Consider the following 115,343-nt stretch of genomic DNA (forward strand, 5'->3'; position numbering starts at 1 on the left):
TTCAGAAAGACATCAAGTATCTTGAAAAACATCATGAATATCCAAAAGAAAAGAAAGGTGCAACGGACACACAATATTCTGAAAATGAAGCTGAAGTAGCTAGCCCTCCGGAAAATGAAGAGGATATGGAAAATGAAGAATATGCAGTAGATTCCGACTATCAAAAAGAGATGGATTCTATACGAATTGAGAAATTCAAAGTGGTGAAAAAGCTTGCGGAAGATTCATTTGATAAGTATTTTAATTCAAATTTAGAACTTGAAGTTCCTTCGCAAATGCTGGCTTTCCGTGATGCAAATTCTGATGTTTTTGTGTACACAGACTACGGAAAGATCGTTAATGAAGGGATTTACGGGAGAACGATGAAGCGTTTGGAGTTTACTCAGTTTCTTCAGAAAGCTTACAATTCAAACTCTTCATACAATCTGTATTTTGACAAAGACAAAGTAAAACTGGTCAACAATTATCAGCATAAAGACGCCAACGTTCAGAAAAGTGTTGCTGATGTTTACAAAGGCAAAAAGAATAAGAAACTGACCGCGTTAATTAATGATAAAAGTATTGGTTATTACGCTGTTAACATCAATGGAGCTAAGAGTTTTGATATGATTTACAGTCTGTTCAAAGATCTTGGAGACGCAGAATATCAGAAAGAAGTTGAGCTGATGATGGAAACCATGAAAATTGTTCTGGATGAAGAAGCCATTGCCAAAATAGCACCAGGAAACGGAATTTTTGTTTTAAATGAACTGAAATCTAAAAAAGTAGACTACACAGATTACGATTACGACGAAGATTACAACGAAAAAGAAGTAAAGAAAACAAAAGATATTATGGTTCCTAATTTCGTTTTTGCCTTTGCAACAGAAAATGAAGGCTATTGGAATCGCGTCTTTAATTTATTAATAACGAATAAAAATACAGCGAAAAACTTCACGAAAAACGGAGAGTTTTATAGTTTTAAAGACAAAAAAGACAGCGGATATCTTGATCAATTGTTCTTTACCGTAAAAGACGGAATTGTATATCTTACCACCTCAACGGATAATATTATCCCGAAAGATCAGTCTGAAATATCTAAAAAATGGGCAAAAGAATCTGCTAAATATCCTTTATCAGGAAGACTGAATATCCAGAAACTTTTGGTAGGAATGGAAAAAGAATTCAAAAGTACTTCCGAGAAAAAAACGCTGGATTTATTAAGAAAAAATATTGGCGAAGTATATTATAAAACTGAAGTGAAGGGCGAAAGCATAGAAACCGAAATGGATTATAATATTAAAGATTTGTCTGAAAACAGTTTGATGTATTTCTTCGATTTGTTCGATGATATTTATAAAATCATGGAAGAGCCTGAAAAAACATTGAAAACATTATAATCAATGAATAAGAAGAAGTTTATTGTTCCGTTAGTTCTTTTGCTCGGTATTGCTGTTTATTTTGTGTTTTATCATAAAGACAAAACATTGAAATTTGTCCCAAAAAATGCCGATGCCATCGTTTTAATTGATGTAAAAAAACTGACGAGACAATATATTTCCAACTTTATAGTAAATCCTTCAGAATGGTTTGGGGGCAGAAATAAAAGTGAAACCAAAATTTCATTACAAGATTCGGGGATGAAAATCCCCGATTTTTTGCAAATTTTCCACATCAAAAGTTCCAAATTCTCGGATTGGTATTCTGTGATTGAGCTTAAAGATCCGCAGAAATTTTTAAAATTTCTAAAACAGGAGAGTTTTATAAACAACGGGGGAAATATCTTTCAAAAAGGTCAGATTTATATTAAGATTGAAGGGGACAAATGTATTTTTGGAACTTCTAATTTAGCTTTTGGAAATATAGATCAGCAACTTTCTCAATCTTCAGAAAAAGATAATTTTAATTCGGATAGCTTTATTCATGATACTTTAGGAAGTATTTCCTTTATTTCCGGTGATAGAACCCGGAATTTTTCGATTGAATTGAATGCTGATGATATTGAAATTAAAAATGAATCAAATTCGGAAGAATTTACATCAATTATCTCTAAACTAGAGCAAAAAACTTCCTTTTTAGACATGGAATTGGATGCTCAAAATATTAAAAAATACGCTCAATTCTTCAATAAAAGCATTGCCGATTCTTCGCAAATTAATTATGTAAAATCAACTGCAGAACTCGAGCAGGTGAATGATACTATTGTAAGTTACGGCTATGATGATGACTTTAATGAAGTTGAAAAAAAGAGCTTCCAGAAAATTATTCAGCCTAATTACGTGATTGCTCTTCAAAGTTTGGCTCCGGAAAAAGCTTGGCAATATTTTCAAGATAAAAAATGGGTCAATGCGCAAAATCAATTCACGATTATCCCTTTTCAGCCTAATTCGATTGTGAAGAATAAAACCGGATTTGAAATAAAATCAACCAGAAAACCACTGCAATCATCTTCAAATTTAAAAGAAAACTATATTTTTGTCAAAAATAATCCTTTACTTTTATCATCTTTCAATCCTTTAAATTCAACAGAGAAAAAGATAATTTCTAATTTAGACTATATTTTTTACGGGAATAAAGGTCAGGATTATTATATAAAACTTAAAATTAAGAAAGGCGATTTACCTTTGATTTTAAGATAATAAATATGATTTCCTCGATCCTAAAATGATTAATTATTAATGAGTTCTTCTGAAATTTTTTTATTAAAAACATGTACGCATTACTTTTTACATCTGATTTTTCCGGTGTTCATTGCGTTAATTTTTTTTCGTAAAAACTGGAAAAAGGGTTATTTTATTCTATTGGCTACCATGCTTGTTGATCTGGATCATTTATTCGCCAATCCGATTTTTGATCCCAACAGGGGAAGTGTAGGTTTTCATTTTTTACATTCTTATTATGCTGTTTCGGTGTATTTTTTGATGCTTTTTTTTAAAGGAAATATCAGGATTATTGGCATCGGACTTTTGCTTCATATGTTGACGGATCTTCAGGACTTCTACCTCTGGCCTCATTAAAATAAGATTAATATTTTCTTTTGATATTTGAATTTCAATAGATTTTTTGTATTTTGTAGACACTTATGAAATTAAAAGAATTTTTACATTATACGTATATTTTTCCTGTTCTGGCGGTCATTTATTACTTTTCCGGATTAATGGGAGGCGGAGTTATTTATGATGTAATTGCCGGCCTTTTGCTTACCGGGAGCGTTTTATCGGCAGTACATCATGCAGAAGTGGTTGCTCATAAAGTAGGGGAGCCCTTCGGAACCATTATTCTGGCACTTTGTATCACCATTATTGAGGTTGCATTGATTATTTCGCTGATGGTGGCAGGCGGAGATGATGCGATGACACTGGCCAGAGATACCGTTTTTGCTGCGGTAATGATTATTTTGAACGGTATTTTAGGAATCTGTATTTTAATAGGAGGAGTGAAATATTATGAACAGTATTTTGCAAGAACTTCTGCGACAACTTACTTGGTAAGTATCGTTTCTATTTTGATATTAACCTTGGTACTTCCTAATTTTACATCAAGCGTCAACGGACCGTTCTATAATAAAGCTCAATTAATCTTCGTTTCTATTGCCTGTTTGGTTATTTATGGAGTCTTTCTAATGGTTCAGACCGTAAGACATAGAAACTATTTTATTATTACGGATGAAGATTCTGACTCGCATTATATTCCAACGAAAATGGCTACAACCATCAGTTTTGCTTTCCTTGTTGTCTGTCTTGTGATTGTTGTCTTAATGGCAAAAGGGCTTTCAGGAACCATTGAAGATATGGTGCGAAGCGTGGGAGCTCCAAAGTCTTTGGTTGGAGTTATTATTGCGGCTGTGGTTTTGCTTCCGGAAGGTGTTGCAGCGATAAGAGCTGCGAGAAGTAACCAGATACAGTCGAGCTTGAATTTGGCGTTAGGATCTGCTTTAGCAAGTATTGGATTAACGATCCCGGCAGTGTCTGTGGTCTGTATTATGTATGATATTCCTTTCGTATTGGGATTGGATAAAAAGGATATTATTTTGCTGTCTTTATCGGTGTTTATTGTAATGCTTTCTTTAAGCCGAGGAAAAACAAATATTCTTTACGGAACGGTGTTGCTGGTGAATTTAGCCGCTTATATTTTTACGGTAATTGTTCCTTAGTAATTAAAGCTTTCTGGCCATTTCCATCTTGTAGGCCATTAATTTGGCGATGTTTTCAGACTTATAAATAGCCATATCAGCATTTTCACCAACGAAATTTTCTTCAATGGTCTGTTTCCATAATTCAAGCCATTGGTCGAAATGCTTCCTTTCCATTGCTTCCATTTCATTGATGGGGAAGTGTACGGCCATAGGATTGCCTTTATAAGTCATTTGCCCGAAAAGGATAGTTTCCCAAAACGAATACATCTTCGGTAAGTGTTTATCCCAGTCTACTTTGGCAACATCATTAAAGAAAAAGCTAATCGTTTCATCTTTAACGACTTTAGCATAGAATGAATTTACAAGATGCTCAATGTCTTCTCTTGATTCCAGTTTTTTCATACTTCAAATTTAGTTTAAAATCAATTTAAAAATTCAATCGCAGGATTGATAAATTTCATGAAAACAATATTTTATCTTTGCGTATTGGTTTGATTTTTTAAATTAAATAAAAATAACGCTGTGATGCTAAGCGGAGTTGAAGCATCTAGGATCAAACCAATTAAAAAACAAAAATGATTTAAAAAAATGGCAAGAGGATTTAGACAAAAAATTCGACAGAAAAACACTGAAAATAGTGGTTTTGGGAGCAGCGCTTCCGGAAGATTCATTAATAAGGACGGGCTTCCGAATGTTCAGAAAAAAGGAGTGAATGTCTTCAATAAATTAAGCTGGTATCATACGATGCTCAATTTATCGACATTTCGGTTTCTGACATATCTTATTGTTGCGTATATTTTGATCAATATCATTTTTGCGATGATCTATTTTTTGATTGGAGTAGAGCATCTTACCGGAATTGATAAAAGCGATCCATTAAATGAATTTATTGATGTGTTTTTCTTCAGTTCACAGACTTTTACTACTGTTGGATATGGAAGAATTGCTCCGGTTGGTTTTACAGCGAGTCTTGTAGCGACTTTTGAAGCTTTTTTGGGATTGCTTACCTTTGCCATTGCAACAGGTTTATTTTACGGTAGATTTTCGAGACCGAGAGCTTATTTGAGATTTTCTGACATCACGGTAATTGCTCCCTTTCAGGATAAGACTGCTTTGATGTTTAGATTGGCGCCGTATAAAAATAATGCATTAACGGATGCCGAAGTTATTTTGTCAACGGCAATTGAAGTGATTGAGGATGGTGTGGCGAAGAATAATTTTTACAGATTAGATACTCAATTAGGTAAGATCAATACCTTGGCGCTCAATTGGACGGTTGTGCATAAAATAGACGAAAACTCACCATTTTATGGTTTCTCTGAAGATGATTTTAAAAATATTAATATTGAAATTATCGTTCATGTGCGTGCATTTGATGAAGTGTTTTCAAATACGGTGGTTCAGCGATCTTCGTATGTTTCGAGAGAAATTGTTTATGGAGCGAAATTTACCACAATGTATTATCCAAGCAAAGAAAATCTGACGACCGTTTTAGATTTGGATAAAATTAATGAATATCAAAAAGTAGATCTTCCCATTTTAGAGGAAGAGCAATTATAAATGAACTTAGAATTTTACAAGAAACAGGCTTTACTGAAACAGAAAGAGCATAAAAAATTTCTGGACGGATTAAAGAAAAAACCGCCCAAGAATCTCGATTATGTTGTTCAGGAAACCCATGAAGAAGTTTTTGAAAAGATAGATTGTCTGCAATGTGCTAACTGCTGCAAAACTACAGGACCTTTATACACGGAAAAAGATATTGAAAGAATTTCAAAACATCTTCGTATGAAATCTGCTGATTTCGAAGCTAAATTCCTGCGTGTAGATGAAGATGATGATAAAGTTTTACAAAATCTGCCATGTTTTTTTCTGAATGGTGATAATACATGTTCAATTTATGATGTTCGACCTAAAGCCTGTAGAGAATATCCCCACACAGATCGTAAAAAGATTTATCAGATCAATGATTTAATGATGAAAAATACCGTAATCTGTCCCGCTGCCTTTGAGTTTGTGGAAAGAATTATGAAAAATTTAGAGAAATAATTTATAATCCCAATTCGTCTTAAAGAGTTATAAAGTACGTTAAATAAAGGTTTTAGATATAATATTAATGAAAAGTGGGTCGTTTTAAAAATATTAAACAACCATTTAAAATTTATATTATGAAAAAGTTAATTTTAACAGCAGCGTTCACATTAGTCGGAGTAATCGCTGTATCGGCTCAAACGGTAACTCAAAAGCCGGCGGAGACTAATAATCAAACGTCAGCTCAGGCTCAAGGATCTTGGAACTCAGGTGCTGCTGCACAAGGAGCGACAGCAACGACACCAAGCACAACAACAGCAACGACAACAATAGATGGTGCCGCAACTACGGCAACTACAGCAGATGCGACAGCAACGGTAACAGCTGATACAAGCATAGAGGCTACGAAGTCGGCAGACGCAACAAAAGAAGAGAAAAAATCTAAAAAGAAAAAGGCAAAGTAGAGAATAGTCTCTTGTAATCAATGAAAATCCTGGAATGTTATGTTTCAGGATTTTTTTGTAATTATGTGTAAATAATTAATAACTAAATAATAGCCATTTTCTTATTGCATGAAAAAACTAAACCCGTCGATTAAGCATCATTTACTAATAGGAATCTTCCTCAGTATCTGGCTTTTTATCTTTGCTTTTTTTATAAGGCCATTTGACGATGGAACGCTAAGTTTTAAAGTATGGATTCTTATCAGTGTTGGATTTAGCTTCATTGCATTTCTATGTTATGGCGTACTTGCTTTGCTTCAAAAAAAGCTTTATCATAAACGCTCAAAATGGAATGTTGGACTTGAGATTACAAGCCTTATTTTCTTTCAATTCCTTTTTTGTGTGTTTACTTTTTGTTTCTACAAAAGTCCGGTATTACATGGAGGATATGCTTTTTTTACATTTTTTAAGATGATAATTCTTAAATCGGCTTTGATATCTACACCTATAATAATTTTGGCAAGAATATATGCTGTTACATTAATTCCTGCAAAAGATGATAATATTATTATTAGAGGAGATAATAAGTTGGATATTTTAAAAATAAGAAAAGATGATTTGATCTGTGTTTCAAATTCGCAAAATTATGTTGAGATCTTCTTTATAGATGGTAGCGAGCTAAAAACGAAACTCATCCGAAGTACGCTTAAAAAAATTCAGAATGATTTTGATTTTTTAATCCAAATTCATCGTTCACACTTAATAAATCCATCACATTTTAAGGCCTGGAAAAATCAAGATACCATTTCTCTTACTCAAATTGAACTTCCTGTCTCTAAAAATTATAGAGAGCATTTATTGACTTTGTAATTTTTCTGTACCTAAAACGGCGTATTTCGTACCTAATCCCCATTTTTACATAGTTTTAGTGAGTTTTTGTATTTATTTTGTTTTTCAAATTAAACGAGATAATTTATGAAAAAACGATGGATCAAGAGAATTTTGTATTCAGTTATGGCATTATTAAGTATTCTTATCTGTACTTTTATTTGGGCTGATCATGAATTAAATAAAGTCATGGGAAAGTCTACTAAGAATATTGATATTTCTTCAATTATTAAACCATCTAAAATACTTCAGATAAGAAATGTAAACGTTCTGTCAGAAGATTGCAGTCATTTTATTAAAAATCAAAATGTACTGATTAAAGATGGCGTGATTATTCAATTAAGTGAAAATCTAACTATAAATAAAGATGCTGCTATTATTGACGGCAAAGATCAATATCTGATTCCGGGTTTGGTAGACAGCCATGTCCATTTAAAAGAAAGTAAAAATGATCTGTTTTTATATTTGGCGAATGGCGTTACTTATATCAGAGAAATGGCGGGACAACCTGTTGTTTTAGAATGGCGAAAATCAATTCAAAGAAATGGTCTAGGTCCGCGAATGTTTATTGCTTCTCCACCAATATATAGTGAGAGCGGATTGATGGGTTATTATTATGGCTGGACAAGAAAATCTATCAACTATTCAAATAAAAAAGATGCTAAAATAGCAATTAAAAAAATTCACAAACAAGGCTATGACGCTATTAAAATGTATGGTTTTGTGAATCCGGAAATGGTTAAAACAACCAATGAGATTGCTAAAGAAAATAATATTCCGGTGATTGGCCATATACCTTTAGTTAATTTAGAAACCTTTTATAGTTCAGGCCAAAAAGAAATAGCTCATATCGAAGAGCTCACCGTTAAAATTATTGATGAGTTTGGAAAGCCAATTTCTAAAAATTCCAAAGAATATCTTGCATTTTTAAAAATACGTTCAGTTCAGATTGCTAAAAAATTAAAAGAGAATAATATAAGTGTTACTTCAACGGTTGGGTTGTGTGAAAGTTTTGTAGGGCAAAGATTTAATTTAAAATCTAAACTTAAAGAAGTAGAATTAAAATATGTCAATCCCAAAATTATTGAAGGAACTCCGCTTTATAAGATGGGTTGGTTGCCCGGTAAAAACGGATATGAATATGATGGAAAAGATGAACTCGGAGCAAGAAGATCGTCGTTAATTTTTTGGAAAACCTATGTAGAAGCCATACATATCATGACAAAGGTTTTGGTAGACCATAAAGTTCCCATTATGGCTGGAACAGATGCTAATGTACCCGTTTCCGTCCCCGGGTTTTCTCTTCATAATGAGTTGGAATCTTTATCTAAATCCGGAATGAGCAACTCACAAGCTATATATTCTGCAACGGTTGCGCCGGGCAATTGGATGAAAAGTAAGACAGGAAAAATAAAAGTGGGGTACTATTCAGATTTAGTATTACTTAGAAAGAATCCGTTAGAAGATATTAAGAATACAAAGACTATTGAATATGTATTTTTTAATAAATATGCCATAAACAAAAACCAAATCAAAACTATTTTGAAAGCTATAGAAGATGCTAATAAAGAAAACAGAAGCATTAAAATTGATGAATACTTACAATGAAAAAATATATTTGTCAATCAGATAAAAATAAAAAAAGCGTTGAAATAAATCAACGCTTTCTCCTTTCACTTTTTACTTTTTTCCCATTTATAACCCCGAGAACAGGCTGTATCAAAAAAGGTCGGGAAATTTTCCCGACCTTTATATTTTTATACTACTCCTTGAGCCAACATTGCTTCTGCAACTTTCACGAAGCCGGCGATATTTGCGCCTTTTACGTAGTTTACATAGCCGTCTTCCTCTTTTCCGTAGTCTCTACAAGCTTTATGAATTCCGATCATAATTTCTTTCAGTCTAGCGTCAACTTCCTCAGAAGTCCAGTTTAGACGGATAGAGTTTTGAGTCATTTCTAATCCTGAAGTAGCTACACCACCCGCGTTAGACGCTTTGCCAGGAGAGAATAATACTTTATTGTCTAAGAAATAGTTGATCGCATCTAGTGTAGAAGGCATGTTTGCAGCTTCAGTTACACAAAGACATCCGTTTTCAACCAATAATTTAGCATCTTCTAAGTCTAACTCGTTTTGAGTTGCAGAAGGGATGGCAACATCACACTTCACTTCCCAAGGACGTTTTCCGGCAAAGAACTGTGCAGAAGGATATTTTTTAGCATAATCCTCAGCTCTGTTGTTTCCTGAATTTCTAAGCTCTAATAGATAATCGATTTTTTCTCCATCGATTCCGTCTTTATCATAAATGTAGCCATCTGGTCCGGAAATAGTTACTACTTTTCCTCCTAGTTCAGATATTTTTTTGATAACTCCCCAAGCCACGTTTCCGAAACCTGAAACACTTACCGTTTTATCTTTGAAAGTTTGACCGATCGTTTTAAGCATCTGCTCAGCGAAGTATACAACACCGTAACCTGTAGCTTCAGGACGGATCAATGAACCACCGTAAGCAAGCCCCTTACCTGTAAGAACTCCCGTAAACTCGTTTCTGATTTTTTTGTACTGTCCGAATAAATATCCGATCTCTCTTGCTCCAACTCCGATATCTCCTGCAGGAACGTCAGTTTCAGGACCGATATGTTTACATAATTCTGTCATGAAAGCCTGGCAAAAACGCATAACTTCCATATCAGATTTTCCTTGTGGATCGAAGTCTGAACCTCCTTTACCACCTCCCATCGGAAGAGTAGTTAATGAGTTTTTGAATACTTGTTCGAAAGCTAAGAATTTAAGAACTGACAAGTTTACCGTAGGATGGAAACGGATTCCTCCTTTGTATGGCCCGATCGCAGAGTTCATCTGAATTCTGAAACCTCTGTTTACCTGGATTTCTCCTTTATCGTCAACCCATGGAACTCTGAAAATAATGATTCTTTCAGCTTCCGCCATTCTTTCTAGAAGTTTCATTCCCGTATATTCCTTCTTGGTCATAATAAACGGAATTACAGTCACAGCAACTTCTTTTACAGCTTGTAAAAATTCTGGCTCGTTAGGGTTTTTTGCCTCTATTTTTGCAATAAACTCCTGAATTTTCTGGTCAATATTATATTGTTCCATATAGTAAGGTTGAATATTATTGTCAACAAATTTAATTTTTTTTTCGAAATTCACAATACCTTATTTGATAATTGCTGAAAATTTAATAATAACGGGGTGAAATATTATTAAATCCATAATTTAGGTTTAAATATTGTTGAAAATTAAATGTTATGTATGAAATAATGCAATATTAAGAAATAGTTAAATCTCAAATTGCTGCAAATTGTCTCCCGGAATACGATTTCACTTTCCCCAAAAGCTCTAATTCTAAAATTACAGGCAAAATTTTATGTGAAGGCAACGATATTTTCTGAGCAAGATCATCCAAACTTATTTGTGGATTTTTAATAATAGAATTATAGATTAGTGTTTGATTTTCAGTTAATTGAATGTTTTCTTCACTGCGTGGAAATAATTCCTCGTTTTTATAAAACGACTTATTAAAATCTAATGAATTAATAAGATCTTTAATCGTTGAAATAGCACTCGCTTTGTGCTGAAAAATCAGATGATTGCATCCCTGACTGTATTTGTCGGTGATTTTCCCGGGAAGGGCAAAAACTTCTCGGTTGTAATTATTGGCAAATGTTGCGGTGCTTATTGATCCTCCTCCAAAAGCAGTTTCTACAACTATTGTTGCTGGAGAAATTCCGGCAACGACTCTGTTTCTTTGGATGAAATTTTCTCTGTCCGGTTTTCTTGAAGAATTGAATTCTGTAAATAAAGCGCCATTATTTTCAATAATTTTTTCAGATAGTTTTCTGTTTTTAGCAGGATACAAAAGATGAAATCCATGCGCCAAAACCGCAACTGTAGCTATTTGATTTTGAATAGATTGCTCATGAACTTCTTTGTCGACTCCCAACGCCAAGCCACTCACGGAAATGTAATTGTTCGATCTTGTTTCTTCAAAAAAATCCTGTATAAATTGTTTGCCGTAAAGCGACATGTTTCTTGTTCCTACAACACTCACTGTTTCTAAGGAATCATCAAAGTTTCCTTTTTGATAAAGAATAGCCGGAGCATCATCACATTCATTCAATAATCGTGGGAGTTGATTGAGATGTCTTAATCTTATCTTAATTTTATTGTTTTCGCAAAATTTCAGTTCATTTTCTGCAAATTCCAAATAAGCAGGGTTTCCAATTTCTGAAACTGTTTTTCTGCCAATGCCGTCTACTTTATTATATTCTTTTTTTGCATTTTCCCAAACGTTTTTCGCGGTTCCAAATGCCCGGACGAGCTTGAGAAAATTAATATCACCAATAAGATTACATTCGCGTAAAGCAATGGAGTAGAGTTGTTCTTCAGAATACATTTGTGTTGTTTTATCTCGCAAATGTAAAAAAATAGTTTTATTTTTTTCTTAATTCATCCAAATGATCCCAAATATCACCTCTTTTTTTATAAGGTAATTCTAAGAAATCATCGGGATGGTTTTCTTTGTATTCCTGCCAAAGTTTATCGTCTTTTTCGCTGTAATAATTAGGAAATTCCCAAATGTATTTTTTCTTTTTCTCACCCACTTTTTTAAAAGCAAAAGCAATGATACTTCCTACAACCGCGCCGGAAAGATGTGCCTGCCAAGAAATTTTGCTTGGTTCCTGCAGATTGTAGAACATTTCTTCAGGAAACATTCCCCAGATTAAACTTCCATAATATAAAACGACTAATAAAGAGATTGTCAAAAGTTTCATCTCCCATTTAAAAACACCGCTGAAAAAAAGGAAAAAAGCCAAAACATACACCACACCGCTTGCTCCAATGGTACATGTATAAATATATTCGCCCGTAACGATATCAACCGGAGGCAACAGCCAAACCAATAAACCTGTGGCCAGCCAGCCTAAAATAAAGACTTTATTGGCAACTAAAGGATAGAATTGATATAAAAGAAACATCAGCACTGCCATAGGAATTGAGTTTCCTATGATATGATCCAGGTTTCCGTGTAAAAGGGGAGAGGTGATGATTCCTAATAAACCTTCCGGTAATAAAGGAATGATCGCTCCAAAGCAACTTTCAAAAAAGCCCTGCATCTGTAAAAAGTAGCCGAACCACATTGCTGCAAGCATTAGCAAAGGGGTTACGACAGCTCTTTTGGAAATTACATTTTTAAACATGGGTATTTTATGTCAAATGAAAAGCCAATGATAAATTTCGGAAAATTTGGCGATGATTTTATTGATTCTCAATTATTTTAAGACAAAACGCTATGATTTTAATCAGTTTTAAAATTTAAACATTTTTTTTTGTCACTGAAATTTACAAACTGGCTTAGTTTTAGTATGTTAATGCTGAAAAAATACGGTGTTGAGAAGATTCATGCTGGGACAGGCTTGTTTCAATCATGATTATATTGATATTTTTGTAAATGAAAATCTTAAAGAATGAAGAAGTTTTTATTGATTCTTTCCGGTTCTGTTGGATTATATGCAAAAGCTCAGGAAGAATTAAAGAAAGATACGATTGTAGCAGATACAGTAAAGCACTGGTCTGTTTTAGGTAAAAATTCATTGATGTTTAATCAGGCTGCCTTTTCAAACTGGGTCGGCGGTGGAGCTAACAATGTTGGTTGGCTTGCCGGAACTGATTACAACATTACATATGAAAAAGGCAAAGATCTCTGGGAAAATATTATTGTTTTAAATTACGGACAAAATAATACCCAAGGTATCGGAACTAGAAAGACTCAGGATGTTATTAATGTTTCTACCAATTATGGAAGGCAGTTTTCAAAAAGCTGGTATCTGTCTGGTGGTGCGAGTTTACTTACCCAATTTGCAGCTGGATATGAGGATGGAAATAACCCTGAAGCAAAGAAAATATCCAATTTTATGGCTCCCGGATATCTAAACTTTGGTTTGGGTATAACATATAGGCCAAATGATAATCTTACCGTTACACTGCGTCCTGCCAATGCGAGATGGACTTTGGTCCTGGATAAAGAGCTTCAGCTTGCAGGAAATTATGGTTTGAAACAAGACGGAGATTCCTCTTTATTACAGTTCGGTTTTCTTGGGACAGCTTTGTATAAAGTGAAATTGATGGATAACGTGAGCCTTACAAATACAGCTTCCGTATTCTCAAATTATCTGGATCATCCAGATAGATTAGTTCTTGCTTATGGAGCCGTTCTGAATTTAAAGGTGAATAAATTTTTATCTTCAAATATAACTGTAGACGTTCTGTACGATCATAATCAGATTCAAAAAACGCAATTGAAGCAGACGTTAGGAATTGGTCTTGCTTACACTCTTAATAATGGTGTAAAAAAATCTAGCAGGATAGACAGCCAATGGTGGCTTAAAAAATAAAATACTGGAAATGGTAGATCTAAAGCAATTCAGAAATGGATTGCTTTTTTAATTTTAAATACATTTTATTTTTAAGTAGCTTTAAGTTTGGGCTTTAAGATTTGCATTAAACCAGATTTAACGTTCAGACAAATAAAGTGTTATGTGGTGAATAGTTATGTCAAAAATAAGTGATTTGTTTTTTAACAAAAATTATATTTATACTTTTGTGTTAATAAAATTATTCAACTATGAAAAAAGGTTTATTATTAATTTCCATTTCTCTTGGAATAAGCGCGGTTGCACAAGAAACAAAAGCTGATGCGCCAGTGGTGGATACTACAAAAGCATGGTCTATTCAGGGGCAAAATACTTTAATGCTGAATCAGGCTGCCTTTTCAAATTGGGTAGGCGGAGGAGCCAATAACGTTGGCTGGCTTGCCGGAGTTAATTATAACATGACCTACGAAAAAGGCAAAGATCTTTGGGAAAACATCGTAATTCTTGGCTATGGACAGAATAATACGAAAGGTGTCGGCACAAGAAAAACACAGGACGTTATTAATCTTTCAACAAACTACGGAAGAGAATTTAGAAAGAACTGGTATCTTTCCGGAGGTGCGAGCTTACAGACTCAGTTTGCGGGAGGTTATGAAGATGGAAACAATCCGGATGCTAAGAAAATATCCAATTTTATGGCTCCGGGATATGTGAATATTGGAGCTGGTGTAACGTACCGTCCTAATGATAATTTTACGATGACGCTTCGTCCTGCCAATGCAAGATGGACTTTCGTATTGGATAAAGACTTACAATATGCCGGAAGTTATGGTTTAAAAAATGACGGAGATTCTTCACTTTTCCAGTTCGGATTCTTGGGAACAGCAATTTATAAAGTGAAACTGATGGAAAATATTAATCTTACAAACACAGCTTCGGTATTTTCAAATTATCTGGATCATCCTGAAAGATTAGTTCTTGCTTACGGCGCTGTTCTGAATATGAAAATTAATAAGTTTATCTCATCAAATATTACATTGGATTTAATGTACGATCATAATCAGATTCAAAAAACGCAGCTAAAGCAGACTTTAGGCGTTGGTTTTGCATATAATATTGATAACGGCAGAAAACGTTCTGATAAAAAAGATAATCAATCTTGGATGAAGAAATAAATAGGTGAATGGTAAATTTTGCTTCGCAAGTGAATTGTCCATGTAAAAGCAATAAAATCAGCCACTTTAAATAAAAAAAGCACTTCAAATTGAAGTGCTTTTTTATGATCAATTTATTTTTAGAACTCTATGTCTACGTTTAGTTTCTCTGCCAAAAGCTTTGAAACTTTCTCTTTAAGAGGTTCAATATCGATATTCTGCATCGCATCATTTGCAAACGCATATAACAATAAAGCCTGCGCTTCTTTTTTAGAAATACCTCTTGCTCTTAGATAAAATAATGCATCCTCATTCAATTGTCCAACCGTACAGCCGTGAGAACACTTCACATCGTCTGCGAAAATCTCCAACTGAGGTTTTGTATCAATTGTAGCTCCTTCGTTTAACAAAACATTGTTATTTTGCTGATAAGCATTCGTTTTCTGAGCGATCTTATCAACGAAAACCTTTCCGTTAAATACGCCGTGCGCATTATCTTTGAAAATACCTTTGTAATTCTGGTAACTTTCACAGTTGGGTGTCTTATGATGAACCGCCGTGTGGTGGTCTACCAATTGGTCTTTCCCAATAATTGTGATTCCGTTCATGAATGAATTAATGTTTGATCCATTATGAATAAAATCCAGGTTATTTCTAACCAATTTACCTCCGAAAGTGAACGTGTTAACTGTTGTTAAACTGTCTTTTTCCTGCTTTGCGAAAGTACTGTCAACAAGATAAGACGTATCATTATCGTTTTGAAGTTTGTGCCAATCTGCTTTTGCATTTGGATACGTGAAAATCTCCGTTACAGAATTTGTTAATACAAATGTATCATCAAAATTGTGGTGACTTTCGATAATTTCCACTTTTGCTCCATCTTCTACGATCAACAAATTTCTTGTGTTGTAGAAAGTGTTTTCTTCTTGATTTTGAGAGATATAGAAAACATGGATTGGTTTTTCAATCACTACATTTTTCGGAACTTTCAGAAAGAAACCGTATTTGCAATATGCAAGATTTAAATCTGTAAAAGCCGAATTTCCGTCAGCAATTGTATTAAAATATTTCTCAAAAACTTCTTTGTGGTTCTCGTCATTCAAAGCGTAATTAAATGATAAGAATTCTACATTTTCGATAGAAACTTTAGATAATTCTTTATGAAGTTTACCGTTTACAAAAACGATCCAGTCAAAATTTTCTTCCCCTAAATGCAGTTCGTCGAATTGCTCTTTGGTGATATTGTGACTTTCTTTCGGGAAAAAGTTATAGTTTTTCTCCGTGATCTCTTTGATGTTGGTATATTTATATTCTTCGTCTTTTTTGGTAGGAAAACCAATGCTTTCAAACTTTTGAAGAGCAGATTTTCTATCTTCATCCAGAAATCTGTGACGAAGACCTTCCAAAAATTCACCGTGGTTGTCAATAATTTGATCGTATAAAGCCATTACTGCGATTTCGGCCATCACACCTTTTTTATATATTTGAATATTGTAATAATACTGCGGTTTTTCCGCTTTGTTTTTTAGTTAAAATTGATAAAATCTTAACTGAAAACTTTTTCTTCTTAATTAAGAAGCCAATCGTAACCTTTCTCTTCAAGCTCTAAAGCCAGAGATTTGTCTCCTGTTTTGATGATCTTTCCGTCTGCTAAAACGTGTACAAAATCAGGTTGAATATAGTTAAGCAATCTTTGATAGTGAGTAATCAAAAGAACTGCATTTCCTTCGTTTTTGAATGTATTTACTCCATCTGCAACGATTCTCAACGCATCAATGTCTAATCCTGAATCTGTTTCATCAAGAATAGCCAATTTTGGGTTAAGCATCATCATCTGGAAGATTTCGTTTCTTTTCTTTTCACCTCCTGAAAAACCTTCATTTAATGATCTTGAAAGGAAATCTTTTTTAATTCCCAATTGCTCAGATTTCTCACGAATCATCGCTAACATTTCTTTTGCAGACATGTCTTCCAATCCGTTTGCTTTTCTGGTTTCGTTTAAAGCAGCTTTGATAAAGTTGGTTACAGAAACCCCGGGAATTTCCACAGGATATTGGAAAGAAAGGAAAATACCTTTGTGCGCTCTGTCTTCCGGAGCATCTTCAATGATGTCTTCTCCTTGAAAAAGAATTTCCCCGTCTGTAACTTCATACTCTTCTTTTCCTGCAATTACAGAAGAAAGAGTAGATTTTCCGGCTCCGTTTGGTCCCATGATCGCATGAACTTCACCCGGTTTTATTTCGAGATTGATACCTTTTAAAATTTCTGCGCCATCTGCAATTTTGGCGTGCAAGTTTTTTATATTTAACATACTTTTAAATTTATCGCAAGGCTAGACTAAGATTTTTTTAATCTCCTTTGCTAAACAAAGGCGCTAACGCTTATCAATGAAATACTATTTCTTTATTTTTTGTTTTAAACATTAAGAATTTATCAAATAAAAACTTAATACTTATATATCTATCCTACAGAACCCTCTAATGAAATTTCCAACAGTTTCTGCGCTTCAATAGCAAATTCCATTGGTAATTTATTTAAAACTTCTTTACTGAATCCGTTGACGATCAAAGCAATTGCTCTTTCAGTATCAATACCTCTTTGGTTACAGTAGAAAATCTGATCTTCACCGATTTTTGAAGTCGTTGCCTCGTGCTCTAACTGAGCCGTAGGATCTTTAATTTCAATATAAGGGAAGGTATGTGCACCACATTCGTTACCCATTAGCAAAGAGTCACATTGAGAGAAATTTCTTGCTCCTTTTGCAGAAGGCATTACTTTTACCAAACCTCTGTATGAATTCTGAGATTTTCCTGCAGAGATTCCTTTAGAAATGATCGTTGATCTGGTATTTTTACCAATGTGGATCATTTTTGTTCCTGTATCTGCATATTGGTGATTGTTAGTCACAGCAATAGAGTAGAACTCACCAATTGAGTTATCACCTTTCAAGATACAAGACGGATATTTCCAAGTTACAGCAGAACCGGTTTCAACCTGAGTCCAAGAGATTTTTGCATTTCTTTCGCAAAGTCCTCTTTTCGTTACAAAATTGAAAACACCTCCTTTTCCTTCTTCATTTCCCGGATACCAGTTTTGAACGGTTGAATATTTAATTTCAGCACCATCCATTGCAATAAGTTCTACAACAGCGGCGTGAAGCTGGTTTTCGTCTCTTGATGGTGCTGTACAGCCTTCAAGGTAAGAAACATAACTTCCTTCATCAGCGATAACGATCGTTCTTTCAAACTGACCTGTTCCTGCCTGATTGATACGGAAATAAGTCGAAAGTTCCATAGGACATCTTACGCCTTTTGGAATATAGCAGAAACTTCCGTCAGAAAATACTGCAGAATTTAATGCTGCATAAAAATTATCTCCTCTAGGAACTACTTTACCAAGATATTTCTTAACAAGATCCGGGTGATTTTTGATCGCCTCAGAAATTGAACAGAAAATAATTCCTTTTTCCATTAACGTGTCCTGAAAGGTCGTTTTAACAGAAACTGAATCTATTACGATATCTACAGCAACTCCTGAAAGTCTTTTTTGTTCTTCAATATTGATTCCTAATTTGGCAAAAGTTGCCAATAATTCCGGATCTACTTCATCTAAGCTTTCTAGTTCTGGCTTAGATTTAGGGGCTGCATAATATTTAATCGCCTGAAAATCAGGTTTTGTATATTTAATGTTTGCCCAATCAGGTTCTGTCATTTTCAGCCAGATTCTGAAAGATTCCAAACGCCATTCAGTCATCCATTCCGGCTCTTCTTTTTTAGCAGAGATGGCACGAACGATATCTTCATTTAAACCAATCGGGAAATCTTCATAATCGATCTTTGTTTCCCAACCGAATTCATATTTCTTATTTTCTAAATCGACTCTTAAGTCGTCTTCAGTGTATTTACTCATTTTAATAGATTTTAGATGTTAAAATGCAGATGTTAAAATTTCGCAATATGCTAACTTCTAACCTCTAGTTTCTAACTTCTAATTATAAAGAAAAACTCTCTCCACAACCACACGTTCTGGATGCATTAGGATTGTTGAAAACAAACCCCTTTCCGTTTAATCCTCCTGAATACTCAAGAATTGTTCCTGCTAAATAAAGGATAGCTTTTTTTTCAACAACAATTTTCACATCATTGTCTTCAAAAATTTGATCTGTGTCTGCTTTTTGATTGTCAAATCCCAAAACATACTCTAAACCAGAACATCCTCCACTTTTCACCCCTACTCTTATATAATCTTCAGCAGGGTTGAAGCCATCTTCCGTCATAAGTTGGATAGCTTTTGCCTTTGCTTGGTCTGATACTTTTATCATTGTATTTATTTAGAATGATTTAATCTTGCAAAAATACGAACTAATTTCCGCAATCTCAAATTGAAGATATCTATTTTAATGATTCTAATCTTATTAAGTTCATTATTGATATGATTGTTAATGTTAAAATTGTATAAATTTTCTATCCCCAATCGGGAAACTCTGTTTTTGATTTAACTTTGAATAGGATTTTTTATCTATAAAAGAAATAATAATGAAAAAGAAACTTTTTGTTTTTTTAGTGTTGTTTTTAGTAACAATGTCTTACGCACAGACTACAAGATACATTTATGAAACTTCGGTGAATCCGGATTCGATTAATCTGGTGAGTTTAAAGAACGAGAAAACATTTTTAGATATTAAAGGAAATCATTCTTTGTTTATCAGTGAAAATAAATTAATTAAAGATTCTTTATTCTCAACATTTAAACTTGACGAAAAACAAGATATTAAAAAAGGAGAAAAAGATTTTTCGAAGCTTGGTATAAAAAAACATCTTGAGCCTACTTTTTTTGAATATTACATTACTAAAGATATTCCCGGGCAAAAGGTTTATTATTATGATAGAGTAGTCGGGAAGCAAATTTATTATCAGGAAGACAGACCTTTAAAATGGGAGATAACTGATGTCACAGAGAAACAGAACGGATATCTGTCCCAAAAAGCAGTAGCCAATTTTGGAGGTAGAATCTGGACGGCATGGTTTACAAAAGACATTGCTATTTCTGACGGCCCCTACAAACTTTCGGGATTACCGGGACTGATTGTGAAGCTAGAAGATGATAAAGGCGATTATAAATTTGATCTTATTAAGAAAATTATCGTTAAAAATGCTTTTGAAGAACCCATTAGTTCTGATGCTAAGCTAAGCACAAGGGTAAACTTTAATGGAGATAAAGCCGCATTGGAGCTGGAATTTGTAAAAAACAAAAGGCTGGGTGGTAATGGAGAGGGGATGCAAGGTTTTAACGGCGGCGGAGGAAGACATGGCGCCGGAATGGGCGGTATGAGAGGCGGCAATCATTTAGGTGGTGGTGAAGGAATGTCTCACAGAGGAGGAATGGAGGGCAATAATCCATCGATGTCAAGCGCTAATACAGAAAATACTTCTTTTAAAAGCAGTATGAACCAAAACCCAATTGAATTAAAATAAAATTTAAAATGAAAAAAATAGGAATCATTGCTTTAGCACTGTTCATGCAGAACATCTATGCACAAGCCAACAGATTTGTGTATCAGGTGACCATGAAGCCAGATGCAGCAAATAAAAACGATATAAAGACCGAAAATGCATATCTGGATATCTCAGCAGAAAAATCTATGTTTTATTCTGAAAACAGACTGAAAAGAGATTCTATCATGCAGCAAAACTTTCAAAGCGGTGGTGCGAGAGGTTTTAACAGAGATCAAATGGAAGGGTTGCGTTCAAATATTAATTATTCAATAGAAAAAGATAAAATCAATCAAAAGACTTTTTTTAAAGACAGAATAGGCCGGGATAATTATTCTTACGAAGAAGATCGCCCCTTAACCTGGAAGATCCTTCCTGAAACCACAAAAATCGGAGAGTATAAAGTTCAAAAAGCTGAAACAGATTTCGGCGGCAGAAAATGGACGGCTTGGTTTACAACGGATCTGCCTTATCAGGATGGGCCGTACAAATTTACGGGACTTCCAGGGTTGATCGTAAAAGTGGAAGATGCTCAGGGAGAGTATTCTTTTGATTTAATGAAAAACTATAAAATTGCCGATTTCCCGACAATGAATCAGTTTGGGAATACCATTAAAGTAAAAAGAGCAGATTATTTAAAACAACAGGAAAAATACAGAACTGATCCAATGTCATTCATGAGCCAACAAGGCGGAGGGTTTTCTCAGACCAGAATTGGAGGTAGTGGTATTGCTTCACCAAGATCAGGTGGAGGCGGTGGAGGCCGTGGCGGAAATCAAAATCCTGCCGAAATGAGAAAGAGAATGGAAGACAGAATAAAAGAGGAAGCTAAAAACAACAGCAATCCGATAGAGTTGAAATAAAACAAAACCCTGAAGAGCTTCTTCAGGGTTTTTAATTTTTATAAGGATCAATTTATTTTAAAAGTTGATTGAAAGTATCACCTTGTCTGATATCTCCGGTAGTATAACCTTTCATAAACCATTCTTTACGCTGTGCAGATGAGCCGTGCGTAAAGCTTTCCTGATTCACATATCCCTGAGATCGTTTCTGAATGTTATCGTCTCCAACGGCCTGTGCAGCTTCAATGGCAGACTCAATATCGCCGGGTTCTAAAATATGCTCTCTAGAATCTGTTTTCTTAGCCCAAACTCCGGCATAGAAATCAGCCTGTAATTCGGTTGCAACAGAAACTCTGTTCATTTCGGTTTCAGAATATCTTCCGCTTCTTCTTAAGGCATCAACTTTTTGGGTGGTTCCTAAAAGCGTTTGCACGTGGTGACCAACTTCGTGTGCCAAAACGTAGGCAATTGTGAATTCGGTAACTTGGGCGCCAAATCTTTGCTGTAGTTCGTTAAAGAAACTCATATCCATGTAAACAGACTGATCTGCAGGACAATAAAAAGGTCCCATTGCAGATTGTGCAGTTCCGCATCCGGATTGAGTAGTTTCTGTAAAAAGAATGATCTTTGGAGGGGTATAAGTCATGCCATTTTCCTTGAAAACCTGATCCCATGTCAGGATATTCCATTTTCCCATCATATCTACCATTTCTCCAATTTTCTTGTCATTGGCACTTAATTCTCGTTGCTCGGTCTGAGTTTGTGGGGAAGACATGCTGCCAGAGCTTAATATACTTGAAGGATCTCCTCCCAGAAAGAAGATGATAGCGGCAATAATTAAAGTTCCAAGTCCGCCGCCTACAATTGCACCGCCACTTCCACCGCCTCCGCGACGGTCTTCAACGTTGCCACCTCTATCGTCTGTCCATTTCATAATGTGTTTAATTTTGTTCGTAAAGTTAAAAATATAAAATTAATATTAACATTAAATATTTACATGAAAAATTATCAATAAAAATATTTTCTGTAAGCAAAATTAACGATTCAACTGATTGTTTTTTAACCAATAAGAAGTAGACTGATACGCGGAAATTGTTTCATCAACAAGCTTTTGATTATGATCTTTTAAAATATTCTCGTCATAATAAATATTGAATTGAGGAGATAATTTACCAGGTTTCTGTTTCAAAGAATATTGTCTGATAATTCTTACAGGCGAAATTATCGTTAAATGATCATCTTTCACAAATCCCAGATCCTGATATGTCGCAATATAAGCTTTAGGCTGAAATTCACTTTTTAAGACATCCTGACCTAAGAATTTAGATTGATAATTAAAATTCAATAGCCCAAAAACAGTCGGCATTACATCGATCTGAGACATCAGTTTATCAAATTTTTGAGGCTGAATAAATCCTTCAGAATAAACCATTGCCGGAATTTTATATTTATCCATAGGCAATTCCGTATCTCCTGCGCTGGAAGCACAATGATCGGCGATAATAACGAAGACTGTATTTTTATACCAATCTTGTTTTTTAGCCATTTCGAAGAACTTTCTGAGCGAATAGTCGGTATATTTTACTCCGCCTTCACGGGATTTTGCATTTCCCGGAATATCAATTCTTCCTTCAGGATAAGTAAACGGTCTGTGATTGGAAACCGTCATCCAGTGATTAAAAAACGGCTTTCCTGATTTTGATTCGGCATTCATCACCTGAATTGCTTTTTTAGCCATATCTTCATCGGCAACCCCCCAAACATTGGCAAAAGAAATTTCTTCGGGTTTAAAATTATCTCTGTCAACAATTCCATAACCATTTCCGGCAAAGAAATCCTGCATATTGTCGAAATAACTGTATCCGCCGTATAAAAACTTCACATCATACCCTTTAGATTTGAAAACACTTCCGGTCGTGAATTTATTCTTATTATTTTCTCTTTTAATGATACTTTCTCCGGCGGTTGGAGGAATACAAAGCGTCAATGCTTCCAAACCACGGACGGTTCTGTTTCCTGTAGCATAAAGATTGGTAAACATCATCGATTTATCAGCCAGACTATCCAAAAATGGAGTCAGTTTTTTTGTGTTTCCGTAATGTTCCATAAAATCAGCAGAAAGACTTTCAATGGAAATTAAGACAACGTTTTTCTTTAATTCAGGTTGTTCAGAGGTAATATTTCTTGTTAAAGCCGGAGTAGAAAATTCACTTAAGAAATTCTTTTCGGCTAATTTTTGATCTATTTTAGGATAAAACTGGAAATAATCAAGTTCATTATGAGTAAATGCCCAATAGAACTTAGGTAATCCATTAGCTTCAATTTCTTCTGCGAAGACATTTGGAGAGGTAATTTTCGTTGTAAAACTTAATCCGAATAAGCTTACTGCAACCAATAGAATGAAAGATCCTAATAAAATGAATTTCTGTTTCAAGTTCGGAAGATCCAGAAGCTCCTTTCTTGTTTTTTTATAAATGAAGAATGTGATTGCAAGCCCAACAGCAAATATAGATAGGAATAAAGGAACAACAGGGTAACTTTCCATGATGTTTCCGATAACTTCGTTGGTATAAATTAGGTAATCTACAGCGATGAAATTGTATCTCAAGCCAAATTCATTATAAAAGAAATATTCGCTTACCGCGTTGAAAATGATAATTACCGAATACAAAAACAATATGATGAAGTAAAGAACATTTCTGATCTGAATCCTTTTGCCCGGTAAGAAAAGCATTAATCCAAAGAAAAGTATTTTTAGACCAATAAAAGCAAGGGCAATCTCTGCAATTGAGCCTCCGTATTGTTTGAAAATATTGTTTGGAATTACGAGTATGTAAAGGAAAATAAGCACGAGTATTCCTAATATGATATGTCCGTATGGCTTGTCATACTTTGAATTGGACAGAAATAAAAAGTACAGTGCTAAGAAGACACTCGCAATGGTGAATACAAAGATGTCATTAATAATTCCGATCGATAGTACTTTAATTATCTCAAAAAATCCAAAACTTGCGGTTGTGATGGGATGAAATAAGAAGACGAGTCTTATAACTAATGAAACGATAAGGTAAAAAATACCTAAATATAAAAAAGGTTTAATTTTTTGGGTAATCATCTGGCTGAATTATAAGTTGATTTTTCGCAAAGATACTTTTTGTTCACAATCAATTAGTAAAAAATCCGTAAACATCTTAATTATTAGGAGTTTTTTATCATTAAAAAATAAATATCTGAAGATAAAATCCGTTTGGATGCGGAAAACAAACGAGTTACCAATAAAAAAAGGACTATTACTTATAGCCCTTTTTGTTTTATGAATTTATAACGAATGTTAAAATTATGAGTGTCCGAAACCTATATTTCCGGTTTTTTCAGATAAATTCTTTTTAAAATCTACCATTCTTAGTGCTGTAACCGCTGCTTCCACCCCTTTATTTCCAAGATCGCCGCCGCTTCTTGCGATAGACTGCTCTTTTGTGTCGTCTGTTAATACACAGAAAATAGTAGGAGTATCTGTTAAGATATTACAGTCTTTAATTCCCTGAGCTACTGCTGAGCAAACAAAATCAAAATGAGGAGTTTCTCCACGGATCACGCAACCAATTGCAATTACCGCGTCGTATTTTCTTTCCTTGCAAAGCTGCATGCTTGCATAGTTAAGCTCAAATGCTCCCGGAACCGGGAAAAGTTTAATGTTTTCAGCTTTTACGCCTTCTTTTTCAAGGATTTCCAAAGCTGCATCACGAAGATTGTATGTTACAAAATCATTCCACTCAGAAAAAACAATGCCGATAGAAAAATCTTCGGCATTAGCTATATGAAGTGGCTTGTAATCGGATAGATTAACTGTTGCCATTTTTTAGTAATATTTAGTCATTTCAATATAAGAATCAGACATTCCGTTGTCGTAGTCCTGATATTTTTCGTCAATTGCAGAGAAATATTTTTTAGCATCTGCATTTTTCTTTAATCCTAATGCCAAAATACCTGCCTTTCTTGTGAAATAGTAAGTCGTGTAAGGATCATCAGATGCAGAAGATGCTTTGTCTAATAATGATAAAGCTTCATCATTTTTGTTAAGACCAGATTTTGCATCTGCCATTGCGCCATATTTCATCGCCATCAATGTTTTGTTATCAGATGAAAATTGATCTAAAAGATCATAAGCTTCCTGGAATTTTCCTTCTTTGAATTTTAATAAACCAGCGTTGTATCCGGCAAGTTTACCAATATTTGTAGAAGAATAATCGTTATAAGTACCTACAAAACCCGGGTTTGCAGCAGATTTTCCTCCTAAAGCTTCTTTATCTTTACCTTCCATAAGATTTTTCTGAGCAGAAAGGAAAGTTTTCATAGCTTCAACATTTTTAGGAGCTACAATAAATTGCTGATAAGCGAAAAACCCTAGAACACCTAAAACAAGTGCGCCAAAAACAATACCTAGAGGCTTTGAATATTTTTCAAGAAACCTTTCTGTGTTTAAAGCCTCTCTGTCAAGGTCTTTAAAAAACTCTACTGTTTCTTTACCTTCTTGCTCGTGCTGAGCATTCTTTGTAAGTTTTGCCATAAATTCTTAAAAATTGAACTGCAAATTTAATTGTTTCTGAATGATTTACAAAATACTTTGAGGGTATTATTAAACTAATTATTAATTCTTTACTCCAAATGTATTTTTATAATGCTTTTTACTATAATCAAAGATGCTTCGACTCCGCTCAGCATGACATCTCTAATACGAACTGCTTTATTGTAACGGTCATTTTTTAGCGATGTCATGCTGAGCGGAGTCGAAGCATTTTTGTATCATTAATTAATATTCCAAAATATGATAGATCTCGGAGTTGAATTTTTTTAATTTTTCATCACCATTCAAACCCGTAAGACCGATCAGGAAGCTGAATTGAGTTACTGTTGCTCCTTGTTTTTCAACTAATTTAGCAGCAGCCTCCGTAGTTCCGCCTGTTGCCAAGAGATCGTCATGAATTAAAATTCTTTGTCCTTTTTTGATCTGTCCTTCGCGGGTTTCGATGACTGCACTTCCATATTCCAGATCATATTTTTCTGAAATGATAGGTGGAGGAAGTTTTCCTGCTTTTCTGATTAAAATAAACGGAACTTCTAATGCTACTGCAATGGCAATTCCGAATAAATAGCCTCGGCTTTCAATTCCGCAGACTGCATCTACTTTTCCTTTACTGAAAGCTACCAGATCTTTAATAACATCTTCGTAAAGTTTTGGATCTAAGAAAATAGGAGAGATATCTTTAAACTGAATCCCGGGAATCGGAAAATCAGGAATATTCTCAATCGTATCTTCTAGTTTTTTGATGAGTTCTTTTGAAGCCATTTATGGGTTTATTTTATAGCTGGAAATTTTCCAGTCTCCGTTTACATTTTTAAGTCCGAAAGTTACCTTTAAAGAAGTTGTTTTTCCGTTTTTGTCGGTAACGTCGTAAGTTGCATTTACGCTTGCATTATTAGGGTTTGTAGCATTTGAACTGATGTTTTTAACGCTTACATTTTTCACAGATCCAAAACCTGAAGTGGGGTTAGAGAAAGACTCGTAACTTCCCCAGTTTGGATTGTTTGAAGCATCAAATGCAGCTTTAAGGTTTTGAGAACTTACGTTATTTAAAAACTTCGTTACTGTATTTTTAGGATCTGCAACCGGCTGTTTTGGTGCTGCAGGAGTTGTCGTTGCTGCAGGATCTGTTGTTCCTGTTGGTGGAACTGTAGTCGTAGGATTATTAGGATCAATAACTGCAGGATCTTGATTTACCGCTGTAGAATCTACTTTTGGCGGTGCAGGAACTTTTAAAGCAGATGGATTAACATCCAGTCCGATTTTAGACATTTTGAAAGTCTTTGCAGTTGTTTTTACAGAAACCGTGATGTCAATTTTATTGTCAACCACTTTTGAAGCAAGAAGTGATGAGAATTTCAGGTTAAATCCTTTGAAATTATTATCCTGCATCAGGTTTTTAGCGGTAGAAAGTCTTACTCCATTACTGAAAACTTCCAAAGTTGCTTCTAGACCGGCTCCGGTAAATGCAACAGGATTTCCTGCATTATCTACCAGTCTTGGAATGATCTGGATAGCAGTTGCGCCATTTCCATCGTCTGCAGAAGGTCTCGTGATGATGCTTAAAGAGCTTGCTTTAACATCGTTTGAATCGCTTTCTTTTGCTTTTTCATCACCGAAGATATTCATTTCACCTAATGAAGGCGGGGCAGTACTTGCCCATTCGATACCATTTTTTTGAGCAACCTGATCGGCCATTGTCAAAATTTCGGGAACTTTTTTTCCGTTAATAAGCTTTCCAAGAGCTTTCAATTCGTTTACATCGCCATCAGCTTCTACTCCAAATGTTTTAAGAATATAAAGAGCTTCATTAAATTTTATCTGTTTAATGGTTGGAAGGCTAGAAGTCATATCATTGATACTAGACTGCAAAGTTTGTGTACTTGTAGCATCTACATGATCTTTCTTACATGCCGTGAAAAGCAATAAGCTGAAAATTAGTAGAAAAGAAAACTTTTTCATGTTTTTTTGGTTTGCTACAAATTTAATAAAACCTTTACGAATAGACATTTTTTATTTTTTATTTTGTTGCTCTTTTAAATCATCTTTAAAAAACGAGCTAAAAACGTTCTGCATATTCGGAAAAGATGGTGATTCCCAGAATTTTGACTGATAATTGCTGTTATCTGTTCTGAATTTCACTTTTTCAATATCATTCTCGTTGCTGAAGTTTAATTCTGTAGGATAGAAATTGGTGTAAAGAATTAATTGATTGTAATCCGGTTCACTTTTATGCTTTAGCTTTAAAAAATTAATTTCATTGAATTCTAATAAATCACGCAATGTTTTTTTGCTTCCTTTTTCATAGGATAGATTTAAGATGCTTTTAATGTCAAAAAATCTGTACCCGAACAACGCAAATTCTTTTTTCTGTAAAGCTTCGCCTGTAATTTCGATTTGATCTTTCTGGTCGCCTTTCAATTCTTTAATGGTTGATCTTTTACTTTTATAATCTAAAATATTTCCCGCTTCTTTTAAGTCCGGAACTTCAAGTGTTGAATCGTAATCCCACATTGCAGTCTGCTTTTTTTCAAACTTTACATCTTCCAGTTTGTAGATTCTGTATTGCTCAACATTTGTACTTTTCAGTTTCTTGGTTTTATTATCAAAAATGTAAGTGACGATTCCGTCTGTGTAGCAATTTAATTTGTTGTTGATGGTTACATACGAGTTGAAATTTCCTTTTACAAAAATATATTTTGCAGGCTTATTATTTTTGATAACTACTGCTTCGATATCTTTTACTCTGTCATTGATCTTTATGACGTCTTGAGCAAAATCCGAATAGGAGAGAGTCGCAACCGAAAAATTGTCATAGATAATCTGGAATTTTTCCTGAGAAGGGTCTATAGACTTTCTATCTATTTTTCCATCAATATCAGAAAAAGCAAGAATGCTTCCGTCTTTTCCAAAAACTGAAACTTTGGGAAGTGGCTTATTAGTTTTTTCAGAAACAAAAGTAACAGACTGCGCATTGATCAAGTGAAATGCAAAAACGAATAGAATATAAAACAGATAACTTTTTTTCATAATAATTTTTTAATAGTTATATAACCAATCTAATAATAAGACGAAACAATTTTAAAAAAGTTGCCCGAAATGATGAATTCATTCCATAAAAAAAGACTGATTAATTAATAATCAGTCTTTTAAAGTTTTATTTTGTTACAAGTCCTTAGAAAGGATACTCATAAATTTCAGATTCATGTAAGAATGGGTTACCTGTAGGAATCAATTTAAGTTTAGCTAATGCAGAAAGCACTGTAAACATAAACAATCCAACTACAAATAATACAGCTCCTACTATTAGTAATAATACTTCCGGAGTGTTCCAGAAAGGTCCTACCGTTCCCGGCATTACCATATTAAAGTAATCTAATAAGTGACCTAAAATAACCACGATCGCCATTACTGTAACTACTTTGTAGTTTCTCTTGATGCTGCTACTTACTAATACCAATAGTGGTAATAAGAAGTTGATGATCAACATTGGTAAGAAAGTAACACCATAGTGTTGGAATCTTCCGAAGAAGTAGTTTACCTCTTCCGGTACGTTTGCATACCAATAAAGCATAAACTGTGCGAACCATGTGTATGTCCAAAGCATACTTGTAGCGAAAAGGAATACTCCTAAATCATGCAAGTGATTGTCATTGAACTGTGGTAAGAAACCATTTTTCTTAAGATAAACACTTAATAAAATGATAACAGCAATACCACTTGAAAGGCAGCTAACCATTGAATACCAGATATACATTGTAGAATACCAGTGAGGGTCAATAGACATCAACCAGTCCCAAGCCCAAGCTGCAGAAGCAAACCCGAAGAATGCGATATATCCAACAGCCCATCTGTAAAGGAATTGATACTCAACTAAAGATTTTGTATCATCTACTTTTTTAGACTGTGCTTTCAATTTCCATGCGAAGAATGATGCTCCGATTACGTAGATCAATGTTCTGATAGCATAGAAAGGAATATTTAAGAATCTTTTCTTTTCAAATAAGATCACATCAAAATGTGCAGAGTTTGGATCTGTTAAATCCGGATCCATCCAGTGGAATAGGTGACCTTGGTGGAAGATATTCAATAACATTAAAATTACCAAGATTGCACCACCGTAAGGGATGTAAGAAGCGATAGCTTCCATTACTCTTGTAATGATGATCGGCCATCCTGCGTGAGCAGCGTGCTGAATACAATAGAAAAATAATACCGCGCAGCTAACTCCAAAGAAAAATACAGCCACAAAGTGTATTGCCGCTAAAGGCTGATTGTGAATCTGTAGTTCTGCATGTTCCAAGTGAGCAGCGTGATCCTGAGGACCAATCATTTCACTTGAATGTGTAGGAGCAGTATGACCGGAAGCATGAACAGCTTCCATCATTTGTTCTATTCTTTCTGTGCTAATTCCTTTATTCAAGAAAAAACCAATACCAAACAGAACTAAACCTACAACAAGAAGTATTAGAGAAGTTGATTTTAATTTTGGTGAAAAACTATACATTTCTTTTCTTATTTTTTAGTTTCGGTAGTAGTCTCTGTTGCAGCTGCAGCTGGTGTAGCTGCTGCGGGTGCTGCCGCTCCTTTTTTGAAGGCGCTCATCACATACATTGCAACTCTCCATCTGTCTCCAGCGTTAAGTTGTCCCGCATAAGATCCCATCGCATTTCTACCGTTTGTTAGTACATAATGAACAGACCCTACAGTAATTTCTCTATCAGCATAGTTTGGTACACCAGAGAAAGCACCGCTTTGTACAATTGGTCCTTGTCCATCACCTCCTGTTCCGTGACATGCAGCACAAGTATGATCAAAAAGCATTTTTCCTCTTTCGATATCCTTAGCAGCATTTGCCGGATTTAAAGGAGAAGCGTTTAGCTTTTTAGATGCATCATAACCTGCGTTATATTCGTCTACATTTTTTGGAAGTAAGCCTTCTTCAAAAACGCCATCTTTATTTTGAGCAACCGATCCTTCTACTGGAGCAAGACCTGTTGCAAAACTATTTTTAACAAATGCCGGAATTTCATTTTCATGATCTGAATACGCATCCTGAGCCTTCATCAATGGATCATAAGCTACAGGAAAGTACATATCCGGGAAATATACCAACGGAGTGTTTTCTTTCGGTCCGCAAGAATTAAGTAAAACTGTAGTTAAACCTAAAATTGCTGTAATTTTTAATACATTCTTTTTCATTTTAAGCGTCTTTAACAGTTATTTCTTCAACTCCGGTTTCAATAAGCAACTGCTTTACAGATTCTACATCTTCAGTTACAAACTCCATAAGGAATTTATCATCTGTAGTTCTAGGATCCGGGTTTTGTGCAGGAGCTCCGGGATACATTTTGTTTCTTACTAAGAAAGTTAATGACATCATGTGAGCAGCGCAGAAAACCATCAATTCAAACATTGGAACTACGAATGCAGGCATGTTGTGCGCCCAGTCAAAAGCAGGTTTACCACCAATATTTTGAGGCCAGTCATGGTTCATTACGTACCAGGTAACTGTTGCACCAATAGTAACACCATAAAGTGCGTAGAAGAATGCAGCATCAGAGATTCTAGTTTTCTTTAAACCTAAAGCTTTATCTAGTCCGTGAACCGGGAATGGAGTATAAACTTCGTTTATCGCAATCCCTTTATCGTTGAATGCTTTAACGCCGTTCATTAAATCGTCGTCATCAGCATAAAGTCCGTATACAATTTTAGTGGTGCTCATCTCCTTCTTTTGCTTTATAAGTTTCACCTGAGATTTTCAGAATTGATTTCAATTCGGCCTGTGCAATTACAGGGAATGTTCTTGCGTATAATAAGAATAATACAGAGAAGAATCCGATTGTTCCTAAGTATACACCCACATCAATGATCGTTGGCTTAAACATTGTCCAAGATCCAGGTAAGTAGTCTCTAGAAAGGTTGATAACGATGATATCAAAACGCTCGAACCACATACCGATGTTGATGATTAATGCAATAATAAATGTTGCAATGATATTTGTTCTTATTCTCTTGAACCAGAATAGTGCAGGAATAATTAAGTTACAGCTAATCAATGCCCAGAACGCCCACCAGTAAGGACCGGTTGCTGCACCTGGAGAAAGATAAGTAAAGTCTTCAAATCTTGATCCTGAGTACCATCCGATGAAATATTCAGTTGCATATGCTACAGTTACCATACCACCTGTTAAGATGATTACGATGTTCATAATTTCGATATGATACATTGTAATATAGTCTTCTAAGTGACAAACTTTTCTAGCGATCAACAATAGTGTTTGTACCATTGCAAATCCTGAGAAGATTGCTCCAGCAACGAAGTAAGGAGGATAGATCGTAGAGTGCCATCCTTTAATAACCGAAGTTGCGAAGTCAAAAGATACGGTAGTGTGTACTGAGAATACAAGCGGAGTTGCCAAACCTGCAAGAACCAAAGAAAGTTCTTCGAATCTCTGCCAGTGTTTTGCTTTACCACCCCAACCGAATGCTAGGAATGTATAAATTTTCTTTGTCCAAGGAGTTTTTGCTCTATCTCTGATCATCGCAAAGTCAGGGATCAATCCCATGAACCAGAATACAGTTGATACTGAGAAATACGTAGAGATCGCAAATACGTCCCAAAGTAGAGGAGAGTTGAAGTTCCCCCAAAGAGAACCAAACTGGTTAGGTAAAGGGAAAACCCAATATCCTACCCAAACTCTACCCATGTGGATAACAGGGAAGATTGCCGCCTGAACAACCGCGAAGATAGTCATCGCCTCAGCTGAACGGTTTACAGACATTCTCCAACGCTGTCTAAATAATAATAATACTGCGGAGATAAGTGTTCCGGCGTGACCGATACCTACCCACCATACGAAGTTGGTAATATCCCAACCCCAGTTAATAGTTCTGTTAAGCCCCCATGCTCCAATACCTGTCCCGATAGTATAAGCGATACAGCCGAATCCGTAGATGAAAAGAACTAAGGCTGCATATAGTGATACCCACCATAATTTTCCTGCTCTTTCTTCGATAGGTCGTGCAATATCTTCTGTGATATCGTGATAAGTTTTGTGACCAATAATTAGAGGTTCCCTTATCGGAGCTTCGTAATGTCCTGACATTTTTTACCTATTTATTATTTAAACTTTATTTTTCTACTCTGTTTCTTACTTTAGTGTGATAGAACACGTTTGGTTTGGTTCCGATCTCTTCTAGTAAATAATATCTTCTGTTGCTAGAATATAATTTTCTAATTTCAGATTCTTTGTCATTCATGTCTCCAAACTTCATGGATCCTGTAGAACAAGCTGCTGCACAAGCAACCGATTCTTGGAATTCATTGTCTGTAACTCTTCTTCCCTCTTTTTTAGCCGTTAGAATAGTTGCCTGAGTCTTTTGGATACACATTGAACATTTCTCCATAACCCCTCTTGTTCTTACAACAACATCCGGGTTAAGAACCATTCTTCCTAAATCGTTATTTTGATTGAAGTCGAATTTATCATTCAGGTTATATGTAAACCAGTTGAAACGTCTTACTTTGTACGGACAGTTGTTTGCACAATATCTAGTACCGATACATCTGTTGTAAGCCATGTGGTTTTGACCTTGCTTACTGTGAGAAGTAGCCGCTACCGGGCATACAGTTTCACATGGAGCGTGGTTACAGTGCTGACACATTACCGGTTGGAAAATCACATCAGGACTTTCGTTTGGCTCGATTAAGATGTTGTATAAGTTAGGAACGTTAAGTCCTCTTTCAATACCTTCTTTAGTTTCGATCTTTTCTTTAGCAGAGTAGTAACGGTCAATTCTTAACCAATACATATCTCTGGACATTCTGATCTCTTCTTTACCTACAACAGGAACGTTGTTTTCTGCCTGACAAGCAATAATACATGCTCCACAACCAGTACAAGAGTTCAAGTCAACAGATAAGTTGAAGTGAGGGCCATCTGTATCATCGAATGCATCCCAAAGGTCAATTTTACCTGCTGGTAATGCTCCGCTGATCGTGTGGTACTCCAAAGGCTTGTTCCATCCTTTGTGCTCGTCATCGAATGCTACGTTGATATATTCAGCTAAAGGAACTTCTTTAGCAATCTCGTAACGTCCCATTAGAGTATTCTGAAGCTGAATACCTGCAAACTCATGATCTTCACCTGTTTTTTCGATCTTAGCGTTTGATACAACTAAGTTAGAACCATCAAATAAAGGATAAGCGTTTACACCCGTATCAGCAGTTGCCCCTGAGTTTTTCTTACCATATCCAAGCGCAAGACCAACTGATCCGTCTGCTTGTCCCGGTTGAATGAATACAGGAACGTCTTTTATTGTTACTCCGTTTACAGTAAGGTTTACAATTGAACCGTCTAACTGCATTCTAGCATTAAGATCGTTTTCAATACCTAATCTTTCTGCATCTTTAGGAGAAATTGTCAAGTAGTTATCCCAAGACATTCTAGTGATTGGATCCGGTAATTCCTGCAACCAAGGGTTGTTTGCCTGAGTACCGTCTCCCATTGAAGTCTTAGTATATAATACCAATTCCAGATCAGAAGCTTTGAAGTTTCCTAATTCAGCAATAGCCTGAGCAGCATTTCCACCTGCATAAGACAAAGTCGTTGCATTATTAGAAGGAACAATACCGTTATATAAAGCTTTGTTGAAAGAAGTCGCTCCTAAGATTGAAGCAGAACTAGCTTTTAAATAATCGTAGTAGTTATTAGCAGCGTTGTTTTTTCCGTTTTTCCAAACCAATAAAGATTCTTCGATCTGTCTTGATTTGTAGATTTTTTGGATTGTAGGCTGCATTAATGTATAAACTCCGGTCTGAGGTTCCATATCACCCCAAGATTCTAGCCAGTTAGCTACAGGAATTACAGCTTTCGCTGCTTTGTACATTTCATTTTTCTTATCTGCAACAGCAACTACATAAGGAACCTTAGTTAAAGATTTCTTGAAATCTTCTCCTTTTGGATGAGAATAGATAGGATCTACGTTGTTTGTAATTAATACTCCAACTTGTCCTGCATTTACCCATGTTAAGAATTCGTTATATCTTGCTTTGTCAAATTCTCTTAAGAAGTTTGCTTTACCAGTGAAAGCTACTGAACCTAATTTTTGGTTGATTAAGTGTGCAAGAACCTGAGCTCCTTTAGAACCGTCAGCCAATACAACAGCTTTGCTGCCTTTAGCCTGTAATTCTTTTACGATCTCAGAAGCAATCTTGTCAGAAGCAGCGCCTCCTCCTACGATTGCATTGTAAACTTCAACTAAAGTTTTGTTTACAGCACTTGGCTTTAATCTATATCTTGAGTCAGCATTAGCACCAGTTAAAGACATGTTTGATTCCACTTGGATGTGTCTCAACATGTTTGCTCCCGGTTTTCTTGCTTCTGCAAAAGAAGTTTCTAAGCTTCCCGCGTTGTAATCTCCTAAGAAATCTGCCTGGAAAGAAACTACTAATTCAGAACCTTTAAGATCGTAAACCGGTAATGCTCTTTGTCCGAATACCTCCTGAGCAGCATCTAATCCTGCAGAGTAAGGGAAAGCATCAAAAGTTACCAATTCAGCTGTAGGATATTTTGCTTTAAAATCAGCGAATAGCTTTTTGAAAGTTGGTGAAGCAAAAGATTGAGATAAAAGAACGATTTTCTTTCCTGCCGCTTTAGCTTCTTCTAATCCTTTAAGAACGAAATCATCTACTTTGTCGAAAGTTTCGTCTTTACCGTCTAGCTTAGGTTGCTTTACTTTATCATTATCATAAAGAGAAAGTACAGCTGCCTGAGCTCTAGCGTTAGTTTTACCTAAATCACCAGCTGCCGGGTTTGGATCAATTTTGATTGGTCTACCTTCACGAGTTTTTACTAAAACACTAGCGAAATCGAACCCATCAAAATATGTTGAAGCGTAGTAATTTGGAACCCCCGGAATAATATCGTGAGGTTTTACCACGTAAGGAATCGTTTTAATTACCGGAGCTTCACAAGCAGCAAGCGTTACCGCCGCTGTAGAGAATCCTAGTAACTTTAAGAAATCTCTTCTTGAAGTACTTGATCCGTTTTGTTCAGCATCTCCAAGGAAATCTTCTACCGGAATTTCTTCCTGAAACTCTTTCTGAGCCAGCTTATTATTTAAAGCCGGGTCTTTAAGTTCATGAATACTTCTAAATTGTATTTTGTTTGAAGCCATTTATACTTCTAATTTTTAGTTATTAATAATGACATTTACCACACTCAAGACCTCCAATTGCGTCTACAGTAATTTTACCTCCGTCTTTAGGGTATTGCTTTTTAAGCTTTTCGTGTAGATTTTTGAAGTATTCTTTATTATAACCGTTGTTCATGTCCACTTCAGTAGTTCTGTGACATTCAATACACCATCCCATTGTGAAGTCATTAGCCATTTGAACAACATTCATTGTATCAATTTTTCCGTGACAAGCTTTACAAACAACATCAATTTTGTTTGTTGGATTCTTTTTGTTGAAAGAATTAATGATTGCTTGTTCACCTGCTACTACGTGCTGAGAGTGATTAAAGTACACGAAATCCGGCATGTTGTGGATTCTCGTCCATTCAACTGGCTGAGTTTTACCTGTATACTGTTGTTTTGCAGGATCCCAACCTGTCGCAGCATAAATTTTCTGAATTTCTCCGTCGTAGAATGCTTTGTCTTTTCCAGGTTCCATGTAATGCTTAGCGTTGTATTCGGAAATCGTTCTGTGACAGTTCATACAAACGTTCATAGAAGGGATTTCAGATACCTTACCGTATTTAGCACTAGAGTGACATAACTGACAGTCAATTTTCTGTTCTCCAGCGTGGATTTTGTGAGAGAAATAGATAGGCTGTTCTGGCTTGTATCCTTTGTAAACTCCGATCCACATGATCCAGTTCCAAATTCCATAAGTTGCCAAAATAGCCAGGATCGTTAATAATCCTTTACCTACATAATGGTATTTTTCATAGATTTCGCTGAAAGATTTAACTCTAGTTTCGTTAAGTCCAGCCAAGTCTTCAGATTGACCTAGTTTTACTAATTGTCTTAGTTTAATTAAGATCCAAACTAATAATGCCGCAATTGCAAGAAGTGAAATAATGACAACGCTAGTAGTCGTTTTGTCTGCAGGAGCCGCTGCTGCAGCGTCTGTGCCAGTAGCTGTTGTAGCAGCTGGTTCCGGTTCTGGAGCCGGAGGATTAGTTGTAAAAGCTAAAATATCATCAATATCCTTATCTGTAAGATTCGGAAACTGCAACATTTCAGTTTTATTGAATTTTTCGAAAATCTCATTCGCGTATTTATCCCCAGAAGCTCTAAGAGCTTTATTGTCTTTGATCCACTTGTGAAGCCAATCTTTGTCTACACCGCCTTCTGTCTTCACTCGTTCTACAACCCCTTTCAAAGGAGGTCCTATTACTTGTTTGTCCAGCGCGTGACATGCAGTACAATTCGCTTTGAAAAGTTTCTCTCCGTTTTTAGGATCGCCGTCTTGCCCGTAAATTGAAGCACTGGTTGATAGCAATAAGCCTATTGCGATCAACGTTTGTTTATAATGCTTTCTCCAACTAATCATTTAAATTATCTTATGTTAGTAAAATATTGAACCAATCAATCCCGCAAAAATAATATTTTTAACAGGAATTTAACGCCATAACGAGAGGGGAAAATATCATTTGTGGTTAATTTGTATTAATTCTAAATAACTCAGTTTGGTATAATTTTTTAATTTGTATAAATTTGCCGAAACAAGTTTAAATGAAAAATTTAATCAAAATATTTTCAGTATTATCATTATTAGGGTTTTATAATATTGGAGCACAGCAGGTTGTGAAGAAAGATACTTTATCCGGAACAGAGTTAATCATGTCTATGGATCCGAAAGTGAGTGATGCTTTGGGGAGTTTGGAGGACAAATGTTCCAGAGTAGCAACAAATAATTCGTCAAGAGATAATGATGATGACACTTCTTATACGAAGCCAACAAAGATTTATGTTCCCAACAGAGAGCTTACAAATGCAGAAATTTGCAGAAAAAATCCTCGAATTTTAGGATATAAACTTCAAATTACGACTGTGAAGAGCAATGAAGAGGCTAATGAAGTGAAGTCTTATTTCAGAAGAAGATTCCCTAATTTGAAAGTTGAAACAGATGCTTCTTTAAGACCAAATTATAAAATCTTGGCAGGAAGTTACTTTACAAAACAAAGTGCGGCATCGGATCTTTCTAAGGTTAGAGAGTATTTTAAATCAGCAATTCCTGTGCAATACAGGATTTTCTGTGCAGAAGCAAAATAATTTTTTTAAAATATAAAATATCAAAGCTGAGAATTTTCTCAGCTTTTTTTATTGATAATATTGATTTATAAACCAGAAAAATTCTGTCATTCTTAAATAATTATTGAAGGCTAAATAAGTAAATAAAACGCCTAAAATAACCGTTAGAAATGATAAAATTTTGGGTGATGATTTGTAAGAATAAAACAGCCATCCTAAGAGTAGCGGATAAACAAAAACGAAGTGACCGCCGTAGATGTAGGAGGTATGAAGTCCAAATCTCATAATGCAATGGATGATGATGTCAATGAAAAAAGAGATCATTAATATCTGAACAAATTTATTTTTGAAATTCCTAAAATAACTCCACAAAATCAATATCAAAAGTAAAGAAATAAATACATAAGGAATCCATGAAGTATAAACATCCATAAACAGACCTTTGAAATCGAAGCCTTTCATGTTGTGTTTATTACGGATGATAAAACTTGGAAATAAAATGTTGCCTCCAAAAAAATAAGATGAAATCATGTCCCAAGCCGGAGTTGATTTTACATTGGAAAATTTTTCATATTGGCTATTGGTTTTCGAAAATATCGTTTTGTACTTAAAATCAATTCTGTTTAAGTATAATAATATGAAGCAGATGCTTGTTAATCCTACTCTTAAAACAGCATTTCCGAGTTTTTTCCAATTTTTGAAAAGTCCTTTTTCAAATGCTACTGGAATAAAAACTTTTACAATGTTTGTAACGGTAAGTCCGCCGATTGAAATTCCTGCTAAAATTAGTGGTATCGCCGGGATTTTTTCTTCTTTCTTAATTTTTACAGCTGCGTAATAATTAAATGAAGTCAGTAAAAATAAGGTGTACGTAAAGTTCTCCGGGGTAAAAGAAAGAATAATATTTGTTGAAAATATTCCAAAAAAGAGAGTTATTAATAGGCTAAAGAATAAGGGAAGGGTAATGATGTTTTTGAGGTATTTAAAAATCTGAACGATACTTAAACTGATAACTAAATTGCTGAACCAGGCTAGGGTAAGCCTGAATGTGTCGTTTGTTTTTCCATCTGAAATAAGTAAAGCCAATTCTCTTATCCAATTAAAAAAATAATAAGCTAAAGGATGTCTTTCGAAACTTCCACCTGTCATTATGATTGAGCGGTTATCAAAGCTAAAATAAGCATCCCAGGGAATTCTGTCGTCAAAAATTATTCTGTAATTAAGCGCAATGTATGAACCCAAAATTCCATAGCATATCAAGAAAAATGCAAAAATGCCCAATTCGATAAAGCTTGATGGAAATATTAATTTTAAAATATTAATTAATTTAGATTTGAAAGCCACTTGTTATCAATTTTTTGCAAATGTAAAAATAAAAAGCTCACCAAATCGGTGAGCTTTAAAAAAGATTATATGGTGAATAATTATTCTTTAATTACTTTTTCTGAAGTAGTTGTTCCGTCAGAGAATTCAACTTGTAATAAGTATCCTCCTTTTGGAAGAGAAGAGATGTCAACTCTGTCAGATGTTGATTTCAATACTGATTTTCCTGAAAAATCTAATATTGTTGAAGATTTTATCTTTTTATCAGTTTTGATGTTGATCTCTCCTTTTGTTGGGTTAGGGTAAATGTTTGTTGCTTTTAACTTTTTCCCTGCTTCATTAGTAGAAAGCGTAGTTGCCGTTACTGTTACATCATCTATTGAAACGCCATCTGCGTCATTTCCTGTATATTGGAATCTGATTTGAACGTTTGCTTGCCCAATGTATGGTGTTAAACTTATTTGTTTCGAGACAATGTTTTGGTTGTAAAGATCTGTATTGTCATTCCCATCTCCATCGTCCATAAAGCCTGCTTCACCATCTTCAGTCCATAGAGTGGTCCATGTTGTTCCTCCATTAGTTGAAATTTGTGCCAGTAAATTTCCAGCATCAAGCGCTATCATATATGAATATCCTACCACTGCTTTAAAGTTTAATGAGGGAGATGCTGCTCCAACTAAACTAAAAGAAGGGCTTACTAAATTAGCAGTATTTGCCTGAGCAATATAATTAATACCAGCTGATTTAGTTCCAGCAATTACAAAAGAAGATGCTCCAGTACCAAAAACGACAGGAGTAAAATCCCAAGGTCTTGATGTAACTGTGCTTGATCTAGTCCATCCTGTTGGAGGAAATGTAGTCCCTTCAAAATTTTCTGATAATAATGTCTGGGCCTCTAAAGAAGCTCCAATAAACAATAAACTTAGAGATAGTAGAAGTTTTTTCATGATATTTTTTATTTTATGTAAATATAACAAAAAAAGATTAATGATGAAAAAAACTCATTCTAAATACTATATTAATGGATTGTTGATAAATTTAAGAACTGCACGAAAGCATCGAGCATCCGGAAATACCATCGTATTCTGATGGTCTTTTTATTGAAAATTCGGAATAAATTTCTTCATAAGAATTTTTTAATGCTGTTATTAATTTATTAAGCATTTCAGGTTTTTCTAAATTAATTTCTTCGATACATTGATATAATAGAAAATTTCTTAAAATGAATTTAGGGTTTGTTTTTCTCATTAAGCTATTGGATTCTTCTTTTGAAATTAAATTTCTGCTAATTCTGGCTTTATAAGTAATTATGAAATCCTCAATTTTTAAGAGTTTTTCAGAGTCTAAAAAAATGTACGAAATACTTTCAAATGCATGTTTAATATCATTTTTATCATCAATTTTCTCTAATTGATTAAAAAACAGAGTGTAGTCCAGCTTTAATTCCTGCATGAGTCCCTGCCAGTTTGTGAAAAACTCTTCATCACCATCAAGTAATTGATCAAATCCGAATTTCTTACAAAGCATATTATCGTGGGATTTCCAGAAATAGTCTCCAAACTCATTTAATGTTTTTTCCAGAAACTGTTCATCTTTTATGATTGGATGCAGCGCATTGGCCAATTGCCAGAGGTTCCATTGTGAAATTTGGCCTTGTTTTCCGAAAGCATATCTTCTTCCGGGTAGATCTGTTGTGTTGGGAGTGAAATTTAGATCATATTCATCCATCATAGAATAAGGTCCATAATCTATGGTCAATCCTAAAATTGACATATTATCCGTATTCATTACCCCATGAACGAAACCAACTCTGAACCATTCGACCATAAGGTTAGCTGTCTTTTTACAAATACTTTCAAAAAAGTCTTTGTATTTTTGGATTCCTTCGGATTTGATTTCGGGAAAGTATTCATCAATGGAAAAATTAACAAGCTTTTCCAGAGTATCATATTCCTCTTGAGCAGACATCAATTCAAAATGCCCGAATCGAAGAAAACTTTCGGCTGTTCTTACAACAACTGCTCCTTTTTCTTTTTGAGGATTTCCGCTATACATCATGTCTCTTACCACGTCTTCTCCTGTAAAAGATAAACTTAATGCTCTTGTGGTAGGAACTCCTAAATGATACATCGCTTCACTCATTAAATATTCGCGAACAGAAGACCTCAACACGGCTCTTCCATCTGCATGTCTGGAATAAGGTGTTGCGCCAGCTCCTTTCCATTGGATTTCTGTCTTTTTACCGGAGGTATTTGTGATTTCACCGGCTAAAATTGCTCTTCCGTCACCTAATTGCCCTGCCCAGTTTCCAAACTGATGCCCTGCGTAAGCTGTTGCATAAGTTTGAATATTTTCAGGAAGATTATTTCCGACAAGAAAATCCAGATCTTTTTCTTCAAAATGGCCTAATCCTATTTCTTCCGAAAGCTTTTCATTAAAAATAATCAATTCAGGATTTTCAAAACCAACAGGATTTATAGTTGAAAATAAAACTTTAGGCGTATTTCTCTGAATGGTATTACCCGAAAAATCTCCAGGAAAAATTTTTATAAAAGGTTGTTTGATGTTTTCGATATTCATGAATCAAAGTTATTAATAATAAAAGAAAAGACCTTCCAAATAATTGAAAGGTCTTGTGTATTTCTAAAAGAGAATTTATTTATTAAAATCTACCTCATCTGAAGAATGTAGGTTTTCATTAACATTTTCATCTTTCTTTTGTGAATTGTTTTTAGGAGTATGATCTACAGGTTTCGGGTTTTTGATCTCGTCAATTGTTTGAAGACCCCCGTCATCACCATAACCTCCGCCAATACCTTTTAAGCCGGAACATCCGTCTTTCCAATCGGAAGGTTTTGTGAATTTATCGTCAGGTGATATTCCTAATGTTTTATCAGCCCAGACTTTCTTCATAAAGATTGCCCAGATTGGTAAAGCCATTTTTGCTCCCTGACCTTCTCCTGTTCCTAAGAAGTGGGTTGCTCTGTCTTCCCATCCAACCCAGGCTCCTGTTGCCAGTTTTGGAGTAATTCCCATAAACCAACCATCGGAGTTATTCTGTGTTGTACCTGTTTTAGCAGCAATTTCAACAGCTTTTGAGATTCCTCTTCTTCCTAGTTCGCCTGAAGCGGTTCCGTATTGGGCAACACCTTTCATTAATTCAATCATGGTGTAAGCATATAAAGGATTCATTACTTCTTTTGGCTCTACATTTACTTCTTTAATCACTCTACCGTTGGCATCTTCAATTCTCCAGATCATTTCCGGTTTGTTGTGATTTCCGTAGTTGGCGAAAGTACTGTAAGCTCCAAGCATTTCATAGATTGTAATATCTGATGAACCTAAAGCGATCGTATTGTTTCTTGGAATTTCTTCCGTTACCCCCAGATCTCTTGCTGTTTGAATTACGGCATCAACACCTGTCATTTCAATAAGTCTTGCAGCTACAGGGTTTTGAGAGTTGGCTAGTGCATCTTTAAGAGTAAGCATTCCTCCTCTTCCCGGTACATGCCATCCTTTATGATCGTAAGTTCCGTTGGATACCGTTGAGCAAGGTGTCATTCCCAATTTCATAATAGCAGTTGCATATACGAAAGGCTTGAATGTTGAACCAACCTGTCTTTTTCCTTGTTTGATGTGATCATACTGGAAATGTTGCCAGTCGATACCTCCAACCCAAGCTTTAATTTCACCTGTTCCCGGAACCATAGACATCAAACCTGCCTGAGCAATTTGTTTGTGATATCTGATAGAATCCCAAGGAGACATTTCAACTTCTTCTTCTCCGGCCCAAGTGAAACGTGAAGTTTTGATTGGTTTGTGGAATTCCATCATGATTGAATCTTCAGGAACTCCGGCTGCCTTCAATTGTTTGTAACGTCCGGTTCTTTTCATCGCCTGAAGCATTACACTGTTGACCTGAGTATTTGTTAAGTAATAGAAAGGTCTGTTTTTTCTGCCTCTTTGCTCAGCATCAAATCTTTTTTGAAGATCTGTTAAGTGTTCTCTGATTGCATCTTCTGCATACTTTTGCATCTTAGAATCAAGAGTAACATATATTTTTAAACCATCTTTATAAAGGTTTAGTTTTTTACCTGTCTGCTTTTCGTAATCTTTAAGATAATTATCAATTTCTTTTTTCAAATAAAATTTATAGTAAGCAGAATAATCGTCACTAATATTTTTAATTGGATGATAATCTAATGTAATCGGCGTACTAACAGCTTTATCATAAGTTGCCTGATCGATATAACCTGTTTTCTGCATTTGCTCCAACACAACGTCTCTTCTCGTTTTAGCCCTGTCGATATTTCTCATAGGGTTATTCTTTACCGGATTTTCCAGCATTGCTACGAACATTGCTGCTTCCGGAAGGGTAAGTTGAGATGTTTTTTTATTGAAATAGATTCTTGAAGCCATTTCAACGCCGTTTGCATTGTATAAAAAGTCGAATTTGTTGAAATATAAAGTAACAATCTCTTCTTTGGTATATCTTTTTTCAAGACTTACCGCAACAACCCATTCTTTTAATTTCTGGAATGCTCTTTCAATTTTATTTTGAGATGCTCCATTGGTGAAAAGTAATTTTGCAAGCTGTTGAGTAATCGTAGAACCTCCGCCTCGTCCACCTCCGTAAACAACGGCTCTGGCAACTGACTGTAAATCAATTCCTGAGTGTTCTTTAAAACGCTCATCTTCTTTAGCCTGTAAAGCATAAACAAGATAAGGAGGAAGATCTTTATAGGTAATAGGCTGAGTTTTTTCTTTTTCAAACTTACCTAATAGCAAACCGTCAGCTGAATAAATTTCAGATGCAACGTAAATATCCGGATTTTCAAGCTCTTTTACATCGGGCATTTCTCCAAGAAAGCCTTGAGAAACGGCAAAGAAAAGTCCTGAAATTCCTAAAACGACTGCAATGAGTCCAATCCAAATAAAGCTCACCCATTTTTTCCAACCGGTTTTTTTGCCATTTTTTTTGGGAGGAAGGGGGAATGTTTTTCCTTTGCTTCCTGCGTTTTGTTTGTTTACTTCCATTTATGATTACGGTTTAGCCGTTTCTATTTTTACTCCAATATCTTCAATTCCGGGAAGAGCATCGTTTCTCATGGCTTGCACCACGCCGATCTCATACTTGCCTTTCACAGGAAATTTGTAATTCAATTTATATTGAAAAAGCGTCTCCTTTGTGTCGCCAAAACCTGTACCAAGCCATTCTCCGTTTGGTTTTGCCAATACATAATTCAATGTGTCGGTTTCCTTTTTTTTATTCTGAAGATTGGTGAAATTTACAATAAATCTTATATTACTGTAAGGATAATCATTGTTATTTCTTACAACAAATATAATATTTTTAGGATTTTGCAGATCTGAAATTTCTAGATTAAATTTTTGTTCACTTTTCTTATTCCATTTATTATCAACAGAATTCATGGTAACGTCCCCCTCGGCAGAAGAGTTACAGCTAAAGAAAAGGATAAGAGTTAATAATCCTAAAATTTTATGCATTATTATCTTTTTTTGGAGGAAATTTCTTCTTGAATTTTTTCTTATTCGGGTTAGTTTGAGGCTTTTTTTCAGGATCCGCGCTTCCCTCTGCCTTTACTTTTTCTAACTGTGCTTTTGGCTGCTGAGGCGGCCTTTGCTGCTTTGGGTTGTTAGAATTGTTGGCATTCGGGTTCGGATTTTCTGTTCTTGCCGGTCTTTCAGATCTTTCCGGACGGTCAGATTTATCAGCATTTTGAGGTCTGTCTGATCTTTCTGGCCTTGGTTTCCTTGGGCCTTGATTTTGGCTGTTTTGATTCTGATTTTGAGGTCTGTTTTTGTTAAAACTTTTGTTTTTCTTCTCAAATCTGTCAACACTGTTCTCCTGAATAAGGTCAATCGTGTGCAAAGGTGCATCGGGTTGCTTAAGATCTTCAAGAGGAGGAGTTCTTTCTCCTTTTTTATTTTGTGCGATCAGCTTTTTAACCAAATCAATATCAAAATCATACCAAGCCATTGAGCTGTCTACATACGCAAACCACATTTTCTTTTTGAAAACGTCGATTTTGATACAAAAAGCTCTTCCTTTTTCTGTATCTAACACGGTAGAAGAAGAAGGGAAGTTGCTTAAAGCATCAAGATAACTGTCTAATTCATAATTAAGACAACATTTAAGCTTACCGCATTGTCCGGCCAGTTTTTGAGGATTGATACTCAATTGCTGATATCTTGCAACGTTGGTGTTTACCGATCTGAAATCCGTTAACCAGGTTGAACAACATAGTTCTCTTCCACACGATCCGATTCCTCCGACTTTTGCAGCTTCCTGTCTGAAACCGATCTGTTTCATATCGATTTTAGTTCTGAAAGTTGAGGCGTAATCTTTAATTAACTGTCTGAAATCTATTCGATTATCAGCAGTGTAATAAAATGTAACCTTAGAGGCATCTCCTTGATATTCAACATCCGTAACCTTCATTTCAAGGCCTAGTCTGTGAGCTATCTTTCGGGCTTCTATTTTTACGCTGTCTTCTTTTTTTCTAACTTCCTGCCAGACTTCAATGTCTTTTTGGTTCGCTAATCTATATATTTTAAGTGCCGATTCTTCAGAAGTTCTTTTCTTCTTCATCTGAATTTTCACTAATTCTCCGGTGAGACTTACCACACCTACATCATGTCCGGGACTTGATTCTACTGTTACTACGCTACCTATATGTAAAGGAACATTATTTACATTTTTATAAAATAATTTTCTGTCATTTTTAAATCTAACTTCAACATAATCACACCTGTTAGATGCAGGATTATTGATGTTAGACAGCCAGTCGAAAACACTTAATTTATAACTATTACCACAGGTATTTACACTTTCACAGCCATTCGCGGTTTTCTTGGGTCCGCAAGAATGTGCAGAATCGCCGGATGTTTTACATCCACAACTCATATAACTTTTATTTGTTCTTGCAAATTTATATATTTTTATCTTTATGTAATTCTAAAAAATTCAAATATTCGTCAACATCATTGTTTAATATTAAACGAAAAACTTGATTGGTCGGTAAAATGTTATTAAATGCTTAATAGTTATGTGTTTAAGGTCTATTTTCGTTAAAGTGTTATTTTAAACATAATTTTCTTTTGGCATAATGTTTAAAATTTTAAGATTTATTAACAGGTGTAACTAAAATAATTTTATATTTGGGTTATATAATAATAGTCTATGAAAAAAATATTAGTATCAACTGCTTTATTGGCGGGTGTTTTATCTTACGCCGGAGGCTTCAGAGTGTCTCTGCAAGGGGTAAAGCAATTGGCAATGGCACATACTAGTGCGCATGCTGAGGATGCAAGTGTGGCATTCTTTAACCCGGCAGGTATGTCGTTCATTCCTTCAAGACTGAGTATCTCAGTGGGAGCTTTTGCTGCAGGTAATAAAGTTACCTTCCAGAATACGAATACTCTGCAAAGCACAGAAACAGATAATCCTATCGGAACTCCTCTTTATGCAGCAATTGCTTATAGGCCGATCGATAAACTATCCGTTGGTTTCAGTTTTTCTACCCCTTTCGGAAGTACGATTAAGTATCCAAGTGATTGGGAAGGAAAAGAGATGGTTCAGAAACTTGAGCTGAAGGCGTTCTATTTTCAGCCAATGATTTCATATAAATTTAATGATTGGTTTGCTTTTGGTGCAAGTTATATCTATGCAAGAGGAGATGTAAAATGGGATAAGGCTATTACACAATTTGGAGGAGAGCTTAATCTTGACAGTAAGGCAAGCGGACATGGATACGGTTTTGGTTTCTATTTCAGACCAGATCCAAAGCTTGATGTAAGTGTTGCTTACCGTTCGCCGGTTGATATGAAAGCTAAGGAGGGAAAGGCTACTTTCAGCTTCCCGACAGCTTCTATCTATCCGTTATTAGGTCTTGATGTATCAGGGAAGGATAGCTTCTCTGCAACATTGCCTTTGGTGGAAGAGTATACTATTGGTTTGACGTATAAGATTACTCCAAAATGGTTGGTTTCAGCAGATTTCAACTACCATGGATGGGAAAGATACAGTAAGTTGACGTTGGATTTTGGCAGTGCTCCTGTTGGAAATCAGCCATCAGATCCTACGGTTTCTGTTTCTCCTAAGAACTTTCACAACACGAAAACATTTAGGTTAGGAACTCAATATGCATTTACAGATAAGATCTTTGGTCGTCTTGGTGCTTATTATGATGAATCTCCATATACTGACGAAAACTTTATCCCTGAAACACCTTCATACAATACGTATGTTGTAACGGGTGGGGTTGGATTTAAACTAAAACAATTCGGAGTTGATGTTTCCGGAGGATATGCAATGCCTCAGGCAAGAGACGTGAAAAATAGTTTACTTGGCTTCTATGGACAATCTACTGCAACTGCATTTTATGTAGGTTTAGGTTTATCTTATAATCCTTTTTAATTGAAAGACTATGAAAAAAATTATAATTTCTACAATCGCTATTTCCGCGTTACTTTTTACAACGAGTTGCGAACATGAATTTGATACAGACGTAAAGGATGTTCAGGTTTCTAAAGGTGATGCCGATTTTACTAAGTATGTTTCTTTAGGAAACTCATTAACCTCTGGTTATAGAGACGGGGCTCTTTATATTGATGGGCAAAATGAATCTTACCCTTCAATGATAGCTCAGCAAATGAAGCTTGCGGGGGGAGGAGATTTCAAACAGCCTTTAATGGCAGATAACAACGGAGGTCTTCTTCTGAATGTTGGTGCAAATGTACAGATTGCTAGTACAAAACTTTATATTGATAGCTTTATTGCAGGGGCTCCGGACATTAAAAATGCTAATAATAACGTTGCAACAACTGTAACAAATACTGTTTTGGCAGGTCCTTTCAATAATATGGGAGTTCCGGGAGCAAAAGTTGCTCATTTGTTAGCTCCTGGCTACGGAAACGTTTCGGGGGTTTTGCTAAAAACGGCTAATCCTTATTTTGTAAGATTTGCATCAAGTCCAACAACTTCGGTTATTGCTGACTTTAAAGCTCAAAATCCTACATTCTTTTCTTTATGGATTGGTAATAATGATGCTTTACTATACGCTTTGGCGGGTGCTGATAGTTCAGTAGAAACTTTAACGCCTCCGGCTCAGTTTGCCACGTATTATAATGCATTGATCGCCGAGATTGCTACTACAAATGCTAAAGGGGTTGTTGCAAATATTCCTAGTGTAACATCTATTCCTTCGTTAACAACGATTCCTACAAATCCTCTTACATCTGCTGTTTTAGGAAACGGAAATGTTGCTGCAGGTGAAGCGAATATTGATAATTTAAATACAAATCTTTACGGACCATTAAATCAGATGCTAACGGCATTTGGAGCTGGAGATAGAATTAAACCTCTTTCTAAGACTGCTGCAAACCCGCTGCTTATCAAAGATGAGACTTTAGCTCCGTTAAATGCTCAGATCACTGCGGCAGCTACTGCTTCAGGAAATCCAACTTTAGTTGCTTTGGCTGCTTATCTTGGTGCAACATACGGACAGGCAAGACAGGCAAAAGCCGGAGATTTAGTGCCTTTAACTACAAAAGCCGAAATTGGTAAAACTGAACCAAGTGTTCCTGCTTCTTTATCGGCTAGAGGTATTGCTTTTCCTTTTGCGGATAAATATATTTTGATTCCATCTGAAATTACAGAAATCAATACAGCTATTGATGCTTACAACGTAACAATTAAAGCTGCGGCAGCTTCAAAAGGTTATGCCTTTGTTGATGCTAATAAGAAAATGATTGAGCTTGGATCTCAGTCAGGAGTTTCTTGGGATGGTGTGAAGTATACTGCTAAATTTGTTACGGGAGGTGCTTTCTCTTTAGACGGAGTACATCTTACGGGTAGAGGGTATGCAATTATCGCTAATGAATTTATTAAGTCAATAAATGCTACTTATAAATCTACACTGCCATGGGTAGATCCTAATAAATATTCGGGCGTGAAATTCCCTTAATGAAAAGGAAAATAAAAACATATGAACCACAAGGAGTAATTCTTGTGGTTTTTTTATAAATTTGCAAAATCTTTTAAAAAGTAAAAATGGCCGATCAGTTAAGTTATCTATTTTCTACAAGAACGAGTAAGGTCTTGGCAGAAAAAATTTCCCAGTATTATGGGAAGGAATTAGGGAAAATCAACTTTCAGGAGTTTAGCGACGGAGAGTTTGAGCCTGTTTTAGACGAATCTGTAAGAGGTGGAAGAGTTTTCCTAATCGGATCTACGTTCCCTCCAGCAGACAATCTTTTAGAACTTCTTCTAATGATTGATGCTGCAAAAAGAGCTTCTGCGAAAAGTATCACCGTTGTACTTCCGTATTTCGGACTTGCAAGACAAGACAGAAAAGACAAGCCAAGAGCGCCGATAGGTGCAAAATTGGTGGCTAATCTTTTAACTGCTGCGGGAGCAACAAGAATTATGACAATGGATCTGCATGCAGACCAAATTCAGGGGTTCTTTGAAATTCCTGTGGATCATTTGTATGCTTCCACTATTTTCGTAGACTATATAAGAGATCTGAACTTAGATAATCTTACGATTGCTTCTCCGGATATGGGAGGTGCAAAAAGAGCTAAAAACTACGCAGGCCACCTTGGTGCAGAAGTGGTAATTGCTTATAAGGAAAGAAAAAAAGCGAATGTAATTGAAGAAATGTTCCTTATCGGAGATGTAGAGGGCAAAAACGTTATCCTTATTGATGATATGATCGATACTGCAGGAACGCTTTGTAAAGCCGCGGATATCTTAATGGAAAAGGGAGCAAAATCTGTAAGAGCAATGGCAACTCACGGAGTACTTTCAGGCAAGGCTTACGATAATATTGAGAACTCAAAATTATTGGAAGTTATTGTAACTGACTCAATTCCTGTGAAAAATAATTTGACAACTAAAATAAAAGTGCTATCTTGCGCCCCTCTATTTGCGGACGTTATGAAGATGGTTCACGAGCATCAATCAATTAGCAGTAAGTTTGTTATTTAATTGATAATTAGTTGTTTGCAAATTAAATTTTAAACAAATTTTTAAATTTTTATAAATGAAATCAATTACAATTCAAGGTACAAAAAGAGAAAGCGTGGGCAAAAAGTCGACAAAAGCTTTACGTGATGCTGAATTAGTTCCTTGTGTTGTTTACGGAGGTGGCGAGCCATTGAACTTCTCTGCAGCAGAGAAAGCGTTCAAAGGTTTGGTATATACTCCTGAAGCACACACGGTATCTATTGAAGTTGACGGACAGGTAATTCCTGCTGTTCTTCAAGATATTCAGTTCCACCCAATTACGGACAGAATTATTCATGCAGACTTTTACAGATTATCTGACGATAAGCCAGTTGTTATGGAAGTTCCTGTAAGAATCACTGGTCGTTCTAAAGGTGTTGTAGCTGGTGGTGTTTTACGTCAGTCTTTCAGAAAATTGAAAGTAAAAGCTATTCCTGCAAACTTGCCAGACGAGATCGTAGTAGATATTACTTCTCTTAAAATTGGTAACAAACTTTATGTTGGAACTATCAAAACTGAAGGTTATTCTTTCGTACACCCGGACAATGCAGTTGTAGTGGCTGTTAAGATGTCTAGAAATGCAGCGAAAGGTGGTGCAGTGGCAGATGATGACGATGAAGAAGAAGTTGTGGCTGAAGTTGAAGGAGGTGCTCCTGCAACCGAAGAAGCAGCGGCTGAATAAGAAATTTCTTAATCACAATATAAGACCTGTCAATGTATTTTGGCAGGTTTTTTATTTTTAGATTAAATCTATAATCATGTTTATTCAATTTTCTTTCGAAAAAAAAGCCGTAAATTTGAAGTGTTCTAAATAAGAGCATTTTAATTTAAAATTTTAATAAATGTTTGACATTCAAGAAATAAGAAGTCAGTTTACTATATTAAACCAGCAGGTGAACGGTAAGCCATTAGTTTACTTAGATAATGCAGCAACGTCGCAAAAACCGAATTCAGTTTTAGAAGTTTGGACTCAATATTACACCGAGCTTAATGCCAATGTACATAGAGGAATTCATACATTAAGTCAGTTAGCAACAGAAGAAATGGAGCTTTCAAGAAGAAAAGTTCAGAAATTTATCAATGCTAAACATGATTTTGAAGTAATTTTTACAAAAGGGACAACAGAAGGATTAAACCTCATCGCGTATATTTTAACGCAGAAGCTTAAAAAGGATGATGAAATTATCATTTCTTATCTTGAGCATCACTCAAATATCGTTCCTTGGCAGTTGCTTTGCGAGAGAACGGGCGCAAAACTTCGTGTGATACCAATTGACGAAAATGGTATTCTTCAACTTGATTATTTGGATCAATATTTAAGCGAAAAAACAAAAGTTGTTTCTGTAAATCAGGTTTCCAATGCACTAGGAATTGTAAATCCGATTGAAGAAATTATTGCTAAAACAAGAAAAAATTCTGATGCCTATATTGTAATTGATGGCGCTCAGTCGGCTCCGCATTTTACAATCGATGTTCAGAAAATGGATTGTGATTTCTTCGTCTTTTCAGGTCATAAAATGTACGCTCCGATGGGAACAGGTATTTTATACGGAAAACAGGAGGTTTTAGAAGATTTACCGCCATTTCATGGAGGAGGAGAGATGATCGCAACATGTTCTTTTGACGGAACTACTTACGCAGGTCTGCCTTTTAAGTATGAAGCCGGAACACCAAATGTAGGAGGAAATATTGCTCTTGGAGCTGCAATAGATTTTATTGGAAAAATAGGTCAGGCAACCATCCAAAATCATGAAAATGCTTTGTTAGAATATGCTCAAAGACAGTTATTGGAGATCGATAGTCTAAAAGTTTATGGTGAAAAAGCCAACAGAACAGGGGTTGTTTCCTTTAATCTGGAAGGAACGGGGATTTCTTCTGATGTAGGGATGATTCTTGATAAAATGGGCATTGCTGTGAGAACGGGGCACCACTGTACACAGCCTATCATGGATTTCTTTAATATTGCAGGGACTGTGAGAGCGAGTTTCGCGATTTACAATACTTTCCAGGAGATTGATTCTTTGGTGGAAGGGGTTAAAAAAGCACAGAGAATGCTTTCTTAAAAGGCTTTAAATTATTTTAATTAAAATACGATCGCCCCTTATTTTTGAGGGGTGATTTTTTGTTTCGTAAATGTGAATTATCTTATTTACAGTTAGTTATTGTTGATTTTGTTCTGATTATGCTTTATTTTAATTAATTATTTTATAAATTTATCATAACCATACAAAATTAATAATCATGAGAAAAATATTACTTCCATTAGTCTTGGCTTGCGGGATGGCCAATGCTCAATTGTTTTCAGAGAACTTTAATACTGGAACTTTACCTGCAGGATGGACGGTGAATAACCCCGACACGACCTATAATTGGGGAGTGGGAACTCAAACCGGATTTGCGTCATTTCCAACCGGAGCTGCTTTTTTTGATGATGACGATGTGGGGCCATCTGGTATAAACACCAATGCGAGATTGATTTCACCGGTTATTAACCTTTCGGCAGCTTCCAGCCCGAAATTGTCTTTTAAATATGCTAACCAGATTTATGACCTTGATTCAACCTTGAAAGTTGAGGCGTTTAACGGAACCTCTTGGGTTCAGGTATTTACTTTTTCAGGTGAAGCAGGGGTTTGGGATATTGATTTTAACACATTTGCCTATGTGCTTACTACTTATGCGGATGCTGCGAATATAGATTTAACGCCTTATGCCAATGCTAATTTCCAGCTTAGATTTGTATATGATGATGTGGGAGATTATTCGTATGGAGTAGTGGTAGATGATATTGTTATTTCGGCAACAACTATATTGGGAACTTCGGAAATTTCAGCTTCTGATAATATCAAAGTATATCCAAATCCGGTAAAAGATGATCTTTTCATTAAGGCTGATGATTTAAAAAATGCTAAAATAAGCGTGATCGATATGTCAGGAAAAAAAGTGAAAACTTTCGAGGGAAAATCTGAAAAATACAACCTTTCTGATCTGCCAAACGGAGCTTATATGATCTTAATTGATAATGGAAAAGAAATCATAACAAAGAAAATTCTTAAAAAATAACAATGTAAAGCCTTCAATTTGGGGGCTTTTTTTATACAATTAAATTCATTCTAAATAATAGATTTTAACAATACGTCAAATTTGATTTTTCGAGTCTGAGTTTATACTAATTCCAACTAATTTTGTTGCGTAAAATTTATTTAATGGAATTAATAGAAAAATTAAACTGGAGATTTGCCACCAAAGCAATGAACGGTCAAAAAGTACCTCAGGAAAAGGTAGATAAAATATTGGAAGCAGCAAGATTAGCTCCAACTTCCAGCGGATTGCAGCCTTTCGAGATCATTGTAATTACCAATCAGGAAGTGAAGGAACAGATCAAGCCACATGCTTGGAACCAACCACAGATCACGGATTGTTCGCATCTTTTAGTTTTCGCAGCTTGGGATAATTATACGGAAGAAAGAATTAATCGTATGTTTGATCTTACCAATGAAATCAGAGGTTTCAAAAATGAAGGTTGGGAAAATTACAGACAAATGTTGTTGAGTACTTACCCTCAGAGATCTGCTGAAGAAAACTTCACTCATGCAGCAAAACAAGCCTATATTTCTTTCGGAGCGGCAATTATTGCGGCAGCCTTTGAAGAAGTAGATTCAACGCCGATGGAAGGTTTTTCTCCGGAAGCTGTTGATGAGGTTTTAAACTTAAAAGAGAAAGGACTAAAAAGTGTTTTATTGTTGCCAATCGGTTACAGAGAAGCATCCAACGACTGGTTGGTGAATCTTGCGAAAGTAAGAAAGTCTAAAGAAGATTTTATTACAGAGATTAACTAATTATTATATATTTTATTCATAGAAAAATCCCTTTCAATTATTTTGAAAGGGATTTTGTTTTATGGGAATTAAACCTTGAAGGTTTCAATAATGTAAAGTTTAATTATTCGGTTTCCAATCTACAACAGCTCTAATAAAAGCTTCTGCATTTTCTACCGGGATATTAGGTAAAATTCCGTGACCAAGATTCGCAATATATCTGTCTTTTCCGAAACGGTTGATCATTTCAGTCACCATTTTCTTGATCGTTTCAGGGGTAGAATGTAATCTCGCCGGATCAAAATTCCCTTGAAGGGTCATTGTGTGGTTCGTCAATGTTCTTGCAAGTTCAGGCTTGATCGTCCAGTCAACACCTAAAGCCGAAACTTTAGACATCGTCATATCTTCCAAAGCGAACCAACATCCTTTTCCAAATACCACAACATGAGAAAGCGGACTTAACGCTTCAACAATCTGATTAATATATTGCCAGGAGAATTCTTGATAATCATCCGGAGAAAGCATTCCGCCCCAAGAATCAAAGATCTGTACGGCAGAAACTCCTTTTTCTACTTTTCTTTTAAGATAAGCAATGGTAGTATCTGTGATCTTTTGAAGCAGTAAATGAGCTGCTTCCGGCTGTTGAAAACAGAAAGACTTTGCAATATCAAAAGCTTTGCTTCCTTTTCCTTCCACACAGTAGCAAAGGATTGTCCAAGGAGAACCTGCAAAACCGATCAGTGGAATTTCATTGTCTAATTTTATCAAAGTTAATTCAATGGCATCAAAAACGTATCCTAACGTATCATTCACATCGGGAACTACCACATTTTGTACCTGTTCCATTGTTCTGATCGGGTTGTCTAGCCATGGGCCAACATTTTCCTTCATTTTAAAATCAATTCCCATTGCTTGAGGAACTACCAAAATATCAGAAAACAAAATAGCAGCATCCAAAGGAAATCTGCGGATTGGTTGTACTGTAATTTCAGAAGCTAATTCGGGAGTCTGACATCTCGTGAAGAAGTCATATTTATCACGAAGAGCAATAAATTCCGGCAAATATCTTCCGGCCTGTCTCATCATCCAGACTGGCGGTCTTTCTACGGTTTCTCCGCGAAGTGCTTTTAAATATAGGTCGTTTTTAATCATAATTTATTAGACTATTACTGCCGTTCGTTACCTTCAGGCAATCACATTTCAAAGATTGATTTTAACGGTCTTTCGTATCAATTCAAAGATAGATACGAGACTGTTTCCCGCAGAAGTATAAATCTTCTCCTGGGTGTGTTTTCTTAGTTCGCGGGAAGTGGTTTCGCCGATCGAAAAAAGCGTCATTCCTTCCAAAGAATTCTGATTTGCAAAACTACGAACTCCACTTGGACTAAAAAAAACTATAGCATGATATTTTTCAGGTACCAAAGGATTGATTTCTTCGGTATTATAAACAGTGACTTTATTGTATTTGATATTTTGCAACGGAAGTTCTTTATCGAGAACATCAATAGCTAAATTTCCGCAGAAATGAACAAATTGCTCGTGCTGACAATGAGTGATGATGAATTTTGAAAGTGTTTCGGCATTTTTTAATACTTTAAAAGTTCCAAAACCGTTTTTTCTTAGTTCTCTTTTTGTTTTTTCGCCAACACAATATATTTTATTGTAGTTTTTGGCTGTAAAATCTTCGTTGGGCTTAAATTGATTTTTAAAAAAGGAAATTACACCGTTCACACTTGTGAAAATAAGAGAAGAATTTTTTAAATCGAAAGAATTGACCCGAATAGAGTTGGTCTTAATAACCTCAACACAATCCACCAGAATATCCTCTCCTAGTTGCTGGGATAAAATTGATTGGTCTATGTTTTTGGTAAATAAAATTTTCATTAAGGTCTGTCTTTTAAATGTAAATCGGTAACTAACAGTCTTACTTTTTTCATGAAATCTTTCCCCGGATCGTCTTTTATTGTAAAATAATTCGGGTCAGTTTCTTTCCAAAGTTTAGAATTTCTAAAGATACCATATTCTGAATGCCCTATTAAATATTCTATATCGTATTTTTTTGTTAAAAATCTAATTAACTGAGCGTTCGACGCAATTTGTTTTTCGGTGAGAGGTTGCTGTTTGCTTCCGATATTTTCAATGCCTATTGCACAATAATTAAGACCAATCGTGTGTCTTGCAAACATATTGGGCTCCATAAGTTGGTAAATGGTGCCGTCTCTGTCTACGATAAACTGGGAAGCAACATTTAATGTACTTTGTTTTTTTAAAACATTTCGGGCAGATTCCAAATGGGTTTTATTGAAATACTTATAATTTGTTTCAACGGTTCCGCCTGCAGTATAGTGCAATACGATTATTTTAGGCGAAATAGTTGGAGTCTTTTGAACAATCTGATAATGATCCTTAAGATACTCCAAGCTTAGGCGGGCTCTTTCTGTGGAATAATCAATAGGCTTATTAATTATTTTAAATTCACTGGTTTGTGCCTTCGTAGAGCATGTTATCAATACGAATAAAGCGTAAAAAAGGTTTTTCATAAAAAGTAGCTTATTTAGGGTATTGATAATGTCCTGTAATGGTGTATTTAAATAGTACATCTTCCACAACCTGTCCGCTTCCTATATTATGTACGATCAAAAACCTTTTTCCGTCGGCAGATTTTTTATTCACGACAATTCCAATATGGGTTAGGTTGCCGGGTAAAACCCAAGTAACAATGTCACCCGGAATATAGAGGGAAGGATTGGTTTCAATTGATTTTACTTTTCCGAATTTAGAAAAGAAGACCATCAAATTAGGAACCCTTCTGTGATCAATATTGGTGTCGGGCTTTTTTAACTTCCAAGTCTTTGGGTATTTTGAGAAGTTTTTCTTCATATCCTCGTGCACTTCTTTTTGCAGATCAATACCTACTTTTCTGTAAGCTCTGATAACAACATCTGTGCATACACCTTTGTCCGAAGGAACGTCTCCATTGGGATAGGGAAGGATAAAATAAGTAGGGTCGTAGGTGATTGTCTTATCTATAATCCCCAAAGCGGCGTTAGATAATTGAAGCGCAAATTTATTCTGTGCATTTGCAGTAAACACACAGAATACGAGAAGCAATAAAAGCAGAGGCTTTTTCATTTTTTTGTACTTAAAAATAGGAAGGTACAAATATGCTTAAAAGTTCTTAATAAGAAGCTTTAATTTCGGCCATCAATTCTTTTCCTCCGTTTTCGAGAACGATTTTTGCGAATTTTTCTCCAAAATTTTCAGACTCGTTATATTCGAAGTTTTCGTCTGTAGCAATACAGTTTTTACCGTCTAATGAACAAAGTGCTGCTTTGAAACGAATCTGATCGCCAAAAAATTCAGCAAAAGCTCCGATTGGTGCTGTACAGCCTCCTTCCAGAGTGCTTAGGAAATTTCTTTCGATCTCAACACAGATTTGCGTTGGTTTATGATTGATTGTACGTAGAATTTCGTTGATTTCTTTCTTGTCAGAATGTCCTGCAACAGCAATTACACCTTGTGACGCGGCGGGGATCATTAATGGAAGCATTTCATAATCAATGTCCATTTTCATTCTTTTGATTCCTGCTAACGACAAAATGGTAGCGTCAAAATCCTGATCTTCCAGTTTTTGAAGACGAGTTTGGATATTTCCACGAATATCTGAAAATTCAGCGTGAGGATAGTTTCTTAACCAAAAAGCTCTTCTTCTCAAGCTGCTTGTTGCCAATTTCAACTCGTGAAACTCTTTAGTTTTAGATTCCTCCTTTCTTATTAATACATCCTGAGGGAAATCTCTTTCCAGATAAGCAATAAGCTCAACGTTTTCCGGGAGCAGTGTCGGTACATCTTTTAAAGAGTGAACCGCAATGTCGATCTCATCATTTAATAATGCAACATCCAGATCTCTGGTAAAAACACCAGTAATTCCTAAAGAATAAAGGGGCTGATTGAGATTTTTATCGCCAGAAGAAACGATAGGTACGATGTCGGTTAAATAATTATTGTTTTGTAGGTGCCTGGCAACCTCTCTTGCCTGCCAAAGTGCAAGTGCGGAATTTCTGGTTCCGATTCTAATGCTTTTCATTGAATTCGTTGTTTGGTTGTTCAACTAATATTTCGTGCATTAATTTACTAATTTCTTCGGCTTTCCAAGGATTATCGATGATATATTTTGCAAAACGATTGGTGATTTTCTGGATCATTTTCTCAGAAAGCTCCATATCTGTGATGTTTATATATTTATTTTTTCTGTAAAAATTATGCATCTCGTTGCGTTCCATATTCTTAAGAACGGCTTTGAAATGGTGAATGTTTGGTGCTAGTTTTCTCTTTTTTTCCCACTCAAGAAACTCTTTTGCCATTTCTTTGATAATAGATTTGGCTTTAGGAATCTCTTTTTCTCTCTGCTGAATAGTTTCCTGAATCTGTTTTGAAAGTTCATCAACATCAATTAAGGTTACATTTTCATTCGTCATAACATTTTTATCTACGTTATGAGGAATGGAAAGGTCGATAATTAAAGTTTCTTTTCCGTTCGGGAAATGGGAAGCATTGATAATAGGTTTCCTGGCTCCGGTAGCAACGATAAGAATGTCTGTATTTTTCAACTCGTTGTCAAAATCGGCATAGTCAACATGCGGGATATTGTATTTTTCAGATATCTTTTCAGCTTTCTCCTGAGTTCTGTTTGCAATTTTTATTTTGGGCTGATAAACATGTTTTACAAGATTTTCAACCGTGTTTTGCCCGATTTCTCCAACTCCTAAAAGAAGAATATTTTTCTCCGTAATTCTTTTTTGACTGTTTAAAATATAGTGAACAGCAGCATAAGAAACGGAAGCTGCTCCATTGGAGATTCCTGTTTCATTTTTAATTCTTTTTGAAATCTGAATGGCAGAGTTGATAGCTCTTTCCAGATAAGGATTAGAATTTTGTCTTTCTTTTTTAAAACGGTTGTACGCTTTTTTGATCTGTCCGATGATCTCGAAATCACCGATGATCTGACTTTCCAAACCTGCAGCAACTCTGAACAAATGCGTCAAAGCCTCTTCTTTGGTCAGAATATTAGCAAACTGAAGAAAATCTGTGATGTTTACCCCAATCGTTTTACAGTATTCTTCGGCTACCAAAAGGTAATTCGGAGAAGTAGTGTAAATTTCGGTTCTGTTACAAGTGGAAACCACAAAAGCATCGCCTAAATTTTCATCATGAATTCGGGAGACAAAATTTTTAATATTTTCATCAAAAAATGCAAATTTCCCCCGAGTTTCTCCATCAGCCTTTTCGTAGCTTATAGAAAGAACCGCAAAATTTGAAGTTTGATTGATATTGGAGTATTGTAACATAAGCGTTGCAAATTTAACGCTTTTTTTATTAATCACTTTCTGATAATGTATATGATAATTATCGTAAAAAACTATTTTGGGATACTTCTAAATAAACTTCGAATTAATGTGAAAAATTAAAAATCCGGATTTTATGCTAAAATAATTTCAGAGTTTAAATTGATGGTTTTTTAATAAGCTAATTTGCCTTTTCGTTATCAAAAAGCCTGCTGTTTTCATCTTCCTGCTTGTATTCAAAAGTATCTTAAACCTTATTTCACTTAAAGACTGTAATTGATTAATGCAAAAGTTAATAGAATATTAAAAAATTTAATAAAATTTTAACCAAATTATATGCTCGTGGAATTTCGTTAGTGATGTTAAATTTATATCTTTGTATTCTTAAAATCAGAAGAAAAATATGAGTTTATTCGATATGTTTACGCAAGAAATTGCGATAGACCTAGGAACTGCCAACACGCTTATCATCCATAATAATAAAATTGTTATAGATCAGCCATCAATTGTTGCAATTGAGCGTTCTACCGGTAAACCGATCGCGGTGGGTGAACAGGCAAAGCATATGCAGGGAAAAACTCATGAAGATATTAAGACGATCCGTCCCTTGAAAGACGGTGTAATTGCAGATTTTCATGCTTCTGAGCACATGATCAAGGAGTTTATCAAAAAAAATCCCGGGATCAAAGGACGATTTATTCAGCCGGCTTTAAGAATCGTTATCTGTATTCCGTCAGGAATTACTGAGGTTGAAAAAAGAGCGGTAAGAGATTCTGCGCAAAAAGTAAATGCAAAAGAAGTAAGGTTGATTTACGAACCAATGGCAGCTGCAATAGGAGTTGGGATTGATGTTCAGAAACCTGAAGGAAATATGATCATCGACATAGGTGGCGGTACTACAGAGATTGCTGTGGTAGCTTTAGGAGGCATTGTTTGTGACAAATCTGTGAAAATTGCAGGCGACGTATTTACAAATGACATTGCTTATTTCCTGAGAACACACCATAACCTTTACATCGGAGAAAGAACAGCTGAAAGAGTGAAAATTGAAGTTGGTTCTGCTGTTGAGGATCTTGATGTTGATATTGAAGATATCCCGGTACAAGGTAGAGACCTTATCACGGGTAAGCCAAAAGAAATTATGGTTGGCTATAAAGAAATTGCTCGTGCGCTGGATAAATCGATCATAAGAATTGAAGATTCTGTAATGGAAACTCTTTCTTTAACACCTCCGGAATTGGCAGCCGATATCTATAAAACAGGTATTTATCTTGCTGGTGGTGGTGCTTTATTGAGAGGTTTGGCAGACAGACTGCACAAAAAGACAGGTCTTCCTGTTTTCGTGGCAGAAGATCCGTTAAGAGCTGTAGTTCGCGGAACGGGTATTGCGCTTAAGAATATGGATAAATTCAATTTCTTAATTAAATAATTTTAACTTTTACGACACTTTATCTGAATGGGATTTTTGCTGAGATTATTTTCGAAGAACTCTCTTTTTGTCTTCTTTATTTTCTTGCAAATCATTGCTCTGGTTCTGATATTCTCTAAGAATGCCATGCAGAGATCCTGGGTTGCAGGCCAGTCGGCTGCGTTAAACTCTAGGGTTTCCGGATATATTGATGAGGGAGTTACTTATCTTAAGCTAAAACAGGTCAACGAAGATCTTGTAGCTCAAAATAAGGCTCTGATGGTGGAACTCTATGGAAAAGAGGGCGCCAAGAACCCGGTATTCAGAAAGGTTCATGATACTTTAGGAGGAGGACAGATTTATACATTTGTAGACGGAGAGATCGTTTTCAACAGTATTAATAGAAGAAACAACTATTTTACCATCAACCGTGGTAGAAGAGACGGCGTTTATCCTCAAATGGGAGTTATGGCTCCGAGAGGTATTGCGGGAATCGTTATTAATTCTACAGATAATTACGCATTGGTTCAGTCTGTTTTAAGTGTAAATACAATCAGAATTAATGCAGCTCTTAAAAACTCAGGATATTTTGGAACTTTAACATGGAATGGAGATAATTCCCGTGTGATGCATTTGGCAGACGTTCCTAAATATGTGGCTTTGAAAATTGGAGACAGCGTTGTAACAGACGGCAAGTCGGCAATTTTTCCTAAAGGAGTTATGATTGGTACAATTGCGGGTTATTCCGTTGATAATAAAACAGGTTTTTGGGATATTTCGGTTGAGCTTAGTGAAAAAATGGGGGCTCTGAATAAGATCTTCGTTGTTAAAAACCTTAAGAAAGCTGAAGTACAAAAGATTCAGGATACAATGCAAGCTGTAATAAAAAAGGAAAATGATTAGCAGGACTTTATTTACGGACATATTAATCATGATATTTCTTGTTGCATTACAGATCTTTGTATTGAACAGGATCGTTATTTTCGGAAAATATACTCCGGTGTTATACCCTGTGTTTGTTATGTTTTATCCTTTTTTCAGAAATAAATATCAATTTTTAGCTTTAAGTTTCTTAATTGGGCTTTCTGTTGATGCATTTTTGTCCACATGGGGGATCAATGCATTTGCAACCACTTTGATCGCTTATTATAGAACCTTGATTTTCAGAACATCTACAGATACTTCTACAGACTTTTTCTCTTTTCAGTCCCTTCAATGGGCGCAGTTTTTAGTGTTTCTGTTTTCAAGTATATTCTTGCATCAACTTTTCGTACAATATATTGAATTCTTTAAGTTTAGCAGAATTTTTGAAATATTGCTTAATGTATTGGTAACAAGCATAATTTCATTTATATTTATCGTTATTTACGCATTAATATTTAAAATCAAACAAAAAGTTTGAACACACGTTATTTAAAAATCTTTTCCGCCCTTGCTATAATCGCTCTAATATTTGTGGCGAGACTTGCTTATTTGCAGTTGTTTACCGACCGCTATGCACTTAATGCGGCCAATACTTCCATTAAAACGGAGTACGTTATTCCTCAACGAGGCGTAATTTTCGACAGAAACGGTAAAATTATGGTGGGTAACCAGCCGGCTTATGAGATTTCGTTTACTCAGGCCTTAATGAAACCTGATTTTGATACTTTGGCTTTCTGTAGCTTAATGAAAATCAGCAAAAATGATTTCATTAAGAGGATTAATATCATTAAAAAAGAAAAATATTATTCTAAGCTGACTCCGATGACTTTTTTGAAGGACCTCAGCAGAGAAGATATTGCCAGAGTACAGGAAATTATATTTAAATATCCTGCATTCAGTATTGTTTCAAGACCTCAGCGTCAGTACGAAGTTTCTACTTCCGGAAATCTTTTGGGATACACAAGTGAGGTGAATGAAAGAGATATTAAAAAAGATTCTACGTACTATTTACCTGGAGATTTTGCAGGAAAATCCGGAGTTGAAAAATCGTATGAAAAAGAACTTCGTGGAATAAAGGGAATTAAATATATTCAGAAGGATATCAGACTTAGAAATATTGGTCCTTATAAAAATGGAACTTTAGATAAAGATGTGGTAACAGGTAAAGACATTACACTTACCATTGATTATGACCTTCAAAGAATGGCCGAAGAAATGCTTGTGAATAAACACGGAGCCATCGTTGCCATAGATCCAAATAACGGTGAAATTTTAACCTTAGCAACCGGCCCGGATATCGATCCGAATGTTTTCACAGGACCCAATAAGTCTAGAAATTTATACGCTTTATCGAAAGATACGCTTTACGAAAATAAACCAACTTTTGACAGATCTCTTCAGGCAGCTTATCCACCGGGGTCGACATTCAAATTATTGACGGCTCTTTCGGCAATGCAGATGGGAGTAATGGATGAAAATACAGTATTTCCTTGTGGAGGAGGGTTTAATTACAGAGGTTTAAGAATTAAAGGGCACGGAGGAGCAGATCCTTTGATACCGGCAATACAGATTTCAAGTAACTGTTATTTTTCATATGCTTATTTGGCTATTATGAATAAATATCCGGGAAACCCATCAAAAGGAGTTGATGAATGGAAAAAAATCCTAAACAGCTTTGGAGTAGGAGAATTCTTAAACAATGACTTAGCTGTTGGTGCAAAAGGCAGAATCCCTTCCGGTGAGTTTTATGAAAAAAGAATGCAGTCCATCTATAAAGCAAGCGGTGCTAAGAAAGATCCTAAAAACTGGGATGCTTTGGCGACCGGGGCAGTTTTCAACGGAATGGGGCAGGGAGATGTTTTAGTAACACCTTTACAATTGGCCAATTATGTGGGAGCTATTGCTAATAAAGGTTGGTATTACACGCCTCATATCGTAAAAGCAATTGATGGAAAACCAAATCCTGACAAAAGATTTAAAACTAAACATAAAACACTTGTTGATCCAAAACACTTTGAGCCCGTTCTGAAAGGAATGGAAGCCGTAGTTTTAAGAGGTACAGCAAGAGGATTAAAATCAAATGATTTTACACAATTAGCAAAAACAGGTACCGCACAGGTTCCTCAGGGAAAAGATAACTCGATTTTCGTGTTGATCGCTCCGGCTGATAAACCTAAAATAGTTGTTGTTGCTGTAATGGAACACGCTGGCTTTGGAGCAACTTGGGCCGGTCCTGCCTGTACGGTAATTGCTGAAAAATATATTACAGGAGATGTAAAGAGAGAAAATCTTTACAAAAAGATGATCACTTCAAGCTTTATGCCTGAATATAAAAGACAGTGGGTAGCAGATTTGAAACGTAAAGGATTGTATGTAGATCCAAAACCGGATTCTGTAAAATTGAAAAAAATTCAGGACAGCCTTAATTTTATTAAAGAACAGAAAGCAAAACTGCAGAAAAAGATAGACGAAGAAACCAAAAACATCAAAGCCACGAAGCAATGAAATGGACAGAGGGAATAGATAAATTGGGTCTTGGTTTATACTTCATGCTTTGCATTTTTGCTATTGCGAATATTTACAGTGTTGACCAGAAATTAGGCGAAAAACAATTGGTTTTCTTCGGCATTTCTGTATTTGTAGGGCTTATTATCTTTGTCGGAAGAAGTAAGTTTTTCGAAAACATGGCAGGCATTTTTTATATCGGCGGAGTCTTATTGCTTATTGGTCTTTTTCCTTTTGGGAAAGAAATTTTAGGACAGAAAAACTGGTATAAATTCGGAAGTTTTACCATGCAGCCTGTAGAGTTTGCAAAAATTGGGACGACGCTTATGGTGGCCAATTATGTTTCCGGACCGGATTTTAATTTAAGTAACAGAAGGTCTCTTTTAACAATATTAGGTATTATAGCGATTCCTGCGGTTGTTGTATTGGCAATTCCTGATGTGGGTTCATTATTGGTTTTTACAGCATTTTTCATTGCTTTATACAGAGAGGGATTAAGCGGTTTGCTTTTCGGTATCGGATTTCTTTTTGCAGGAGTTTTCTTGGTGTCTTTAGCTATAAACCCTATTTACGTTGTTGTCGCTATTTTAGTAATTGCAGCAGGGTGGATTGCAATGAATTACTATAAAATGTCTTGGAATGTAATTTCCATTGCGAGTATTATTGGATCTATTGTTTTATTATGCGGATTAGCTTTTGGATCACCATACATCTTAGAGAAACTTCCAAAACACCAGCGAGAAAGGATTGAAGTTCTTTTTAAAGGTGAAAAAGCATTTAGAGACACTTCCGGTTACAACTTGTTATATTCTAAAACAGCGATCGGCTCAGGGGGAATCTTAGGTAAAGGGTATCGTGAAGGTTCTGTTACCCAAGGAAAATTTGTTCCAGAACAGGAAACGGATTATATTTTCTGTACGGTGGGTGAGGAATGGGGCTTTGTAGGCAGTGCAGTTCTTGTGCTTTGCTATATGGTTTACATTGGAAGGATCTATTATCTTGCTGAACAACAAAAATCTGTATTTAACCGCGTTTTCGGGTATTGTTTTGCTTCGATTCTGTTGATGCACTTTACGATCAATTTAGGCATGGTTATGGGGCTTTTTCCGACTGTTGGGATTCCGTTGCCTTACTTTAGCTATGGAGGAAGTTCATTGTTGGCCTTTTCTATCATGACTTTTATTTTCTTTAAATTAAATTATGCCGATAAAAACAGCTTGGTTTAAGCGGGAAGTTTGAAGTTGGGTGCCGGAAGTTTACAAATATTCCGTTAATTTTTAAGTTTAAAATCTACATAATCCGTGAAATCCGCGGAACATTAAATCATTAATAAAACCCACACGCTTTATGAAAGAAGCATACATTCTTGACCAGAATTTCGAAAATACAGATTTTGGGAAATCTCCATTGGAAAAAGGTGAATATGAAAACTGTACTTTCCTCAATTGTAATTTTGAATATACAAATCTCTCTGATTTTAAATTTACAGACTGTGAGTTCATCGGATGTAACTTAAGCATGGCAAAGCTTTCTAATACTGCTTTTCGCGACGTAATTTTCAAAGGATGTAAAATGTTCGGACTTCAGTTTAGTGATTGCAATGAATTTGGATTGTCATTTAAATTTGACGAATGTTCTCTTAATAACTCAACCTTTTATAAAACGACAATCAAAAAGACGCTTTTCAAAAATTCAAAATTAATTGAGGTTGATTTTGAAGAATGTGATCTTTCAAACTCAGTATTTACAAGCTGTGATCTTGCAGGAGCTGTATTTGTGAATGCGAACCTTGAAAAAGCAGACTTCAGGACTTCTATCAACTATTCCATAGATCCGAATACTAATAAGCTTAAAAAGGCAAAATTCTCACTTTCTGAAGTGCATGGTCTCTTGTATAAGCTCGATATACAAATAGAGAGAAACAGCTAGTTTTAGAAGTTAGATACTAGAAAATAGAAGTTAGTATTAGAGATACTAAAATTTCTCTTCTCTGAAAAGAATGGATTTCAAATCAACGAAAACCTCATCGACAATAAAAAAGCCATCAAAATTTTTGATGGCTTCATTATTTAAATCAATTATTTAAAATTAAAAACTTGTTGCGGTTGTCGCTGTTGTTGCAGCTAGGTTGTTGTAAGCTTCTCCGTTTTCGTTGATTATTCTTTTTGCGAATCTGAACTTAGGTCCCCAATAAGAATCATTAAGAGAAGAGATCATAACACCTTTTGAAGTGGCTGCATGGATGAATTTGATTTCACCTTCTTCAGAAACACTTTCTACAATACCTACGTGAGAAATTCTTCTGCCGTGAGAAAAGAAAATCAAATCTCCTTTCTGAAGGTTTTCTTTCTCGATTTTTTCTCCTTCCTGAGCCTGAGAAGCCGCTACTCTTGGTAAGCTAAGTCCTGCTGCTGCCCCGAATACAGAAAGCACAAAAGCTGAACAATCTATACCGTTTCTTGTCATTCCTCCATATCTGTAAGGAGTTCCCAGGTATGTTTCAGCTTCCGTTAGGATATTGTCTATTGTTTTATTGTATTTAACGACTTTAGCAATGCCTGCATTTTTGATAGAATTTTTTGCATTTGCTATAGATGCCGCTTTTTCTGCCAGAAAAGAATTGATAAGTCTTTGCTTATCCTGCTCCATTTTGTTGGTATCCAGTGAAGCTAGTTTGGCATCTGTTTTGTATTCTTTAGAGTAAGTTGCTGGTTTTGAAACTACATAATTTGTAACGCAAGATTGTAGTGAGACTGTAGAAACTAAAGCTACTAAATAAGACAAAACTCTTTTCTTCATATACATATTTATTACCGTTTTAAAGGGATATTTATTTCAAAAGCCTTACAAAAGTAGAGATTCCAAACAAAAGGAGCCCGATATGATTATTATCAGGTTCTGCATTTAACATATTTTAACATATTGTTTAGGTATGTTAAAGAAAAACAATCTGCTATGTCCCATTTTTGGTGGATGTGCGGTTTTTTTTATTAAGATTCTTTAACATAATAATTGATATTTCCTTTATTAATCATAGGTGAGTTTTTAAAACTCCAATTTTCAGACTGTTAACAAAACAAAAAAAACTCCCCGGAAAAAACCGGAGAGTTTAACTAATATGGAACTTTACAGATGTTATCTTGTAAATAACATTTCTCTATATTTCGTCATTGGCCAAAGCTCATCATCAACCATCATTTCTAGATCATCAGAAGCTTCTCTGATCGGATCAAATAATGGAATTACGTTTTTGCAGTAAGTTTCTGCTTGCTTTTGGCTGTCAGATGTCGCTTTTGCAGCTTCTCTTGCTTTCATAAGATCCTCAACACCTAATTTAATTTTAGAGATGTTTTCAGAAATTTGAGTAATTAAACTCATTTGTTCTTTCGCTAATTTCTTGAATTCTTTATCTTCAAAAATTTCCTTAAGACCTTTTACGTTCTCAATTAATCTGTTTTGATAATTTAGAGCAGAAGGAATAATGTGGTTTCTTGCGATATCGCTTAAAACTCTTGCTTCAATATCAATAACGGTAGAATATTTTTCTAATTTGATCTCGTTTCTAGCTTCAACTTCTCTGTGAGTGAAAATTCCCATTTCCTCATAAAGATCAACAAACTTCTGATCCATTTCCTGCTTAAGAGCTTCCGGAGTAGTTTTTAAGTTGTTCAATCCTCTTTTTTCAGCTTCTTTTGCCCAGTCGTCAGAATATCCGTCACCTTCAAACATAATGTTTTTAGACTGCTTGATGTATTCTCTTAGTACATTGAAAATAGCTTCGTCTTTCTTCAATCCTGTTTCAATTAAAGCATCAACTTCTTTTTTGAAGTCGTTTAATTGTTTTGCAGCAATTGTATTCATTACCGTCATAGATTCTGCGCAGTTTGCAGAAGAACCTACTGCTCTGATTTCAAATTTATTTCCTGTAAATGCAAATGGAGACGTTCTGTTTCTGTCAGTGTTATCTAATAGAATTTCAGGAATTTTTCCAACTACATTTAATTTTAGATCTGTTTTTTCGTCCGGAGAAAGTTTTCCTTCAGTTACTTTTTCCAATTCTTCCAATACTCTGAACAACTGACTTCCGATAAATACAGAAATAATTGCCGGCGGAGCTTCATTAGCCCCTAATCTGTGATCGTTGCTGGCAGAAGCAATACTTGCTCTTAAAAGATCAGCATATTCATGAACTGCTTTAATCGCATTAACGAAGAATGTTAAGAACTGTAAGTTTTTCTTAGGATTTTTTCCCGGGCTTAATAAGTTTTCACCTGTATCAGTAGCTAAAGACCAGTTGTTGTGCTTTCCGCTTCCGTTTACCCCTGCGAATGGTTTTTCGTGGAATAAAATATGGAAATGGTGTCTGTGAGCAATTCTTGCCATAACATCCATCAACAAAGAGTTGTGGTCTACTGCAACGTTTACTTCTTCAAACATTGGAGCCAGCTCAAATTGGTTTGGCGCAACCTCATTGTGTCTTGTTGTTACAGGAATACCCAACTTCATACATTCGATCTCCAATTCTTTCATGAAGTTCATTACTCTTGTAGGAATTGATCCGAAATAATGGTCATCCAACTGCTGTCCTTTTGCAGGAGAATGTCCTAGCAAAGTTTTTCCTGTTAATACAAGATCCGGGCGAGATTGGTATAATGCAGAGTCAACCAAGAAATATTCTTGCTCCCAACCTAAAGTAGGAGTTACTTTTGTTACGTTTTTGTCGAAATACTGCATTACGTTTGTTGCAGCTTCATCTACAGCATTCAAAGCTCTTAAAAGAGGTGCTTTATAATCTAAAGTTTCTCCCGTGTAAGAGATGAAGATTGAAGGAATACAAAGAGTAGTTCCCATAATAAAAGCAGGAGATGTAGGATCCCAAGCAGTATATCCTCTAGCTTCGAAAGTATTTCTGATTCCTCCGTTCGGGAAAGAAGATGCATCAGGCTCTTGCTGGATCAACATTCCGCCGCTGAATCTCTCGATTGCTCTACCACCTTCAATTGGTGTGAAGAAAGAATCGTGCTTTTCTGCAGTACTTCCTGTTAAAGGCTGAAACCAGTGTGTGTAGTGTGTTACTCCTTTGCTCATTGCCCAATCTTTCATAGCTACTGCTACCTGATCTGCAATTAATCTCTGGATCTTAGTTCCTTTTTTTATAGCATCCATAATAGATTGGAATGCTTCTTTTGTTAAATATTCTCTCATTGTGTTCTCAGAGAATACATTTTCACAAAATAATTCTGACAATTTCGCAGGAATTTCTACTGAATTATCTTTTCTAAAGTCCTTGAATGGTAATGTTTCTAATGCTTTAAATCTTAAAGTTGACATATTAAGGTTGTATTTTGTGGGGCAAATTTACAAAAAAAATGAATTGAAAACATTTTTACCCTGATTTTTTTAGGGGTGTCTGCAAAATTTATTAAAATTTAAACAATAATTTAAACTTTTAGCCCCATCAAATCCTTATTATGTTAAGTGGTTTGTTAAAAGATACTTAAAATAAGTTGAGGAGAGATTTCGTATATTTGTGTGAAATTTATTTTATGACAAATTCTAGAGCAAGAGAAACAACAGAGGCAATTGAAAGACTATACATCTCTATGAGACATTTATTTTATAGAGGATTTTTCAAGCCTGGTGGTGTTTCTGGAGAAAGTATTAGAAGTTTGTTGAAAACAATCAATCCTGAAATTTATGGTACCATGAATGTTCCAAACAAATTGGAGCTAGATGGTTTGATGTATGTTTTAGACAGACTTCCGGAGGGAATTGAGGAATGTGCTTTTATTCATCTTACATCAGATGAGGGTTTTGATAAAGGAAGTTTCGAACCAATTGTACCCAAAAAGAGAAGAAGAAACTGTTACAGAATAGATGAACACCAGATGAATATTGAAGTTCTTTTGGGACGTTCTGAGATCTATGACATTCTTACTCACTTAACATTCTTATTTATAGAAGCGGACAAGATCCGTAATCTTGCCTTCATTCAGGACGAAAACTGGAAGCCGACACGTGCTTTCAAAATTATCGAAGAAGTAGTAAAAGGCGAAAAACAATTCACAAGAAAAGAAAAGGAGGTTGCTCTTATTCACCTATCTTCTTTAATAGGAAGAACTTTTGATGAAACGTTGAGAGCTTACAACACTTTCGGAGATGATCATAATCCAGACCGTTTGTTTAAGATCATCTATAACTTAGGAAAAGTAAGTTTAGAAGATGCAAAGCAAAGCAGAGAAAGAGAAATTCATTTCAGTGCGATATTAAAGGAAAGAGTAGGTCACCATTATTTTGGTGAAAAATGGGCCAATAAAGTGAAAGAAGTTTTATTTGAAAATGATCTTCACATGCGTCCGCTACATATTATTTCTGCGAATATGCACTCGGTGAAGAATATGCTGTACGGAAATGATGCTCTGAAGAAAAAAGATCACAAAGAAGTAGACTATAAAATGTACGGAGATATTTCCGACAAGAAAGAGCTTCGTGATAAGGTTTCAAAATATGCACTAGACCAGGGTTTAATTTATATTGATGATAAAAGCGGAAGTAATATCGATGTTCAGATCATTGATTTGAGCAAAACAGAACTTAAAAACACACCGTTCGGTCATATTAAATATGGCGGAGATGATGTAATTATGGTTTTCGATTATGCTTTCGGAGAACAGGCTTTTGAGGTGATGGATGAGTTATTAAGACCTTTCGAACAAAAAGGAGAGGTTTATATGATGAAAGTGAAATCTGTCTCTATCATGGGTAAAGCCGGAATTTTAGAAGGTGCAAAAGGAGACATCATGATCCCAACTTCTCATATTTTTGAAGGAACTGCAGACAATTATCCTTTTGAAAACGCTTTGAAACTGGATGATTTTAAAGATGATGAATTAAAAGCTTTTGAAGGAACGATGATCACTGTTTTAGGAACATCACTTCAAAACAGAGATATTTTATCATATTTCATGCATACTTCTTGGAAGGCAATCGGACTGGAAATGGAAGGAGCGCATTACCAGAAAGCAATTCAGGTGGCGTCTAAAATCAGACATCACATTGCACCGGATCTTTTTGTTTGTTATGCTTATTATGCTTCGGATAATCCTTTGGAAACGGGAAGTACATTATCTTCAGGAGGTTTAGGACTTACAGGTGTAAAACCAACGTATCTGATTACATTGAAAATTTTAGAAAAGATCTTAGAAAGCGGTAAAAAATTACCGGCTAAAAAATAATTTTGATTCTACATTAAATATCAACCTCAAGTGTTCTGCATTTGAGGTTTTTTTATATTCTTTAAACACAAATAACACTAATTTTTTCACGAATAGCACGAATTATATTTGTGTTTAGAAAATTGTGCTTTTTCATTTGTGTTTAAGAAAACTTTATCTTTAAAAAAATTAAAAATAATGAGTTCTGTTTTACAATTATCAAAAAGATTCAGAGAAGTTTTGCTTGATGGTTTCTGGATCGCAAATACCAATTTTAAAGATCAGCTTAAAGATGTAACCTGGGAACAGGCAACAACAAAAGTAGGTTCTTTGAATACGATTGCAATGCTTACTTTTCATATTCATTATTATATTGCAGGACTTATCAATGTATTCGAAGGCGGGGATCTTGAGATTAAAGATAAATATAGTTTTGACCTTCCTCCAATTGAATTTCAGGAGCAATGGGTAGAGTTATTAAATCAATTATGGATTGATTCTGAAAAGTTTGCAACATTATTAGAACAAATGGCAGATTCTAAAATGGATGAAATTTTTGTCGATGAAAAATACGGGACCTATCTTAGAAATATTGATGGAATGATCGAGCATTCTTATTATCATTTGGGGCAGATTGCTTTGATTAAAAAGCTGTTGAAAGATAGATGAGTTTTATTTTCAAACACAAATGTCACTATTTTTTTCACTAATATTGATTGTGTTTGAAATTGTGAATTCATTTGTGATATTAGTGTTTAAGTATTTAACAAATCCTATTAAAATCAATCTAAAACCATATCAAACAAAATAAAGCCTCAACATAACTCCATTTTTTAGGTCTTATTTTAATTACTTATCTTTAAAAAAATTAAATTTTAAATGAAAAAATCGGTTGCAATCCTATTTGCATTTATCATTTCTCAATTTCAGGCACAGCAGACGCCTTATTATCAGCAGGCTGCGAAGTACAAGATGGATATTGATGTTAATGCGGAAAAATTTACTTATCAGGGAAATCAAACTTTAGAATATACCAACAACTCTCCGGACGAACTGAACGTGGTGTATTTCCACTTATACTGGAATGCTTTTAAACCTAATTCAATGATGGATCAAAGAGTAGCCAGCCAGGGTAAAAATGGTGACTCAAGATTGCAAAAAGATGGCATTTCAAGATTGGCTTCTATCCCGAAAAGTGAAGAAGGCGCTCAAAATATTCACTGGATCAAACAAAACGGACAAAACCTTAAGTTTGAAATTCAGGAAACGATCATGAAGGTATATTTGGCAGAACCAATTAAGCCAAATTCTACAACCAATTTCACAATGGAATGGGATGCGGTGATACCTCAGCAAATCAGAAGAAGTGGAAGAAACAATAAAGAAGGCGTTGATATGACCATGACGCAATGGTATCCTAAAATTTCGGAATACGATTATGACGGATGGGCTACTTTTGATTATTTGGGAAGAGAATTTCATGCACCGTTCTCAGACTTTGATGTGACAATTAAAATCAATAAAGATTATGTGATCGGAGCAGGCGGAATCCTTGAAAATCCGACAGAAGTAAAAGGTTATGATGCTAATGCAAAGATCAAAACCGAAAAAGATAAAAAAGCAATCTGGAGATGGACGGCTAAAAACATGCTCGATTTTGCTTGGAGTGCAGACAGAGACTATGTTGTAAAAAGCTTTGATGTTCCGGAAGGTCCAAAAGTTTTCTTGGTTTATCAAAACAATGACAAAACAAAGGCTTGGGAAGAAGCTCCGGCTTATCTTACAAAATATTTCCAGATCATGAATGCTCATTTCGGGAAATATGTATATCCAACTTACGCTTTCATCCAGGGTGGGGACGGCGGAATGGAGTACGGGATGTGTACCATGATTTTAGGTGAAGCTAAAAATATTAAAGATCTAATGGGATTAATGGCTCACGAAGGAGCTCACTCGTGGTATCAGCAAATGTTGGCGACTAATGAATCGATGCGTCCGTGGATGGATGAAGGATTTACAAGTTATGCGGAAGAATACACTATGCATCAGTTATTTCCGGAAGAGTTGCCGAATCCTTTTGTTGAAAGGTTAGATGCTTACAGAAAATTCCTTGAAAAGAAGATTGAAGAACCTGCAGTTTGGTTAGGTGATCATCATGATAACGGAACTTCTTATACTTATTCTACTTATGTGAAAGGAGAATTATATTTGGTTGAATTAGGCTACATCATCGGTGAACAGAATCTAGCTGAAACCTTGAAACAATACTACGATCAATGGAGTATGAAGCATCCTACTGACAGAGATTTTCTTCACATTGCACAGAAAGTTTCAGGAATGGATCTGAAATGGTTCCATCACTATTGGATCAAAACCACCAAAACGATTGATTACGGAATTAAGGATGTAAAATACGACGCAAAATCTACAACGATTACTTTGGTTAATAACGGACAGGTTCCGATGCCGATCGATTTCAGTGTAATGACAACGGATAAAAAGATTGTTACGTACCAAATTCCAACGAATCTTACCCACACCTGGAAATCAAAAGATGCTTATGGTGATTTCAAAACCGTAGCGTATTGGCCTTTTACGCAGAAAGAATATACGTTAACAATTCCTTACACAAAGTCTCAATTATCTGTTCTGGGAATAGATTTCAGTCAGAGAATTGCAGATGTGAATATGGAAGATAACTTTTTAGAAGTAAAACCGTAAAAAATGTAATATTATAAAGGAGTGTTGGAAAATACTCCTTTTATTTTTTATAAATTTGAAATTATTTTTAAATAAATGAATTCAATCGTAATCAACGTAGGAAACAGCAATATCAGATTTGGTCTTTTTGATGATGACAACTGTGATATTTCGTGGGTGATCAATACAAAACCTTACAGAACGGCAGACGAGCTTTATGCTCAGATGTTGATGCTGTATCAGACCTATAAAGTGGAGCCAAAAGACATCACTAAAGTCATTATAGGATCGGTTGTTCCTCAGCTTACTAAAGTGATAAGTTCTGCGATAAAAAAGATCCATGGGATCGCTCCTGTGATTGTTGACAGAAGTACTCCTTCAGGCGTTCAGGCAAAATCTAAGCAGATGGGAACGGATATTTATGCCAATCTTGTTGCTGCTCACAATTTGTATCCGGACAGAAAGAAAATCATCATAGACTTCGGTACAGCTCTTACGGCAAGTTGCGTTACGGAAATAGGTGAAACTTTGGGCGTAATTATCGCTCCGGGAATTATTACAGCATTGAATTCTTTAATCAGCCAAACGGCTCAGCTTCCTGAGATCGAATTAAAGAAGCCAAAAACCGTTTTAGGATTGGATACTGTAACCTGTATGCAAAGCGGGATGGTTTACGGGTTTTTAGGAATGGTAGAAGGTTTTATTGACCGAATTAATGATGAGGTGAATGACGATTGTTTTGTGATCGCAACCGGTGGCGTTTCGCACGTTTACAAGCCTTTGACAGATAAAATACATATCACGGACCGACTTCATACCCTGAAAGGATTATACTTTTTAGGAAAAGATTTATAATGAAAGAATTTCCAAGAATAGAAACAGAACGATTGATTCTCTCTCAATTGAAAGAGGAAGATCTTCCTTTGGTGGTTGAATATCTCCAATCGAAAATTTTTTCTGATCTTACCTCAAATATCCCTTCTCCATATACAGTAGATGATGCTAAATTTTGGTTAAAAAATGCTCAACAAGCCTTCGAAAACGGCTCAGGATTTACTTTCGCGATCCGAAATCAAGATGGTAAAATTATTGGAGCAATCGGACTTCACGACAGGGGAGACGATAAAGCAGAATTAGGGTATTGGCTTGGAGCTTCGTTTTGGAATAAAGGCTACGTCACCGAAGCCGCAAAAGCAATTATAGATTTTGGATTTAATGAGTTGAATTTAAATAAGATCTATGCTACCCATTTTCTACACAATCCCGCATCAGGAAAGGTATTGGAAAAAATAGGAATGGAGAAAGAAGCTCTGTTGAAACAGCATTTAAAGAAAAACGGAGAATATTTTGATATTCCACTGTATTCTGTTTTTAGAAATAAAGTTTAACGTTTAGATTTAAAAAATTCTTTAACGATAGAAGAACACTCATTTTCCATAACTCCAACAACCATTTCTGTTTTTGGATGAAGAGAAAGATGTTTATTGATAAATCCTCTTTGTTCATCTCGGGCTCCAATTACAACTTTTGAGATCTGCGACCAGGAAAGGGCTCCCGAACACATTACGCAAGGTTCCAACGTCACATAAAGTGTACAGTTTTTTAAATATTTTCCGCCAAGAAAGTTCGCTGCTGAGGTTATGGCCTGCATTTCGGCATGAGCCGTAACGTCATTCAATGTTTCGGTGAGGTTGTGAGCCCTCGCAATCACACGATTGTTTGAAACTATGACACATCCGATAGGAACCTCATCTTTTTCCAATGCAATCTCAGCTTCCTGAAAAGCCATTTTCATGTAATATTCGTCGGTAAACATTAATTATTCGATATTCAAAGTTAGAGGAAGTTTAAAACGAAACCTTACGGCATCACCATTAATTGTTGCCGGAGAAAATTTAGAAGAAACAGAATATAAGGCGATCTCGGCCTGTCTGTTGAAAGTGAAATTATCACCCTGAGCCTGAACATTGCTAATACTTCCGTCTTTTTCCACAATAAAAGCAACATTGGTTTTGATGATTTTAAAATCCGAATGAACGCCTTCTGAATAAAAAAGATCGACAACTTCCTTTCTTAAAGCATCAACTCCGCCGGGATAAACTGCCGTTTTATCTGTCGTTGCTTTGAGTTCGGAAGGATCTTGAGGATTGGTATTTTTCTTTTGAATTCTGGCGAGATCTTCAATGTTTTTTACTTTTAATAAAGCTCCGATCAGTGCTACATTTTCAATGCTGTCCATCTTTTTCATGAAAAAGCGGAAGTCATTTTTTATGGCAGACTTGTTAAACGTGTTGGTTTCAGCATCGAATTTTTTCTTAAACTCGGTGCCCAGCATGCTTCGGTGATTGTTGTAATAATTCTTCACTATTTTAAAATCCTCCGTCTGTTGCGAAAAACAAAAGGAAGAAATGAGGCAAAACAGGTAAAGAAATAATGCTTTCAAATTGATATATTTATGTAAAAATAATCAAAAAAAGATAAAAAATAATAAATATTTTTAGAGCTCGGAGTATCTGTTTAAAGACTCCTGCAAATGATTGCGGATGTCATCAACTAAGGTTTTAGGTTCCAAAACAGTAACTTCTTTTCCGTAAGACAGGATTTCCTGCATAAAGTCATAGGTTGGGTGTAAGAAAAACTCAAAAAAGGTTTCTTCAAGAGTTGCTTTTGTCTCTTGTTGCGACTGATGAAGTGGAAAACTTTTAATATATTCTCCCTGATGTTTGGTGCATTTAAGAACAATTTTCTGAGGATTTTGTTCCGTTAAATTCATCACTCCGAAAGCATTTTTAAAATGTTCCCTGAAATTATAATTATATTTTTCCCTGAATTTATTTTTATCAACATCAAGATAATTAATTCTATCTAAACCGAAAGATTTCAATGCTTTATCTTTGGTGTCGATCGCAATAAGATACCATCTGTCTTTGGATTCTTTCAACGCCAAAGGATGAACTTTTCGGGAAGTCATCAGTTTGTTTTTGTAGTTGTAATGCTCAAAAGTCACGACTCTTTTATTACGAATGGCGAAGAAAAGATCATAAAAATGTTCTACTCCGGTCGGTTTTCTGGACTCAAAAAAGATGAAATTGGAGAAATCCGGATGAAGATTCAGCGCGTTACTTACCTGAAAAGATTCTAAGAGTTTTTGGTTGTATTCATCCACTTCCATGATCGGTCGGCTCTCGATATAATATCGATTGTCACCCTTCTTTTTGTTATGAATGGAAAGATTAAAAAGATCTGAAATCTCACGAATATCCCTTTGCAAGGTACGGATAGAGTAGCTCTTAATATCCGCATCCTGAAATTCAAAAGAGTTTAAAAGATAGTCCTCCAGCTGCGAATACGTCGCCGGAGAACTTTCTAATCTTTTTATAATTAAGGCATATCTTGTCAGGTAAAAGTCTTTTTTCATGAATGAATTTTATAAGACAAATATATGGGGTTAATGCGACAAAAGATGTCGTGTTTTATTTTTTTGTGGGAAAAATTATAAGTTTATCACTTGCTCATTGTAAGAAAAATGATTGGGAACTAATCTTGATATTTGTTTTGTGAAAGAAAGAAAAGTTCCTTCTTCAGGATCCAAATATCTCATTTGTGTATAAGCATCAAAGGAATTGTTAGTATTTTCCATTGAAATCAGTATTTGCAAATAATATTTTCCATTAAATTCATAATAATCATCAAATCTGGAAAATCGTATTTTGTATTGCTTCAAACACTTCATCAATCACCCTTCTAAAATTGCCAATTTTTCCATAAATATTTTATTGTATAATTATTAAAAAAAAGACTGCCCAAAAGGACAGTCTTGATTTATCTCCCATAATCTTTTATAAAAGAATGTTCCGTAGGGTGATATTCAAAGGTTTTTAAATTTAACCATCTTATTTCTATAAAACCTATTACTCCTTTTTCTTTGCTGAAATCATTATCTGTATCTATATATGTAGCTAGATAATTTTCTCCATCAATTTCTTTTATTTCACCTATTGAATAAATTGGAGAAATCTTGTTCCAATTAATAGGTTTTGGAGGAAGTACGATTTTAATTATTTCTTTCCTGAAATTATATACAACAACATTGTTAGGGAAAGCATGTACTTTTGACTTTTTTGAATAGCAAACTATTATAAATTCTTGGAAAAGAAAAACATTGGAAATAAAATCATCTTCATTGCCAATAATTTCATAATCAGTATCTTCATAGTTCCATTTCACATATAAAGGTCGATCAATATTTCCTTCAAATAGTTGCAAAGGACTATTTTCATTATCCCAAGTTGAGCTATATTTTACATTAAATAATATTTTCATTTTAATATTTTTTCATCTATTTTATCAATTAAATTTACAAAATCACTATCCCAAGCATTAATGAATTCATATTGATGACTACCCCCGGCTCCGCAAAGTCTCTTGACTTTGAGGCTTTTGTGCTTCAATCATAATTGTTGTCACGAATTTTCTTTACAATAGTAGTACTAGTTATAAGGTTTGTTTTTCCACCTTTGATAATATAGTCTTATTTCATTTTTTCAAATATAAAGAAATTGTTTTCCTTGATTAAAATCAGAAGACTATGTAAAGTGGTGATCTATTTATCTTTTCAATAAAGTAACAGAATTAAAAACCGCAAAGTCAGGAGACTTTGCGGAGCGGTGTCGTGTTTTATTTTTGTGGATAAGTTTTGAAGTCTTTAATTATCTTCCAGAATCATAATAATTTTCAAAATATGAAGGATGATATTCGAAATTTTCTAAATTTAGATAATGTATCTCTTCTTGTCCGCTGCGATTATCATTATAATCAGCTTTAAAAATTGAAACAGCAATATGCTCTTTTCCATCAATAATTTTTTTATCTCCTAAAGAGTATATCGAACTACTATTTGACCATTTTTTAGGTTTCGGAGATGGAATAATATGAATTATTTCTTTATTCAAATTATAAACAATCAGATTGTTAGCGAAATGAGGGCTGCTTGAATGATCAGTATAACGAACTAATAAAAAATTATCCGATACGTATGCATTACCAATATAATCCTCAGGCGAAGAAAATAAGCTAAATATTTTATTTTCATAATGCCAACTTATCTCCAAAGGATGTAAAATATTAACATTACAAACTATTTTAGGATAATGTTGATTATAGTATTCATCTCGATATATTACTTTGTATTCCATATATTATAATTATTTAAAATATCTGTTGTTCGTCTATTAATTCAATGAAGTTCTTAAAAGTACTCTCATCCCATCCATCAATAAATTCCCATTGTTTAGGTCCGCCCCGCTCCGCAAAGTCTCCCGACTTTGAGGTTTTTATAGATCCTTCAATGATAGTTGTTATATTTCCCATATATCCTCCTTTGATTTTTTGTTTATCAAAATTATTAAATTAAAAATCGCAAAGTCGGGAGACTTTGCGGAGCGGGGGAAAGAAAAAGCAATAAAATATGGCGTTTTTCCAGTTATAAATCCCAATTTTTTATTTGTGATAATTAAATGTATACATAGAAGTAGCAAAGAATGGAAAAGTAATACTATATAGATAAAAAATAAATTATAGAGAAAATGTCCAAAATCACTTCTATCCGAAGAACTAAGAATAATACTAAGAATAATACTCAATAAAAAGAATAATAATATTAACCAGAATATATTTTTTTTAACCTTTTTATTATAAAACAAAGAATAATATAAACTTGAAGTTCCAAGTAAAATAAATGGAAGTATAATAAATAACATATTTTTTTTCAATTTTTGTGATTTTTTATATACCTAAGCAATTAGAAATAATAAATACAGCAGTTAAAATTACTGCTGTATTTTATTAAAGATTTTATAGGTATTATTTATAATCAAATCTGTCTTCATCAGGATACCAATAACGAGTTAAGGTTGTTCCTAATGTTCCATTTTCATAGTCTTGTATATAGCTTTCTAAGCTACCAAGAGTGCCAAAACGAACTACTCTTCCAGATTTTTTTCTACTAAAAAGGAGCGTGTCCCGTTAGAGATTTGTTAAAGTCTCCGGTTAATATATATTCTTTGGATTGATAATCATAGATGTTACCATACGGCTTTTTGATAGTCTCTTCTGTCAATATTACGACTTCAATATCCGATCCTCCAAATTCTCCTTTCCTTTTTAAATAGCGTTCTGCTATGGCTAGCATTTCTTGGACTGTTAACATAATTTTTTTAATATAAGGTTATCAGAAGATCTCTACACACAGCACAATTTAAATATTAAAACTTCCTTTTTACAAACTCTTTTTTAGTAAAATCAAAATTATGGTGTTTAAAATAATCTTCTCTATCTATGACAATATATTTTCCTGTTAAAGATTTAATGATAGCTTTTGAAGACGAGTTTCCACCATCTCCAGATGCGATGGATAGATTTACAGGCTCTCCCGTATCTAATATATCAATTAAGTGAGAATCATTCATATCCCCATAGCTATGTGTACTATCTACCATAAAAAGCCACCCATCATGTTCATAGTATTCAGAAGAATTATTTGGAAAATAGAGATTTACTTTTCGTTGCTTAACAACAATTGTGTTTTCAAGATATTCGTCTTTATAAATATCCTTCACAATTTTACATCCTATTTCAATGATTTGTTCTTTGGTTGCTTTCATACTAATAATATATTTTTATTTTTTTTAATTCATTCTTAAGATTCCACTCTTTTTCAAGGTATTCTTTTGTTGTAGGGGTATCTAATCCAGATTTTGGTCGATATCTGTCGTTAATTAATTTAATTTCCTCTTGTATTTCAAGGTTATTCATAGCTTTAGATTTGGTTTTCAAAAATCGATGTACAACATATTCTTCTTTGATATGAGTGGGTATTTTATCAATTAATTTTTGATATTTTTCTAGACCTAATTGTTCTATTAATTTTGCATGCATTTCAACATGGAATATTTCATGTTGTAAAGTATGTCCTTTTACAACCATATATCCTTCAGACGTATGTCCTGTAAAAATATATACTTTAGGGCCTTTAACATCAACACTATACCTTGCATAAGTCCCTGATTTTGGAAAAAAAACGCCTTCTATTTGAGGGGATTTTTGCCATTTTGAAAATAATTCGGAATAAACATGATTATCTCTGTCTATAACAAAAATATCAAAATTCTTTAATAGAGTTGTATTTCTAATTTTTTCTGCAATTTTAGGAACTTTAGTTACATCTACAATATCATCAATATCATCACCAATATTTAAGCTTCTAAATTTTTCCTCCGCTAGCAGCTCATCAAGAAGTTCCTCATTCTCCATTTTTGTAAGCTTTCTGGTAGTTCCATTTTCCTCAACTACTGCTTCATTCAGTTGTTTTTCTAGGTTGGAAAGATTTTGATTACCTTCAAATTTAGACATTTCACCAATGTCTTCGACCATTTTCAGAACTTTTTCTTTTGATCCTTTTAGAAGCTTATACTTTCCAAAAACAAGCTGCCATTCTCCGGCTGTTCTTTCTACGCGTAATCCCATTTTGTAAGCTAATAGAACCAACTCATTCTTCGTAGAAAAATTTGCAAGCCAAGCGGATATCTCTCCAATTGCTTCTGGCGCTTTTCCTGCTTTTCCTATTTTAGGAGAGGGCAAAAAGAGAGAAAGTATCATGCTTATCTCGTAACACTGTTGATAAGAAAGCCGATAGATAGAGCCTTTGCTTTTTTCAAAGTCATATTCGCTAAGCATATCTCCAACTTCTTGAGGTGTCATCATAAGAAAATCTACGATAACTCTAAAAAATTGTTTAAATGTGGCTCTGTCTGAAAGTATTTGATACATACTGGGTAAAAGCATTGCAAGCCCATCTGCTGTATCTACTAACGCATTCCAGAAACCACAGAATTCGGCATTTATGGCATATACCCAATCTACTTGTTTTTCTTTTATTTGGTAATATTCCAGATCTTCTTTTGAATAGGTATATTTTTCTATAGGGATTGTAGTTTTTACACCGATAGCTTTAAGTAATGCTCCGTTTAAAATGGGATCAAATCCATTGACATCCGGTAAATAAGATTTTTCAGAAAGTCTGTATTCTTCAATATCTTTAAATTCATTACGAAACTGATCTATAAAGAATTTTAACGGGGCTCCCATTTCATCAAAAAGGAAACCTACAACTTTTTGGTAATTATATTCTGTGAAAATTTCTTTATCAATGGCATTGATTATTTTAGCTTTTGACAAACCATATCGATTAAAATCACCTTTACTGAGATAAATTTCCGAGATGCTATTAGCTAAATCTTGTTTAAAGACATCTAAAACAGGATTTATAATTTCTTTTCCTGCCTTATCTTTTATTACATATCCTCCTGTAGAAATTAAATTTTCGTTGTTAAGTTTTAAGCAATCGAAAATATCGCTTCCAAGATTGCATACTACAAATTCTACTTCTTTTTTATCAGGATTAGAAAATAAATGAAAAGTCATTAAATTAGCACCCTCTCCTTCCAGAAACCAATAGGAATTATTTAGAGTATTTTTAAGCTCATTATAGCTGTAATTTATCAAATTCTGCCAGGAAGTATATGTTGTTTCTATTATTTTTGTTCGTTTGACTCCGCACATTTTATCCATGATTATTGATATTTAATGTTAATTTTATCATAGACTTCAGTAAATTTAATTTTTTCCAGATCTACATCATTAAAGTTTTTTTTGACAGCGATGTATTTGCCCTTTTTTTCTAAAAAACTTCTGAATGATCCCTCTTCTGCTTTATAAAAAAAACTTTCTTTTCCAAAAGGAGACTCTAATGCATATTTGTTTTTATCTGATAATTTAGAGTCTGGGTCATTTCCCTTTAAAACTTTACTAAAAGAATTTCCAAGAAGAGGATTATTTAATATTTCTAAACTCATTGTGTGATTTTTTGGTGTTAGATAAAAGGCAGAGTTTTTAGGCTCTGCCATTTATTAATATGAATTGTTTGTCGGATTAAGACAGCCTGTCGAGTTCATTTTTATTGACTTCAATAAACTCCTGCAGGTATGATTTTAAAAGATCCAAAAAGCTTACTTTATCGTTTTTAAGTAACCAAAGCATATAATGATGGGTGTTTACCTTTACGATTGATGTTTTAGGATTGCCGTCGCTATCTAAAATGGGTTCTTGATTTTCAGTGTCGACGACAGGAACGAGAATTCTTTCGAAATTCTGATCTCTTAAGCTCGACCATTCTTTTTCTCCGATTAACCATTCCGGAGTGGGTAATTGAGAGGGTTCGATCTCGTTCGTTATTTTATCTCTTAAAACTTGTTTGTAAAAAAGATATGTTCTTGGAAGGTCCGTATCTATTACCATTTTATTAATCGTAATAAAACGATTGAAAGAAGGAAGTAACGGATGTTCTGATATCTGAATTTCTGCTAAATTTACTGTTACAGAATTGATTTCATTTAATAGTTGCTGTACCTCTGTAGGTATTACTATTTGTTCATTCATTGTTTTGAATTTTGGTGATTTTAATTAAAGAGAATAACACAGAAATGTTATATAGGTAAATATTTTAAAATTTATAGGCTTCCTCCAATACTGTTTTTACTTTAACGGAAGAGCTGTTAGCATTAAGTCCTTTTAATCCAATAGATAAAGGAATATCTTCTGGAATGATTTTTTGTACAGATTGAAATATTTGGGTGGCATTATTAAAAGCCGTATTATGACTTAAACTCATGCTAACCATATTATCTCTTTTTGAAATGACAAAATCTATACGAATTTGATTAAAGCTAGGAATGCTATAGATCGGTACGGATGATTGCTCATTGATTGATTTTCTAACATCTGCCCAGTTATTACCTTCAATTGTAATTTTCAAAGAAACTAAAGCATCAATAGTTAAACTATTATTATTGTTAGCATTCATCAATCCTATTAATGCTCCTCCATATAGATCTATATTTCCGGTTAAGATCATATAGCCTTTTAAAGAGAAATTATCTGCTCCGGCAAAGATTTGGTTTGATTTTACAGAACCTACAACTGAAAAATCTGTTGCTAAAGGTTTGTTGGCCGCATTTGTTGCAAAATCCAGCGTAGCTCCATTAATCTGCATTACATTGTCTGCCTCTGATTGAGTATGGGCGATTTTGTTCCATGTAAGTGCATTAATATCAATAGAATTAGCATTGCTTGTAATTATTATATTATTAAGTCCGCTAGTTTGGGTGATTGCAACACCATTAAATATTTTAATTCTATATTCGCCATCTGTAAAAGTGTTTGGCTTAAACCAGATAGAAATCAAATTGGCATCACCATAGGTAATTTGCGAGTTGGGAATCACCTTTTCAACTCCTGATACGTTATTCACAAGGCTGATTACGGAAGAACTTGGATTGATGTTAAGATTGGCACCGTTAATTGTTACGAAAACTCCATAATTCACGGATTTTACAATGTTAGGAAATACGTTGGCTACGCTCATCGTGTTCGTAGTCCAACCTCCATTCATGGCTGTTTTCCATGCTGTTCTTTCTGCTTCTGTCATTTGATTGGGGATTCCTACCATCATGTTTCTGCTGTCTATAACTGCATTTACGCCATTTATATTCTGTACCACGACCTTATTGAAATTAGCTGTATCAGAGTTTTTATTAGGCAGTCCGGTCACTGTATATGGATTTCCTAATGTATTGATTGAAAAAGGAGCATGAAGCGTATGGCTTCTTGCAGAACTGTTTGATAAATCTGCATTCATCATATTTTTCCCGAGATCTCCGGCCGGTAATTTGGCAATATTTCCATTGTCATCCAGTCCGATGATTTTTGGATAATCCTGAGCATTTCCTTCCGTTGTAGGAATCTCTAGTTTTTGTTCTAATTTTTCTCTTGTATCGACATTGTATTGAGCCTGACTCGCAATTCCTTCCGCAATAAGCTCCTGATTGGTAATGCTTATATGGCTGTCTGCCAGTTCTAAAGGAATTGTTCCATCAACTACAGCATGGGTTTTTAAATCTCCATTGGCATCAATCGCATAGTCTGTGTAAGTAGCTGCACCTGGTGCAGCTACTTGGTAAATTACATTAGTTTCTCTTGATTCAACAGGAGGTAATGCATTTACCCTTATAATTTTTCCTATATTGGACATTTTTTGTGATTTTTTTAGTTAATAATTGATTTAAAGCCAGTCTCCTGTAATGATTTTTTCTGTTGTATTGTCTTGAATTCCAAGAAGGTTTTCATTCTTCTCGAAATTGAATTTATCTTTAGTAATAACTTCAGAAGGAACTTCAAAATCATCAGGGTTTTCTGTTGTAAATGGTAGTGCGTGAGCCACTTTTAATCCGATACTTTCTGCCTGAAGAATATTTAAAGTAGTTGGAAGTCTTGTTAACCATGCTTTTCCTTGTTTAATACCTTTTGGTTCTTTCATTTCATCAACAATAGATAGATACAGTTCATCACCAATTACAGGAACTTCACCGCCGTTCCAGATTTTACCTGTTGCCAGATAGAATTGTACGACATCTTCAAAGCCCGGGCGAACGGTTGCTACCACTCTTGCCATACCACTTTGTAGAAAAGCTCTGAATAAAGGATCTGTATTTTCAGCTTGATATAGATCTGTCCAGTTTTGTTTATTTCCCCAATAATATGGGTACAGATAATAAGAAAGGTTTTCCCATTCAAACGCCTGTTCCATGAATTTCACAAAAGCGGTGTATTTATCTAATTTAGAAGTTAAGTTCGTTTCATAATCTGTAAACGTACTTCCTTGAGTTAATCCTGTTAAACCATATCCATGAGTAGAACCAACAGCTCTATCTGCCATATAAGAAATACAGTTTTTACGTAATACTGTGTTTTCAATCTGTCTGTAGAAATTAGGGTTTGAATCTTTGATTACTACAGCTTTGTTTTGTTCTTCGGAAAGTTTATTATTGTATTCTACTAATGCTTCTTCATAGGCAGTAATGATTGCGTTGAAGGTTTTTCTTAACCATGCATTTTTATATTCAGGTAATATTGCCAAATAGATGATGACAGCTGAAACCTGACCATGTTGAGCAACACTAAAATACGAAACAGGCACTTCTTGTGTATAATTAGGCATAGGCTTTATAACGCCTAATTCGTTAGCTACTTGTTTATTATTAGCCACTGTAATAGCTTGCCATCCTTGTCCCAAATTATTTTCTGGACCAAATTCAGCTTCATATCCTATATTTATCTGTGAATTTGTAGTGTAGTATCCTTCAGGGATTTGTACTTTTTCTACCGTTGATTTTGTGAATCCACCCTCTTTAGAATTGTTATTTGTAGCAAATGCAACTCCTACTGTTTTGGTTTCTTCCGGCTTATTATCAATTTCGACATTATATTTACTGATCCAGTATTTTAATACAGCTTCATTACTTAAATAAGAATAATCTTTCATTGGCATAGCTGAAGAAGTTCTTGGGTCTTCAGGCTTTACCAAAGAAGTTTGATTGGCACTTTTATCTATAGCCATTCCTAGAAGATGCAATTTAGCAGGCTCAGGAATCATAAATTCAAACATCATTCTTTTACCATAGTTGTAAATCTGATTTTTCATCAATTTATCAACCCATCTGTAAACTCCGACTACATGTTTGTCGCCTTTTCTGTTGTCTAAACCATGAGAGTTTGTTTCTTCAAATTCTTCAATGATTTTCTCAATTCTTTCTTCGTGTACTTTATTGACAATCCTATCCATAGCTCTTGATGTAATATCCTGAGCTTGTGTTGTTGCCTGTCTTGTACTTTCTTCTTTAGATTTATGGTTTGCATAATTTGCCGCGATTCCGGTACTAAAGTTAGCATTTCCGCCCGGAGTTTTCCAAGATGCATCAAAATGACCACTTATGCCAATATCTGTTGCTTCCTGCATCATTTTTGAAATCTCGCTCTGCATTTCAAAACGATTGGCGGTCGTGGTATCATTAATTTGCTCTCTTTCAGTATCAGAAGATGTGGTTGAAGTATTTTCGCTTCTTCTTAATCTTCGTGTAGATTTTTCGCGATACTCTCTGGCCATCACGTTTTCGATGTGAGCTACTTCACCTTCAACATAGGCATGAGTGCTTTGTTCTACTTTTAAATAATCGGCAACACCAATATTTTTGAAGCCAAATCCTGATGGGATGAAATCTTTTTCATCATCAATGATTTCAGGGTTTTCATTTTCGTCAACTTGAAGGGCAAAATCTCCAGATACACAATATCTAGGACTTAATCCTCCTGTGCCAAACTCCGTAACCTGACCATTTGTAAAGGCAACTTTAATTCGAATCGCAGAATCCTGAATAGTACTAAAATCTAAGCCCTGATTATACATATCTTTTAAAAAGATCGTATTGCCTGTTTTGGATTTTACATAATAATCTCCAAAAATCTCTGTATTTGTATTATTTGGTGTTAAAGCATACGAAACGTAGCTAATATCCCAAGATGCATCCGGAACAGTTAATGATAAATCAAGGACATATGATTTGTAGAGCGGTCTCGTACAGATCTGATAAATAAACGGAAAGGTTAGAGTTTTTGCTGTAGGTATAATTATTCCTCCAATACTCGTATAGCTTTCTTCATTAGCTTGTGTGTTTTCAACAATAACATTATTTAGCTTTTCTACATTTTCATTAATTACTGATGTTAATTCTAAAAATGTGTTTTTGCCCTCCAATAGATTGTCTAGATCGCTCGTATCATCTCCGGCAGCGCGTCCTGAAATATTTTGTGGGTCAAATTTATGTCCTAAAACATCGAGAAGAGTTTCAACGTTCTCTGGTTTTAAAGATGTGACAAGGTTTTCTGCGCTTACTTCGTCTCTGAAAGTAAAATCAAATTTAGGAAGTGTAGGGTAGGGAACTGTTTTAGGTTGTTGGCATGGATCTTTTGGATCATACTCTGTTCCTGGAGGTCTTACTCCGCAATATTCCTCCCTGGCGGCTTCAACGGCTTCGTTGTAGGCGGTGATAATCGGAGCAATTTGTCTCTGATATGCTTCATCCTGAGACTGATATTCTGCCTGATATTCTTTATTGTACTTTTTTTCTACAGCAGATAGGTTTTTCTTTAAACCTTCAATTCTGCTCAGTTTCATTTTTGCAGAAGAGATTTCTTGTTGCTGTCTCATTTCCTCACTGGGATAGCTTTCTTTAGGCTCGTTTGAAGCCATTTTTGAAACTGACTGAGAAACGGGAAGTGTTTCTTCATCCAACATTAATTCTTTAGGAAGTACAACTCTTGCATTTAACAGGATTTTTGTTTCATCTTCAGTATTTGAAGGATTTCGAAGCGTATGCAGTGCCAGGATCATTTGCATTATAACTTCTTTAATGTAGAAATCCTTTTGAGTAACAACCTGATAAATAAGGTTGTTCCATAATACAACATCACTTGGAACGGTGTATTGAGTGGCAAGTACTTCGTCTCTTTTGCTTACAAATTCCTGATAGGTGCATGTACTTTTATTTCTGGCAAGCCATGATGCAAAATCATAGATAACTTTATAAGATCTTTTAAATGAATCTAAGTTATTGGTTGGTTTGTCCTTAGAAATACACTCTGCTGTAGGTTCGTAAGCGGTTGCGCGTTCCTGTAAGAGTTTTCTTTTGGTTCCGGTTCCTTCTGTGACGGGTTTGTAGAATTTGGTGTCATCTTTTAGCTCTTCAGGAATAAGTACAAATCTTTTGTCCTGTCCTTTTTCGTCTGAAAGTTGGGGACTTCTTAAGCTCACAAATCGAAATAATGTTTGTGTAGGTGTGTTTTCTACTGGTAATCCAGTAGGGTTTTCGTTATTGGCCATTCTGTAAGTTTGGTTTTAATTAATTTAAAAAAGTTAAGATTCGAAGGCTCTTTTTATTAGAGTTACTTCAGATTGTGCCTAATTTTTTAAGTGGTTTCCGGCGAAATTTCCCACACGGATTTTTAATTTTTCATCTTTATTGTAATTTTTAGTTGATCGGGATTTTTTAAACACAGTTCTGGCTGTTCAGCATTTTGTGAATGGTGAATTCAAAGGTGTTTTGTGAACTTTAAATGATTGTTTGTCTGTGTTTTATTGTTACTTCAAAAGTAGTGTTGTAAAGCGACAGAACTTGACGTGTTTAAAATTTTTATTAATAAATTTCTTCTTCTAAAGTGTCATTTTCGAAATCTTCTCTGAAAAAATTTTCAATATCATCGAGATAGTTTTCATAGTCTATCTCTGCGTTTTCGATGTCGCTCCATTCTACGGTGTAGAGCTCTTCATCAAAGGTTATATCTGGATTGTGATTGGGTGCTTCCATGTCTTGTGTTTTGGTAATTTGGTTAAAATTTGAATAGAGTTCTGGCTGTCCAGCATTTATAAATGTTGAATTCAAAGGCGTTTAAAAGTTTTTAAATGATTATGTTTTGTGTCTTTGTTGATACTTCAAAAGTAGCCCTCAAAAGCGACAAAACTTGACGTGTTTAAAATATTTTAGAAAAATTTATGATTTTCTTTTTAGATATTTTCTGATCAGAATGAAAAAGAGAATTGACGTAAAAAGTGCAATTATCCCTGAATATAAGACATTCCCGATTGGCATATATTTGTGACCGTCTTCTGTAATTGAAGGATTTAAAAAATCAAATAAAAAATATAAAATGACATAACCAAAAATGAAAAATAATGTACTCATAAAAAGAGATGTGAATGTTGCTTTCATTTTGTTATTCATTTTAATTTAAAAATCAAATATAATTTAAAAAGCTTATAATGGTGTGTTATAAGTAAAAAAGCTTATATTTTATTTCTGATTAGTTTCTGAACAATTTGGTTCAGGGTTTCTCGATTATCATCAATATAGCTCAGTCCGGCCTGGATCAGATTTTCGATATTGGATCTTCTTACGTTATCCATTCCGGGAGAAGCATTTTTTAAGGATGGATTTAAACGATAATAATTTTTCTGATTTCTTAAACCTAAAGTTTGAAACATTTGACAAAGCTGATAATCAACAGTTTCTGCATTGGCGGACATTAAAATATCAATAATTGGATTTACCCAGCCTATTTTTCCGGCCTTTTCAAGCTTTTTGAAAGAATAAGTTTTTGCTTCAATTCCTGTTCCGATCGATACAACAATCATATCGTTTACCATCGGATGATTTGCTTTCTGATGATTTTTTAAAACTTCAGCAAACGGAATTTTTCTCGCTTCGGCATAAGCGCAAAGAGCCGGATTATTGGCAAACATTCCGCCATCAATTAAGCTGAAAATCTGCCCATACATCGATTTTATCTGAACCGGACTAAAATAAGTCGGCGCTGCTGAAGTTGCTCTGCAAACATCTTTTACATAAAAATTATCTGTGCTGATTTTGGCTTCCCAGGAATTGAAAAGTTTAGCTCTTCTGTTTTCGATGTCATAACTTGTTATTAAGCAGGGTTTTATTAATTCTTTTAGCTCAAGATGTCCAAAAAAATCGTTCAGGTTTTTTTCAAGCGCTTCCTGAGAGATCTTTTCATTAAGCAAACCGAATGGATTGATCAATTTCTCCCAAAAAGAAACCTGGAATATGTCGCCACCTTTTTCAGCGTATAATTCCAGTCCTTTTTGGATGGAATATTTTGCTTTTCGGTGTTCATCGGGGCATAGAATAATAGACGCAATAAGCCCTCCCGTACTGCTTCCTGCAACAAGGTCAAAATAGTCTCCAAGTTTTGCGCTTGGCTTATCATAATACTGAAGCTGCTCCTCTATGTAGCGTAGAATAATACAGGTGATAATGCCTCTTATTCCGCCTCCGTCCAAAGAAAGAATTGTTGTCTTTTTCATGATGTTTTTGGTTGGTTTTTTACATTTATTAACAATTTTAGATAACGAAACCAACAGTTTTTTATAATTAACTGTTGGTTTTTAGCATTAAAATACCATTGCTTTTAATGTTTTTCTTGTAAAGTAAAGGTAGGAGGAGGTGGCGACAGAACGTGTCGTATTAAAAATTAATTTCAAATAAAAGAGAGTTAAAAGATGATATAATTTGATTTGTCGCGAGGCATTTTAGCAAGTGTTCTCCAGCTCGTTTTTATCATTCCTTTTTTGGTTGGAATATTCTTTTTTTCGAAGTGGGGAAGGTCTTTGAAGGTTTTCCAGTTTCCGCCCCAATCCCAGCCGTATTTGGCGAAAATTTTCACACACTCGTACCAATCGGCAACCTTGTCGTTGTCCCAGTCTTTTACCGTGTCCCAGCTTGCTGTTTTTCCGTCGATCATTAAGCAAATATCAACAGCAAGACCATAATTGTGAATACTTTGTCCGGCTTTGGCGTTGGTTACTTTTTTTCCGCTCGTAATTCTTCCGATGGCGTATAGTTTTTCCTGTTCTTCAAAGCTTCTTAATCCTTGTGTGATTCTTATTTTTGCTCTTCCGGTAAGGGCTTCATCGCAATCTTTAATGATTTGCTTCACTTCCTCCCGAACGGCGGGGTGAAGTTTTTCTATTCTCTGTAAAGTCACTTTATCCATAATATAAATTTTGTGGTTTTGAAAAACAAAAGTAGGCTTGAGGTGCGACAAAACTTGACGTGTTTTTTATAAATATTATTTCATTGAATTGGTTTTAAAAAGAAAAGGCTACTCAATCGAGTAACCTTTTTTTATATAAATTAATGTTAAATATCTTTTACAATGAGGGTCGTTTCATTTGTTGTGGAGTCGTAATACCATTTAGCTTCTGTAACTACACCGTGTATATAATCCTGAGAAGTTGTGTCGCCACAAAAATGTTGGTCTCCCATATTAAAATCAGGATCGCCGGTATCGAGTGAAGTTCCTGCAAATTTGGTTTTAAACCAGTAAAAATGCCAACGTGTAAGATTGCCCATAGTTATTAATAAGCCTGAAGGCACGGGTACATTTATTACGGGAGTAGACGTTCGAAATGCCCATGAATTGATTGGTGGATTAGCTAAGTTACTAAGATTAAATGATTTTATATCCACCAGGGTTCCTGCCGGAACTTTATAAAAAGTAAATACTTCAGGAGTACAGTTCGTAAGAGAATTGGCAAATAATCTACCTTCAATATCATAACTGGAGTAGTTATAAATATGCAAAGGACCTTGCGCAAAACTTGTAAAGCCTAAGAATACTGCGATAAGATATATTAGTTTTTTCATGTAAATAAATTTAATAATTATTGACGTTTTACTTTCTGAATTAATGTAAAACGCTTAATGTGGTTGATAGATTAATTTTCAGATTTATTTTTTTTCTGAATGTCATTATACTTTTCGAAGTATATTTTTTTTGCTAATGAAATTGCTTGTTCTCTGCTGTTGGAAGTTCTTGAAGCGAGTTCCTGTTCAGAAATTCCGTTTGCGGAGATTAATTTTTTTGAAGCTAAATAAAGGATCTCTTTACTTCTGTCATTAAGTTCTGTAGAATTGCCATTTTGGGCTTTCTCCTCTGGAGTAGACAGATTTTCCGGGTTCATAAGGCTTTTCATGGCTTTGTCGAAGTTTCCCATTTCATCAGACTTCATACTTTCTACATTGTTTACTGCCATACTTTCAGTTGAACAAGAAAGCATACAAAATCCGCATAGTACCAGCGATAAAATTTGTTTTTTCATAATTATTTTTGATTTTGTTTAACGAGTCTAAAATTAATATATTTTTCATCAAATGGTGATATTATGTGATTATTTTTTTAATAAGTTTATAATAATATTAAAATTTTGCTTTTTTACAAGGTGAAACTTTATGAAAGCAATTTGGTTTAATTGCATTTTTATACACTTAGAAGTAGTATTTCATAGCTACGTAAAATCAAAACATATTTTTGCTTATATAAATTAATTGATGACCAGTGTTTTATATAAAATTTAACTATATTTTTAAAATTAATGTTGAAAATTTTTTAAAAGCGTCAAGTTTTGACGCTTTCCATATTCATCTTTGCTTCAAGAAAAACACGAGGTCTTATACACAGAAATAGATGAAAACAGACATTAACATAATTCTGAAAATTCCTATTAAAAAATAAACAAAGCACCTCACAAATTACCTACCAACACAATATTAATCTGAATTTTAAAACAAAATGGAAATCATTAATTATGAAAATTCTACCCTCGCTTTAGACAGCATTTATAATGTCTTGAGCTGGTACGACAGGGTATCGTTACATACCTATATGCAAGGGAAAACTTTAGTAACAGAGAAAGCTACAAAACTTTTAAAATTTGTAAAAAAAACCGAATGGTATTCTCCAAAGATGAGGTACAATCAAAATAACAACTTAGAATATTATGATCCTAAAACCGAAAATTGGTTGCTTGCTTCACAATATATTAAAAATCATCCGAGATTAACCACTCAAATACAGGAATACCTGAATCATTAATTCGTATAAACTAAAAACCTAGTTATCAAAAAAAATAAGTATGAAAGGCACAAAACAATCTTTGGGAGCGCAGAGAAATAAATTACTTCGATATCAGCAGGTGATGGATGAATTTAACAAGCATGACTGCAGATATACTCCCATTACCGTTATCTGGAGGGAGTTTATCTATCCGAAGTTTCACATAAGCAGAGACACATTGTATCGTATTCTAAATACTCCAATAGAAGAGGAGCTTGAAAAAACAAACGCTCCTCATTCTTTTTCCTGATTAATTAAACATTAGTCACTTCAAAAGTATAAATTACTTTATACACAATCATTCCATTCGTGCGTTTTAAACGTTTATAATTCTTCCTTTTAAGAACGGAACAATTTTCAGCAGGGGAATAACCGTGTAATAAAGTATGTACTTTTTCCATAAAATCATGCTCTTTCCAGTTTTCAGCGGTCACATCCAGTCTTGGATTTGCGATGTTGAGTTTCAGTCTAAACATTCCGGTCTGCCTGTTTCTAGGTATTTTTGTCTGGTCTCTACCGAGATCATTATAAGATCCTCTTGATAGATTAAATAGGCAGCAAGGCCAAGTCATGGCCACTTCGGGATCTGTATTTAATTGTCCCCAATCTTCTCCGATATAATTGAATTCCGTGATGGTGGAAAGGCGAGTATGAATACTCTCTAAAATTGTCTTCATAATATATATGTATTGTTTTGAATGATGCAAAGCTCTGCTAATTTGATTCGGGATAAAATATTGAATATGAGAATCGTACAGCTACGTAAGACCGTCTTACAGATGTGTCTGCAAATCTGACAACTCTTTCCATATGAAGTTTTAACGTCGCAACTTTGCCTCAGAAAACAAGAGATAATTATCAAAATTTAAATTTTTAAAAATGCTCAAATTTCAAAACGCAACTCAAAATAAGTTGCACAATTCTGTAAAAAATAATTTTAAAAAACTCGTAAAAACAAAGTAAATGAACGGAGTAAAATTTGTAAGAGAAAATGGAGGTCTAAACAGATTATTATCTGGTGAAGATCACATTTCAGGATTAGTAGTTATCGGCGAAGGGGCTCTAGAAAGCCAATTAATACTATCAGTTGAAGAACTGGCCGAAAAAGGAATTACGGTTGAAGAAATGCCGGTTACCTTTTATCAGATCAATGAATTTTTCAGGATCAACCCAGGAGCAAAATTATATGTAAAAGGAGTAGCGACTTCCGATGGAACGTACTCAGAAGTAAAACAGTTACAAAATTTTGCCGAAGGTAAACTGAGAAGAGTTGCTGTATGTGACTTTAAAAGAGCAGCTTCAACACTTTCTGCAGCGGTAGGTACTCTTAATCAGGTTGCAAAAGATCTACGAACGCTGAATATTCCTTTAAGTACTTTCTTGTCTGTGAAAGTTACGGCTCAGGATATGTCAGCATTACCATCTTTACATACACTGAATGCTGAAAATGTAAGTGTAGTATTAGGTCAGGATATGGGAGGATTAGGACGTTTCTTATCAGGGGCAAACCCTTCTTTAAGTGCAATCGGAGCCGTATTGGGAGCTAGCTCAAAAGCAAAAGTACATGAATCTATTGCTTGGGTAGAAAAGCAAAATTTGGTTTCTGCAGCGTACTCAAAATTATTGGCTAATAATAATGAATTGGCAAGAGAGATGGACGTTTTAGGATTCTGTGACGGATCTTTATTAAGCTCTTATACGCCTCAGCAGATTCAGGCAATGAATGATAAAGGGTACATTTTCGGAATCAAATATGCAGGTCAGGCGGGATCTTATTTCAATGACAGCTTTACGGCAACTACAAAAGATGATGATTTTGCCTATATCGAAAACAACACAACTGTTGATAAGGCTATCAGAGAAATCAATAGAGTTTTAACACCAAAAATTTCTTCACCTGTATACATCGATCCGGATACCGGGTTTTTGGAAAACTCATCTGTATCTGCACTAGAAGCATTGTGCGATGATGTTCTTGACCAAATGGTGAGAGACGGAGAAATCAGCGGGTATAAAGTGTACATCAACCCTGCACAACAGATCTTAAGAGATTCAAAACTTGAGGTGGTATTAAAAATTGTTCCCGTAGGAACGCTAAGAGAAATTACTGTAAAAATAGGTTTAACATTAACAACTAACTAAAAATGGCATTAGAATTAGAACCATTAATCAACGGAAGAGAATATGGCTGGAGTGATATCGTGGTAAATATCGGCGGAGTGCCGGTAACGGGTATCAGAGCTGTAAAATATGAAGAGGAACAAGAAAAAGAAAACATTTATGGTGCAGGCAGAAACCCCGTAAGCAGAGGCTACGGAAGGGTAAAAGCTACAGCATCTATCACATTACTTTCGGGGACACTTTTTGCCCTGAAATCTAAAGCTCCCAAAGGACAGCTTCACAGAATTGCACCATTTAGTGTTGTGGTAAGCTATCAGCCGGAATCAGGACCTGTTGTAACTCACTTATTAAAAAATGCAGAGTTCAAAAAAACAGCTTTTGACTGGAAAGAAGGAGACATGAGCAAAGAAGTAGAATTAGAACTTTTAATCTCTCACATCGTAGATAAATCTTTATAAAAAATGAGTACAGAAAAATTAATTTGCGGGCTTACAGAAGCTCAAATTACCGAATTAAAAGCCCAACACGGGCTTTTAATTGAGGGAACAGTGAAACAAGGCGATAACGAATACAAGGCTATTTTCAAAGAGCCGGATTTCAAAACACTGGAAGCAACCGGTGCTATCGCAAAAAATAACGAAATCAAAGGAACAAAAGCTCTTTTCGACAATTGTATTGTTGCTGCAGATGACGCGATCAAACAAAGAGACTTTCTTCAGTTGAAAGCGGTGGAGTGTGTAGCCAATCATATGAATTCTTTTAGTGTTTCAGTAAAAAACTTATAAGCTCGCTAAATGGCGAGCAAAGTGAATACGAACGCTGGAAAGGGGATGCTCTTATACGATCCAATTTTCATATGGATCCCGAGGAGCTGAAACTTTCTCAATGGGCAAAACTTTATGCACAAGCTATGTGGCTGGAAAAATGGAAATTAGAAAATCAGGCTGAGATTTTAAGCAGCCTGTTTGGTAAAGAATAATAAAAGAATTTATGATAAAAAAATGGATACAATATTTAATTTAGAGTTATTACGGAGCGTATATGTTTTTAAGGATTTAAACAGTTCTATTAAAGATGTAAACACTTCTCTTGAAAAAACTACAAGCAGCATTCGGTCTTTATCTGATTCTTTTTCTTCTTTTACCAAATCTTCTGTTGAAAAAGTAAAGGAGTTGTCATCAGAGTTTAAAGAACTTACGAAAAGTATAAGTACCCCTCAGTTTGCTACGATATCTTTTGATACTTCAGGAGCGATGAATGAGTTTTCAAAAATAAGTTCAATGGCTCAGAACTTTTCTGAACTATCATATAAAGAAACTGTTAGTCAGTCTACAAGGATTCTAAAACCTAATTCTGGAGAAGAAGAGGAAAGTCAAGAAAAATCTTTTTTTGAGAAAACGATAGATGTCATTAATAAAGTAGGCGAAGTAGCCGAATCATTAGGGAATATTTTTGATTTTATTGAAAAAATAAGAGGAAAGGGCAATGATTCCGAATCGGGTTCCGGAGCTACTCAGCTTCTTCCTGCACTTGGAGAAAGTATTTCTGGTTTAATACAGAAAGCTTTGCCACGGATAAGAACCGCATTTACTGCAATTAGAGTCGGATTATCTAGTGTCATGGCTTCAGTTACAGAAATCGGAATGGCATTATTAGCTATTCCGGGGATTGGAGAAATTCTTCTGGTTGTCGCAGCTGTTGTTGCTTTGGTAATTGCAATCAAACAGCTTTGGGAACATTCAAAACGTTTCAGAGAAATGATTGGATATATAGAGGGAGCAGGAAGGGCAGTATTCCATAATATTGGGATTTACGCTACAAGACTTTGGCAATTAGCAATAAAGCCTCTTATAGACAACGTAGTTTCAGGCTTCATTGAACTTTTTTCATTTATTGGAGCGGCGGCTAAAGCAACATGGTCAGGTATCGTTACCGCTTTTAATGTTACTGTTTTAGCGCTTAAAGCTGCTTGGGCGGGAATTATTTTAGCGTTTAAAATTGCAGTTTCAACAATCACAACTACAGTGAAGGCAGCCTGGTCTGGAATTGTTCTGGCGTTTAATATTGTTGTTTTATCATTGAAAACAACATGGAACGGATTTGTTACAGGCTTCAAAATAGCTATTTCGACAGTCGTAAATACTGCAAAAGCAGCTTGGTCGGGGATTGTTATGGCTTTTAATGTTGTTGTTTTAACATTCAAAGCTGGATGGAATAAAATTATTTCAGGTTTTACATCGGTATTTTCTTTTATCGGAGGTCTGGCCGAAGCCGTCTGGTCCGGCATAGTCTCAGTCTTTAGCAGTGTCTGGAAATTTATTGTATCTCTTTTTAAGAGTGTCATTATGGTATTCAAAACAATATGGAGTGCAATTATTTCGGTATTTAAAGGAATCTGGAATGTTATTGTCGGCGTCTGGTCCGGCATGACAGAGATTTTCTCAAAATTCAAAGCATGGATCTATGATGCTATCTTGAATCCTATTATCGAGACATTTAGCGGTGTCTGGACTTGGATCACCGGTCTTATAGAACGGATCATCAGTCGTCTGAACAGTTTATTTGAGCCTGTAAAAAAACTGTTGAAAGAAATATTTTCATCAGAAGGGACTATCAATATAAATGAAGAAGGCAAAAAAATATCTAAAGAAAAAGGGGAAGAGTTTGATATTGAGAAGCTACAGCAGAAAAAAGAAAAGGAACAGGAAGAACGTACGAAAAATAGCAAAGCAGGCAACGGCAAACCAAAAAAAGAAGATGTATTTGGAGGAGATATGTTTAATACTAAGCTGGAAAGGCAATTAAATATGAAAAACTTTGGAGCTTCTGCTTTGAGTAACGTTCAGTCTAGAAATTCTGCCTTTGGAGGAAAAGGAAGCATGAGCGGAGGCTCCGGAATGGGCGGACAAAAATCTGTTGGAAACCTTAACATCACAAAACTAATTGAGAACATGAATATCTACAATCAAAACGGTACGATGAGTAAAGATGCTATCATTCAAATGGTAAGAGAAGCTTTATTAACGGCGGTTGCAGATTTTACATTGGCTCAAAAAGATACTTATTAATATGGAAAAGTCAATATCATTTCAGTTTCCACCATTGGAACAAACGGTTAAAAGCGCAGGCGTAAATCTGGCATATAAATTTGGGATGCAGACCTCAAAACCTCTTATCCCAAAAGATAAAATGGAGCCTTATTTCAGTGAAATTCCTGATAATATGGGAGTTCCTACATTATCCAATCTTATTATTACAAATAAAGCAAAAGATACATTTGAGTTTGTAGACTGCATCATTACAATAAATCAGGAAAAAAATATTGTAACGACTCCTTTACAAGGTAGAGACGGAACTATTAAAGAATATATAAGTAAAGGTGATTTTAATATAAGCATCATGCTGGGTATTGTAAATTATGAAGATATATACATTCCTAATATTATTTCCGGGTTAGGTACAGAGGTAACATACGCATCAGCTGAATATCCGCTGGATAGAATAAAAGAATTTCAGAAGATTCTGGAATCAGAGGAAACACTCACTGTTCACTCAGAGTTTTTATCAATTTTTAAAATATACTCTGCTGTTATTAAGTCTTATTCTTTAGAACAGGAAACTTTTGGTAACAGGCAGAGTATCAAGATAGAAATGTTGTCTGATTATCCTTACGAAATACAATTAAAAGAGCAGAAGGATGTTGAAGTTAAGCAGTAAGATTACAATAGAAGGAGAAAGGACCTGGGAATTTTATTCTCTTAATAATTGCTCTATCGTTCAGGATATTACCAGCCTTACAGATACCTGCGAACTTACTTTACCTAAAAAAATAGTTTGGCAGGGATTAGCGAATGATAATTTCAAGACACCTCTTAAAAGAGGGGATAAAGTGACGGTTGAGCTGGGATATGACGGAAAGCTGAAAACCAGATTTACCGGATTTATCAAAACAGTGGATGCCAAAACACCTGTTGTTATAAAATGTGAAGACAGTATGTTTCTTTTAAAACAGAAAAAAGTAATTCCAAAAGCTTTTAAAACAGCTTTGTTGAAGGATGTAATGAAACATATACTGGAAGGAACAGGAATCGATTTTAAATTGGTTGATGATACCCTGAAAGTAGGAAATTACAGAACCTCAAAACCAACCATCGCCGATGAGTTGCAGGAATTGAAGGAGAAATATATGCTTAATTCTTATTTCAGAACGATTGACGGGAAAAATATTTTGTATGTGGGATTAATTTATCCCTTGGATAATCGTGAAAAATACAAATTCGTTTACGGGAAAAATATTATTTCCGAAAACTTTGAATACCAGGATCGTGACGAAATAAAAGCTAAAGTTGAGGCCATAAGTTTCGACGCCAAGCATGTGAAGAAATCTGTAGAACTAGGAGACAAGGACGGAGACGTCATTAAGATAAGAATTGACGGATTAACCGAAGCGGAACTTAAAAAATACGCACAGGAATCGCTGGACAGATATAAACAGGGAGGGCTAAAAGGATCTTTTGAAACCTTCGGCCAGCCTGAAGTCAATACATGTGATATCGTTGAAATATTTCCCAGTGAAGAAAAGAACGGAGTTTATTTAATTAAAAAAAATGAGATCTCATTCGGAATCAATGGCTATCGCCAGAAAATCGAATTGGGACAACCATTATCACCATGAAAGATATAATTCAGGCTTTGGCCGCTACAGGAGATGAGGTATACGCAAAAATTTGCGAAGTACTGATGATTGATGATGATAGTAAAACTGCAGATCTGAGACCTTTAGACGGATCTGCAGATATCCTGGACGCCTACCTGGTAACCGACGACGTAAACGGATCAATGTATCTTGAGCCCGCTAAGGGCTCTTTAGTCTGCGTGGTCTTTATCAGTAAGCAGATTGCATGTGTTGTGAATCCTTCTGAGCTTAAGCAGTTTAGAGTTAAAATCAAAGGGGTTGAATTTCAAATGGATCAGGAAGGGTTTTTACTCAAAAAAGAATCCGAAACATTAAAAGCATTAATGGCAGATCTTATCAAAGAAATCCGAATGATGAAATTTACCACCAATACAGGAAGTACCATACAGCTTGTCAACGACCTTCAGTTTTCGCTCATAGAAGACAGATTTAAAAACTTTTTAAAAGATTAAAAAATGGCTATTTCAGAAGAAAGACTTAAAAAAAGAATAAAAGATACAATGACTGAGTGCCAGAATGAGACAGGTGATCCGAACGGTTCTCTTGATAAAATAGCAAAAGCAATTGCAAACGCTGTTATCGAGGAATTAAAAGCTGCGGTTATTACTGGTACATGTCCTCCCAACGGAGGTCCCTTAACTCTAGGAAAAATAACATAATATGAAGGATTTTATTTTAGAAGACTATGATCTAAACATATCAGGAGGAGATTTTGAGATTGGTGAAAGCGACTCTCAAACCGTAGAATTTGTATTGATGAGCAAGCAGGGCGAATGGAAGCAGTATCCCGAAACGGGATGCGATATCGCAAAAGCTCAGTTCGGAAGCATCAATGTACTATTGGATCGCAATATCAGGGTACAGATGCAGGCAGACGGATTCAATATAGAAAAATTGAAAATAACAGAAACAGGAATAGAAATTAATGGAAAATACAGCTGATTTTAAAGTATACGATCAACAGATCTGGGAAGATATTTCTATTTATCTGTACGGAAAAGCAGATTATGCAATGGACTTGGCAGTATTGAACGGAAGTTCTGTAACTGACGATATTATGCCCGGAAAAACGATCAAAATATTTACAGATAAAGAGCTTAATAGGTTGGTTCTGTATAGTTTGCAGAGTAACAACTCTATTCCGGCCACTGCGGTAGACGTTTCACAGATGGTAGTTGAACCCGAAGGTATCGGATATTGGATAATCAAGAAAAATTTTATAGTAAAATAATGGCACGTAAAATAGAAGAAATACAACAAAGCATCCTTTTTGCCAAAAACACAGAAAAGGAATTGGATGATCTTACAACAAATAGTAAAACGGCTATCTGGCAACTTTGGATCTATATCGTATCTGTTGCTGTCTGGACTCTCGAAACACTTTTTGATAAACATAAAGCTGAGGTTAATGATGCATTGGCTCAATTAAAGCCACACTCTCCAAGATGGTATCGCAACAAAGCATTAGCATTTCAGGATGGGTTTGCTTTGATCCAAGACAGTGACGTTTTCAGGTCGGATTATTATGATATAGCAACAGATAAATGGATCCCGGCAACGGAAGAGGAGATAAGAAATTCCAAAATCATAAAATATTCTGCGGTTACAGAATCTGCGGTTGAAAGTAGATTAATTATCAAGATCGCCACCGAAATAAACAATGAACTAAGCCCGATTTCAAATGACAAGAAAAATAATTTTGAAAAATACATCAATGAAATTAAGGATGCCGGAGTTAGAGTTACCGTTGTGAATTATGAACCGGATATCTTAAAACTTCAATTAAAAATATACCGAAATCCTCTTGTATTAGACGGAAACGGAACTCTTGTACTAACCGGAGCGGGAGTGGGAGGCAATCCTGTAAAAGATGCCATCAGGCAATACATGAAGGATCTTCCTTTTAATGGAGAATTGATTTTAGCTCATTTGGTTGATAAACTACAGAAAATAGAAGGGGTAGAAATTCCTCATATCGAAGGTGCCTCCACGAGATGGATAGATTCATCATCAGGAGTTTATGGGAATTTTACAGGAGTAGATGTCAAGAAAATTCCAAGTTCAGGATATTTCAAAGTAATATTTGCAGATGAACTGAATCCTGATGATCCGGAATATCCACAAAAATTTGAAAACTCAAGTACAATAGAATATGTGGTATAATGTAGATTTTGAGAAATTACCTGTCCGCTTTTTACCAACGTTTTTACGTAAAGCGAGAATGGTAGCTTGGGTAAAGTCATTATGTTATCCGATTGAAGAATTATATATTTTATGGAGTACTAATCGTAACGATAATTTATATAAACTCGGACATAATGGGCAGATCTGTTATTTACGGGGAGCTCTTAATTTAAAGTTTGATACTGATCCAAAACGTATCAGAATTATGGAAGGAAACCAATATAAGTATCAATATATTTATTTGGATAACATCCAGCCTCGATTTTTAGGAACAATGTTTCTCTATCAGGACTCAGATTACGGAGACACAGGAGTAGATTTTATTGTAGAAGTTCCGAATGGATTAATCTACGATGACTACTCGATGAGAACAATGATAAATTTTTATAAACTGGCGTCTAAACGCTATAAAATTCAGGAATACTAATGAATAAATTTGATTTTAATCAGATAGGAGGGTTTCCTCTTTCAACAAATATATTGGATGGCATGCAAACAGCTTACTCGTTGTTTAATGCCTTGGGTGAGATTGCGGGTAATTTTGCCATTATTTCAGGATGTAACATCAATGGAAGCACGGTTTCCGATGGTGTAGTGTACATTAATGGTGAGGTATTGGCTTTTAAAGGAGGGCTTTTAGGCAGTACCGTTATTATTTCGGAAGATCCGGAAAACAGGTTTTTCGAAAGTGGAGAAAGCAAAACGGTCTTACGTAAACGATTTGCTACTTTCGGATCAAGTGTGACAAACTATCCGTGGGCAGATTTCAAAAGAGTTTTCCCTTCCGTACAGATACAAAGCTTTAAAGATAATTTTGAAGCCAGAATTACAGCTCTTGAAAACAGGCCTTCACCAATTCCTGTAGGGATGATCGCTATTTGGAATAAGCCGGCAAATGTGCCAATTCCTACAGGCTGGCAAGAATGTACTGATCTTAAAGGACGTGTTCCGGTAGGCTGCGATGATAGTGATAATGATTTTGAATTTGTAGGGAAAATAGGTGGAGAAAAAAGGCAGACATTAGTCCAAGCTGAACTTCCTAATATCCGATTAAAAACGTTTAGAAACCTGCAGGTTCCTGGTTATGGACCGGGTGGTGGCCCTAATGCTGCTGTACAGGTGGCAAATGGAGGTAAAGAAAACTATTATATTACAGGTACGTGGCAAGAACCTGATGTTTATCAAACATCTCCTTTAGGAAGTGGTGCTTCTCACAACAACCTTCAGCCATACCGTGTCATTCGTTTCATTGAATATGTAGGATAAAAACCATGAGTACAGATAAAACAATATTAAAAAGCTGGTTTGTTACAGGTGAAAAGCCTACACAGGATCAGTTCTGGGCGTGGATGGAAAGCTACTATCATAAAAACGACCAACTTCCCATGAACGCTGTTTATGGACTGGAAAATGCTCTGGCCAATAAAGCAGAAGCTTCATCTTTACAATATTTTGCTATTAAGGACGGAAGTAACATCACAAATATAGAAGATTGGAAGGATAAATTAAATATCAATCAATTAGATGTAAAAAAAGCAAATAAAGATGCTTCCGGGTTATCGCAAGACAACATAAATGCGTGGAAAAGCGTCCTTAATGTAGGAGACTTACCGGAAAATATTGCCACCAATGATGGTGAAGACGATAATGGAGATACTATTTCCGGAACATCTTATACCAAAGAGCAAAGTGACGAAAAATATTATCAGAAAGTAGCTCCTCAGTATTTTAATTCTAATTATGTTCTGCTTGCAGATGGAACTCCAAAAGCAGCAGGAGATTTGGGTAAAAATATTGCCAACTCATCGCTTACTTCAATTGCAGGAGCGGGAATGACCTTGGGTTCTGCTTATACGTGGAATACAGCCGCTCAGAATTTCAATATTACAGGACTTGTTAATAAAGTGAATGACTCTTCTTTTACGAATATGTTAGTTCAAAACAACTCCGGACAGGTAGGATATGCAAATCTTTCTCAATTGTTTATGAAACTTCCTGAATATATGACTGTAACACAGAGAAATGACTGGATTTCCAAAATGAACGTTGATATTGCCAATACTTATTTACAGCTGATTACCGTTATTGATGGAAATTTTATTAACGGAACTCAAAATCATGTTATTACAATTTATGGATTGAATATCAACAAACTGCAAGGGCTCGATCAGGTTACTATGGAATTAATAGGACCAGACGGAAACCCTGTTCCTGATAATATGTTTGATGTAACATCTTATTCTGTAAACAGTAACAGTGAGCTGGCGGTAAGTTTCCATTTTGAGCCTTCTTACACATTTATGACTGGAGAATATACTTTAAAAGTTATTCGAAAGCTTATTGTTCTTGGGGAAGTTGGTATTATAGCTTATAACAATTATAATGACCAGGTTATACCTGAATCTGAATTTACTTTAACAAATAATGGTTTATCACAAGTAACTTATTCTAATGGTACTTTTGATGTATCTGGTGTAACTAACGGAGCGACTGCTATTATGAAGAGTATAAATCCTTTATCCGTAAATTCCGATTATGATATCATGTATTCTATATCGGGAGCGTTTGTGGGACTAAATTGGGGGGCTGCCAATCAAAATACGGCATTAGGTTTCCAGTCAGGATTATCTATCAATGGTACATCCGTACAGGTTGGAGCTGCTGCTGGGGCTTATGAAGGAGGATTAGGTTTTTTAAATTCTGCTGCTTACAGAATAATGTCAGGAGCTACTCAAATTCTGGGCTACACAGAAAATTCAACTTCGGGGCAACAAAAATCTATTTCGTTAAAAGTAGTTCTACAAAAAAGAGGAAATCGTTATAAAGTTATTATTTATAAATTAGAAGATAATTCTTTGCTATATGCAGGAACATTTAATAACACGACGGGAGAGCCCATTTATTTTTACACAAATTTTGTGAAATCAGGCAATAATTCTTATCTATCTACCAATATGACAGGATTAACCCGCAGAACTTATAGCTAATCTATTCCAAATCAAATTTCTGATTTAATTTTTATCATCCGTTGCTTAATCTGAAGTAACGGATGATAAATCTTACATTTTAATAAAAGATAAATCAGAGTATAAACATAAATAAAAAACATGAGTACAGATAAAACAATATTAAAAAGCTGGTTCATCACCGGAGAAAAACCCACACAGGATCAGTTCTGGGCTTGGATGGACAGCTATTACCATAAAAACGAACTTCTTTCCATGAATGCTGTTTATGGATTAGAGAACGCTTTAGCCAATAAAGCAGAAGCTTCATCTTTACAATATTTTGCTATTAAGGACGGAAGTAATATCACGAACATAGAAGATTGGAAGGATAAATTAAATATCAATCAATTAGATTTAAAAAAAGCAAATAAAGATGCTTCAGAATTATCACAAGACAACATAACCGCTTGGAAAAGTGTGCTTAATGTAGGCGAATTGCCGGAAAATGTTGCTACCAATGATGGTGAAGACGATAATGGTGACCCAATTTCGGGAACATCTTACACCAAAGAGCAAAGTGACGAAAAATATTATCAAAAAGTAGCGCCTCAATATTTTAATTCTAATTACGTTTTACTTGCAGATGGAACCACGAAAGCTGCGGGAGATCTGGGGAAAAATGTTGCCAATTCTTCCTTGACTTCCATTGCCGGAGCCGGACTTACTTTGGGTGCCGATTGGGCTATAAATACAGCCGGATTGTCATATTCAATAACGGGATTAAGTGATGTTTCAAATAATACAGCTTTCAACACATTATTGTCTCAAAATGCAGCCGGACGTATCGGGAAAACCAATGGAAAACAACCTTTCCTAAATCTTCCCACGATGCTTTCTGATGCAGAAAAAACGAACTGGAAAACTCAAATGAACGGAGGGTGGACTACCAATACTATGAGTGTAGGTTTGATCTCTCCGCCAATCATTAACAAAGCTCTTAACAGTAATACATGGATTGTTTTAAAAGGGGCAAATCTTAATTTACCGCCAACTTCTTTTGGGCTTGAAATTATGAATGAAGCCGGAAATACCGTTCTGGCTACAGTTCCGAATGCTCAGATACAATTATATCAAAATGGAATTGATCTTACTTTTTATTATAATTTTCACAGTTTAGCTAACGGGAATTATAGGATCAGATTATGGAATGGGGTAGCATATTACGTTACTTCGCTTACCATTCAGGTTACGGATACATTGCGGGCAGTAGATTTAGGTTTATTAAACTGGAATGTAAAAACCTACAACGATGCTACAAGTTCCGTGATTTATGGCGATGGACCTTTGGCGAGAATTACACCGGATGCCGCAGTTAAACCATTAGCGGAAGGTCCGGATATAATTGCCTCTGTAAAATCTAATGTGTTGTTTGGAGCCGGACAAGATTTTTATTTACGTTTTAATATATCTTACAACGATACTAGTACTACTAATGCGGATACCTTTATCGGATTAATGGCGGAAAGTACACCAAACTCTTTAAGCAACAACAACTTTCTTAACTTTCTATTCGATAGTTTTATTGTTCATTATACAGCTGTAAACTTTGCTTTTAATGGCACGCCTGTAGAAAGTACTAATACAGGAAGCTTATCAACAAAAGGTATAACCATAATAAGAAAAGGAATTACCTATTCCGTTATTATTGAAACACAAACACAGGGAACCAAATTCTTCTCTCTTACCAATACTTCAGCGGCTGTTGCTTTATGCATGTTGGGTACCAACTCCCAAAGAGCTTATCAATTCTCTGTAGCTATACAGGAAGCATATTTATTAAATTAATTTTATCAATAAAAAGTCTCAGTAATACTGGGACTTTTATAAATTATATCTAACAAAAAGGGTGCAATAAAAGTGTTTAATACGACAAAACTTGACGCATTTTAAATTTTTAATACTTTGAAAATTAATAAATTATCTCTTGTGTTAAAGTCTTAATTAAACATAATATTCCATTTTAAAAGTTATAATTTTGTGTAATTAAATGCTCAATATTAAGTCATGTATGCTTTAGTAGATTGCAATAATTTTTTTGTTTCATGTTATCACAAGTTAATTATTATCAATAGATGATTTAAATTTCTTGTTTAATCAACTTATTATTAAGCTTGATTGTGATAAGAATGTTTTGATTATAATAACTAAAATGAATCTTCAATATCCATAAATTTTATATTATCCGTATTTATACGGATATTTTTTTTGGTGATTTTTCCTAATTTTCACTATAATTTGCATTTTACAGAAAACGAAAATATAGTACTGAATCCACAAAAGACTGATTTTAAAAATCTGGATACAATACTTTGGAATATAGAAAGGCTAAGATGTGATGATAATTCAATTGTACCAGTCGCTTTAGCTGATAAGCTTATTTCACTATATAGCCATCTGAGTTCAAGTATTTTAGAAAAATTTGTTAAAAAACATACAAAATGATTTACGTAGAAAGAAATATGATTCCTCTGCCAGAAGTTTTTTATTCAAAAGATGGCGAATACGCGGATTTTGATAAAGAGTGGCTTGTGCCTCCCGCTACGCAGCGGCTATTCGAGGGAGGGAAAGTTGAATATTCCTCTATTTTGGATGGAGCCTGCTTTGAAGGCCCCCAATATTTTAGGACAGATAAAGAGCAGCTTCAGGTACATAAGACACTGGATTATTAAAATCTGCATTACCCAAAAGAATAGCAAAAAATATATCAATAAACTTATTATGTATAAAAATAACGGGGCTTCATCTTTAATTTACCTTAACTTTTTTAATAGAATTTGAATGGCAAAAAGTGTACTTCTCGATACAAATATTTTAAGACAATTAATATCTCCAACCGAATTCAATCCATATTTACGACAAATAATTGAATGGCAGAAAGAGGAGCATGTAAGACTCTATTGTCCCCCCACTTTAAAAAGAGAGTGGAAAAAACATAGCGAAATAGAATTTAAAAGAATACGTCAGATTCTCAAAAACCATGAGAGTGCGCTAAAGGCTAGTAACCTGTTTGAAGTTACTCCTGATGTTACCGATGTAAAATTAAATGCTGCGGAAAAAAGATTATGGGCACAAGTTGAAGCACTGGACCAACTAATGGAAAGTGCAGTAACTCCAAGTGAAGAAGAGGCTGTCATTCGTATGTGGGAACATAGGGCAGCTGGTAAGGCTCCTTTTCGCGTAAAGGAAAACAGTGAAAACGATGCAGTTATTCTTTTTTCAACCTTGGAGCAGCTTATTAAGAAGCAGGAAAGTGAACTTTATTTTTTTTCAACTAATCATAAAGATTATGCTGCTCTAGGTAATGAAGAATTTATTCATGCAGATATCAGCGATGCTTTTCCATCAGTAAAGATCATATATTTCAGAGATGTTGTGCAAGGGGTTAATAAACTGGCGGAAGTAGGTCTCCCAACAAACAAGAAAAAGCTAGACACTTCTAAGATGCGAGTGCCAAACTTTTTTCCCGTTGATCAGACTAAAAACGAGTTTGGGCAGCTGTATGAATATTTGGATAAACGTTTCGCAGATATTGATTTTCTTCCCAAGAGCCTATTTACTTATCATTATCCCATAATGATTGGAGCCGATTATCAAGAAAGGAGAGAGGCTTTTACAATCAATACAGATAACCAAATTTTGTTTGAAAGCCTATCCGAAAAATTTGCAGACCTAGTAGAATCTAGAGCTTCGGGTAAAACAGGATCAGAGCATGTAAAAATGGAGGATGAGTTGCTATCATATTTACGAAATAACCTTGTACGTACAATAAGATACAATCATAGAGAGACATTACAACTGCCATTATCAATTGACACCAACTGCACTTGTGCTGTTTGTACATATAACAAAGGAAATTTATATTCTTCTTTTTCCCTCCTTGAACAGGCACGAGATGAACCAGAATCTTTAAAGAAAGCCTATACATTTTACCTGCACGGAATGTGGGGTGAAGCGGTTTCAATTCTCAAAAAGGTTTCTGAATCAGCGGAATCTAATCATAAATGGCTAACACACTATATAGCAAAATATAATCTGCTGCTTTTGGGAAGGCTTTCGAGATTTCGGCCTCTTGATGAGGCAATAGAAAGTAATGTTTTTGCTGAACTTCGCGAGATTGAAATGGATGGTGTTTTAGAAGAGTGTAAAAGTCCATCAAACAACAAAATTCTTGAAATGTTGCATTATGGGAAATTCCTGGATCATGCAAGTGAAGAAATGCAGGCTATAGTTTCAAAGATAAAAAATTCACAAATCGATCAGGACAGTGGGTGGTCAGAAGATGCCAGCAAGATGCTTGATCTTTTTTTTGAAACAATTTATTTTATGGAGCGCAATTACATAATGGTAGATGAGTACTCTGATGTAAATAGATTTACCGAATATTTCTTGGATGGATTTTTTGCCTCTTATCAATGTAATGAAAATCTAAGCGGTAAAGTTGGTCATCTTTCAGATCCTATACTGGCAAAGATTATATCTTACGCAAACGCAGACAAGATTATTAAGTACAAGGAAAGATACGACATTAAAAAAATAAAATATGTTCGAGATAATGTCGGTTCGACCTTTGTAATTAAAATAATCGAGATGCTGAAATCGTATGAATTTTTGATTGATTTGTTCAAAAGTAAAAGGTATGACAGAATCTCAAGCGTTTGGTCTAAATTCCGAAGAATTGTTGTAAATACGCTTACAGTGACATCTTTGGTCGAGATGCAAGCTGATGAAATTGAAGCTATTTCTAGGGAACTTTTACCATTTTTGAAAATCCAGAATCATATTAAGGGACTTGAACTTACTAACTCCCTTTCATATTTTTTGAAAAGCAATGCGGAACTCATGAACAAGGAGATTCTGAGAGAATTTCTGCATTTGGCCTTTATAGGACAAGGATTTGATCGCGATACGATACTTAAGTCAATATCGGGGGTAGCAAAAAAGAAAAAACTTACAGTTTGCCTTAAAGATTTGGAGTGGCAATTATGGAGTTCAGAATATCTGATTGTTGAAAACGCGGAAGAGGTCATTGTGGAAATATGTTATTTATATTTATTTACCACTAATAATTTACATAAAAGCTCGATTATTGATTTTATAGAAAAAAGTTTAGAGGCAAATTTTAATGGAAGAATCTACTACATGACTGTTATGGATGGATTAGTACAACCCACGGAAAAATTTAATGAGAAATACGAAACTGAAATCCTACAGTTTGCACTTGAGGGAAGGCAACCAAGAATATTTGAAACGAAATCATATAATCATCGTTATATCGACGAATTTATAAATCTATCATTTTATCTTGATCGTCCAATATCTACGGCTTTAAAAGCTGCATTGGCTAATTTGGATCAATATTATATGTGGCTAATTGATATTGATGGTTTTAACTATGAAAAATTTGATCCAGATTGGTTGTATAAGCACCTAACAATCTATTACAAGAAATATTTTAGAAACAGTGACAGCTTAAAGAGAAAAATCCGTTCTGAGATTATGAAATCAACAGATTTTAGGCTTGCCCGTTTATATTTGGATCTGTATGAGAAAGAAAGTCAATAAATTTGATACTTGATTACAAAGCTCCTAATAAATTGAATATAGGAGCTTTAGATATCAGGGGCTGTCTTTTAAAATAAAAACAATTATTTGCTGTATTTTTCTCGTAGCTTATCCGCCCAGCGGATTTTATAAAGAAGCACTTCGAAGATATCGGCAGGGAATAAAAACTGCCTCTTGCTTTTTCCATTTCTTTTTTACCAAGACCAGCTGAAAGCTGACAAGACTAGGGATTTCTCCTATATAATGGAAATTTTTCTTGCAAATGAAAATTGGGCATCTGCGAGATCCTAGAGTGCCATGCTCGTTCCCGCGCCTGACGCGCAAATGTTGAATTAGTTTTTATCCGGCATTGTCCGGCAATCGGCGCAGACCATTTTTCGCCAATTGGCGCGCTTATTTTGTTTCTATCCGGCATTATCCGGCAATCTGAACAAAGATTTTCACGCTTAGGCGCGTAAATGGATGTCTATACAGAATATTTCATCTAATCCGGCATTATCCGGCAAAAGCGCAAAATCTTTATGCGCGCCGAAAGTAAGTTTGGCGCGCATTTTAAGATTTTTATTATTCTATCCGGCATTATCCGGCATTTTTTTGCGCGTGCGCGAATAGCTAGTTGTTGGTCCCTTGCCTATCTTGGATAGCCACCCGCCTTCAACCAGTTTCTGTAGATCGCCTCTAGCGGCCCTCTGCTGGATTTCGCCCTCAAAGAAGGTCTCGTATTCATCCCTGCTGAATTTTCCCTCCGATCCAAAATGCTCAAGAAACCTGCGCATGCGCTCATTGAATTCAACAGGTCTGGCGATCCCGTAAAGGGTCAGTGTAGTATATCCGTTTTGTGTTGACCATTCCGGCGTCTGCAAGCCAAGGTCAACAAAACGCTCTTTGATCAGTGATAATCCGCGGCCGAGCTTTTCCATTTTCCCCCTAAGATAGAACATATGAGCAATGGTAGGATTGCGCAATACCGAATGGTGGGCTTCGATCGTGCTTTTTCCAGTAATGATAGCCGATGGTATCTCTCCAGAATTGATGATCTCGATCTTGTCCGGGTAGATATTTATAGTGATATCGCCACCCATATCTCCGTAGTCCCTGTGCACCATCGCATTTACGATGGCTTCGTCCAAGGCATCGGAAGGGAATTTTTCACGGTTGATCCTATCCCAGCTGTCATTTCTGAATTCGCTGACCATAGGCAGCCGCTCCCTGAAATAATTGCTTACCTTTTCGAAAGACGAAAAAAGATCGCTTTCGATTATTGTTGTATCTGCATACCTGTCTCCGGTTTTTCCTTCCGGCATGACCGTTATGCGGATCCTGCACTGTGCAAGAAACTGCGCAGGGGTTTTTCCGAACAGGACAACGGCACCGTTCTTTACCGCAGCATAGTCGATCAGCTGGAAATAGCTTAAAAACTCGCGTCGATCGGTTGGAATGGCATTGCCTTTGCCTATCTTTTGGGCTTCCTTTATGGTGAGTTCGATCTCCATGTTTCTCAGGTCTGATATTTCGGCGTCTATCATCGTCTGTTTTTCCCAGGTAGAAGTATGCTCGTTGGAAGAGCGAAGCAGCAAACTGATATCATCCGAAGCCGCAATCTTGGTCGATCTTGCCGACCTCACATAATACTTCTGATCCAAAGAATAAGGTGGCCTTGCCCCTTTCAGGACGTTGATAAGCCCTACGGTCTTGCCTTCATAGGTGTCACGCTGCACATACACCAAGGGCTGCGGGAATATACGGTCATTGATGTCGCTCCTCAGCTGATCCATCTGAACAGCTGTAAGCTCGGATGCTCCAAGTAATCTCTTTCCGTCATGGCCAATTACGATCCATCCTCCCTCCCCATTTAGAAAAGCGCAAACCGATTGCAGCAACTGATCTGGGTCAAATCCTATATAAAATTCGATTTGGGCGTTTTCCTGTTGCCTTGTCAGCTCGTTAATAAAAGAATTTATGCTCATGCTCCTGGTGCTTTTGATTTATCTATAAGTTTCTGGATCCGCTCGGGATATTTGAATTGGGCGTCGATGTGCAGCTTGATATCATCATAGCTGACATATTGCTGAACCCAATTGCCTTTGCGCATCGCTATCGGATATTCTTTGTCCTTAATGGCTTCTCCATACATCCTGATGCACCTGGTATCCATTACTTTGTTGCCGTCAAACGATATCTGGCCAAAATCTATTTTTTTTGCGGTCTTATCTTCTACCACAAAGCTGTCCTTGAACAGCATGCGGGTAAACGCAACCCTATGGTCTGCGAAGACAAACCTTGGAATTTCACGGCTGTAGGCCATGTGGAATTCCTGATGGGTGATCGAAAGGCCGCCACGGTCTAATACGCCCGATCCGTAGTCTGGGCGGATAAAGCCCAAAAACACATCGCATTCCTTGACCCCGTCAAGACAATTTTCCAGGTTCGACTGCTGGCTGTCCAAAAGGATCGTACCCCGATGGGACATCAGTACGTCATAGCCATATCCGTCCAATAAACTGTATATCTGATTGAGCTGATACTCAAAATCATAAACCGTAGAGGCCACGAAAACTTTGATGTGGTTTCTTTTTACGCTCATTGATTATTTTTTCCTGGTTAGTAGTTTTTAGAAAGGCATATTCGCCTAAACAAATATAAGAAATTATTCATTTGCATACCCGTATGGGCAGTTCCGAAAAGCAGATCACGGACAGGACGGGGGAGCGGGTTGAAAATCGTGATTGGGAAATGAGCAAAACCTCGTGATAAAAGCGTTTTAAGGCGCGCCGGGATTGCTTCCCACAGATCAGATCCCAAGAAAAACAGAAGGTTAAGGCGCAGGATGATATCTTTGAACCGTTATTTTTCTTAAATTGACCATTTAATTAGCCAATAATGAATATCGACAAGGAAGCAGTTGCTTTATACGCCGCCGGACTATCTACCGTTCTGCTGTTCATCAAGATCTATGAAATGTGGACAGCGCGTTTTCGGCTTGACACCTATCTTGCCGTAGAAGGCCCCGACGAAGACAAAAAGGTCGTGATTACAAACCTGTCGGCAAAAGCCGTACACATCACGCATTTTGAAATGTACTGGGCATCGCACCGATGGTCGGAAAAAAAATATGTCTACAAGGAATATGACCTGTATGAAAATGTACAGATAGGAGCTTACGGTGTAAAGAGCCTTCTCTTTAGGGAACAGGATTACTTCAAGCTTGAAAGAGACAAAAAGCTGTTTATCAAACTATACATCGCGGGAAAAAAGTATCCAAAAACGCAGCGGCTGTATTAAAGATATTCAATTCTGGTATTAATGCGCAAATTTTCAAACGTATTCTAGCAACACATTGTTTACCATTTGTGTTTGATGAGCTCATAGGTAGGCAGCAGCAGCGCAAAATTCTCGATCACGGTATCCGCAATGTTATCTGTGGACAGTTTGGGATCATCTGGCCTAAAATTGGTGCCGATAATAAAATAATGCCTGGAATCTGCGCTCAGCAAAAACTCGGTCAATTCCTGTTCCGATCCGAACTCATCGGCATATCTGCTCTCTCCGTTCAATTCTATAAAATAATCACTTGGCAATTGGCTTACGATCTCATAGAACCTCTCCCTGTAACTGTGGTCGGCCTGCAGTTTTTTCTTTAGATAATCCCTGTCATAAGGACTTCCGTTGTCCTTGCCGATCCTGTTCCATATTCCCACATTGTCCTTATGGACTATAACCTGTAGGCGCATAAAGCCTAGCGGCGTTTCTTTGTCGCCATATTCCTTGATCTCTCGTTTGCCACGTCCGTAGTGCAACCAGATAGCTAAAAGCTCGTTGGCAGTGAATAGGCCGTGCACTGCCGACGAAACAATGTCGTCAAACGCATAATGTTCGGCAA

111 protein-coding genes (2 of these 111 only partly in view) are annotated in these 115,343 nt (G+C 35.3%); 53 read left to right on the forward strand and 58 right to left on the reverse strand.

The annotated features are described in order from the left end of the window. The 4 genes from BT156_RS11450 to BT156_RS11465 form a co-directional block, all read left to right on the forward strand. On the forward strand, positions 1–1,379 hold the 3' portion of the coding sequence (locus BT156_RS11450) for a hypothetical protein (protein WP_072410208.1). The gene continues 691 nt to the left of window position 1, outside the view; only the last 1,379 of its 2,070 coding nucleotides appear in the window; the start codon falls outside the window, past its left edge; its stop codon occupies positions 1,377–1,379. A gap of 3 nt (positions 1,380–1,382) precedes the next feature. Further along, the gene (locus tag BT156_RS11455) at positions 1,383–2,618 is read left to right on the forward strand and encodes a hypothetical protein (protein ID WP_072410209.1); all 1,236 of its coding nucleotides are present in this window, start codon (positions 1,383–1,385) and stop codon (positions 2,616–2,618) included. A gap of 39 nt (positions 2,619–2,657) precedes the next feature. After that, positions 2,658–2,996 (forward strand): DUF6122 family protein, encoded by a 339-nt coding sequence (locus BT156_RS11460; RefSeq protein ID WP_072410210.1) that lies wholly within the window; start codon positions 2,658–2,660, stop codon positions 2,994–2,996. Positions 2,997–3,061: 65 nt separating this feature from the next. Next, complete coding sequence (locus tag BT156_RS11465) at positions 3,062–4,132, forward strand: calcium:cation antiporter (protein ID WP_072410211.1); 1,071 nt, start codon at positions 3,062–3,064, stop codon at positions 4,130–4,132. Between the two features lie 3 nt (positions 4,133–4,135). On the opposite strand, the gene BT156_RS11470 is transcribed toward BT156_RS11465, so the two are convergent. Then, positions 4,136–4,516 carry a group III truncated hemoglobin gene (locus BT156_RS11470; protein WP_072410212.1) on the reverse strand — a complete coding sequence of 127 codons (381 nt, stop codon included), beginning with the start codon at positions 4,514–4,516 and terminating at the stop codon, positions 4,136–4,138. A gap of 186 nt (positions 4,517–4,702) precedes the next feature. Between BT156_RS11470 and BT156_RS11475 the strand changes: the two genes are divergently transcribed. The 5 genes from BT156_RS11475 (at position 4,703) to BT156_RS11495 (ending at position 9,084) form a co-directional block, all read left to right on the forward strand. Then, positions 4,703–5,674 carry an ion channel gene (locus BT156_RS11475; RefSeq protein WP_072410213.1) on the forward strand — a complete coding sequence of 324 codons (972 nt, stop codon included), beginning with the start codon at positions 4,703–4,705 and terminating at the stop codon, positions 5,672–5,674. Further along, positions 5,675–6,163: a YkgJ family cysteine cluster protein gene (locus tag BT156_RS11480; RefSeq protein ID WP_072410215.1), complete on the forward strand. Its 489-nt coding sequence runs from the start codon at positions 5,675–5,677 to the stop codon at positions 6,161–6,163. Positions 6,164–6,282: 119 nt separating this feature from the next. Beyond that, positions 6,283–6,609, forward strand: a complete 327-nt coding sequence (locus BT156_RS11485) for a hypothetical protein (RefSeq protein WP_072410217.1) — start codon at positions 6,283–6,285, stop codon at positions 6,607–6,609. A gap of 108 nt (positions 6,610–6,717) precedes the next feature. Next, positions 6,718–7,458, forward strand: a complete 741-nt coding sequence (locus BT156_RS11490; protein WP_072410219.1) for a LytTR family DNA-binding domain-containing protein — start codon at positions 6,718–6,720, stop codon at positions 7,456–7,458. A 105-nt stretch (positions 7,459–7,563) separates the two neighbouring features. After that, positions 7,564–9,084 carry an amidohydrolase family protein gene (locus BT156_RS11495; RefSeq protein WP_072410221.1) on the forward strand — a complete coding sequence of 507 codons (1,521 nt, stop codon included), beginning with the start codon at positions 7,564–7,566 and terminating at the stop codon, positions 9,082–9,084. 149 nt (positions 9,085–9,233) lie between these two features. Here the strand turns inward: BT156_RS11495 and gdhA are convergent, their stop codons facing one another. From gdhA to BT156_RS11510, 3 genes are all read right to left on the reverse strand, one after another. Further along, complete coding sequence (gene gdhA / locus BT156_RS11500) at positions 9,234–10,592, reverse strand: NADP-specific glutamate dehydrogenase (RefSeq protein ID WP_072410391.1); 1,359 nt, start codon at positions 10,590–10,592, stop codon at positions 9,234–9,236. 190 nt (positions 10,593–10,782) lie between these two features. Next, a complete protein-coding gene (gene dprA, locus BT156_RS11505) occupies positions 10,783–11,892 on the reverse strand; it encodes a DNA-processing protein DprA (RefSeq protein ID WP_072410223.1) in 1,110 nt (369 codons plus the stop codon). A gap of 37 nt (positions 11,893–11,929) precedes the next feature. Beyond that, positions 11,930–12,697: a rhomboid family intramembrane serine protease gene (locus BT156_RS11510; protein WP_072410225.1), complete on the reverse strand. Its 768-nt coding sequence runs from the start codon at positions 12,695–12,697 to the stop codon at positions 11,930–11,932. Between the two features lie 267 nt (positions 12,698–12,964). Between BT156_RS11510 and BT156_RS11515 the strand changes: the two genes are divergently transcribed. Together BT156_RS11515 and BT156_RS11520 are read left to right on the forward strand one after the other, a co-directional pair. After that, positions 12,965–13,891, forward strand: coding sequence for a DUF3078 domain-containing protein (locus BT156_RS11515; protein WP_072410226.1), 927 nt, complete (start codon positions 12,965–12,967; stop codon positions 13,889–13,891). A gap of 230 nt (positions 13,892–14,121) precedes the next feature. Further along, entirely contained in the window at positions 14,122–15,045 is a 924-nt protein-coding gene (locus BT156_RS11520) for a DUF3078 domain-containing protein (protein ID WP_072410228.1), read from the forward strand. Between the two features lie 119 nt (positions 15,046–15,164). Here the strand turns inward: BT156_RS11520 and sufD are convergent, their stop codons facing one another. The 4 genes from sufD to BT156_RS11540 all read right to left on the reverse strand — a co-directional run bounded on the left by sufD (position 15,165) and on the right by BT156_RS11540 (position 19,345). Continuing rightward, the gene (sufD, locus tag BT156_RS11525) at positions 15,165–16,472 is read right to left on the reverse strand and encodes a Fe-S cluster assembly protein SufD (protein ID WP_072410392.1); all 1,308 of its coding nucleotides are present in this window, start codon (positions 16,470–16,472) and stop codon (positions 15,165–15,167) included. Positions 16,473–16,591: 119 nt separating this feature from the next. Further along, on the reverse strand, positions 16,592–17,335 hold the full coding sequence (sufC, locus tag BT156_RS11530; protein WP_072410231.1) for a Fe-S cluster assembly ATPase SufC: 744 nt from the start codon (positions 17,333–17,335) through the stop codon (positions 16,592–16,594). A 149-nt stretch (positions 17,336–17,484) separates the two neighbouring features. Beyond that, positions 17,485–18,933: a Fe-S cluster assembly protein SufB gene (gene sufB, locus BT156_RS11535; protein WP_072410233.1), complete on the reverse strand. Its 1,449-nt coding sequence runs from the start codon at positions 18,931–18,933 to the stop codon at positions 17,485–17,487. Positions 18,934–19,015: 82 nt separating this feature from the next. Further along, positions 19,016–19,345: a HesB/IscA family protein gene (locus BT156_RS11540; protein ID WP_072410235.1), complete on the reverse strand. Its 330-nt coding sequence runs from the start codon at positions 19,343–19,345 to the stop codon at positions 19,016–19,018. 214 nt (positions 19,346–19,559) lie between these two features. On the opposite strand from BT156_RS11540, the gene BT156_RS11545 reads away from it, so the two are divergent. Both BT156_RS11545 and BT156_RS11550 read left to right on the forward strand, forming a co-directional pair. After that, on the forward strand, positions 19,560–20,498 hold the full coding sequence (locus BT156_RS11545; protein WP_072410237.1) for a GLPGLI family protein: 939 nt from the start codon (positions 19,560–19,562) through the stop codon (positions 20,496–20,498). A gap of 8 nt (positions 20,499–20,506) precedes the next feature. Next, positions 20,507–21,379 (forward strand): GLPGLI family protein, encoded by an 873-nt coding sequence (locus tag BT156_RS11550; protein WP_072410239.1) that lies wholly within the window; start codon positions 20,507–20,509, stop codon positions 21,377–21,379. Between the two features lie 52 nt (positions 21,380–21,431). Here BT156_RS11550 and ypfJ read toward each other — a convergent pair whose 3' ends face one another. The 13 genes from ypfJ to BT156_RS11615 all read right to left on the reverse strand — a co-directional run bounded on the left by ypfJ (position 21,432) and on the right by BT156_RS11615 (position 37,506). Continuing rightward, positions 21,432–22,292: a KPN_02809 family neutral zinc metallopeptidase gene (gene ypfJ, locus BT156_RS11555; RefSeq protein ID WP_072410241.1), complete on the reverse strand. Its 861-nt coding sequence runs from the start codon at positions 22,290–22,292 to the stop codon at positions 21,432–21,434. A 102-nt stretch (positions 22,293–22,394) separates the two neighbouring features. After that, complete coding sequence (locus BT156_RS11560; protein ID WP_072410243.1) at positions 22,395–24,473, reverse strand: LTA synthase family protein; 2,079 nt, start codon at positions 24,471–24,473, stop codon at positions 22,395–22,397. Positions 24,474–24,695: 222 nt separating this feature from the next. Then, positions 24,696–25,214: a 6,7-dimethyl-8-ribityllumazine synthase gene (ribH, locus tag BT156_RS11565; RefSeq protein WP_072410245.1), complete on the reverse strand. Its 519-nt coding sequence runs from the start codon at positions 25,212–25,214 to the stop codon at positions 24,696–24,698. 3 nt (positions 25,215–25,217) lie between these two features. Next, complete coding sequence (locus BT156_RS11570; RefSeq protein ID WP_072410247.1) at positions 25,218–25,925, reverse strand: YfgM family protein; 708 nt, start codon at positions 25,923–25,925, stop codon at positions 25,218–25,220. Between the two features lie 243 nt (positions 25,926–26,168). Continuing rightward, positions 26,169–26,705, reverse strand: a complete 537-nt coding sequence (locus BT156_RS11575; RefSeq protein WP_066753751.1) for an adenine phosphoribosyltransferase — start codon at positions 26,703–26,705, stop codon at positions 26,169–26,171. Continuing rightward, positions 26,706–27,902, reverse strand: a complete 1,197-nt coding sequence (locus BT156_RS11580; RefSeq protein ID WP_072410393.1) for an NTF2-like N-terminal transpeptidase — start codon at positions 27,900–27,902, stop codon at positions 26,706–26,708. Positions 27,903–27,953: 51 nt separating this feature from the next. Further along, positions 27,954–28,970, reverse strand: coding sequence for a hypothetical protein (locus BT156_RS11585; protein ID WP_072410248.1), 1,017 nt, complete (start codon positions 28,968–28,970; stop codon positions 27,954–27,956). A 145-nt stretch (positions 28,971–29,115) separates the two neighbouring features. Further along, entirely contained in the window at positions 29,116–30,447 is a 1,332-nt protein-coding gene (locus tag BT156_RS11590) for a quinol:cytochrome C oxidoreductase (protein WP_072410250.1), read from the reverse strand. Between the two features lie 8 nt (positions 30,448–30,455). Then, on the reverse strand, positions 30,456–31,142 hold the full coding sequence (locus tag BT156_RS11595) for a c-type cytochrome (protein ID WP_072410252.1): 687 nt from the start codon (positions 31,140–31,142) through the stop codon (positions 30,456–30,458). Position 31,143: 1 nt separating this feature from the next. Then, positions 31,144–31,665: a DUF3341 domain-containing protein gene (locus BT156_RS11600; protein WP_034724188.1), complete on the reverse strand. Its 522-nt coding sequence runs from the start codon at positions 31,663–31,665 to the stop codon at positions 31,144–31,146. Beyond that, positions 31,652–33,049, reverse strand: a complete 1,398-nt coding sequence (nrfD, locus tag BT156_RS11605) for an NrfD/PsrC family molybdoenzyme membrane anchor subunit (protein ID WP_072410253.1) — start codon at positions 33,047–33,049, stop codon at positions 31,652–31,654. The genes BT156_RS11600 and nrfD overlap by 14 nt, the downstream gene beginning before the upstream one ends. Positions 33,050–33,074: 25 nt before the next feature. Continuing rightward, positions 33,075–36,122, reverse strand: a complete 3,048-nt coding sequence (locus BT156_RS11610) for a TAT-variant-translocated molybdopterin oxidoreductase (RefSeq protein ID WP_072410255.1) — start codon at positions 36,120–36,122, stop codon at positions 33,075–33,077. Between the two features lie 22 nt (positions 36,123–36,144). After that, the gene (locus tag BT156_RS11615; RefSeq protein ID WP_072410256.1) at positions 36,145–37,506 is read right to left on the reverse strand and encodes a c-type cytochrome; all 1,362 of its coding nucleotides are present in this window, start codon (positions 37,504–37,506) and stop codon (positions 36,145–36,147) included. Between the two features lie 182 nt (positions 37,507–37,688). Here BT156_RS11615 and BT156_RS11620 point away from each other — a divergent pair, with 182 nt between their 5' ends. Next, positions 37,689–38,228: a sporulation protein gene (locus tag BT156_RS11620; RefSeq protein ID WP_072410257.1), complete on the forward strand. Its 540-nt coding sequence runs from the start codon at positions 37,689–37,691 to the stop codon at positions 38,226–38,228. Between the two features lie 48 nt (positions 38,229–38,276). On the opposite strand, the gene BT156_RS11625 is transcribed toward BT156_RS11620, so the two are convergent. The 6 genes from BT156_RS11625 to BT156_RS11650 form a co-directional block, all read right to left on the reverse strand. Further along, entirely contained in the window at positions 38,277–39,551 is a 1,275-nt protein-coding gene (locus BT156_RS11625; RefSeq protein WP_072410258.1) for a DUF6080 domain-containing protein, read from the reverse strand. A gap of 80 nt (positions 39,552–39,631) precedes the next feature. Beyond that, on the reverse strand, positions 39,632–40,477 hold the full coding sequence (locus tag BT156_RS11630; RefSeq protein ID WP_072410259.1) for a T9SS type A sorting domain-containing protein: 846 nt from the start codon (positions 40,475–40,477) through the stop codon (positions 39,632–39,634). A gap of 91 nt (positions 40,478–40,568) precedes the next feature. After that, positions 40,569–42,110 carry a protein adenylyltransferase SelO gene (locus tag BT156_RS11635; RefSeq protein WP_072410265.1) on the reverse strand — a complete coding sequence of 514 codons (1,542 nt, stop codon included), beginning with the start codon at positions 42,108–42,110 and terminating at the stop codon, positions 40,569–40,571. 75 nt (positions 42,111–42,185) lie between these two features. Further along, positions 42,186–44,567 carry a penicillin-binding protein 1A gene (locus BT156_RS11640; RefSeq protein WP_072410267.1) on the reverse strand — a complete coding sequence of 794 codons (2,382 nt, stop codon included), beginning with the start codon at positions 44,565–44,567 and terminating at the stop codon, positions 42,186–42,188. Between the two features lie 6 nt (positions 44,568–44,573). Continuing rightward, a complete protein-coding gene (locus BT156_RS11645) occupies positions 44,574–45,038 on the reverse strand; it encodes a gliding motility lipoprotein GldH (protein WP_072410268.1) in 465 nt (154 codons plus the stop codon). Beyond that, positions 45,031–46,458, reverse strand: coding sequence for a PSP1 domain-containing protein (locus BT156_RS11650; protein WP_072410270.1), 1,428 nt, complete (start codon positions 46,456–46,458; stop codon positions 45,031–45,033). Before BT156_RS11650 ends, BT156_RS11645 begins: the two co-directional genes overlap by 8 nt. 276 nt (positions 46,459–46,734) lie before the next feature. Here BT156_RS11650 and BT156_RS11655 point away from each other — a divergent pair, with 276 nt between their 5' ends. The 7 genes from BT156_RS11655 to BT156_RS11685 all read left to right on the forward strand — a co-directional run bounded on the left by BT156_RS11655 (position 46,735) and on the right by BT156_RS11685 (position 54,398). Beyond that, on the forward strand, positions 46,735–47,970 hold the full coding sequence (locus BT156_RS11655; RefSeq protein ID WP_072410272.1) for an OmpP1/FadL family transporter: 1,236 nt from the start codon (positions 46,735–46,737) through the stop codon (positions 47,968–47,970). Between the two features lie 10 nt (positions 47,971–47,980). Continuing rightward, positions 47,981–49,519, forward strand: coding sequence for an SGNH/GDSL hydrolase family protein (locus BT156_RS11660; protein WP_072410274.1), 1,539 nt, complete (start codon positions 47,981–47,983; stop codon positions 49,517–49,519). Between the two features lie 86 nt (positions 49,520–49,605). Beyond that, complete coding sequence (locus BT156_RS11665; RefSeq protein WP_072410276.1) at positions 49,606–50,544, forward strand: ribose-phosphate pyrophosphokinase; 939 nt, start codon at positions 49,606–49,608, stop codon at positions 50,542–50,544. Between the two features lie 55 nt (positions 50,545–50,599). Further along, on the forward strand, positions 50,600–51,244 hold the full coding sequence (locus tag BT156_RS11670) for a 50S ribosomal protein L25/general stress protein Ctc (RefSeq protein ID WP_072410278.1): 645 nt from the start codon (positions 50,600–50,602) through the stop codon (positions 51,242–51,244). Positions 51,245–51,404: 160 nt separating this feature from the next. Continuing rightward, the gene (locus BT156_RS11675; protein ID WP_072410279.1) at positions 51,405–52,625 is read left to right on the forward strand and encodes a cysteine desulfurase; all 1,221 of its coding nucleotides are present in this window, start codon (positions 51,405–51,407) and stop codon (positions 52,623–52,625) included. Between the two features lie 178 nt (positions 52,626–52,803). Beyond that, positions 52,804–53,622, forward strand: a complete 819-nt coding sequence (locus BT156_RS11680) for a T9SS type A sorting domain-containing protein (RefSeq protein WP_072410280.1) — start codon at positions 52,804–52,806, stop codon at positions 53,620–53,622. Between the two features lie 143 nt (positions 53,623–53,765). Beyond that, the gene (locus BT156_RS11685; protein ID WP_072410281.1) at positions 53,766–54,398 is read left to right on the forward strand and encodes an NAD(P)H-dependent oxidoreductase; all 633 of its coding nucleotides are present in this window, start codon (positions 53,766–53,768) and stop codon (positions 54,396–54,398) included. Between the two features lie 99 nt (positions 54,399–54,497). Here the strand turns inward: BT156_RS11685 and hemE are convergent, their stop codons facing one another. From hemE to hemA, 6 genes are read right to left on the reverse strand one after another with little or no spacing between them, the layout of a single operon-like run. Further along, complete coding sequence (gene hemE, locus BT156_RS11690; RefSeq protein ID WP_072410282.1) at positions 54,498–55,529, reverse strand: uroporphyrinogen decarboxylase; 1,032 nt, start codon at positions 55,527–55,529, stop codon at positions 54,498–54,500. Positions 55,530–55,577: 48 nt separating this feature from the next. Next, complete coding sequence (locus tag BT156_RS11695) at positions 55,578–56,261, reverse strand: uroporphyrinogen-III synthase (protein ID WP_072410283.1); 684 nt, start codon at positions 56,259–56,261, stop codon at positions 55,578–55,580. Further along, positions 56,261–56,917, reverse strand: a complete 657-nt coding sequence (locus BT156_RS11700; protein ID WP_072410284.1) for a peptidoglycan recognition protein family protein — start codon at positions 56,915–56,917, stop codon at positions 56,261–56,263. Before BT156_RS11700 ends, BT156_RS11695 begins: the two co-directional genes overlap by 1 nt. Positions 56,918–56,927: 10 nt before the next feature. Then, entirely contained in the window at positions 56,928–57,509 is a 582-nt protein-coding gene (locus BT156_RS11705; protein ID WP_072410292.1) for a DUF1287 domain-containing protein, read from the reverse strand. Between the two features lie 46 nt (positions 57,510–57,555). Beyond that, the gene (hemC, locus tag BT156_RS11710) at positions 57,556–58,464 is read right to left on the reverse strand and encodes a hydroxymethylbilane synthase (RefSeq protein WP_072410293.1); all 909 of its coding nucleotides are present in this window, start codon (positions 58,462–58,464) and stop codon (positions 57,556–57,558) included. Further along, positions 58,451–59,725, reverse strand: coding sequence for a glutamyl-tRNA reductase (hemA, locus tag BT156_RS11715; RefSeq protein ID WP_072410294.1), 1,275 nt, complete (start codon positions 59,723–59,725; stop codon positions 58,451–58,453). The genes hemC and hemA overlap by 14 nt, the downstream gene beginning before the upstream one ends. A gap of 400 nt (positions 59,726–60,125) precedes the next feature. On the opposite strand from hemA, the gene BT156_RS11720 reads away from it, so the two are divergent. From BT156_RS11720 to BT156_RS11745, 6 genes are all read left to right on the forward strand, one after another. After that, positions 60,126–61,151, forward strand: a complete 1,026-nt coding sequence (locus tag BT156_RS11720) for a rod shape-determining protein (protein ID WP_072410295.1) — start codon at positions 60,126–60,128, stop codon at positions 61,149–61,151. A 27-nt stretch (positions 61,152–61,178) separates the two neighbouring features. After that, complete coding sequence (gene mreC, locus BT156_RS11725; RefSeq protein WP_072410296.1) at positions 61,179–62,033, forward strand: rod shape-determining protein MreC; 855 nt, start codon at positions 61,179–61,181, stop codon at positions 62,031–62,033. Next, positions 62,026–62,532: a rod shape-determining protein MreD gene (locus tag BT156_RS11730; protein ID WP_072410297.1), complete on the forward strand. Its 507-nt coding sequence runs from the start codon at positions 62,026–62,028 to the stop codon at positions 62,530–62,532. Before mreC ends, BT156_RS11730 begins: the two co-directional genes overlap by 8 nt. Continuing rightward, positions 62,529–64,559, forward strand: coding sequence for a peptidoglycan D,D-transpeptidase FtsI family protein (locus BT156_RS11735; protein ID WP_072410298.1), 2,031 nt, complete (start codon positions 62,529–62,531; stop codon positions 64,557–64,559). Before BT156_RS11730 ends, BT156_RS11735 begins: the two co-directional genes overlap by 4 nt. After that, a complete protein-coding gene (gene rodA, locus BT156_RS11740) occupies positions 64,556–65,785 on the forward strand; it encodes a rod shape-determining protein RodA (protein ID WP_072410299.1) in 1,230 nt (409 codons plus the stop codon). The genes BT156_RS11735 and rodA overlap by 4 nt, the downstream gene beginning before the upstream one ends. A 121-nt stretch (positions 65,786–65,906) precedes the next feature. Further along, positions 65,907–66,488, forward strand: a complete 582-nt coding sequence (locus BT156_RS11745) for a pentapeptide repeat-containing protein (protein ID WP_072410300.1) — start codon at positions 65,907–65,909, stop codon at positions 66,486–66,488. Positions 66,489–66,647: 159 nt separating this feature from the next. On the opposite strand, the gene BT156_RS11750 is transcribed toward BT156_RS11745, so the two are convergent. Then, the gene (locus BT156_RS11750; protein WP_072410394.1) at positions 66,648–67,358 is read right to left on the reverse strand and encodes a C40 family peptidase; all 711 of its coding nucleotides are present in this window, start codon (positions 67,356–67,358) and stop codon (positions 66,648–66,650) included. A gap of 336 nt (positions 67,359–67,694) precedes the next feature. Further along, positions 67,695–69,890 (reverse strand): glutamine synthetase III family protein, encoded by a 2,196-nt coding sequence (locus tag BT156_RS11755; protein ID WP_072410301.1) that lies wholly within the window; start codon positions 69,888–69,890, stop codon positions 67,695–67,697. Between the two features lie 215 nt (positions 69,891–70,105). Here BT156_RS11755 and BT156_RS11760 point away from each other — a divergent pair, with 215 nt between their 5' ends. From BT156_RS11760 to BT156_RS11780, 5 genes are all read left to right on the forward strand, one after another. Further along, the gene (locus BT156_RS11760; protein ID WP_072410302.1) at positions 70,106–71,794 is read left to right on the forward strand and encodes a DUF6909 family protein; all 1,689 of its coding nucleotides are present in this window, start codon (positions 70,106–70,108) and stop codon (positions 71,792–71,794) included. A 177-nt stretch (positions 71,795–71,971) separates the two neighbouring features. Next, positions 71,972–72,442 carry a DUF1572 domain-containing protein gene (locus tag BT156_RS11765; protein ID WP_072410395.1) on the forward strand — a complete coding sequence of 157 codons (471 nt, stop codon included), beginning with the start codon at positions 71,972–71,974 and terminating at the stop codon, positions 72,440–72,442. A 210-nt stretch (positions 72,443–72,652) separates the two neighbouring features. Beyond that, on the forward strand, positions 72,653–74,494 hold the full coding sequence (locus tag BT156_RS11770) for a M1 family metallopeptidase (RefSeq protein ID WP_072410303.1): 1,842 nt from the start codon (positions 72,653–72,655) through the stop codon (positions 74,492–74,494). Between the two features lie 75 nt (positions 74,495–74,569). Next, entirely contained in the window at positions 74,570–75,328 is a 759-nt protein-coding gene (locus BT156_RS11775; RefSeq protein ID WP_072410304.1) for a type III pantothenate kinase, read from the forward strand. Continuing rightward, complete coding sequence (locus BT156_RS11780; RefSeq protein WP_072410305.1) at positions 75,328–75,861, forward strand: GNAT family N-acetyltransferase; 534 nt, start codon at positions 75,328–75,330, stop codon at positions 75,859–75,861. The genes BT156_RS11775 and BT156_RS11780 overlap by 1 nt, the downstream gene beginning before the upstream one ends. On the opposite strand, the gene BT156_RS11785 is transcribed toward BT156_RS11780, so the two are convergent. From BT156_RS11785 to BT156_RS11870, 19 genes are all read right to left on the reverse strand, one after another. Beyond that, positions 75,858–76,289, reverse strand: a complete 432-nt coding sequence (locus BT156_RS11785) for a nucleoside deaminase (RefSeq protein WP_066753674.1) — start codon at positions 76,287–76,289, stop codon at positions 75,858–75,860. The two genes, BT156_RS11780 and BT156_RS11785, sit on opposite strands and share 4 nt — an antisense overlap. A 3-nt stretch (positions 76,290–76,292) precedes the next feature. Further along, positions 76,293–76,838 carry an energy transducer TonB gene (locus BT156_RS11790; protein ID WP_228430106.1) on the reverse strand — a complete coding sequence of 182 codons (546 nt, stop codon included), beginning with the start codon at positions 76,836–76,838 and terminating at the stop codon, positions 76,293–76,295. 132 nt (positions 76,839–76,970) lie between these two features. Then, entirely contained in the window at positions 76,971–77,891 is a 921-nt protein-coding gene (locus BT156_RS11795; RefSeq protein ID WP_072410308.1) for a helix-turn-helix transcriptional regulator, read from the reverse strand. A gap of 75 nt (positions 77,892–77,966) precedes the next feature. Further along, positions 77,967–78,113 carry a hypothetical protein gene (locus BT156_RS22075; RefSeq protein ID WP_170857299.1) on the reverse strand — a complete coding sequence of 49 codons (147 nt, stop codon included), beginning with the start codon at positions 78,111–78,113 and terminating at the stop codon, positions 77,967–77,969. Positions 78,114–78,295: 182 nt separating this feature from the next. Further along, positions 78,296–78,796, reverse strand: a complete 501-nt coding sequence (locus tag BT156_RS11800) for a hypothetical protein (protein WP_072410310.1) — start codon at positions 78,794–78,796, stop codon at positions 78,296–78,298. A 386-nt stretch (positions 78,797–79,182) separates the two neighbouring features. Then, the gene (locus BT156_RS11805; protein ID WP_072410312.1) at positions 79,183–79,668 is read right to left on the reverse strand and encodes a hypothetical protein; all 486 of its coding nucleotides are present in this window, start codon (positions 79,666–79,668) and stop codon (positions 79,183–79,185) included. Between the two features lie 13 nt (positions 79,669–79,681). After that, a complete protein-coding gene (locus BT156_RS22080) occupies positions 79,682–79,843 on the reverse strand; it encodes a hypothetical protein (protein ID WP_170857300.1) in 162 nt (53 codons plus the stop codon). A 634-nt stretch (positions 79,844–80,477) separates the two neighbouring features. Further along, on the reverse strand, positions 80,478–80,681 hold the full coding sequence (locus tag BT156_RS22355; protein WP_228430109.1) for a hypothetical protein: 204 nt from the start codon (positions 80,679–80,681) through the stop codon (positions 80,478–80,480). Between the two features lie 55 nt (positions 80,682–80,736). Further along, positions 80,737–81,135 (reverse strand): hypothetical protein, encoded by a 399-nt coding sequence (locus BT156_RS11815; protein ID WP_072410314.1) that lies wholly within the window; start codon positions 81,133–81,135, stop codon positions 80,737–80,739. Between the two features lies 1 nt (position 81,136). Next, the gene (locus BT156_RS11820; protein ID WP_139255455.1) at positions 81,137–82,954 is read right to left on the reverse strand and encodes a hypothetical protein; all 1,818 of its coding nucleotides are present in this window, start codon (positions 82,952–82,954) and stop codon (positions 81,137–81,139) included. 149 nt (positions 82,955–83,103) lie between these two features. Next, on the reverse strand, positions 83,104–83,436 hold the full coding sequence (locus tag BT156_RS11825; RefSeq protein ID WP_139255456.1) for a hypothetical protein: 333 nt from the start codon (positions 83,434–83,436) through the stop codon (positions 83,104–83,106). 25 nt (positions 83,437–83,461) lie between these two features. Further along, entirely contained in the window at positions 83,462–83,968 is a 507-nt protein-coding gene (locus BT156_RS11830) for a hypothetical protein (RefSeq protein WP_072410320.1), read from the reverse strand. Between the two features lie 64 nt (positions 83,969–84,032). After that, complete coding sequence (locus tag BT156_RS11835) at positions 84,033–85,619, reverse strand: hypothetical protein (RefSeq protein ID WP_072410322.1); 1,587 nt, start codon at positions 85,617–85,619, stop codon at positions 84,033–84,035. Positions 85,620–85,649: 30 nt separating this feature from the next. Further along, positions 85,650–89,303, reverse strand: a complete 3,654-nt coding sequence (locus BT156_RS22300; RefSeq protein ID WP_185116584.1) for a hypothetical protein — start codon at positions 89,301–89,303, stop codon at positions 85,650–85,652. Between the two features lie 313 nt (positions 89,304–89,616). Next, positions 89,617–89,787: a hypothetical protein gene (locus BT156_RS22085; RefSeq protein ID WP_170857301.1), complete on the reverse strand. Its 171-nt coding sequence runs from the start codon at positions 89,785–89,787 to the stop codon at positions 89,617–89,619. Positions 89,788–90,263: 476 nt separating this feature from the next. Then, positions 90,264–91,301 (reverse strand): patatin-like phospholipase family protein, encoded by a 1,038-nt coding sequence (locus BT156_RS11855; RefSeq protein WP_072410327.1) that lies wholly within the window; start codon positions 91,299–91,301, stop codon positions 90,264–90,266. A 188-nt stretch (positions 91,302–91,489) separates the two neighbouring features. Then, a complete protein-coding gene (locus tag BT156_RS11860; protein ID WP_072410329.1) occupies positions 91,490–91,990 on the reverse strand; it encodes a M15 family metallopeptidase in 501 nt (166 codons plus the stop codon). A 146-nt stretch (positions 91,991–92,136) separates the two neighbouring features. Further along, on the reverse strand, positions 92,137–92,643 hold the full coding sequence (locus BT156_RS11865) for a hypothetical protein (protein ID WP_072410331.1): 507 nt from the start codon (positions 92,641–92,643) through the stop codon (positions 92,137–92,139). Between the two features lie 71 nt (positions 92,644–92,714). Beyond that, the gene (locus tag BT156_RS11870; RefSeq protein WP_139255457.1) at positions 92,715–93,098 is read right to left on the reverse strand and encodes a hypothetical protein; all 384 of its coding nucleotides are present in this window, start codon (positions 93,096–93,098) and stop codon (positions 92,715–92,717) included. Positions 93,099–93,568: 470 nt separating this feature from the next. Here BT156_RS11870 and BT156_RS11875 point away from each other — a divergent pair, with 470 nt between their 5' ends. Further along, positions 93,569–93,871: a hypothetical protein gene (locus tag BT156_RS11875; protein WP_072410335.1), complete on the forward strand. Its 303-nt coding sequence runs from the start codon at positions 93,569–93,571 to the stop codon at positions 93,869–93,871. Between the two features lie 40 nt (positions 93,872–93,911). Continuing rightward, positions 93,912–94,142, forward strand: coding sequence for a hypothetical protein (locus tag BT156_RS11880; protein WP_072410337.1), 231 nt, complete (start codon positions 93,912–93,914; stop codon positions 94,140–94,142). A gap of 4 nt (positions 94,143–94,146) precedes the next feature. Here the strand turns inward: BT156_RS11880 and BT156_RS11885 are convergent, their stop codons facing one another. Next, positions 94,147–94,569 carry a hypothetical protein gene (locus BT156_RS11885; RefSeq protein WP_072410339.1) on the reverse strand — a complete coding sequence of 141 codons (423 nt, stop codon included), beginning with the start codon at positions 94,567–94,569 and terminating at the stop codon, positions 94,147–94,149. A gap of 286 nt (positions 94,570–94,855) precedes the next feature. Here BT156_RS11885 and BT156_RS11890 point away from each other — a divergent pair, with 286 nt between their 5' ends. From BT156_RS11890 to BT156_RS11975, 18 genes are all read left to right on the forward strand, one after another. Further along, positions 94,856–96,034: a DUF2586 family protein gene (locus tag BT156_RS11890; protein WP_072410341.1), complete on the forward strand. Its 1,179-nt coding sequence runs from the start codon at positions 94,856–94,858 to the stop codon at positions 96,032–96,034. Positions 96,035–96,036: 2 nt separating this feature from the next. After that, the gene (locus BT156_RS11895; protein ID WP_072410343.1) at positions 96,037–96,471 is read left to right on the forward strand and encodes a hypothetical protein; all 435 of its coding nucleotides are present in this window, start codon (positions 96,037–96,039) and stop codon (positions 96,469–96,471) included. A gap of 3 nt (positions 96,472–96,474) precedes the next feature. Then, positions 96,475–96,798 carry a hypothetical protein gene (locus tag BT156_RS11900; RefSeq protein WP_072410345.1) on the forward strand — a complete coding sequence of 108 codons (324 nt, stop codon included), beginning with the start codon at positions 96,475–96,477 and terminating at the stop codon, positions 96,796–96,798. 71 nt (positions 96,799–96,869) lie between these two features. After that, a complete protein-coding gene (locus BT156_RS22480) occupies positions 96,870–96,992 on the forward strand; it encodes a hypothetical protein (protein ID WP_262484307.1) in 123 nt (40 codons plus the stop codon). A gap of 22 nt (positions 96,993–97,014) precedes the next feature. Then, on the forward strand, positions 97,015–99,081 hold the full coding sequence (locus BT156_RS11905; RefSeq protein WP_139255458.1) for a phage tail protein: 2,067 nt from the start codon (positions 97,015–97,017) through the stop codon (positions 99,079–99,081). Between the two features lies 1 nt (position 99,082). Further along, on the forward strand, positions 99,083–99,730 hold the full coding sequence (locus BT156_RS11910; RefSeq protein ID WP_072410349.1) for a DUF6046 domain-containing protein: 648 nt from the start codon (positions 99,083–99,085) through the stop codon (positions 99,728–99,730). Continuing rightward, on the forward strand, positions 99,711–100,688 hold the full coding sequence (locus BT156_RS11915) for a hypothetical protein (protein WP_072410351.1): 978 nt from the start codon (positions 99,711–99,713) through the stop codon (positions 100,686–100,688). The genes BT156_RS11910 and BT156_RS11915 overlap by 20 nt, the downstream gene beginning before the upstream one ends. Then, complete coding sequence (locus tag BT156_RS11920; RefSeq protein ID WP_072410353.1) at positions 100,685–101,161, forward strand: hypothetical protein; 477 nt, start codon at positions 100,685–100,687, stop codon at positions 101,159–101,161. Before BT156_RS11915 ends, BT156_RS11920 begins: the two co-directional genes overlap by 4 nt. Positions 101,162–101,164: 3 nt before the next feature. After that, complete coding sequence (locus BT156_RS11925) at positions 101,165–101,368, forward strand: hypothetical protein (protein WP_072410355.1); 204 nt, start codon at positions 101,165–101,167, stop codon at positions 101,366–101,368. 1 nt (position 101,369) lies between these two features. After that, positions 101,370–101,651 carry a hypothetical protein gene (locus tag BT156_RS11930; RefSeq protein WP_072410357.1) on the forward strand — a complete coding sequence of 94 codons (282 nt, stop codon included), beginning with the start codon at positions 101,370–101,372 and terminating at the stop codon, positions 101,649–101,651. Beyond that, the gene (locus tag BT156_RS11935) at positions 101,635–101,940 is read left to right on the forward strand and encodes a hypothetical protein (RefSeq protein WP_072410359.1); all 306 of its coding nucleotides are present in this window, start codon (positions 101,635–101,637) and stop codon (positions 101,938–101,940) included. The genes BT156_RS11930 and BT156_RS11935 overlap by 17 nt, the downstream gene beginning before the upstream one ends. Next, a complete protein-coding gene (locus tag BT156_RS11940; protein ID WP_072410361.1) occupies positions 101,940–102,872 on the forward strand; it encodes a hypothetical protein in 933 nt (310 codons plus the stop codon). Before BT156_RS11935 ends, BT156_RS11940 begins: the two co-directional genes overlap by 1 nt. Next, a complete protein-coding gene (locus tag BT156_RS11945; protein ID WP_072410363.1) occupies positions 102,862–103,320 on the forward strand; it encodes a hypothetical protein in 459 nt (152 codons plus the stop codon). Before BT156_RS11940 ends, BT156_RS11945 begins: the two co-directional genes overlap by 11 nt. Next, positions 103,320–104,159 (forward strand): hypothetical protein, encoded by an 840-nt coding sequence (locus BT156_RS11950; protein WP_072410365.1) that lies wholly within the window; start codon positions 103,320–103,322, stop codon positions 104,157–104,159. Before BT156_RS11945 ends, BT156_RS11950 begins: the two co-directional genes overlap by 1 nt. Positions 104,160–104,164: 5 nt before the next feature. Next, positions 104,165–105,880, forward strand: coding sequence for a hypothetical protein (locus tag BT156_RS11955; RefSeq protein ID WP_072410367.1), 1,716 nt, complete (start codon positions 104,165–104,167; stop codon positions 105,878–105,880). 120 nt (positions 105,881–106,000) lie between these two features. Continuing rightward, on the forward strand, positions 106,001–107,686 hold the full coding sequence (locus BT156_RS11960; protein ID WP_072410369.1) for a hypothetical protein: 1,686 nt from the start codon (positions 106,001–106,003) through the stop codon (positions 107,684–107,686). A gap of 653 nt (positions 107,687–108,339) precedes the next feature. Then, entirely contained in the window at positions 108,340–108,570 is a 231-nt protein-coding gene (locus tag BT156_RS11970) for a hypothetical protein (protein ID WP_072410373.1), read from the forward strand. 109 nt (positions 108,571–108,679) lie between these two features. Continuing rightward, positions 108,680–111,463, forward strand: coding sequence for a PIN domain-containing protein (locus BT156_RS11975; protein WP_072410375.1), 2,784 nt, complete (start codon positions 108,680–108,682; stop codon positions 111,461–111,463). Between the two features lie 569 nt (positions 111,464–112,032). Here the strand turns inward: BT156_RS11975 and BT156_RS11985 are convergent. Further along, entirely contained in the window at positions 112,033–113,430 is a 1,398-nt protein-coding gene (locus BT156_RS11985) for an ATP-binding protein (RefSeq protein ID WP_072410377.1), read from the reverse strand. Continuing rightward, on the reverse strand, positions 113,427–114,047 hold the full coding sequence (locus BT156_RS11990) for a DUF4062 domain-containing protein (RefSeq protein ID WP_072410378.1): 621 nt from the start codon (positions 114,045–114,047) through the stop codon (positions 113,427–113,429). Before BT156_RS11990 ends, BT156_RS11985 begins: the two co-directional genes overlap by 4 nt. Positions 114,048–114,343: 296 nt before the next feature. On the opposite strand from BT156_RS11990, the gene BT156_RS11995 reads away from it, so the two are divergent. Beyond that, positions 114,344–114,745 carry a hypothetical protein gene (locus tag BT156_RS11995; protein ID WP_072410379.1) on the forward strand — a complete coding sequence of 134 codons (402 nt, stop codon included), beginning with the start codon at positions 114,344–114,346 and terminating at the stop codon, positions 114,743–114,745. 59 nt (positions 114,746–114,804) lie between these two features. On the opposite strand, the gene BT156_RS12000 is transcribed toward BT156_RS11995, so the two are convergent. After that, a protein-coding gene (locus BT156_RS12000) for a phospholipase D family protein (protein ID WP_170857302.1) crosses the window boundary here: on the reverse strand, positions 114,805–115,343 show its 3' portion. The gene runs 727 nt beyond the window's last position; the window shows 539 of its 1,266 coding nt (coding positions 728–1,266); its start codon lies off the right edge, out of view; the stop codon is at positions 114,805–114,807.

Source organism: Chryseobacterium limigenitum, assembly GCF_900114875.1.
GTDB lineage: Bacteria > Bacteroidota > Bacteroidia > Flavobacteriales > Weeksellaceae > Chryseobacterium > Chryseobacterium limigenitum.

What these genes read in the sequence shown, in the direction of transcription:
- BT156_RS11455 (WP_072410209.1), top strand. Translation starts at nt 1,383, where the DNA reads ATGAATAAGAAGAAGTTTATTGTTCCGTTAGTTCTTTTGCTCGGTATT.
- BT156_RS11460 (WP_072410210.1), top strand. Translation starts at nt 2,658, where the DNA reads ATGAGTTCTTCTGAAATTTTTTTATTAAAAACATGTACGCATTACTTT.
- BT156_RS11465 (WP_072410211.1), top strand. Translation starts at nt 3,062, where the DNA reads ATGAAATTAAAAGAATTTTTACATTATACGTATATTTTTCCTGTTCTG.
- BT156_RS11470 (WP_072410212.1), bottom strand. Translation starts at nt 4,516, where the DNA reads ATGAAAAAACTGGAATCAAGAGAAGACATTGAGCATCTTGTAAATTCA.
- BT156_RS11475 (WP_072410213.1), top strand. Translation starts at nt 4,703, where the DNA reads ATGGCAAGAGGATTTAGACAAAAAATTCGACAGAAAAACACTGAAAAT.
- BT156_RS11480 (WP_072410215.1), top strand. Translation starts at nt 5,675, where the DNA reads ATGAACTTAGAATTTTACAAGAAACAGGCTTTACTGAAACAGAAAGAG.
- BT156_RS11485 (WP_072410217.1), top strand. Translation starts at nt 6,283, where the DNA reads ATGAAAAAGTTAATTTTAACAGCAGCGTTCACATTAGTCGGAGTAATC.
- BT156_RS11490 (WP_072410219.1), top strand. Translation starts at nt 6,718, where the DNA reads ATGAAAAAACTAAACCCGTCGATTAAGCATCATTTACTAATAGGAATC.
- BT156_RS11495 (WP_072410221.1), top strand. Translation starts at nt 7,564, where the DNA reads ATGAAAAAACGATGGATCAAGAGAATTTTGTATTCAGTTATGGCATTA.
- gdhA (WP_072410391.1), bottom strand. Translation starts at nt 10,592, where the DNA reads ATGGAACAATATAATATTGACCAGAAAATTCAGGAGTTTATTGCAAAA.
- dprA (WP_072410223.1), bottom strand. Translation starts at nt 11,892, where the DNA reads ATGTATTCTGAAGAACAACTCTACTCCATTGCTTTACGCGAATGTAAT.
- BT156_RS11510 (WP_072410225.1), bottom strand. Translation starts at nt 12,697, where the DNA reads ATGTTTAAAAATGTAATTTCCAAAAGAGCTGTCGTAACCCCTTTGCTA.
- BT156_RS11515 (WP_072410226.1), top strand. Translation starts at nt 12,965, where the DNA reads ATGAAGAAGTTTTTATTGATTCTTTCCGGTTCTGTTGGATTATATGCA.
- BT156_RS11520 (WP_072410228.1), top strand. Translation starts at nt 14,122, where the DNA reads ATGAAAAAAGGTTTATTATTAATTTCCATTTCTCTTGGAATAAGCGCG.
- sufD (WP_072410392.1), bottom strand. Translation starts at nt 16,472, where the DNA reads ATGGCTTTATACGATCAAATTATTGACAACCACGGTGAATTTTTGGAA.
- sufC (WP_072410231.1), bottom strand. Translation starts at nt 17,335, where the DNA reads ATGTTAAATATAAAAAACTTGCACGCCAAAATTGCAGATGGCGCAGAA.
- sufB (WP_072410233.1), bottom strand. Translation starts at nt 18,933, where the DNA reads ATGAGTAAATACACTGAAGACGACTTAAGAGTCGATTTAGAAAATAAG.
- BT156_RS11540 (WP_072410235.1), bottom strand. Translation starts at nt 19,345, where the DNA reads ATGATAAAAGTATCAGACCAAGCAAAGGCAAAAGCTATCCAACTTATG.
- BT156_RS11545 (WP_072410237.1), top strand. Translation starts at nt 19,560, where the DNA reads ATGAAAAAGAAACTTTTTGTTTTTTTAGTGTTGTTTTTAGTAACAATG.
- BT156_RS11550 (WP_072410239.1), top strand. Translation starts at nt 20,507, where the DNA reads ATGAAAAAAATAGGAATCATTGCTTTAGCACTGTTCATGCAGAACATC.
- ypfJ (WP_072410241.1), bottom strand. Translation starts at nt 22,292, where the DNA reads ATGAAATGGACAGACGATAGAGGTGGCAACGTTGAAGACCGTCGCGGA.
- BT156_RS11560 (WP_072410243.1), bottom strand. Translation starts at nt 24,473, where the DNA reads ATGATTACCCAAAAAATTAAACCTTTTTTATATTTAGGTATTTTTTAC.
- ribH (WP_072410245.1), bottom strand. Translation starts at nt 25,214, where the DNA reads ATGGCAACAGTTAATCTATCCGATTACAAGCCACTTCATATAGCTAAT.
- BT156_RS11570 (WP_072410247.1), bottom strand. Translation starts at nt 25,925, where the DNA reads ATGGCAAAACTTACAAAGAATGCTCAGCACGAGCAAGAAGGTAAAGAA.
- BT156_RS11575 (WP_066753751.1), bottom strand. Translation starts at nt 26,705, where the DNA reads ATGGCTTCAAAAGAACTCATCAAAAAACTAGAAGATACGATTGAGAAT.
- BT156_RS11580 (WP_072410393.1), bottom strand. Translation starts at nt 27,902, where the DNA reads ATGAAAAAGTTTTCTTTTCTACTAATTTTCAGCTTATTGCTTTTCACG.
- BT156_RS11585 (WP_072410248.1), bottom strand. Translation starts at nt 28,970, where the DNA reads ATGAAAAAAAGTTATCTGTTTTATATTCTATTCGTTTTTGCATTTCAC.
- BT156_RS11590 (WP_072410250.1), bottom strand. Translation starts at nt 30,447, where the DNA reads ATGTATAGTTTTTCACCAAAATTAAAATCAACTTCTCTAATACTTCTT.
- BT156_RS11595 (WP_072410252.1), bottom strand. Translation starts at nt 31,142, where the DNA reads ATGAAAAAGAATGTATTAAAAATTACAGCAATTTTAGGTTTAACTACA.
- BT156_RS11600 (WP_034724188.1), bottom strand. Translation starts at nt 31,665, where the DNA reads ATGAGCACCACTAAAATTGTATACGGACTTTATGCTGATGACGACGAT.
- nrfD (WP_072410253.1), bottom strand. Translation starts at nt 33,049, where the DNA reads ATGTCAGGACATTACGAAGCTCCGATAAGGGAACCTCTAATTATTGGT.
- BT156_RS11610 (WP_072410255.1), bottom strand. Translation starts at nt 36,122, where the DNA reads ATGGCTTCAAACAAAATACAATTTAGAAGTATTCATGAACTTAAAGAC.
- BT156_RS11615 (WP_072410256.1), bottom strand. Translation starts at nt 37,506, where the DNA reads ATGATTAGTTGGAGAAAGCATTATAAACAAACGTTGATCGCAATAGGC.
- BT156_RS11620 (WP_072410257.1), top strand. Translation starts at nt 37,689, where the DNA reads ATGAAAAATTTAATCAAAATATTTTCAGTATTATCATTATTAGGGTTT.
- BT156_RS11630 (WP_072410259.1), bottom strand. Translation starts at nt 40,477, where the DNA reads ATGAAAAAACTTCTACTATCTCTAAGTTTATTGTTTATTGGAGCTTCT.
- BT156_RS11635 (WP_072410265.1), bottom strand. Translation starts at nt 42,110, where the DNA reads ATGAATATCGAAAACATCAAACAACCTTTTATAAAAATTTTTCCTGGA.
- BT156_RS11640 (WP_072410267.1), bottom strand. Translation starts at nt 44,567, where the DNA reads ATGGAAGTAAACAAACAAAACGCAGGAAGCAAAGGAAAAACATTCCCC.
- BT156_RS11645 (WP_072410268.1), bottom strand. Translation starts at nt 45,038, where the DNA reads ATGCATAAAATTTTAGGATTATTAACTCTTATCCTTTTCTTTAGCTGT.
- BT156_RS11650 (WP_072410270.1), bottom strand. Translation starts at nt 46,458, where the DNA reads ATGAGTTGTGGATGTAAAACATCCGGCGATTCTGCACATTCTTGCGGA.
- BT156_RS11655 (WP_072410272.1), top strand. Translation starts at nt 46,735, where the DNA reads ATGAAAAAAATATTAGTATCAACTGCTTTATTGGCGGGTGTTTTATCT.
- BT156_RS11660 (WP_072410274.1), top strand. Translation starts at nt 47,981, where the DNA reads ATGAAAAAAATTATAATTTCTACAATCGCTATTTCCGCGTTACTTTTT.
- BT156_RS11665 (WP_072410276.1), top strand. Translation starts at nt 49,606, where the DNA reads ATGGCCGATCAGTTAAGTTATCTATTTTCTACAAGAACGAGTAAGGTC.
- BT156_RS11670 (WP_072410278.1), top strand. Translation starts at nt 50,600, where the DNA reads ATGAAATCAATTACAATTCAAGGTACAAAAAGAGAAAGCGTGGGCAAA.
- BT156_RS11675 (WP_072410279.1), top strand. Translation starts at nt 51,405, where the DNA reads ATGTTTGACATTCAAGAAATAAGAAGTCAGTTTACTATATTAAACCAG.
- BT156_RS11680 (WP_072410280.1), top strand. Translation starts at nt 52,804, where the DNA reads ATGAGAAAAATATTACTTCCATTAGTCTTGGCTTGCGGGATGGCCAAT.
- BT156_RS11685 (WP_072410281.1), top strand. Translation starts at nt 53,766, where the DNA reads ATGGAATTAATAGAAAAATTAAACTGGAGATTTGCCACCAAAGCAATG.
- hemE (WP_072410282.1), bottom strand. Translation starts at nt 55,529, where the DNA reads ATGATTAAAAACGACCTATATTTAAAAGCACTTCGCGGAGAAACCGTA.
- BT156_RS11695 (WP_072410283.1), bottom strand. Translation starts at nt 56,261, where the DNA reads ATGAAAATTTTATTTACCAAAAACATAGACCAATCAATTTTATCCCAG.
- BT156_RS11700 (WP_072410284.1), bottom strand. Translation starts at nt 56,917, where the DNA reads ATGAAAAACCTTTTTTACGCTTTATTCGTATTGATAACATGCTCTACG.
- BT156_RS11705 (WP_072410292.1), bottom strand. Translation starts at nt 57,509, where the DNA reads ATGAAAAAGCCTCTGCTTTTATTGCTTCTCGTATTCTGTGTGTTTACT.
- hemC (WP_072410293.1), bottom strand. Translation starts at nt 58,464, where the DNA reads ATGAAAAGCATTAGAATCGGAACCAGAAATTCCGCACTTGCACTTTGG.
- hemA (WP_072410294.1), bottom strand. Translation starts at nt 59,725, where the DNA reads ATGTTACAATACTCCAATATCAATCAAACTTCAAATTTTGCGGTTCTT.
- BT156_RS11720 (WP_072410295.1), top strand. Translation starts at nt 60,126, where the DNA reads ATGAGTTTATTCGATATGTTTACGCAAGAAATTGCGATAGACCTAGGA.
- mreC (WP_072410296.1), top strand. Translation starts at nt 61,179, where the DNA reads ATGGGATTTTTGCTGAGATTATTTTCGAAGAACTCTCTTTTTGTCTTC.
- BT156_RS11730 (WP_072410297.1), top strand. Translation starts at nt 62,026, where the DNA reads ATGATTAGCAGGACTTTATTTACGGACATATTAATCATGATATTTCTT.
- rodA (WP_072410299.1), top strand. Translation starts at nt 64,556, where the DNA reads ATGAAATGGACAGAGGGAATAGATAAATTGGGTCTTGGTTTATACTTC.
- BT156_RS11745 (WP_072410300.1), top strand. Translation starts at nt 65,907, where the DNA reads ATGAAAGAAGCATACATTCTTGACCAGAATTTCGAAAATACAGATTTT.
- BT156_RS11750 (WP_072410394.1), bottom strand. Translation starts at nt 67,358, where the DNA reads ATGAAGAAAAGAGTTTTGTCTTATTTAGTAGCTTTAGTTTCTACAGTC.
- BT156_RS11755 (WP_072410301.1), bottom strand. Translation starts at nt 69,890, where the DNA reads ATGTCAACTTTAAGATTTAAAGCATTAGAAACATTACCATTCAAGGAC.
- BT156_RS11760 (WP_072410302.1), top strand. Translation starts at nt 70,106, where the DNA reads ATGACAAATTCTAGAGCAAGAGAAACAACAGAGGCAATTGAAAGACTA.
- BT156_RS11765 (WP_072410395.1), top strand. Translation starts at nt 71,972, where the DNA reads ATGAGTTCTGTTTTACAATTATCAAAAAGATTCAGAGAAGTTTTGCTT.
- BT156_RS11770 (WP_072410303.1), top strand. Translation starts at nt 72,653, where the DNA reads ATGAAAAAATCGGTTGCAATCCTATTTGCATTTATCATTTCTCAATTT.
- BT156_RS11775 (WP_072410304.1), top strand. Translation starts at nt 74,570, where the DNA reads ATGAATTCAATCGTAATCAACGTAGGAAACAGCAATATCAGATTTGGT.
- BT156_RS11780 (WP_072410305.1), top strand. Translation starts at nt 75,328, where the DNA reads ATGAAAGAATTTCCAAGAATAGAAACAGAACGATTGATTCTCTCTCAA.
- BT156_RS11785 (WP_066753674.1), bottom strand. Translation starts at nt 76,289, where the DNA reads ATGTTTACCGACGAATATTACATGAAAATGGCTTTTCAGGAAGCTGAG.
- BT156_RS11795 (WP_072410308.1), bottom strand. Translation starts at nt 77,891, where the DNA reads ATGAAAAAAGACTTTTACCTGACAAGATATGCCTTAATTATAAAAAGA.
- BT156_RS22075 (WP_170857299.1), bottom strand. Translation starts at nt 78,113, where the DNA reads ATGGAAAATACTAACAATTCCTTTGATGCTTATACACAAATGAGATAT.
- BT156_RS11800 (WP_072410310.1), bottom strand. Translation starts at nt 78,796, where the DNA reads ATGAAAATATTATTTAATGTAAAATATAGCTCAACTTGGGATAATGAA.
- BT156_RS11805 (WP_072410312.1), bottom strand. Translation starts at nt 79,668, where the DNA reads ATGGAATACAAAGTAATATATCGAGATGAATACTATAATCAACATTAT.
- BT156_RS22080 (WP_170857300.1), bottom strand. Translation starts at nt 79,843, where the DNA reads ATGGGAAATATAACAACTATCATTGAAGGATCTATAAAAACCTCAAAG.
- BT156_RS22355 (WP_228430109.1), bottom strand. Translation starts at nt 80,681, where the DNA reads ATGTTAACAGTCCAAGAAATGCTAGCCATAGCAGAACGCTATTTAAAA.
- BT156_RS11815 (WP_072410314.1), bottom strand. Translation starts at nt 81,135, where the DNA reads ATGAAAGCAACCAAAGAACAAATCATTGAAATAGGATGTAAAATTGTG.
- BT156_RS11820 (WP_139255455.1), bottom strand. Translation starts at nt 82,954, where the DNA reads ATGACTTTTCATTTATTTTCTAATCCTGATAAAAAAGAAGTAGAATTT.
- BT156_RS11825 (WP_139255456.1), bottom strand. Translation starts at nt 83,436, where the DNA reads ATGGCAGAGCCTAAAAACTCTGCCTTTTATCTAACACCAAAAAATCAC.
- BT156_RS11830 (WP_072410320.1), bottom strand. Translation starts at nt 83,968, where the DNA reads ATGAATGAACAAATAGTAATACCTACAGAGGTACAGCAACTATTAAAT.
- BT156_RS11835 (WP_072410322.1), bottom strand. Translation starts at nt 85,619, where the DNA reads ATGTCCAATATAGGAAAAATTATAAGGGTAAATGCATTACCTCCTGTT.
- BT156_RS22300 (WP_185116584.1), bottom strand. Translation starts at nt 89,303, where the DNA reads ATGGCCAATAACGAAAACCCTACTGGATTACCAGTAGAAAACACACCT.
- BT156_RS22085 (WP_170857301.1), bottom strand. Translation starts at nt 89,787, where the DNA reads ATGGAAGCACCCAATCACAATCCAGATATAACCTTTGATGAAGAGCTC.
- BT156_RS11855 (WP_072410327.1), bottom strand. Translation starts at nt 91,301, where the DNA reads ATGAAAAAGACAACAATTCTTTCTTTGGACGGAGGCGGAATAAGAGGC.
- BT156_RS11860 (WP_072410329.1), bottom strand. Translation starts at nt 91,990, where the DNA reads ATGGATAAAGTGACTTTACAGAGAATAGAAAAACTTCACCCCGCCGTT.
- BT156_RS11865 (WP_072410331.1), bottom strand. Translation starts at nt 92,643, where the DNA reads ATGAAAAAACTAATATATCTTATCGCAGTATTCTTAGGCTTTACAAGT.
- BT156_RS11870 (WP_139255457.1), bottom strand. Translation starts at nt 93,098, where the DNA reads ATGAAAAAACAAATTTTATCGCTGGTACTATGCGGATTTTGTATGCTT.
- BT156_RS11875 (WP_072410335.1), top strand. Translation starts at nt 93,569, where the DNA reads ATGGAAATCATTAATTATGAAAATTCTACCCTCGCTTTAGACAGCATT.
- BT156_RS11880 (WP_072410337.1), top strand. Translation starts at nt 93,912, where the DNA reads ATGAAAGGCACAAAACAATCTTTGGGAGCGCAGAGAAATAAATTACTT.
- BT156_RS11885 (WP_072410339.1), bottom strand. Translation starts at nt 94,569, where the DNA reads ATGAAGACAATTTTAGAGAGTATTCATACTCGCCTTTCCACCATCACG.
- BT156_RS11890 (WP_072410341.1), top strand. Translation starts at nt 94,856, where the DNA reads ATGAACGGAGTAAAATTTGTAAGAGAAAATGGAGGTCTAAACAGATTA.
- BT156_RS11895 (WP_072410343.1), top strand. Translation starts at nt 96,037, where the DNA reads ATGGCATTAGAATTAGAACCATTAATCAACGGAAGAGAATATGGCTGG.
- BT156_RS11900 (WP_072410345.1), top strand. Translation starts at nt 96,475, where the DNA reads ATGAGTACAGAAAAATTAATTTGCGGGCTTACAGAAGCTCAAATTACC.
- BT156_RS22480 (WP_262484307.1), top strand. Translation starts at nt 96,870, where the DNA reads ATGGATCCCGAGGAGCTGAAACTTTCTCAATGGGCAAAACTTTATGCA.
- BT156_RS11905 (WP_139255458.1), top strand. Translation starts at nt 97,015, where the DNA reads ATGGATACAATATTTAATTTAGAGTTATTACGGAGCGTATATGTTTTT.
- BT156_RS11910 (WP_072410349.1), top strand. Translation starts at nt 99,083, where the DNA reads ATGGAAAAGTCAATATCATTTCAGTTTCCACCATTGGAACAAACGGTT.
- BT156_RS11915 (WP_072410351.1), top strand. Translation starts at nt 99,711, where the DNA reads ATGTTGAAGTTAAGCAGTAAGATTACAATAGAAGGAGAAAGGACCTGG.
- BT156_RS11920 (WP_072410353.1), top strand. Translation starts at nt 100,685, where the DNA reads ATGAAAGATATAATTCAGGCTTTGGCCGCTACAGGAGATGAGGTATAC.
- BT156_RS11925 (WP_072410355.1), top strand. Translation starts at nt 101,165, where the DNA reads ATGGCTATTTCAGAAGAAAGACTTAAAAAAAGAATAAAAGATACAATG.
- BT156_RS11930 (WP_072410357.1), top strand. Translation starts at nt 101,370, where the DNA reads ATGAAGGATTTTATTTTAGAAGACTATGATCTAAACATATCAGGAGGA.
- BT156_RS11935 (WP_072410359.1), top strand. Translation starts at nt 101,635, where the DNA reads ATGGAAAATACAGCTGATTTTAAAGTATACGATCAACAGATCTGGGAA.
- BT156_RS11940 (WP_072410361.1), top strand. Translation starts at nt 101,940, where the DNA reads ATGGCACGTAAAATAGAAGAAATACAACAAAGCATCCTTTTTGCCAAA.
- BT156_RS11945 (WP_072410363.1), top strand. Translation starts at nt 102,862, where the DNA reads ATGTGGTATAATGTAGATTTTGAGAAATTACCTGTCCGCTTTTTACCA.
- BT156_RS11950 (WP_072410365.1), top strand. Translation starts at nt 103,320, where the DNA reads ATGAATAAATTTGATTTTAATCAGATAGGAGGGTTTCCTCTTTCAACA.
- BT156_RS11955 (WP_072410367.1), top strand. Translation starts at nt 104,165, where the DNA reads ATGAGTACAGATAAAACAATATTAAAAAGCTGGTTTGTTACAGGTGAA.
- BT156_RS11960 (WP_072410369.1), top strand. Translation starts at nt 106,001, where the DNA reads ATGAGTACAGATAAAACAATATTAAAAAGCTGGTTCATCACCGGAGAA.
- BT156_RS11970 (WP_072410373.1), top strand. Translation starts at nt 108,340, where the DNA reads ATGATTTACGTAGAAAGAAATATGATTCCTCTGCCAGAAGTTTTTTAT.
- BT156_RS11975 (WP_072410375.1), top strand. Translation starts at nt 108,680, where the DNA reads ATGGCAAAAAGTGTACTTCTCGATACAAATATTTTAAGACAATTAATA.
- BT156_RS11985 (WP_072410377.1), bottom strand. Translation starts at nt 113,430, where the DNA reads ATGAGCATAAATTCTTTTATTAACGAGCTGACAAGGCAACAGGAAAAC.
- BT156_RS11990 (WP_072410378.1), bottom strand. Translation starts at nt 114,047, where the DNA reads ATGAGCGTAAAAAGAAACCACATCAAAGTTTTCGTGGCCTCTACGGTT.
- BT156_RS11995 (WP_072410379.1), top strand. Translation starts at nt 114,344, where the DNA reads ATGAATATCGACAAGGAAGCAGTTGCTTTATACGCCGCCGGACTATCT.